The sequence below is a fragment of the Enterococcus sp. C63 genome (genome assembly GCF_040887215.1).
Lineage (GTDB): Bacteria > Bacillota > Bacilli > Lactobacillales > Enterococcaceae > Enterococcus_B > Enterococcus_B hirae.
The window spans coordinates 1-115,343 of sequence record NZ_JBFOFI010000005.1; the positions used below are offsets into that span (position 1 = coordinate 1).

Below are 115,343 nucleotides of genomic sequence, written 5' to 3' on the forward strand. Positions count from 1 at the left end.
TCCCCATAAGATTATCTTATGTGTGTGTTCGTTGTAAAAAACGAACAAGGTGATTCCGGCATAGCTCAGTTGGTAGTAGCGCATGACTGTTAATCATGATGTCGTAGGTTCGAGTCCTACTGCCGGAGTTCTCATTTATGAGAAAGAGTAATGAGCTTCTTTCACTCTGGAGAGTTGTCCGAGAGGCCGAAGGAGCATGATTGGAAATCATGTAGATGGTTCACGCTGTCTCAAGGGTTCGAATCCCTTACTCTCCGTAGCATTTTCCTGGCCCGTTGGTCAAGCGGTTAAGACACCGCCCTTTCACGGCGGTAACACGGGTTCGAGTCCCGTACGGGTCATTAATTGAAAAATGGAGGTTTAGCTCAGCTGGGAGAGCATCTGCCTTACAAGCAGAGGGTCAGCGGTTCGATCCCGTTAACCTCCATAATGAACTGGTTCCGTGGTGTAGGGGTTAACATGCCTGCCTGTCACGCAGGAGATCGCGGGTTCGATTCCCGTCGGAACCGTCATTCTTTTTCAATTAATACATTTTAAAATTTGGCGCGGTAGCTCAGTTGGTAGAGCAACGGATTGAAGCTCCGTGTGTCGGCAGTTCGATTCTGTCCCGCGCCACCATGGAGGAGTAGCGAAGTGGCTAAACGCGACGGACTGTAAATCCGTTCCTTAGGGTTCAGTGGTTCGAATCCACTCTCCTCCATTACATAGGGGCATAGTTTAAAGGTAGAACAGCGGTCTCCAAAACCGTTAGTGTGGGTTCAATTCCTGCTGCCCCTGCCATGGCGAATGTGGCGAAGTGGTTAACGCACCGGATTGTGGCTCCGGCATTCGTGGGTTCGATTCCCATCATTCGCCCTTCTTTATTGGGGTATAGCCAAGCGGTAAGGCAAGGGACTTTGACTCCCTCATGCGTTGGTTCGAATCCAGCTACCCCAGTTCTATAATTTCATTTATAGATTGAAAATAGTATAATGGCGGTATAGCCAAGTGGTAAGGCAGAGGTCTGCAAAACCTTCATCACCGGTTCAAATCCGGTTACCGCCTTAGTACTAATAAAATCAACTTGCCGGCGTGGCGGAATTGGCAGACGCGCTGGACTCAAAATCCAGTGCCCGTTGAGGGCGTGCCGGTTCGACCCCGGCCGCCGGTATTGACTAAGATGTACTCATCTTAGTTTTTTATTGAGAAATAAAATAACATTGTTTATAATGGCGAATGTGGCGAAGTGGTTAACGCACCGGATTGTGGCTCCGGCATTCGTGGGTTCGATTCCCATCATTCGCCCTTTCTTATTGGGGTATAGCCAAGCGGTAAGGCAAGGGACTTTGACTCCCTCATGCGTTGGTTCGAATCCAGCTACCCCAGTTTTTTTACGCCGGCGTGGCGGAATTGGCAGACGCGCTGGACTCAAAATCCAGTGCCCGTTAAGGGCGTGCCGGTTCGACCCCGGCCGCCGGTATCATAATGAACTCCTAATGTGTCTTACATTAGGGGTTTTCTTTGGCTCTTTGTCAATAAGAACTGATGCGTGGTGTAAAAACAAATCTGGGTCAGAATGAACCTCATTCTGTCTCAGATTTTTTTGTTATAGAGCCATTTTCTTTTTGAAGCGTTGTCCTACTCTCTATACAGAAAATCATTCCACATCATGAAAAGAACCGTACCTACTGCCGTACTAGAAGCTAAAATGAATAGAGGTAATGAAGATGAAGAAAACGTTTTTCTATCTGATGATTTTTATGAGTTGCTATCGCTACTACAAAGAGCAGAAAATGGTCATTATCATGGGTGAGGGTTCTACAGGGATTCAAACGTTAGATAGCCTATGATTTTTCTGGCTTCTAGGTATAGTGAAAGTCGTTTTTACCCACTCATCTGTGTTTGAAATAATTCATCTAATCAAACTGAGCCAAGAAAATACGATAATGGTAATCATCTAATTTTAAAAAAATAGGGATCTATCTATTGTTTTTTTGAATACCTCAATAGTTTAAAATTGCTCCCACTCTATACAATTATGAATTAAATGAATTGGACTTTAGTCTAATGTTTTTTACATTAATCAATACTATAATTAATATAGTATTGTGGATTTAAGAAAGTAAAAAGGAAAGAGAAAATATAGATGTTAGAGTTAATTATCTCCAAATTTTTTTTTGGTACATATTCTATTTTTATTTCTATCCTATTAAAGTCAAATTTGCTTGTTGGAGGGATTATGGATAATAAGAATCAAAAACTATTTATTGCTCAGTTTATTGCGATGATTTGTGTTGTTGTTATTCATTGTGGGACCATTACTAGTCACCCGATAGTGCATTTTTTTCTAAAAAGTATGGTTTGTCGTATTGCTGTTCCATTCTTTTTTGTAAATAATGCATATTTCTTTCGGATAAATAGTAAGAGGGAAGGATATTCGAAGATGTGGCTAAGAAGAATAGTACGTCTATATACTATAGTGTTTTTGTTGTACATTCCGTTTGGTGTTCAACTGTTACAAGATACAGTTGATATTCAGTGGAATTTATGGTCAATATTATTGGCATTGGTAGTTAGTTTCCTATATACCGGAAGCTTCTATCACTTATGGTATTTTCCTGCTTTGATAAGTTCATTAGCTATAGTTAAATATATGTTTCAAAGATTTAGATATAAATGGATTTTTCTGGTTTGCTTTTTATTTTTTTCTGTTGGTTCCCTTGAAACGTATTCCTTATTTATATCAAATCCAATGGTCATATCAGTTATGGAAAAATACTTTAATATTTTTTTTACTACAAGAAATGGGTTATTCTTTAGTCCACTCTTTATTTCCATAGGATTTGTTTTGGCTGATAATGTACATAATTTAGAAAAGCATCGAAAGTTATTCATATATGGACTAGTCGCTGCGTGTTTTTTAGGAGGAGTCGAAGGGATAATCACATTTTATAATCAAGGAATCGATAAGAATTTTATGTATTTCACAATCCCTTTTATTTTTAGTTTGTATGGACTGCTGGTTATTTCTAAAAGTAAAATCAAAAGTTTTGAAAATTTAAACTCCTATAGTAAGAATATATTCTTGTTTCATATGATACCTATTCAAATTTTTAATATGAGGCATGGCGAAATAACACCTATAAATGGATTATTCCGCTTGATGTTAGGGGTGTTTGTTCCAATAAGCATTGTTTTGTTTTACAATAAAATTGTGAAACAAATATCAATTTTTTACAAAATTAAAATGTGAGATGAATTGATGCAGCATATTTGTTTGATTATGCTTAATTAGGATTTAAGTCAGCAATCTTGTTTTGAAATAAATCATTTAGTCAAACTGAACTAAGAAGATACGAGATGGGTAATTATCTAATTAAAATAATCAGGGTTCTAGCTAAACCTCAGCTTTGGGGTATCATAGAACTCCTAATGGATCTTACATTTTTGGTCTCTTTGTCAAATGATGTTGGTGAAGAGAAACCTCAGAATCATTTGGACAGAAAGAAGAAAATTTCTTTCTGTTCTTTTTATTTGGTTAAAATAGTATTACCATGACAGATAATATTCTAGTATCTCTAAAAACGAATAAACGGTGTTCAAAGAGCTGACCTTCGGCGATAAGTCAAAAAATCTCAAAACATGAGGAGCTATTTCGAGATTTTCATCCTTAATGCTCCTGCGATTACTCGTCGCAGTTTTTAATTGGTGAGCGCTCAGGTCAAGACACTCTTTTCACAACCTCATGAAATAATGAGGGAGAAGTAAGAAGTAGTTAGTCTCTAAGGATAAACGATCGCCTGTGATAGCTGGGTTATTAATAGGTATTATGATAAAGTATGAGTAACATATAAAGGATGGTGAATCATATGAAAGTTTTTAAGTTTCTTGTTAAAATGTTCTTAGCTATAGTAATTCCTGCTTATGCCACTTATGGTTTGTTATCTGATAGGAATAAGTCAGACAGTAAGAAATCAAAACGCACTTAGATTGATTTGATGATTTTATTCGTTGTACCCTGATCTAGGGGAATCGAAAAGCTAAAAAGGAGCAAACATCAATTTTTCATACTGCAAATCAGTCTATCTTCATTTTTCTTTTAGCTTTTTTCCTAAAATCATCTGAGCTGATAGGTGAAAGCTTAATGGAGCAAAACTATCAGAGGATGGAATGATTGTCGAACTTTATTTTTGACCTTATTAATACATAATAATGTAAAGGCATTCATTGGAAGGTGAGTTAAAATGAAGAATATTATTGAGTATAAGATACCCTTTAGTTCTAAAAATATTGAAATACAAGTCAGAGAATTTTTGAATTATTATGAGAAAGATAAAACCGTCTTTCACTCGTATGAAGTAGCCAACAAGGCGAAAGAACTTGCAGAAAAGTTTAACGTACCAAAAGATAAAGCCTATCTTGCTGGTTTGTTACATGATATTAGCGTAATCATTCCTGATGATGAAAGGATAGAACTACAAAAGAGTTTAGGGGAGGAAGTTCTAAAAGAAGAAGAGAAACTACCTATGATTCTCCACCAAAAACAATCAGTATGTATAGCAAAAGAACTATTCAATATCAAGGATAGAGAAATATTATCAGCTATTGAATGTCATACAACGCTTAAAAAAAATGCTTCTAGTTTAGATAAAGTTGTTTTCATTGCAGATAAGATTAAATGGGATAGAGACCATAGTGCTCCTTATTTAAAACAATTGAACAAAGCTTTAGACATCTCTTTAGATCAAGGGTGTAAAACCTATATTGAGTGGGCTTTAACGGATATTTTCGTTTTACATCCTTGGTTAAAAGACGCAATGTGTGACTTAGGAATGTGAGTTTATGGGAAATTTCTATTTGGTTCAATAAAGAATTTGTGTTTTTTATGATTATATTTTCGTCAGTTAATTTTATAGAGAGATTACTATTTTTTATGTCGAATGAGTGCAATCACCGATGAGGACTAGACAAACGGTTATTCTCAAAGCAGTAAAAGACATACACAATTTGATTTAGTAATTTGGCGTGATCAAATAAGTTCTTTCAGATTGATGGGTTGAATAACTTCATCTTAGCGGTAGTGTGGTAGTTTTTTATAAAAAAATCAGGACCGATAGAATACTCTATCCGTCCTACAATGATTGAGTTTTCGTCTGGTATAGAGATTAAAAGGTGAGTGTCCTAGACTTAACATGTTTTACTAGATTTGCTTTAAACGAAAGCAGAAGAAGTTGTCTACTGAAATCACTATACAATTTATTCTGATAATGGAATCAGATTCATTTCTTCATGATAAGACATTTCCCAAAAAAGATACTCAAATTCCAAACTTGATATAAAAATTTGTTTTATTTTTTGTTGGTCTTTCGCACTTTTCATTTCGACTAATTCATCCAACAGGTCAAACATCCACTCAAATGATTTTTCAAAACTAGGATCTGCATATAAATCAATCCAGGAGCGATAGGGGTTCTTTTCTAAACTCGATTGATATCGTTTTTTTAAACGACTCGCATAATCGTAATAGGTCCAAGCGCAGGGAAGGATAGCTGCGATGATTTCAGCGACACCTCCACTATGGCCGATTGCTAGCATATTTGTTGTATAAGAGCGATTGTAAAAAGAAGGTTGTACGGTGTTAAATTCTTCTTTTTCAATAGCATAATCCAACATATATTGGCGATGTAAGTCAAGTTCTGTTGCTAGAATACTGTATTGTGCTTCAACAAAATGAAACAATTGATGTTCATTGTCTGATTTGGTGGCAGCTAATGCGAATACTTTAGCATATTCAAATAAATACAAGTAATCTTGTAGTAAATAAAATTGAAATGTCTTTTTAGCAAGAATACCTTTTCCTAATTCTTGAATAAATGGATGATTAAATCCTTTTTCCCAGCTGTCATAAGCTTCGATTTTTAAATTTTTTGAAAATGACATTGATTTACCTCCCAATCGTCTGATCAATCAATCCTAAAAGTTCCTGACTGGCTTTTTTGATATCTTTTTTTGACAAAATAGCAGATACGACAGCAAAACCTTGAATGGGAAGTGAGTGAAAAGCTGGGATTGTTTGCTGATTGATTCCACCGATCACAATGATTGGAAGCGAGATTTGCGCACAGATTTTTTCTAATTCTTCAGTTGTGACATGTATTGCATCTGGTTTGGTATCTGTAGGAAACATTGCACCGACTCCTAGATAATCCGCACCATTTTTTTCTGCTTCGATGGCTTCTTCAACCGTTTGTACTGAAACACCGATTAGTTTATCTGGTCCAAGATGCTTACGAGCTATAGTTAAGGGTAAGTCATTTTGACCTATATGGAGACCGTCTGCATCACATGCCAGAGCAATATCAAGGCGGTCATTGATGATCAAGGGAACGTTATATCTTTTGGTTAATCGCTTTATCTGTATGGCTTCTTCGTAAAACTTTCTAGAATCTAACTGTTTTTCTCGGAGTTGGACAGCAGTAACGCCTCCTTCAAGTGCTTGTGAGACAGCTTCCAACAGTGTATTTGTAGTGAATAAGAGTGGATCTGTTACTAGGTAGAGCCGATAATCAATCATCGTATGCAATAAAGTCACCTCGTTCTGATAAGGTTTGATCCGTTAGTTTACTTATTTCATCTATTAAATGAGTACGTAAACTACCTGTTCCGTTGGTTTTTGCCTTTTCAAAAGCTAATTCACCAGCAACACCCATTGCAATCACGCTACTTACGGCTGCTTCAAAAAAATCATCGGAATAACCACCACAAAAAGTAGCAATTAGAGAATCTAACATACAACCAGTACCAGTAACATGGCGCATTGCAGCACAACCATTTTTTACCTGCATCGTTCGAACTCCATCTGAAACGATATCGATTGCGCCGGTTATGACGATGATACAGTGAAAAGAAGAAGCTAGTGTTCGTGCAATATTGATGACTTCAGTTTCTTTTTTTTGATTCACAAGCGAAGTGTCTACTCCTTTAGCTGAAGTTTGAATACCTGCTAGACAAAGGATTTCTGAATAATTTCCACGAATGACTGTAAATTGGATACTGTTTAATAACTTTTTAGTCACATCCATACGAAATTGAGAAATACCCACACCGACTGGATCGAATATGACCGGAATTCCATGCTTGTTCGCTTCTTTGCCAGCAAGAATCATCGAATCGACGGTTTGTTCATTCAAGGTTCCTATATTGAGAACGAGTGCATCCACTTTAGCTGTTATTTCTGCTACTTCTTGAATCGCATCAGCCATTATCGGAGAACCACCAATAGCTAAAGTAATATTGGCACAATCATTGACTGTTACATAGTTCGTTAGATGGTGAACCAACGGATTGCATGCACGAATCTGTTGGATAATCGTTTCAAATGATGACATAAAATTACTCCTCTTCAACGGTATTTTGGTAAAGCGAGTAGAAATGATTCGTAGGACCATGTCCTTGACCGATCGCCAACGAATGTTGGATTGCAAGTGTAACGTATTTCTTTGCTTCACAGACAGCCTGCTCTAAAGATTTTCCTAGAGCTAATTCAGAAGCAATAGCAGAAGATAACGTACACCCTGTCCCATGAGTATTTTTGGTTTCGATTCGTTCTGCAGTAAAGTGATAGAATTTATTTCCATCAAAGAGCACATCAGTAGCTTCGCCAGATTTATGCCCACCTTTGATTAAAACAGCTGTTCCACTATTTTCGTAGATGGTTCGTCCGACTTGTTCCATATCTGCTATTGATGAGATCGTACATTGAGCAATTTTTTCTGCTTCTGGGATATTAGGTGTAATCAAGTTAGCTAAGGGAAGAACCGTCTGAATCAGTGTATCAATCGCAGTTGGCTCCATCAACGCATTGCCGTTTTTAGCGTATATCACTGGGTCTAAAACAATATTTTGTGGTTGCCATTTTTTTAAACTTTCAGTCACTGCAAGCATTGTTTCTTGGCTAGAAAGCATCCCAATTTTTACGGCATCGGGAAAAATGTCTTCAAAAACCGCATCCATTTGATCTTTGATGATTTGAGGGGAAATATCTTGGTAGGTCAATACACGAACCGTATTTTCAGCTACGACTGAGGTGATAACCGACATTCCATACACTCGATGAGCAGAAAAAGTCTTTAAATCGGCTTGTATACCCGCGCCACCACTACAATCTGATCCTGCAATACTAAGCACTTTTTTCATCTGTAATCCTCCTTAAAATAGAAAAAGACATTCCCCTAGAAAGAAGAATGTCTTGTTTGTTTTGATTTCGCATCAACAAAAAGGACATTTGCTCCCTACGCTGGTATCAACCAAACAGGTTCAAAGGGTCAGGTTTTACCTTCTCAACGCAACAGCGTCCCCCTGCAAACAAAATCATATTTTATTACTTTTTAATCATAGCGGAAATAGTTAGGAGATTCAAGAGCAGATAAAGGAAACAGGTGAGAATCGGAACTGCTCTTACGTAACTTCCGTTTTTGTTATTGCTAAATATCCATATGAATCAAGTGATCCGCAATGGTGTCGGTAGTAATGATGGAGTCAATCAGTTGATTTTTACAAGCATAATAGATTCCTTGCCATTTCGCATCATCATAAGCAATAGCGATGGTTTCAGGAATCGCTTTAAGCTCTTCAAGACTTAAACCAACCACATGCTTATTGATTGGATGATTTACTTCTTGCCCATCTTTATCATAAAAACGGGAGTTGATGTCCCCAACTGCACCAATCCCTCTTAATTGTGCCATTTCTTTTTTATTAGTATACCCGATTTCTTCCATCGTGTTGAAATGATCAGGGGAGGAGATACCGACAAGTGCTAATTCGACTTTTTTGGCTTCAGAGAGAATTTTATCAATGTAGATATTACCTTCAAATTCTTGACGAATTATCTCATTAGAAACCAGTGCTGGAGTGTAAAGATATTTTGAAGAACCACGTGTCTTTCGAGCAAATTCATGGCAAAGTTGATTGGAGTGGATATCAAAATGATCATATCCCATGCCGCCAATTAATGGAATGAATGTTGTATCAGGATAATTCTCAAATGGAAATTGAGTAACTAAGCTTTTGATTGACTTTCCCCATGAAATCCCGATTGTTTTCGCAGCTGCAATCTTATCTTTTAAAGAAATTGCTGCAATTTGTCCAACCATTTTCTCGATTTCTGGATAAGATAGATTCGTTTTGTCCACCACTTTAACAAAAGATAAGGCAAATTTTTTCTCTAGTTCGGTTTCTAATTCAATGGCATAGATATTTTCACTATTAATAAAAAATTCAATGAAACCTGCTTTTCGAGCATCAATTAACCATTTAGAAATGAGTGAACGAGAGACTCCCATTTTCTTAGCAATCTGTGCTTGTGTCAGACCTTCTTTATAATATAAAGTTGCTACTTTCACCATGTTTCTTTCTTCAGACTTACTCATTTTTTCCTCCAATTGATCGTTTCACTCCAGTTATTCACTTCACTTAAATAGATCAAGTCGATCGGGTAATCATAACTGTCATACATTTAATAAAAAACATTTCCATTTTTAGTGTACTTTATTTTTTCAAAAAATCAATTGACATTAATTTTGTCAAATGATATATTCTTGGTGTGGTATCATATGACAAATGAATTGTCTTTTGATAAAAGCGCGCAATTTGATCTTAAAAGGAGGAATGGGATTTGAATTTTCTGGTGAAGTTGTCAGATGGCTTTATGGGAATGTTTCAAGCTGGAGCAGATACTTTTGTTGGATTTTTAACGACGATCGTTCCGCTGTTGATTTCTTTGATTCTTTTTGTAAACGCTCTAATAAAAATTATCGGAGAAAAAAGAGTATTTGGATTCATGCAACGATGTACGAAATTCACGTTATTACGTTATACATTGATTCCGTTTTTAGCGTGTTTCTTTTTAACAAATCCAATGTGTTATACATTTGGACGATTTTTAAAAGAAGAACACAAGGCAGCTTACTATGATGCAACGGTGTCAATGCTTCATCCCATCGTGGGATTATTTCCTCATGCAAATTCAGCTGAACTATTTGTTTATCTTGGTGTAGCAGCTGGCTTTGGTAAAGTGGGAAATCAAAGTGAATTAGGTCTAAGGTATTTATTGGCTGCTTTTATGATTATCTTAGTACGAGGAATCATTACAGAAAAAATTGCTCGTTTCTTAACACAAAGAGAAGCAAAAAAAACAACAGAGGCATAGACGAAACTGAGAATGGAGGTAGAGATGGAAGCGAAAAAACTAATTATCCATAAAGGAAATGGAGGCTGGGGAGGACCATTAACCATTCCGTTAAATGATGAACGTAAGAAGTACGTTATCAGTGTAACCGGTGGTGGTATTCATCCCGTCGCTGAAAAGATTGCGGAATTAGCTGGGGTAACAGCGGTTGATGCATTTAAAAATCCAGTGGAAAAAGAAGAAACCTTGTGTGCAGTCATTGATTGTGGCGGAACAGCACGCTGTGGAACGTATCCAAGAATGAAGATCCCAACAATCAACGTAAAATTGCAAGCGCCTTCTGGGCCGTTGGCGAAATTTATGACAGAAGATATTTTTGTTTCAGGAACAACGATTACAAACATAGAAATTATTAGTGAGAGCGAAGCTGCACAAGTACATAATAAAGAAGATAAGAATGAAAAAACATCAAATATCAACACAAATAAACCGGAAACAACTACAGAAATAACAAAAGAAACCACTGAAAAGAAAAATCATAGCAATAAAAAAGGTGGGATTTTTGGCTTGATCGATACCATCGGACGTGGTGCGGGGAGCTTTATCAATATCATGTATCAAGCAGGGCGTGAAACGATCGATACCGTGCTAACAAATATTATTCCATTTATGGCTTTTGTTGCAACTTTGATTGGTATTATCAACTATACAGGAATTGGGGATATTATTGCGAAGTTTTTGTCACCTTTAGGCGGTAGCTTACTTGGCTTAGTTCTATTAGGTGCTATTACTAGTTTGCCGTTTTTATCTCCTTTATTAGCACCAGGGGCGGTGATTGCTTCGGTGATTGGTTTATTGATCGGAACAGAGATCGCTAATGGTACAATCCCGCCACATTACGCTCTACCAGCACTGTTTGCTATCAATTCACAAGTTGGCTGTGATTTTGCACCCGTAGGAATGACTTTGGGAGAAGCAAAACCAGAAACGATTTCTAATGGTGTGCCAGCTGTGTTGTTTTCGCGAATTTTAACTGGGCCGATCGCAGTTATCATTGCGTATGCCTTTTCAATTGGATTATAGAATAGGAGTGAAAAAATGCAACCTAAAAACATAACGTTTGGCTATTTAGCTGAGAAGAAGAATGCAAAGATCAAGGAAATACCGATGCCTGAATTGGCAGAAGATGAATTGTTAGTAAAACAAGAAGCTTGTAACATTTGTACAACTGACTATCAACAATGGTTAGGACTTAGAGAACATCAAGGCTATCCTATGGCTGGCGGACATGAATGTTCAGGAATTGTCGTAGCAAAAGGCAAAGCTGTCGGCGATACCTACCAGATCGGAGATCGTGTCAGTGTACTTTATGATTATTGTGGTTACTGTGATGAGTGTAAATTTGGTGAAATTACGAATTGTGAAAACAAACGACAATTTGGAAAGAATTATTCAAAGGAGTTTTATGGGATTTTTGGATTTGCGAATTATTTTGTTCGTAAAGCCAAGAGCTTCGTCAAGATGAGACCAACTTTATCTGCCTCAGAAGCTGCTTTTGTCGAACCCTTATCCTCCGTCGTTCAAAATATGAAAAAATTACGAATAGTGCCTGGGAAAGAAACGATCGTGATCATCGGTGGAGGAACAATGGGACTTCTTAATGGACTAACAGCACGAGCAATGGGCGCAAGGGTCATTATTTCTGAGGTCATGCCTAAAAAGTTAGCTCTGATCAAGGAATTAGGGTTTGAAGCGATTGATGCAAGTCAAAACGATCCAGTCCAAAAAGTCAAAGAACTCACAAATGGGAGAGGGGCTGACAGCGTTATTGTCGCAGTTGGATCAACTTTGGCGATGAATCAATCCCTTGAGATGGTGAAAGAAAAAGATGGGAAAATCTCGATTTATGCTGCGGGTTATCCTGCGCCTGAAATGGCTATCCAGCCAAATACGATTCATTATATGCGTCTCGAAGTGATCGGTACGTATGCTTCCACATTAGAAGATTTTTATGACGCAGCTACACTCCTAAATGAAGGGCGTGTCGATGTATCAAAATTGATCGAAACCAAAATTCCATTAATGGATATTCAAAAAGCATTCGAGATGGCTAGTACCCCAGGAAGCTACCGGGTATCAGTTGTATTAAATGAGGAGGGGAATAAAGAATGATCAAATGTTTAGCAATCGCAGATTTATTTATTGATCGAGAAATGATGGAAGAAGGCTTAAAAGATTTAGCGACAAAAGGAATTTCTGTAGACATCAAAGAATGGCGGCATTCTGATTTAGATAGTCTGCAAAAAGATAATATCAAGATTGAAAAACAAGGGTGTGATGCAGTCGAATTACCAGAGTATCTCTTAGAAAATATTGAAGAGTATCAGTGGATCATTACTCAATTTGCACCGATTGGTAAAAAAGTGATCGAACGGGCGGAAAATTTGGAATTAGTTGGCGTACTGCGATCAGGTACAGAAAATGTCGCTGTTAGCTATGCCGAAGAAAAAGGAATTGCTGTTTATAATACTCCTGGCAGAAGTAAGACTAGTGTGTCGGAATTTACTGTTGGTTTGATTTTGACAGAAATTCGAAATATCGCACGAGGAAATCAAAAATTAAGAGAGCATCAGTGGCAAAAGTACTATCCTAATGGGCTATTAGCACCTGAATTAAAAGAGTCAACGATTGGGTTAATTGGTTATGGCGAAATTGGCCAACGAGTTCTCATTTGTTGCGACCTTTTGGATGTAACATTCTTTTCTTTGATGATTATTTTGATGGTACGTCCCCTGATACTCAAGTTAGCTTAGAGGAACTGGTGGAAAAAGCAGATATCTTTTCGATGCATTATCGATTGACTCCTCAAACAAAACATATGATCAATGAGTCGCATTTCAAGAAAATGAAACCTTCTGCTGTTTTCATCAATAGTGCCCGTGCTGGATTAGTCAATGAACAAGATTTGATTCAAGCATTAAGAAACAAAGAGATTACGGGAGCGGCAGTGGATGTTTTTGAACAGGAACCATTACCCGCAGACCATCCTTATCTAACATTAGATAATCTCACGATCACCCCTCATATTGCGGGCTCGACAATTGGTAATTTTGCCAATTCGCCTAAAATATTAGTGAACCGAATCTTTAGAGAATATTTATAAAAAAACATAAAAAATTGAATGAGTGGAGGAAATACATAAGATGACTTTATATGGTGAATTACAATTAAGAGAAAAAACAGGAAATCCAATCAAAGTGGGTGTAATTGGTGCAGGACAAATGGGCAGGGGAATGATTGCACAAATAGCGTCAATTCCAGGGATGATCGTAACAGGGATCAGTGACTTGTCCTTTGATTATGCACAAAAAGCGAAAGAAGCGTATCTAGCTTCGGCAAAAGTTAAAAATGATGTCCTTATTTCAACAGATGCTAAAGAAATTATTCACTCTGATTGGAATGAAGTAATCGTAGATGCTACTGGTGTACCTGAAGCAGGAGCAAAAATTGCGCTTGAAGCGTTATTAGCAAAAAAACATCTTGTCTTATTAAATGTTGAAATCGATATCACTATTGGACCTTTGATGCATAAACTCTATGATTCAGCAGGGTTGATCTATACAGGATCAGATGGCGATGAACCTGCAGCAACCACCGAATTATTTGAATTTGCTTCGTCTATGGGGATGGAAGTCTTAGTTGCGGGAAAAGGCAAAAATAATCAATTGAATATTTCCGCAAATCCGGCAACTGCTGAAAAAGAAGCTCAGAAAAAACAAATGGCTCCTCACATGCTAGCTGCTTTCCAAGATGGAACAAAAACAATGGCTGAAATGAATCTTTTATCAAATGCGATTGGCTATATCCCTGACAAGGTAGGTATGCATGGTTTGAAAGGGGATCTAGATTCTGTCATTACTTCGTTAGATTTAAAAGAAAATGGTGGTGTCTTATCTCAATTTGGTGTAGTGGAATATGTGGATGGTTTAGCGCCAGGCGTCTTTGTTATCGTTAAGGGGCAAAATAGCGAAGTAGCTGAAGAAATGAATTACTTGATGAAGAAAGGGGAACGGGATCATCATATCTTATATCGCCCGTATCATTTAGCAAGTTTAGAAACACCAATTACGATTGCAAAAGCTGTCTTACAACAAGATCATGCCATTGTTCCATTAGGCGCCCCAATTTCAGAAACCGTTGCGGTAGCGAAAAAAGATATTCAACCTGGGGATCATTTAGATGGAATCGGTGGTTTTTGTGTCCGAGGAGTACTTGAGACCCACGAAGAAATGAAGCGAGAGGGACATATCCCGATCGGACTGATCTCTGGAGAAGTAGTAGCAAAACGTTTTATACTGGCGGGTTCTTTCTTAACTGAAGATGACGTTGAACTAGATGCCAGTACCACTGTTTGGCAGTTACGTCATTTACAAGATACGACGTTATCATAGAAGGAGGAGAAAACCATGCACACAACAAAGATTGTTGAGGTTGGTTCTTTAGTGGAAGAATTTGCGGCAGAGTACTTAATGATTCTTTTCGGACAACAGGTACCACCTGAATTAAAAGACATCTGTGTGGTCCATGACAATCATGAAACGGCTAAAAATGTCATCAAAACAGGGGATATACTGACCATCGGCAACCAAGAATATGAAATCAAAGAAGTTGGCAGTGAAGCCAATCATAACTTTGAAACCCTCGGTCATATCTCCATTTATTTCCGCACAGGAGAAAACGAAGTCTTGCCAGGAGCAATCGTTGTAGAGCCTCAAATCTTTCCAGAGTTTGCGATTGGGGATACCATCCGATTTGGAGAACCACAATAAGGAGTCGCTAGTTGTTGAAGAACGGCTGGGATTGTTCCTGATCGTAGTAAAGAACTAATGTGTTTGATAGTATATCAATAACTGCTAGATCAGAAGAAAAAAACTAACTCTGCCTCGTGAAAATTTAGGTAGAGTTAGTTTTTGTTTGATAACAGTTATCGTTTTTTCTTTTTTACAATATACAGTAAAAAGACAATAATGAGGACGAGAGCGAAAATAATACCTCCAGCTAGCCAAAGGAGCCAATTGTTTTGCGGATCATCCTTTGTAGTAGATATATTTTGTTCATTATAAGTTGCAGCTGTTTTTTGCGAAATAGTAAAATTTATCTTTTGCTGCCAATTGATTTCCTTGTTCTTGATATTCGTCATTAGCTGATAGGTTCCTGGTTCGAATTCTTTTCCTTCTAAAAAAATCAAATAGTCCGTGCCGCTGTTAGGGGCGAACGAAATGGGCTGGGTCCCAGTTAGTACTGGGGTTTGTTGTTGTTCTTTTTTGATCTCATAGTGTATACGAGCACTAGATAGATAAGCAGCATTAGTATTTTCCAAAGTTGCTTTGATGGCATTTCTCTGGTTGATTTGGGTAGGTGCTGCTTTTTTTAGTTCTAAGTTCGGTTGGATTTTGTTTAGTTGTGTTTTAAGTAAGACAGCAATCTCCCGAGAAAAGACATGTTGGATATTTCCTTGTATATCTTTTTTTGGTTCTTCTTGGAGATAGAGCCCACCCGCAATTACTCCATCAAAATCTTTTTCTGGCATTTTGATGGTTAAAGGAATCTTTTTTTTGTTCATGTCCCGCAAGAGTAAACTTTTGCTTATCAACAGAAACAATTTTCTCGATATCAATGGGCAAATTATTAGGACGATCTTGATTTCTACCAGAATATTCAACAACGCCTAGTTGATTGGTCTTTGCACGATTAAAGGACGGAATGATCGTGATCTCAGTTTCTTTTAGATTCGTGACTAAGACATTCAAAGTCGATTCCTGTCCAGGTTTTAGTTGTAGATCAAAATAATTGTCGTTTGTTGATGGTGTTGATTCATTGACTTGTATTTGTGCATCAAAACTTTGTAAGGATTCGCCGTAGATGTTAAGATTTCCCATCAGTAGAAAGAAGAAGGGTAGTATCCAAAACCACTTTTTCACGATCATTCCTCCTTTCTTAGTTGGTTGGACTGAATGAGAAAGTCCAATTTAATATAGTAGTATATTGTTCGGCTACTTTATTTGTATTCGCTGGAACAGATAAGCTGAATTGATTGATCGCTAGTGCAGTATCACCCGAGTTTTGACCTGCGGTTGCATCTAAAATCGTAGCATCTTGATTGAATACTTGGATCGCTAATTCATCGTTTTCATAGGCACTGGTAGGGGCTAACCCTAAATTATTTGTAAGTCCGCCAAAAGATAAATTGAGCTGTGCACCTGATAGCTCAACATCATCCGCTGTTTTGAACTGGTCAGTTTGAGATAACTTGACTGTCCATGTAGCTGCCGGATTTCCTCGGTTGTCTCGAACAGCTACGGTTCCAGTAGTAGGTGTAGAGCCGGTTTGTTCACCTGTAGCAGTAGCAATCCAGTTTTCAGCAGCTGCAGTTTGCAGGGGATGATCCCCAAAGTCTAAATTAGTTGGTATACCGCCAGCATAGTCAAATTCAAGTGCGCCTTCCACATAGGCCACTTCTCCTTGGGTTTGTGAATCAGCAAAAACGAGAGAACTTGAAAACAAGCTGATCCCCAAGATAAAAAAAGATAACGTTTTCTTTTTCATTTCTTCTTCCTCCTAAATAAATTACGGTGTATCCGATAAGAGCCATTCCACCATTGTTTGGTAGGTTCCCTTTGTTTTCAGACTTTCTTTGGGAACCGCTAATGAGAACTGATTGATTGCTAATTGGACTTGACCAGGATCAGTTACACCATTTAATTTGAGTAATGTTTGTTGCGTACCTATAGATAGAGGGACCATTTGATTAGCAGTACTTGTGATCCCAGTGATAGGAAAGGTAGTTGTTAAATCTGCTGTTGAGATTTGTAATTGGGACGTTAATTGATTGGTTCCGTTTTGCCAAGGACTAAGTTGTTGGACTTTTATTTGCCAATTTTTTACAACTGTCCGTGTATCAGTAATCGAAATCGATCCGGTAGTTACTTGATTGTTATTGGTGGCTACTAAGTGCTCATCCTGTTGGGTCTGGATCAAGTGCTGACCAAAGTTCAAGTGAGTCGGCAAGCTTGTGGTCTGCCAGGTGAGTGCTCCGGCTGAAAAATAAACAGGTGTTGTACCAGTAGTAGTTCCTAACTGAATCGTCGACTGATCTGTTTGAATAAAACCGCCCTTAAAATTAGCTGTTAGATCTTGGGTCAATTTGGGCGAAGATAAAAGAAATGGTAGCGAAACACTCGTATTACCTAAAATCGAAGCAGCAACCAAATTTTTACTATTATCAGAAGCTGGTGAATTTAAACTCGTAATAAATTGAGACAAAGCTGTGACAAAGGGGGACAATAATGTTCCTAAAACAGTCCCAATCAGCGGTAAAGCTTGGACGATCGTTAATAAATTTTGAATCCGATTTTTTAATGTCGTTGTCAGGATGGGTAATAGCCCTTGACTAATCGCTACGCCATACTGAGTGCTCGACCGTGGGACGATAGCTAGAGTAAGATTCTGGGCACCAAAAGTTTCCGAACGTAATTCTGACAATGCCTGATTAACCGCTGTTTTATTTTGTGTGGAAACTAAAGGTGAGTTGACGATCAACGAAATCACAGAGGTTATGGTCGGCAAAATCAATTGTAAAGGGGACTGACTAAGTGGCACAGTAACAGTAGTTTGAACAGTCGCATTCCCATTAGGTTGGATATACCCGACCATTTCAGTCGGTGCTTCTAAAATGGCATATTTATCGCCAGTTGTGATAACCCCAGCGCTGATGCCATTTTTTCCTTCAATGAGAAAAGTGACAGGGACATTTACTCGGTTTAAAAAAGGCGCATTTGGACTGGTTTGACTGTTATTAGTTGCGGTAGTCGTACCAAATAAATTTAACGAAACTGCTTGAACAACATTTGTTTGTGCAAGCACTGACAGAAGTGTCAATAACAGAAAGATTACTTGTTGAATCTGTTTTCTTTTTTTGTGAAGCATCGTGCCCCCTCCCTAATGAGTGAACCATATTAACTCGACAAAAAATTGGCGAACGCTAAAATGATTGCAACTCTGATTAATTAAACTATAGCAATTTTTCGGAAATCTAGCTAATCAAAAACTCATTTTTTTCTAATTTTTATAATAGAAATCCATATTCGACAGTTTTTTCAAATGAGGAATATTTCTATTTATCTTTCATATGATGCGTTTATAATGAGGGGGAGCCAAGAAGGATTTTCCAAAATGAAAATTAAAAGAGATGATTTGAGAAAAATGGATAGTTGGATCTAGCACTTACATTCATTTTTCTGTTTCGTGCGTAAAGATCGAAACAAAAAAATACGCCCCAAAAATTGTCGTTTTCACGTACAACTTTTGGAGCGTACCTCATTATAGAGTCTTTGAAAAAGAGACTTTGAAAAAATAATCCGATGCATCACAACTTTCGTCCAATATTAGTTAACCGAAAGCGAAGAAAGCCAACTTTTTGCGGCAATTAATTCAGCCTTTGTTAATTGATGACCAGTAAACGTTTCTTGGAATGTGAGGTGAGCTTTTTGCATTTCAAAATCTTTGATCAGATTCGTAATCGCTATAGAGGAGACGATTGGATCGGTCTTGCTGTAAGAAAGCCAGATCTGAGTATCAGTCATTATTTTTGCTGGATAATTGGCGTTTAAAGACATTGGATGAAAAAGGATTCCTTTTCGCAGCTCAGTATTTCTCGATAATAGCAAGTGAGCAGCGATATTCGCTCCATTGGAATAGCCTACGATCACCCAGTCATGTAACGAGATGTTTTCTTTTTGGCTAACTGCTGAGATTTTATGATACAGAAGCGCTGTTTCTTCTGCTAAACTCTGGTAATCGAATTGATTCAACCCATTCCGTCGAAAGAAGCGATTCATTCCGTCTTCTTTGATTGAACCACGAAATGAAAGAATCGTAGCATCCGGTTCAAGGAACTGGGCGGTTTCAAGTAAAGAATATTCATCGCCACCTGTACCATGAAGAAGGAGTAAATTTCTACTTGTTTGTTTTCCCGCTTGAAAAAAATATTCCATGATTTGACCTCTTTTTCTTGAAAGTTATGTTTCTTGAAAACGACTGTCTGGATAGAAAGAAGATCATTCTCGTTGTTGGTTGGCATCCTGAGTATCGAAGGGACGAATGTACGCTTCGATTTCTTCTCTTTTACTTTCGAGTTGTGGTGGGAGTGATAGTTTTTCGCCAGCTGTATCTGCTGATTCATCGCCAAAAAAACCAGGTCCATCTGTTGCTAATTCAAAGAGAACGTGGGTGGCAGCTAAGAAGTATTCTGATTGGAAGTAGAAGCGATCCACAAACCCTGAACTTGGTACGTTTATCTGATTGATCACATGGATCCAGTGACGTAAGGCTTCTTCATCAGCGACACGCAAGGCAAGGTGATGGATATTGCCGAATCCTTCGATTGCTTTTGGTAAATCTGCTCGCTGTTCAACAATGATGCTTGCTCCATTACCGCCTTGACCGACTTCAAAGAGCGAAAAAGCTCCTGTTTGATCAGTAAGTTTAAACTCTAAAGTCTGTTCTAATAGTAACTGTAATGGTTCCATTTGACTCACTCGGACAAAAACTGGACCCAAGCCTGTAATTGCATATTCTGATGGAATATTGCTGTTCTTCCAAGGAGTACCACCAGCAACACCTGTATTGTTTTCATCAGAAATCAATTGATAGAATTGATGGTCAAAGTCTTCAAACTCCAGATATTTTTTAGAAAAACGTTCCTTGATCGCAGAGTGAAGAACATTCTTTTCTTCAAAGCGTTTGAACCAATAAGTCAATGCTTCATCAGTTGGTACGCGAAAGGACACTCTAGAAATCGTATCCGTTCCTTTACTTCCTTGAGGTTGATTAGGAAAAGCGAAAAAAGTCATGTCAGTTCCAGGGGAGCCGTATTCATCTGTAAAATAAAGGTGATACGTTTCGATATCATCTTGGTTGATCGTTTTTTTACTAAGCGCATTCCTAAAATATCCGTAAAAAAACGATAAATTTTAGTGGGACTTGAAGTCATAGCGGTAACATGGTGGATGCCTTTGATTTGAGTATCCATGAGAGTTCCTCTTTTTAACTTACAAAAAGTAAGTGTTGTGTTAGTTACAGTATAGTGAGTGGGAACGTTTCTGGCAATTATTCTGTTTGACTCTGCTCTTTTGTAAACACCAAAAAATCCGTTTCACAATAGTTTCCTATTTTTGAAACGGATTTTTTTAGTTTGAACGGACATCAAGTAAGGAATAGTTGCGGACATCAAACCGATTTCTACTAGATGAATATTCGATGGGCTGACCATCTTTTAGATAAACGACTTGTTGCACATCCAAAACAGGATCTATTTCCGAACAATTCAAGTATTCCTGATCAAAGTGCGTACTTTTATCTGCTGAAATTGCTCGATAGGCGCCTGCAAAATGAAGATTTAGATCTTGGTGCAAGTAATCATAGATAGAAGAAAGCAGATGTTCTTTTTTTAGACCTGGAACTAAATGTACAGGCATAAATGTATGTTCCAAAATATAAGGTTCGTTGTCTAAAATTCGTAAACGGTGAATATTATAAACCGGTTGTTCGGCACCAATCATTAATTTTTCTTGAATAAATGGGTTCGGAAACTCGACATCAAATTGAATGATTTGACTCGTCAGTGAACGATGACGACGCTTCATTTGATGACTGAGTCCCTCATACTCATTGGCAGGGGAGGTATCTTTCTCGATAAAAGGATGATCTAAAATTTTGGTTCCAGCCCCTCTTTGCGAATAAACTAATCCTTCCATAGCCAGAATATTGATGGCTTTTTTGATGGTCATTCGACTTGCGCCAAATTCTTCGACTAAAGTGATCTGATTAGGCAAAAAGCTGTTTGGTGGATATTGTTTTGAACGGATTCTTTCCCTTAAAACATTTGCGATTTCTTCATATTTTGGCACGTTATTCACCTCGTATTGAGTATAACGAAAGTTATTTCGTTCGACAAGAAAGAAATAACGAAGTTTAGTTGTTGAATCACTCATTTCAATGAAACAAGCATGAACAAATCAATTCACATCATTCCATGTTTTGACTGTTCATGCTAGATTATAAAATTTGCTTAATCTCTATTAGAAAGAAGATGATTTGCTTCACAGGTGAGTAGATAAGGCTTTACACAACGTCTAAATCAGGTTGTTTATCTAATACTTTTAAGAATGGGTACCAAATAAAAGCGACGATCACAAAATCGACTACTTGTAAGAGACCGCCTAGCCATGAATTGGTAGCTAAAACACCACTAGCAATGATCGGCACAGTCCACGGAACTGAAACACCTGTAGGCGGAGGAACGATGCCAGCTGCCATCATCAAGTAGTTGAACGTTGTCACGACCAAAGGAGCAACGACCCAAGGAATCAAAATGGTTGCGTTCAATACGATTGGTAGACCAAAAATTGCAGGTTCATTGACATTGAAGATTCCAGGTGCTAGCGCTAAACGACCAACATCACGGTATTGTTTTTTCTTCAAGACAAAAGCCATCAATAATACTACTGCTAACGTCATTCCAGAGCCACCGATACCAACGGTAAAGGTTTCCATAAATGGTTTTGTGATGATATGTGGTAGTTCTTTCCCATGCTGATAAGCTTCTAAATTATCAAGCATCAATGTATTCCAGATAGGGTCCATAACAGAATTAACAATAATTTGACCGTGAAGACCAAAGAACCACAAAAATTGAACAAAGAATAAGGCAATCAACGTGGCAGGTAAACTACTACCTAAACCAGTTAGAGGTTTTTGGATAACTTCATAGACTAAGTCATGAAGGTTCGCATTAAATACGCCAGTCATGACAGCGTTGATGATCAAGAAAACAGTCAATGTGACTACAGCTGGAATCAAAGCAGCAAAAGATTTCGTTACTGCAGGTGGTACGCCATCAGGCATTTTAATTTGCCAACCACGTTTGGTGATTCGACAGTAGATTTCCGCAGCTAAAAAGGCAGCAATCATTCCAATGAACATTCCTTTAGCACCTAGACGATCAAGTGATAGGACACCCGAAACTTCTTCACCACCAGCTGTTGTCATCACAAAAGGTGTGAGAATCAAAAAGCTTGCGAATGAAACAGCACCACCAAAAATACCTTCTACATCATATGATTTTGATAAATAATAGCCGATACCAAATGTAACAAAAACGGACATGATACTCATCGTCGCATTTTGACCATTACCAAAAAGGGTGCTTAACGTGCCTTTGGTACCATCACTGAAGAACGGTAGATTATTCACAACGACCACAATTGATCCAAACATTGTTAGCGGAAATGACAACATAAATGCATCCCGTAACACAGTTAAGTAACGGTTTTGCCCTAAAAGATTGGCTAAGGGCATAATTTTTTGAGAAAGTTTATCCATAAAACCATTCATTTTTTTCACCTCAAATTTATTTTGCAATCGATTACAAACGTAGTATAACGTCTGTCTGTTTAAATGTCTAGTCATTTTTATCAAAAGTATTGATTTATTTTCGGTGATTGTTTATGATTACGGTAATTACTAAAAGAATTGAGGGATTATGAAATGAAACACTACGATTTTCCAAAGAATTTTTGGTGGGGAACCGCCGCAAGTGGACCACAAACAGAAGGCAGAATCGACGGAGATGGGAAAGGAGAAAACATTTGGGACTATTGGTATGATCTAGAGCCAGAAAAATTTTTCAATCAAGTTGGTCCTGAGAAAACCTCTCAAGTTTACACGAAATATCGAGAAGACGTTCAATTGATGAAAGAGACAGGTCATAATACTTTCCGAACATCCATTCAATGGAGTCGTCTATTCCCTAAAGGAAAAGGAGAAGTGAATCAACAGGCTGTATCATTTTACCGCTCATATTTTACAGAATTACTGGAGCAGGGAATTGAACCATTTGTCAATTTATATCATTTTGATATGCCTTTAGAATTACAACAAACAGGTGGCTGGTTGTCTCGTGATACGGTTGACGCCTATGTGGCCTATGCAAAAACCTGTTTTGAGTTATTTGGGGATTTAGTAAAGAAATGGTTTACCCATAATGAACCGATTGTTCCAGTAGAAGGCGGTTATCTCTATCAGTTTCATTATCCTAACCATATCAATCTAAAAGAGGCTATTCAAGTTGGTTTCCACGAAAATTTGGCAAGTGCCAAAGCAATTGAAGCCTATCATAAGATGGGACAAAAAGGAGAAATTGGAATCATTTTGAATTTAACTCCTAGCTACCCGCGAGACGAAACAAACCCTGAGGATGTCAAGGCTGCTAGAGTCGCTGATGCTTTTTTCAATCGTTCTTTTCTTGATCCTGCAGTAAAAGGAGAGTTTCCATCAGAGTTGGTTGCTATTGTGAAAGAATTAGCGATAATTCCAGAGATGGGGCCCGATGACTTAACGATTATCAAAGAAAATACGATTGATCTATTAGGAATCAATTATTATCAACCTCGGAGAATCAAGGCAAAAGAAACACCGATTGATCATCAGAATGGACCAATGCCAGAAGATTATTTTGATTATTATGACATGCCTAATAAAAAAATGAATATCTATCGTGGTTGGGAAATTTATGAAAAAGGGATCTATGATATCTTGACGAATACGAGAGAGAACTATGGCAATATCAAATGTTATATCTCTGAAAATGGTATGGGTGTAGAAGGGGAAGAACGTTTCGTTAACTCGGAAGGCGTGATTGAAGATGATTATCGGATCACTTTTGTTACAGACCATCTGAAATATGTGCATCAGGCAATCCAAGAAGGAACGAATTGTGTGGGTTACCACATGTGGACTTGCATGGATAACTGGTCTTGGACGAATGCTTATAAAAACCGTTATGGACTGATTGCTGTCGATCTAAACCAAGACGGTAAACGGACGATTAAAAAGTCGGGCCATTGGTTTAAAACCGTAGCCTTGAAAAATGGGTTTGAAGCCTAAAAAGTTTTGTAAATAGTTTTTAGAATAAAAACGAATGAAACTGGGACAAAAAGTTGTGAAGTACAAAGGTCATAATCGCAATAAACGATTTTATTATTTTACCAATCTTCAGAAATTTCGGCTTATCTGCTCATTTCTTGAAAATAAAAACTTTTTGTCTCAATTTCATTGGTTTATTACATAAAAAATGGTAGGAACAATACTAAAAAGCAGTGTGAACCGACACAGTTATCCATACTAGTAAGAACATGGATACGAGTGATTAAAATTTGTTGCAATTTACAAAAACTGTCGATAAAGAAAAGGAGATCGAATGGAAAAAAACGAAGGTTTATTTAATGTATATTTTAAAGCAGATCGAGTGGACTATGGAAAAAATAGCTATGAATCGATCAATTTAAAGAATAACCCGAATTTGATGTCAGATAGTATTTATTTATATAATCTTTTATTCATGAATAAGCCGGCATTTGCTCCAAGGGATTGGGAACAACACCAAGTTAACTTTAAAAGATATGTTATGCCGCGTTTAACTGTGAACGAACAAGCAATAGTCAGTGAATGGATAAATACTCTTCATAACAATGAATTGTTAAAGTACAGATCTTTAGAGGGAATGGCGAAAACTTACGTTACTTTTCATAAGCTGTTAAAAAAAAATAACTAATGAAGCGGACCAAGCTTTTGAAGATCAGTTTAAAGATGTTCAGTCATTAGATCAGCAATCACGAAAGAAAACAATCGATATCTACAGTTTTTATCATAAGATTTCTAATGAAAAAACAGTAGAATCAACTAAAAGATTAGAAGTGCAGGTCAATGATTTGTTGATCAAACCAGTGGTAAATAAAGGTGAAAATAGTCCTAATTGGTTTAATGATTTAGTGAGAGCAGTTATGGTTCTGGAACGAGGGATAGAGTCAGAGAAACTAAAAACAAAAATATTTACTGAAATAAAAAATTCCGGTAATCAACCCGTTTTTGAAGAAAAAGGGGATTCATTTATCAAAAACCATGCGATTCCACGCATGCAAAAAAATAATGGTTTGGATGATACATATTATGAACTATCTCAAACAATCAATGGTTTGAACAAGAAAATAAAGGTGCCTGTAGAAGAAGCACAATCTGTCGCTTCTGTTTTTTATGATAAGATATTTCCCAATTTACTCCGTTTGCCTGACATGTCTCATCTGGAAAAAATAGCGATTTATGAAATTTATATCGATGGAAGTAACTTATTACCGAAAACCAAAAATAAAATAAAAAAAACTTTGGAGAAAAATTTATTAAAAAAAGAAAAAAAGAAACTTGAAGAAGTCAAGCTTTTGAAAAAACAAAATATTCAGATGATAGAAGAGGTAGGACCGCATGATTTATTAGCCCTTGAAGAAATACAGCGAGGAAAGCAAAAAGCAACAGTAGATTTTTTTACAGCTATTTATAAAAAGTATGAAGCATTAAATAGAACAACAATGACTAGAGAAGCGAAGAAATATTTAAGCGAAGTAGGCTATTCGGAATTTGAATTTATAGTACATAATAGTGAACAAAAAAATCATATAATAAAACAAGAATCTACTTCTTTAAGTGTACTTAAATCTATGCTTAAACAGAAAGGTTTATCTCCTTATGCAGTGAAAGCTTATTGTTTACCCTATTTAGAAGAGCGACAACTGGAAAGCAATATCAAAAAACTTTGGAGAAAACCTTTTTTGAAAGATTTAACACGAGAAGAGATTAAAGTAGTGGAGAATCTAGTTTCAGAAAAAAGATTATGTCTACAATTAGGGAAGGAAGTAGGGCCAGAACTTGCAGTCAGATATGAAAGAAGCAATCAAGATAATCAAGTAGAACGACTGAAATTGTTCAATGAAATGGATCAAAAGGTTTTTTCAGTGACTTGTCGCCAATTCATCAAAGAGCAAGCTAAAAAATGTTTGAGTGCAACGAATTATACTCGATTTGAAGTAGCTCAAATGATACGAAATATAGAGAGAAAAAAAGGGTTACAGGAAAGAGAAAAAAACAATTTTTTTGATCCGATTATTAATAGTCAAGATTTATCTTCTAACGAAATTAGAGCCTATTGTCTAGCCTATTTAGAAGAGCAACAAATGGAGAGCAACATCAAAAAAAATTTGAGAAAACCTTTTTTGAAAGAGTTGAAACCAGAAGAAATTTTGAAAGTGAAGAATCTAGTTTCAGAAAAAAGATTATATTTACAATTAGGAAAAGAAGTAGGTCCAGAACTTGCAACTAAGCTTGACAATAGCAAGGAAAGCGACCAAGTAGTCCTATCTCAATTGTTCAAAGAGATCGATCAAAAAGCTTTTTCAGTAACTTGTCGCCAATTCATCAAAGAGCAAGCTAAAAAATGTTTGAGTGCAACGAATTATACTCGATTTGAAGTAGCTCAAATGATACGAAATATAGAGAGAAAAAAAGGGTTACAGGAAAGAGAAAAAGACAATTTTTTTGATCCGATTATTAATAGTCAAGATTTATCTTCTAACGAAATTAGAGCCTATTATCTAGCCTATTTAGAAGAGCAACAAATGGAGAACAACATCAAAAAAAATTTGAAAAAACCTTTTTTGAAAGAGTTGAAACCAGAAGAATTATTGAAAGTGAAGAATCTAGTTTCAGAAAAAAGATTATATTTACAATTAGGAAAAGAAGTAGGTCCAGAACTTGCAGCTAAGCTTGACAATAGCAAGGAAAGCAACCAAGTAGTCCTATCTCAATTGTTCAAAGTGATGGATCAAAAAGCTTTTTCAGTGACTTGTCGCCAATTCATCAAAGAGCAAGCTAAAAAACATTTAAGTGAAGCAAACTATGTGAGATTTGAAATAGGTCACGTGATACGAGAGGGAGAGAGTAAAAAAAATTTACAGGAATGGGAAAAAACAGATTTTCTTAATCCATTTCTAAGTCGCGAAAATTTATCTCCTAACGAAATTAGAGCTTATGAGTTAGCTTATCTAGAAATGAAATACAAACCACTTAGCCGAATGAATAGTTGGAAAAAGAGTTTACAACAATATTTTGAGAAAAACTTAACAAATGAAGAAAGAAATGAAGTGCAAGCCTTAGTTCCTCAAAAAAGAGTTCTTATCCAATTGTCAAAAGAGCTAGATTTAAAAAACGTATTCCAGCTTGAAGAAATACAGCAAGGAAAACAAGAAGGAAGGCTTGGTTTTTTCACAGATATTTATGAAAAATCCTTTTCAACGACTAACCAAGAATACATCAAAACACAAGCAAAAATATATTTAAGTCCTGCTAACCATGCTGAATTTGCAGTGAAAAGTCAGATGCAAGATGCATTGAGAGAAAAAGGATTAAAGCTAGCGAATATTAAGTTTAGGGAAGATAAAATTCGGGTGTTTCTTGACCAGAAAATACAATCACCACTTGAAATTAGAGCGTATTACTTAGCCTGTATAGAAGAACAAGTGATACCAATGGATATCAAAAAAAGTTTGATACACGCTTTGAAAAAAGATTTAACTGTAGACGAAAATCTGAAATTGTCAGAACTCATTTCAGAACAACAAAGACTTATCCACTTGTCTGAAGAAATAGGCCCAGAACGTACATTGGAATTCTTAAAAATAAAAAAAGAAAACAAAGCAGCAACAATTGATTTCTTTACAGATTTATATAACAACGTATCTTCCTATACCCAACAATGGATAAAAGAACAGGCATCTTTACATTTAAATCGAAAAGAACATTTAGAGTTTACTAAAAAAGTCAAACTAAAAGAAATAATCAAAGAAGGTGGGCCTGATTTAAAAGCATCTGCAGTCTATAACCAATATAAACGAGCATTCGAAAAAGCAATGAGTCTTCCAGTCATTGAAAAGCTGCAAGTGAAAAACGGGCTGCAACAAGTCAATGCTAATCTTTTAGATCCTCTTGAACTTAGGCGATTAAACAAGGAACAACTAATCGATTCTTTGGTCAAAGTCCAAGTGAGATTTCCACATTGGGAACAACGTTTAAAAGATCAAGCAATCGACCGCTGCATCTCGCATTTAAACGATTTAGAAAAAAAAGAGATCAAGACTTCTTTAAAAGTTAAAGAATTGAAAGGATTTTTAAATAAAGTTAAGTTTCATGATTCCGATGAATTTAGCTTAATTTGGGGTTATGCTAAATTTCACGTTAACAATGATCGTAGGATTATTAAACTCCAAAAAATTAAAGAACAACTAGATGAGATCGCACCAGCCAATTTACTTCAGCCAGTTGTTGTAAAAATATTAACGAATAATAGGTGTGATTATCGAGATCTAAAACTAAGAGAAGCTATTGTGTCCTATAATGAAACAGCGATTGAAATCAATCGTCAATTAAAAAGTGAATTTAAAGCAATGGGTGTAACATTTAAAGAGGTAAGTAGAAATCAAATACTAAGAAGAATATTCAAAAATCTTGATAAGGGACTAAAGTCAGAAAAAGAACAAATTGCGGAGGTTCTGTCAGATTCCAACTTACACTATAATAATTTACTAAATACATTGCTCGTTCAGTTTGAAAAGAAGGTTCATGAGTATATTCCATATTTAGATACGTTGATTCAAAAGGATTATGAGGATAAAGGTGACGTGTCATTAACGAATAAAAGGATTTTAGAACTTGTAGAAAACGAACCGGGCCTTAAAGATTTACTCGTTTGTTGCCAAAATATGCTGCCTTCTTATCCTTTAAAAAATTATGCTCAGACGATTCCAATGGTGTCTACCTATTTTGCCAATTTAGCGCATCAAATTGAGGAAACATATCAAAGTCCAGGAAAAAAATTAGCAAAGCAAATTTTCATGCTAGGGAAACTGGATCCATTATATTGTGCAAAAATGATTCAGTACTTGAGCGCACAATACACTAATAAGCAACCTAACCCTTTACCAATACATCCAAATATTTTAATACAAAATAAAATGGAGAAGATAGTAGAAAGATATCATGACCTATACCCACTTCCGTCCTTGCGTAAGGAATTGACTGGCAAAAAAGTAGTTAATAAAGCGGCTAATGAATTAGTTGGAAATGTTGAAAGGCCAATCTCAACACCAATCATAGAGCAATCAAGTCAGCCGTTTGATTGGAGTCCTTCTGTCATTTTAAATCAGGAAGTAAGACCGACTGAAACAGCTAAGGCAATTGTTGCGTTTCACAATAAATACCATGATCTAGAGATGACTAAGCAGTTTACAGCTTTTGCAACGAAACCAAGGCTTGAGAGAAAAAAAGACAAAACCAATACAACTAAAGAAGAAAGTCTCAAAGAAGTTGCCTACCAAGAATTTCTTAAGAAAAAAAAGAGCTATAAAAAATCAAAAAATTCCCCTGGAAGAGAGATTGCTCATGAAGAAATGGAACTAGCATTAAAAAAATATCAGTATGTCGTGCAAAAAAAACAAGATCAAAAAGAATGTGCGAACAGTATGGAGAATCAAGAATTAGTTCGAGCAGGTGTGTATTTGACTCAACAATTACAGTCAGATGAGCTGACGAATTATCTAGTGGATCGAATGATTGCTCCTGAAAATAGGAGACCTGCTAATGTTCAATTGCAATATTTTATTAAAGAATTAGTACATGATTTAAATACAGCAACAGAAAGAGAAGCGGCAATTCAAACGATCATGCAACCCTATTTAAGTGTGGAAGAAAGACAAAAGTTTTATGCTTTTATGAAGCAGGATACGTATCTTCAACAGTTTCTTAAGCAAGAAAACCTATCGAAAATTGAATTAAAAGCATGTGTTAGTGCTTGCCTACATAAAAGTGATTTGCCATTTAAAGAACAAGTGGATCAGAAACTAGATGTTTTTTTAACAGACAAGGAACAACGTCAGTTGAAAGAAATGGTTAGTCAAAAAGAGATAGTACGTGTCTTAGCAGAACAACGGGATTATAAAACAGCAGTGAAATTTGAAAAGGTATTAAAGAAAGAAGAAGTAGGTGAGATAAATTGGCTAGTATCCATTTATAATGATACGCCATTCCTATTAATAAAAGAATCAATTACATCACTGATTGATTCTTCTTTTAATGAAGCAGATCGTATGCAATTTTATAATAAAATTAACTCTAACCATAAGCTGAAAGACCTTAGCAAACAAGTGTCTCTTACTACAGCAGAAGGAGAAAATTCTCGGTCAAACAAGGAAGACATGTTTTCGTTAGTTTCTGCAATCAGTCCAGAAGTTGCAGAGAGGATAGAAGCAACTAACTTAAAACGATTGCCATTAATTGCTGAAATAAAAGAAAATCTAGAAGAGAAAGGGATCAAGTATTATCTTCCTGAAATAATCAAAGAAATTGGAAAGATTGATTGGAACAACCATCAGGGAAATTCTGAAAATGAATTAATAAAAGAAAAATTGAGACAAGTAAGCATAACTTGTTCAGATGAGCAAATAGAAAATTGGAGAGATATATTTTTTGATAACTTTATAGAAGGCATAAGGATAGGGGATTTAAATGAACAAAAAGAAATATATCCTTTAAGTGGAATGGGAGTAACATTTAACACAACTATTGAAAAAATAAACGAACTTTTAAAGAAAAAATATGAGGAACAAATGAATCAAGTGGAAAGCCCATCAATGAAGAAATCTTTAGATGAGGCAAAAGAAAACTTAATCGAAGAGATTGAACAATCTGTGCGTATGATTAACCCAAACGATAAAAAAAGGACTATAGAAGATCAATTTGTTGAAAATGTTACTCGTTGCAGAATTCAAAAGTATGGAGGAAAAGGTTTCCCAGTCAAAAATATTTTAGAGGAATCACCTACATTGAAAAAGGTATTGTTAAAAAAATTACCCACTATTAATCTTTCTTACCCTATTGAATTACGTAAGCTAATCAATGAATGGTATGAAAATACCCCATTCCCTCCATTTTTAAAAAATTATAATAAAACAGAACAAGAAAGAATCCAAGTTGAGAAATCCATTTACAAATTATTTTATAATGATGACAATTATTGTGCAGAAAATATGCGTGTGATGCTTGTCGATTATGCGGGTATATCGGTAAGTTTAGACCCAAGAGATAGAGAAATGTATGGTTATCCCCTAAGAAAGAAGGCAGAATCAGTATTAGTGGGCTATAAAGAAGTAATGAAAAAACAAGGTATATCAAAGATACTTCCGAAAGAATTACAAGAATTGCAGAAAAACATTCCTGGGCAAACAAAAAGTACTATGATCTCATTTGATTTTATCACGCAAAATGATCAATCAGTGAAGGGCAATCAAAGAACGCAAGTTAGCATGCAACAAATAATGGAAAAAGCAGGAAATTGCTCTACTAATTCACCATTGGTACCAGAAAGAACACACGGCACGTCAATAAACAGAGGTGAAAGCACAAATGAGAGGAGCATCCCTAACGATAGATCATTATCAGAAAAATTTAGTTATAATCGATGAATTCGGAAATCATGTTTCTTGAGTTCAGTATTCTTCCGAATTGCCATCTGACTTGAAGAAAAAGCCAGTCAATCTATTGATTAATAGAAAATCAGATAGATAAAAACATAATGAGGGCAAATTCTGAATAAAAGGAGCAAAACAAATGGGAAGAGACTCTTATAAGAAAGACTATATGCAGATTAAAGGAAGTAAAGTAACTTGTAAAGAAAATGAAGAGTGGATCACAATTAACCTAGACAGTAATCCCAACTTATTGGCGGATAGTATTTATTTATTGAATAAATTATTAGATGAACAAGATGTACTACCTCGAAAGGATACGGAGGAGAAAAAAGAAATTTTAAAAACAAGTATATCAGAACGATTGGTAGGAGATCAGAAAAAAATTTTTTTAGATTGGCAAGAAGCCACCCAGGCAATCTCTGAAGGCAATCTTACAACACGACAAAAACTTATGGAGGTGTTCCATAAGAAAAGATTATTTGCTTTAGAAGAAAAGGCGAAAGTTTGTGTGCTGTTTCAAGAGTTGATAAACGATATCAAAGATAAAAAGGAAAAAAAAGTTTAAAGAGCAATTTTATGCTAATTATTCATTAAATGATAACGAACTAAGTGAATCCATAGAAGTTTATCATTATTTACATCCATTCGAGAATGAAAAAATAGTTAAATCAATGAACAATATCGAACAACTATTTATTGATTTGGTGTCTCCTTCCAGTAGTACAGATAAAAGACGTAAAATGTATGATGTAGTCAGAGCCACTTTGATTTTAAAACGGAAATTATCCTCGATACAATTGAAAAATGATTTACTCAAAAAAATGGTGGAACCTCAGGTTTTTTCCCATGAACAACCGAGTTTGATACGTTTATGGAGATAATCGTTAACCCCTATCTTAAGAAAAATCCTGCCACAGATCCTGACTATAGTCGTTTTCCAATTGAAAACGAACAGGAACAAGTTGAATTATCCCTGACAAACGAGGTAGAACCTTACTACTTATTAGCATTGAAAGAAGTCCGAAAAGGATTTAGAAAAGCATCAACAGAGCTATTCACACATATCTACTTACAGACAACGATTGAAGAGAAAAGAGATATCATTGATGGGTATGCAAAACAGTATTTAACTAAATTTGATTATTTGGATTTTATGTTCAGGATAAGACAACAACATATTCAGAAAAAATGGAATAAAAACAATTCTTTACAAGAAAATTTCCATCTACTCCTAGATGGGAAAAGCAGAACGGCTTACGAGGAACGAGCGTATTATTTGGCTTATCTTGAAGAGACGACATTACCAAAGTCTCTAAAAGATACTTTGAAATACCTTTTATTGAACGAGCTAATTTCTGGTGAATACAGACAAGTGATAGAGCTTGCTCCTGAGAAAAGACAATTGTTGCTGTTGGCAAAAGAAATAGATATAGAGACTGTATATGAATTTGAAGCAATCCAACAAGGCAAAAAAAAGGTGACGTACGCTTATTTCTTAGAGTTATATGAAAAAACCAATTCGAAAAAGGTTCAAGAAATTATCACAGAACAAGCCAAAAAACACTTAACTGAAAGTAAGTATGTTGAATTTGAAATTTATACCTATTTTCAAGAAGAATTTAGAAGAAAGTCAGTTACACAACCGAATGTAGAAAAAGTATTCAGACGATTTATTGAGAGGGAAGACTTATCTGCTAATGACATTCGAGCTTTTTACTTGGCGTATATAGATGCACAAAAATTTCCGAATGATATCCAAGTAATTATTGAAGAACACTTAACTAAAGATTTAACGGATAAAGAAAAAAATGAAGTGATAACGCAATCTTTAGAAAAAAAACAATTGTTACTGTTGGGGAAATACTTAGGAAGCGACATTGTATTAGAACTTGAAGCAATCCAAAAAGGTAAAAAAAGGGAACAGATGACTATTTTTTAGCGATATATATAAAGAGTGACTCGATATTGGCTCGAGAAATGATTAAAGAGCAAGCTAAAAAATATTTGACTGAAAGTAATTATCTGGAATTTGACATAAAGATCCAACTCCAAGAGGAAAGTAGAAAAATGGACGTCACTTTGCCGACAGTGATTTTAAAGATGAAGCGCTACGGTATTTTGTTGACCATAAAGTATTATCCAAAAATGAACTGATCATTTATTGTCTAGCCTATCTTGAATTTAAAGAAATACCCAGTGGTTTAGAAACAATAAGAAATTTAAAAAAAGCTGTCGTAACTCCAAGTCAAATCGATGTCGAGAATTTGGTTTTAGAAAAAAAACAACTTTTATCAATAGCTAACAAAATAGATCCAAGTGTATATGAAAGATTAAGAACTAACGCAGGAATATCAATCGGCGTCTTTACGGAGATGTATGAAAATGTGAAGTCTAATGAGCATCATCAGTTTATCAAAAAGCAAGCACAATTGTTTTTAGATGCTGAAAAACATTTAGAATTTAAAAAACGCATTGCACTTTATGAATTAAGCAAGTCTGACGAACTAACCTCTGAAGTTGCTTTTTTTATTGGACTGCAACGTCATTATCAACAAAAAAATGGGGAGAACCATCGAACGAAAGTCAGTCTCCAAGACATAGAAGAATTGAGGAAGCAAAACCTGTCTTTTCTAGCTAAGACGATGGTTTTAGATCAGAAATCTACCGAAGAAATAGAAAGCAAAAAAAACGATGAACAAAAAACTGTCAAGGAAGAATTAAAAGATTTCATTACTTTAATTTCTCGTTTTGATAGTAATGATTCATATACATTTATAGATAGTAATTTGAAAGATATATTCAGGTACGTCAGACATTATGCTCATCGGAGGAACCAAGTTTATTCTATACCACAATCAGTTAGAACGTTTAATAAATTGAAACATCTGAAGGTACCATTTATTGAAGAAAATAGAAGTAACTGGCTGTTCGTGTTAGATCTGAATGACAAGAAACAATCGAAGTATATCAAAATAATTAAACAATTCATTTTATTACCCGAATGGCAATCTGTAGCTGAAATTGATCCTTTATTTATCGCTGTAAAGAAGAGAATAGAGAAAAAATTAGAACGATTTAGCCAAGAGGTGGAAGCAAGTCAACTGAAAACGGATGAAGAAATTTTAGCGCTCGCAGAAAAAAAACCTAAAGTCAAAGAACTACTTACATACTATCAAAACATTGCTCCAGCAGTTCCGTTGAAAGATTTTGCAAAGGCGACGCCAACCGTCGTTGCTCATTTTAAAAATTCAGCACATCAACTTGCAAGAGAATACTTTGGAAAAGATGCGGAATTATCTCAACAAATTTATGAATTGGGAAAGCGAGACCTACCGTTTTGTGTAGATGTAATTAGGTATCTGCTATTAACTGACAAAAATGAGAAAGCGAAAGGTATTCCGAAATCTTTTGATAAGGAAAGTCAAGAAAGAGCCGAGTATATAATAGAAAATTATCATCAAAAGTTCATAAAGCCACGGCAAACTAAGCAATCAAAAAAAGTTCTACAAAAGGAAAGGAAAGAAAAGCAGATTGCAAATGATACCCAACTGAAAGAATTAGTAAGACATGGCGTTTATAATTATCAAATGGGTGAGGGGAAAGAAATACATATAGGACAGGATAATATTGGTTCTGTTTCGGGCAACACTCGATTACAGCAATTTATAAAAGAACTAGCTGAAAAGTTAGATACAGATATGCAAAGAGAAGCAGCGATTCAAACAGTAATGAAACCAAATTTAAGCTTGGAAGAAAGGAAAGAGTTTTACGCTTACCTAAAAAACGACCCGTTTCTTCCATTATTCTTACAGAAGGATAACTTATCAAAACTTGAATTAAAAGCTTATGTAGATGTTTGTCTTAAAAAAACAGACTTATCTTTTAAAGAGAAAATCTCTGGCAATTTGAGGGCTTTTTTAACGATAACTGAAAAAAAAGAATTAAATAAATTGATTACTGAAAAAGAAGTTATCCGTGCAGTTGCAGAAGAAATCAATCTTCAAATAGCTTTAGAATTGGAGCGAGTAGTAAACCAAAACAAACAAGAGATTGATCCACTCGTAGCAGTTTATCGTCAAACGTCCTTTACACCAATTAAAGAGTTTGTCCTACAACATGTTGATTCATCATTGACTGATGAAAATCGCTCTGAATTTTATCAGAAAATTGATTCTGCAGCTCCTATAAATCAACTAGATCAGACTAATTTTGGGGCACACTTAACAAACAAAGAGGAATTAGGACAAGAAACTAAAATAGGCTTTCTTTCACTAATTAATGAAATGAAAGAAACATTAGAACAACAAAAAATCGCCTATTACTTTCCTGAAATAGTCGGAGAATTTAATTCTCATCAAGTAACGAGAGAAAGTTTGGAAAAATTAGGTATCCATTTTACAGACGAGCAAATGAAAAATTGGGAAGCTACATATAAAAAAGGCCCGATAGTAACCGATAATATTCAAATATCCATACTTCAAACAATCGCAAAAGTAATTGAAAAACATATGGAACGAAAAGGAACTCTAATAGAAAATATCCCCACCGAAAAAGAAGAAAAAAATAGCATAAAAGAAAGACTGAAAAAAGAAATCGAACAATCAGTAGCTAAGATTAATAAGAATGACCCTAGGATCAGTATAGAAGAGCAGTTTATAAATCATCTTTCGACTCAGCCAATCTTCAAGCATTTAGTAAGGAAAGAACCCAAAATAGGGGAAAAATTATTGAAAAAATGTCAGAACAGACTTCCTTTTATTTCGCTACCTTCTTCAAAAGAATTTCTTCAGATGATAAATAGAGAGTTCCTCAAAAAACATACCGGGATTAGACGTTTTGCATTAGAATATGCGAGAGAAAAAAGAGCACGATTGTTTGAAGAAAGAAAAATTTATAAGTTGTATCAAGAAAATCCATTCTGGTGTTGTGAAAATTTACGAGTGATCCTCGTCAATTATGCTGGGTTCAAGAAGATAAAGTTAAACCCAATATATAGACCTGAATTATACTCTTTTCAAGTGGATAGGAGTTTTAGTCAGCAGAGATTACTAAATAAAGCCAAAAAAATAACCGATTTTTATATAGATATCTCTTTAGATTTAAAAAAAGTATTGCCTAAGGAACTTCAAAAAAAAGAATCAACGAATAAGGAAAGCCAAACTGAAGTATCATTTGAGTCAATAGTAAGCGACCAAGAGAAGTTAAATAATGATATGGCTTTAACAGAGGCGAGAGAAAAGAAGAGGTTATTTCCTGCCACAAATCATTTTGAACCGAAAAGTAATTTAGGACAAATGGAGCCGTTAGACAAAAAACTGCGTTTGACTCAGATAAAAGAATCAGCGAATAAGGAAAGTCAAACTGAAATATCATTAGAATCAATAGTGAGCAAGCATGAGAAGTTAAATAATGATATGGATGTAACAGAGACGAACGAAAAGAAGAGACTATATCCTTTTCTTGGTCAATCCGAATCAGAAAGTAATGTAGAGCAAATGAAGTCGCTAGAAAAAAAGCTGCGTATGACTCAGATAGAAAAAGCAAGCCAAGAAGGTCACAGCTCTAATGAAAGAAAACCGCATGAACAAGTTCAAAGACAAGCGAATCGCTGAGTTTTGTCATTGCTAGTAAATTAGTTGTTCCCTAAAAAACTAAGTATATTAATGAAGAACGGAGAAATGCAAATGGAAAGAGACTTTTATGAGAAAGAATATATGGAGATTAGAGGAAATGAAGTATCTTGTAAAGAAAATGGAGAGTGGATCACAATTAACCTATACAACAATCCCAACTTATTGGCGGATAGTGTTTATTTATTGAATAAATTATGGGATGAAAAAGATGTACTATATGGACATGTTTTTCAGAATAAAAAGGAAATTTTAGAAAAAAGTATATTGAATCGATTGCCAGAAAATCAAAAAAATATATTTTTAGACTGGCAAGAGGTTACACAGTTAATCGCTAAGGCTGACTATAGAACAAGACAAAACTTTAGGGAGTTGTTCCTTAAAAAAAAATTATTTTCTTTAGAAGAAAAGGCGAAAGTTTGTGTGGCTTTTCAAGAGTTGATAAACGATATCAAAGATAAAAAGGAAAAAAAGTTTAAAGAGCAATTTTATGCTAATTATTCATTAAATGATAACGAACTAAGTGAATCCATAGAAGTTTATCATTATCTATATCCATTCGAGAATGAGAAAATAGCCAAATCAATGAATAATATCGAACAACTATTTATTGATTTGGTATCTCCTTCTAGTAGTACAAAAAGAAAATGGGGGAATCAAATGGATGATGTAGTCCGAGCTAGTTTGATTTTAAAACGGAAATTATCCTCGACACAATTGAAAAATGATTTATTCAAAAGAATGGTGGAGCCCCATGTTTTTTCTGATAACCATCCAAACTTTAATACGTTTATGGAGTCAACCGTTAACCCCTATCTTAAGAAAAATCCTGCCACAGATCCTGACTATAGTTATTTGCCAATTAAAAAAGAACAGGAACAAGTTGAATTATTTCTGACAAACGAGGTAGAACCATACTACTTATTAGCATTGAAAGAAATCCGAAAAGGATTTAGAAAAGCATCAACAGATCTATTCACGCATATCTACTTACATACAGCGATTGAAGAGAAACGATATATCATTGATGGCTATGCAAAACAGTATTTAACTAAATTTGATTATTTGGATTTTATGTTCAGGACAAGACAACAACATATTCAGGAAAAATGGAATAAAAACAATCCTTTACAAGAAAGTCTCCATCTACTCGTAGATGGAAAAAGCAGAAGGGCTTACGAGAAGCGAGCGTATTATTTGGCTTATCTTGAAGAGACGACATTACCAAAGACTCTAAAAGATACTTTGAAACACCTCTTATTGAACGAGCTAACTTCTGCTGAAAAAGCACAAACGTTAGAGCTTGTTCCTGAAAAAAGACAACCGTTACTGCTGACAAAAGAAATAAATATAGAGCCTGTATTCGATTTTGAAGCAACCCAACAAATCAAAAAAAAGGTAACGAATGATTGTTTTTTAGTGGCCTTAGCGGCGTATAAAAAGACTGATTCGAAAAAGCATCAAGAAAACATCAAAGAACTAGCCAAAAAATACATAACGGAAAGTAAGTATGTTGAATTTGAAATTCATACCCAATTTCAAGGTGAATTTAGAAAAAAATCAGTCACACAACCAAATGTAGATTTTCAAGAAAATGGACTAAGTCGTTTTCTTAAGAGGGAAGACTTATCTGCTAATGAAGTTCGGGCTTTTTACTTGGCGTATCTTGATGCACAAAAATTACCGAATAATATCCAAATGATTTTCGAAAAAGTTTTGACTAAAGATTTAACGGATAAAGAAAAAAAAGAAGTGATAACGCTATACTCAGAGAAAAGACAATTATTATTGCTGGCAAAATACTTAGAAAGCGACATCGTATTCGAACTTGAAAAAATCCAACAAGGAAAAAAAAGGGGAACAGATGATTATTTCATAGCGATATATAATATCAGTGATTCGATACTAGCTCGAGAAATGATTAAAGAACAAGCTCAAAAATATTTGACTGAAAGTAATTATCTGGCATTTGATATAAACATTCAACTCCAAGAGGAAAGTAGAAAAACAAACTTTACTATACCGACAGTTGACTTTAAAGATGAAGCACTACGGTATTTTATTGACCATGAAGTATCATCAAAAAGTGAAATGATCATTTATTATCTAGCCTACCTTGAAGCTAAAGAAATACCAAGTGATTTAGAAACAATAAAAAACTTGAAAAAAAATGTCGCAACCCCAAACCAAATCGATATCGATGAATTGATTTTAGAAAAAAAACAACTTCTAACAATAGCTAACGAAATAGGCCCAAGCGCATATGAAAGATTAAGATATGACATAGGAGTATCAATCGGCTTCTTTACGGAGATGTATGAAAAAGTGAATTCAGTTGATACTCAGCAGTTCATCAAAAATCAAGCACAATTGTCTTTAGATGCTGAAAAACATTTAGAATTTAAAAAACGTATTGCACTTTATGAACTAAGCAAATCTAGTAAATTAACCTTTGAAGTTGACTCTTTTATTCAAAGACAACGTCATTCTCAACAAAAAAATGGGGAGAACTATCGAACAAAAATCAGCCTTGAAGACATAGGAAGATTGAGAGAGCATAATCTGTCTTCTCTAGCTGAGAGGATGGTTTTTGCTCAGAAGTCTACCGAGAGAATAGAAAGCAAAAAAAATGATGGACAAAAAAATGTCAAGAAAGAATTAAAAGATTTTCTTACTTTAATTTCTCGTTTTGGTGGTGATGATGAATATAGATATATGGGAGATCATTTTGAAAATATATATAGTTCAGTCAAAAAAAAATCTCATAAGGGGAAACACATTTATTCTCTACCAAAAAAAATAAGGCTTTAAATAAATTAAAGGATAAGTGGGTACCGCATGATGAAGAAAAGGGAAGAAACTGGCAGTCAGTATTAGAACTTAATAAACAGAACCAATCGAATATTACCGGTTTTATTAGTCGAATCATTTTATTACCTACATGGCAATCTGTAGCCGAAATTGAGCCTTTATTTATCGCTGTAAAGAAGAGAATAGAGAAAAGATTAGAACGATTTAGCCAAGAAGTGAAAGCAAGTCAATCGAAAACGGATAAAGAAATTTTAGACCTTGCAGAAAAAGACCCTGAAATCAAAGAACTACTTACATACTATCAAAAAATTGCTCCGGCAGTTCCGTTGAAAGATTTTGCAAAGACAACGCCAACCGTAGTTGATCATTTTAAAAATTCAGCACATCAACTTGTAAGAGAAGATTTAGGGGAAGATACAGAGTTATCTGAACAAATTTATGAGCTAGGTAAGCAAGCCCCCCCATTTTGTGCAGATTTAATCCAATATTTGGCATCAACTGGTATCAATGAAAAAGCGAAAGATATTCTAATATCTCCTAATGAGGAAAGTCAAATAAGAGCCAAACAAATAATAGAAATTTATAATCAAAAGCTCGACATGGCGCAGCAAAAAAATTTTTTGGAAACTGAAAAGAAGCAGCAGATTGAGAATGATACCCAACTGAAAGAATTAGTAAGAAATGGCGTTTATAACTATCAAAAGGATGGGAGTAAAGGAATACAGATAGGTCAGGCTAATGCTGATTCTTTTCCGAGCAAAAATCAATTACAGCAATTTATCAAAGAACTAGCTGAAAAATTAGACACCAATATGCAAAGAGAAGCAGCGATTCAAACAGTAATGAAACCAAATTTAAGTTTGGAGGAAAGGGAAGAGTTTTATGCTTACCTAAAAAACGACCCGTTTCTTCTATTATTCTTAAAGAAGGATAACTTATCAAAACTTGAATTAAAAGCTTATGTAGATGTTTGTCTTAAAAAAACAGACTTATCTTTTAAAGGGAAAATTTCTGGCTGTTTAAGGGATTATTTAACAGTAACTGAAAAAGAAAAGCTAAACAAATTGATTACTGAAAAAGAAGTTATCCGTGCAGTTGCAGAAGAAATCGATCATCAAAAAGCATTGGAATTGGAGCAAGTAATAAACCAAAAAAAACAAGAGATTGATCCACTCGTAGCAGTTTATCGTCAAACGTCCTTTACACCAATTAAAGAGTTTGTCCTACAACATGTTGATTCATCATTGACTGATGAAAATCGCTCTGAATTTTATCAGAAAATTGATTCTGTAGCTCCTATAAATCAACTAGATCAGACTAAATGGAAGGCCCCCTCAACAAATAAAAATGTAAAACAAGAAAATGATAGATTCTTATTTTCATTGATGGATGAAATGAAAGAAACATTAGAGGAGCAAAAACTTGTCTATTACTTTCCAGAAATAGTTAAACAAATTTTGCCTCCTAAAATTAGGGATTTGGAGGAAATAGATAAAGAATATCAAATAACAAGAGAAAGATTAGAGGAAATAGGTATCCATTTTACAGACGAGCAAATGCAAAAGTGGATAGACACTTTTGATGAAGGTCCTATAGTAAACGATAATTATCATATATCCATACTTAAAACAATTGCAAAAGTCATTGAAGAAAATATGGAACGAAAAGGAACTCTAAGAGAGAATATTCCAACAGACAAAGCGGAAAATAATATAGTAAAAGAAGAATTAATAGCAGCAATCGCACAATCAGTAGTCAAGATTAATAAGGATGACTCTGATAAAAGCGTAGAAAAAAAGTTTAGGGATCATCTTTCGAATTATCCAATTATTCTAAATTTACTAAAGGAACAACCTGAAATAGGGAAAAAATTACTGAAAAAATGTCAGGACAGACTTCCTTTTGTTTCGCTAACTTCTTCAAAAGAATTTCGCGAAATTGTCGATAATGAGTTTGCTATAAGAAATACTAACATTAGGAAGTTTGCACGAAAACATGCCCCGCAAGTAAGAAACCAAACGACAGTAGAAAAACAAATCTATGATTTGTATCAAGAAAGTCCAGCTTGGTGCTGTGAAAATTTACGAGCGATCCTCGTCGATTATGCTGGGTTCAAGAATATAAATTTAAACCCAATATATAGACCTGAATTATACTCTTTTCAAGCGGATGGGGATTCTGATAAATGGAGATTACTGGGTAAAGCACAAAAAATAACGGATTTTTATACAGGTATCGCTTCAGATTTAAAAAAAATATTACCTAAAGAACTTCAACAAAAAGAATCAGTGGATAAGGAAAGCCAGACTGAAATATTAACAGAATCAACAGTGAGCGAGCATAAGAAGTTAAATAATAATATGATGGATTTAACAGAGACAGACGGAAAGAAGAGGTTATTTCCTACCACGGATCATTTTGAACCGAAAAGTAATTTAGGACAAATGAAGCCGCTAGAAAAAAAACTGCGTATGACTCAGATAAAAGAAAAAGCAAGCCAAGAAGGTCACAGCTCTAATGAAAGAAAACCGCATGAACAAGTTCAAAGACAAGCGAATCGCTGAGTTTTGTCATTGCTAGTAAATTAGTTGTTCCCTTAAAATAATCGTGCTACACTGATTGTAAAGGAGGCGGTTTCAATGGCAGACACCTATAAAAATATATTAGTAGCAATTGATGGATCAGAAAAAGCAGAAAAAGCCTTTTCTGAAGCAGTTACAATTGCAAAAAGAAATCAGGCAAAGCTACACATTTTGTACGTAAACGAAGTAACGGGTAACTATTTCGGTGATTTTGCATTTGTTACAACGAACTTACAAGAGGAATTAGATGAAGTTGCAGAAAACCAAATGAAAGAGCATCGCAACTTAGCAATTGAAAAGGGACTAACAGATATCGAGACGTATATTTTGTATGGATATCCGAAAACATTGATTGCAAATTTCAATGAATCAAAGGAAAAAATTGATTTGATTGTTATGGGGGCTACAGGATTGAATGCCGTGGAACGTGTCTTAGTTGGTTCAACTACTTCTTATGTAGTCACACATGCACCGTGCAATGTGTTGGTAGTAAAATAATGTCACTCGCTAGTTAGTGAGAGGATGCTAGAACTGAGCAGTACACTGAAGAAGCAAATAAAAAAGTAAGCCGAAGAAGCTGAGCATCATCTCTTTTATGTCAGTATTCTTCGGTTTTTTGTCATGCTTTTTTCTTTTTGCTTTCCCTTTTTTACTAATCAGCAAATGATTAGTGGATGGAAATGCCTATTTATATACGATTTGATTCCTTAAAGTAAGAAGTGGTATAGTTGTGTAGAATAGGGAATGAGTTGGAAAAATAAAAAAGGGAATGAAGCGTATGAACGACCAATATGTACAAGTCATGACGATCGCGGGATCAGACAGTGATGGAAGTGCAGGAATGCAAGCAGATATGCATACTTTCTTTACCTGTGGCGTCTATGGTGTATCAGTTATGACGGCTTGTGTGGCAGGAAATTCTTATGGGATCGGAGCAAGTGTGACCTTACCAAGTGCGTTCATTGATAAAGAATTTTCTTTGATCGCTGAAGACTACCAAATAAGAGCGGCTAAAACAGGTATGCTAGCTGATTCAGAATTGATTGAAACAGTAGTTAAAAATTATCAAAAGTATAACTTTGGTCCTTTAGTGGTCGACCCAGTAATCGTGACGAAGCATGGGAATTTATTATTGGAAGAAGCTGCTTTAAGTAGTCTGAAAGAAAAACTAGTACCATTAGCGACTGTCTTGACGCCGAATTTCTACGAAGCAGAGAAGTTAACTGGACGTACCTTAAAGACAGATGAAGATTATGTTCAGGCCGCTGTTGATCTACAGGCAATGGGTGCCAAAAATGTGATGATCAAAGGATTTCATACGAAAGAAAGTAATCAAGAAGAAGTAAGAGATTATGTGTTGCTGGAATCTGGACGATCATTTTGGTTAAGTGCAGTCTTTTATCCGACAGATCGAATCAACGGTACAGGAGACACATTGTCGGCTTGCATTGCTGCAGAATTAGCGAAAGGAAAAACAGTAGAAGAAGCAATCCGAACGGCAAAAGACTATGTTAATCTTGCAATTGGTGAAGAAATCATTGTCGGTCACAAGTATGGTCCCATCAATCACTGGGCAGCAGAAAAGCAACTCTCAGCAAAAAACTGTTCTTCAAAGAAGAATCAATAGCTATCTAAAAGAATCGTTTTTTTTTGCTTTTATAATTTTTCAAAAAAGTATAAGTGAATCATAATGTTTTTAATAGTAAAAATGAAAATGGGACTGAAAAAATCAATTCTGATTCTTCAGTCCCATAAATTATAGAGCCTTTTTTGTGGATCAAGCAAAAAACTCATTTTAAATTTGAATGTTTATGATTTATAAGATAGGTGAAAACAAACGAGAAATTTGTTGTTTGAATAACAACCAGCCAGACATTTCTTTGACTGTTTCCGTGGTCATCGGTGTACATTGTTTTTCATCTTGTAAAAATTGATCTGCTAACTGGGTTAAAAAGGCTGGATCATAAATGACAGCACTGGTTTCGAAGTTCAACCGATAACTTCGAACATCTTGATTGGCAGAGCCGACCATACAAATTTCATCATCCATGATCAATGTTTTCGCATGTAAAAAACCATTCTCATAAACCAAGATTTGAACGTTTTCTTTGATCAATTGACGTGCATAATATTGGGTTGCTCGGTAAATAAACGGATGATCAGGTTTATTAGGAATCATGATCTTGACCTCTACGCCAGAAGAAGCGGCAATTTTTAAGGCAGCGATCACACTTTCATCTGGAACCAGGTAAGGTGTTTGAATCCATACCCGTTTTTTAGCAGCTGTGATCAATTTAATAAAGGATAATTTAATTTGTTCACGTTCATTGTTAGGACCGCTTGATACTAGTTGAATCGAAGTATTTTCATGCTTGTCGTCTTTCCCAAGTTCTTTTTGAAAAAAGTAATCAAGATGATAGGCAACCTTCTTTTGTTCGGGTACTGAAACATTCCAATCCGTTAGAAAACGTAGCTGTAATAATGAAGCAGCAGCGCCATAGATTCGAATATGAGTATCACGCCAATAACCAAACTTTTTGGTTGGATTGACATATTGATTGGCGATGTTAAAGCCACCGGTATAGCCGATTTTACCATCGATCACGACGATTTTACGATGGTCGTGATAATTTAAGCGGAATCGAAGTAATGCTCTTTGTGACGTGACGAATGTGTGGACGTGACCACCATTTTGGATCAAACGGTTAAAGTCTTTCGGTTTAGTGCCGTGTGAGCCAAACGCATCATATAATAAGCGGACTTCAACCCCTTCAGCAGCTTTTTCTTCAAGTAATGTCAAGATTTGTTGTCCGATGTTGTCCGTGACGAATGCATAATATTCGATATGAATCGAATGCTTTGCCTGCCGAATATCACTTAATAGAGAAGTTAATTTTTGTTGACCATCTGTTAATAAAGTGACGGAATTACGTCGGGTTAATGGCATGCGATTCAAAGAAGAGAAGAAGTCAACAAATTGTTGATGCTCTTCATTATCCATGACGGGATCATAGTGATCGATCGTATCTCCTTTGAAATCTTGAAAATTTTCTAGTTCTTTCAAGTCGCTTTGTCTCAAATAAAATTTTTTCTTATCAGTCAATCCGCGACCGAAGAAGAGATATAGGATAAATCCAAGACCTGGAAGAGCAAATAGTACGAGCAACCACGCCCAGATTGCAGCTACGTCACGAGGTTTGATTAAAATAGTTACTAAAGCAATTAGTGCATTGATGAAATAAAGGATCGTGAGAATAGTAATAACCAAAATAGCTTCCTCCTTATTTAGAATAACAAACAGTATTATATCATGAGAATCCTTAGAATCCTAAATTTGAAGTTGCAGAGATTATAAAGTGGTTTGAAAAAATAAAGAACCACAAGGCAAAGTGGTTGCAATTTTCTATTCATTCATGTAGGATAAGAATATAGTTGAATATCTCCTTAGGGGAGTAACCGACAACGTTTGTTGTGATAATATCAACAGTAAGTTAACCATTTGGTTTTCTGGTATTGTATGAAATGGTGAGACCTAAGACAAATCCGCATTTGTCTTAGGTCTCTTTTTTTTCAGTCAGAAAACTTTTTGGTAACGAAAAACAAAATGGGGGATGGAATTTGGAAAACAAAGAACAGGCTCAGCAAGTTGTCTATAAAGAACCAATTGACTCGCTGATGCAAAAAACACAGAGCTCAATCGATGGTTTGAGTACATCACAAGCAAAAGAAAAGTTAGAAAGAGACGGATTGAATCAGTTAAAAGAAGCACCTAAGAAGCCAACGTGGAAATTGTTTTTAGAAACTTTTAAAGATGCAATGGTTATTGTCTTATTGATTGTCGCTTTGATTCAAATGGTCATGGGAGATTATATCGAATTTTTCGTTATTTTTGCCGTATTGATGTTGAACTCCGTGATTAGTGTGATCCAAACGAAGAAAGCAGAAGGTTCTTTAGAGGCATTGAAAAATCTTTCTGCACCTGATGCACGTGTGATTCGTGATGGAAAAGAAAAAACGATCCCTGCGAATGAACTGGTTGTAGGAGATATCGTTTTATTGGAAGCGGGAGATTATGTCCCTGCCGATGGTCGGTTGTTAGAAGCTGGATCATTGAAAGTGGATGAAGGGATGCTAACTGGTGAATCGACAGCATCGGAAAAAGAAGTAACTGATATTAGTCAGACAGTGCCGATTGGTGATCGTATCAACATGGTATTTAGTGGAACAATCATTACTTATGGTCGTGGGAAATTCTTAGTTACCGCTACTGGAAATAACACAGAAATCGGTGAGGTGGCAGGGTTACTTGAATCAACAACTGAACAAGTAACACCACTACAGCGTGGATTAGATAAATTTAGTAAGAAGTTAAGTTTAGCGATTTTAGCTTTATCGTTAGTTATTTTAGGTATCCAATTGTTCCGAATCTATCTTGGCGGCGGCACAGGTGATTTAACTGCTGATATCGTTAGTGCAGTAATGTTTGCAGTCGCTGTTGCGGTTGCTGCCATCCCAGAAGCATTACAATCAATCGTAACGATCGTTTTATCCTTGGGAACCAATAAAATGGCGAAACGACATGCTATTATCCGAAAATTACCAGCAGTGGAAACACTGGGTTCGACTAGTATTATTTGTACAGATAAAACTGGGACATTGACCCAAAATAAGATGACGGTAGTTGATTATTATCTAGCGAATGGTTCGACTGGAGATTTTACCGATGATCCAAAAAAATGGACAGACGATGAAAGACGTTTGATTGAAATCAGTGTATTAGCCAATGATGCTTCCATCAGTGAAGATGGTACGAAACTTGGAGATCCGACAGAGGTAGCGTTTATTGATTTTAGTGAAAAATTGAATCAACCGTATCAAGAAATCCGTAACAACTATCCAAGAAAAGCTGAATTACCATTTGATTCTGACCGAAAATTAATGTCGACTGCTCATAACATTGATCAGGGACACTATCTTTTTGTTAAAGGTGGACCAGATATCGTGTTTGCACGCAGTAAAAAGGTCTTGCTAAATGGTGAAGTTGTACCAATGACAGAGGAATTGATGAAACAATTCAAAGAACAAAATGAAGCTTTCTCAAACAAGGCATTGCGTGTTTTAGCCTTTGCTTATCGCCCAATTGAAAGTCCAGAGTTGTCATTTGAAGATGAAAATGACTTGATTCTAGTTGGATTACTTGCCATGATCGATCCTCCAAGAGCAGAAGTCACACAAGCAGTTAAAGAAGCTCGAAGCGCTGGAATTAAAACGATTATGATCACTGGAGACCACAAAACGACTGCTGTTGCGATTGCGAAAGAAATTGGGATCTTTGCAGAAGGAGATCAAGCACTTACAGGGACAGAGTTAGATGAATTGACCGAAGATCAATTAAACGAAGTCTTGGAAAAAGTGACTGTATACGCACGTGTATCTCCTGAAAACAAGATCCGAATCGTACGTGCATGGCAAACAAAAGGACACATTTCTGCGATGACAGGCGATGGAGTTAATGATGCTCCGGCCTTGAAACAAGCGGATATTGGTATTGCCATGGGTACGGGTACGGATGTATCGAAAGATGCGGCAGCGATGGTCTTGACCGATGATAACTTTGCTTCAATCGTTAGTGCCGTAGAAGTAGGACGTAATGTTTTTGATAATATCAAAAAGGCGATTGCCTATTTATTCTCTGGAAACTTAGGTGCGATCATTGCGATTGTCTTCGCTTTAGTTGCTGATTGGTCCAATCCATTTACAGCATTACAATTATTGTTTATCAACTTAGTCAACGACTCATTACCAGCGATTGCTTTAGGAACAGAAAAAGCCGAACCAGCTACAATGAAACGTCCACCAAGAGATCCAAATTCAGGAATCTTTACCGATAAAACATTGATCTCGGTTACTTATCGAGGCGTATTAATCGGTATCGCAGTCATTTTTGCGCAATGGTTAGGAATGCAACATTCACCAGAATTTGGCGTAGCAATGTCGTTTTCTACATTGATCTGGTGTCGAACATTACAAACATTCCCTGCGCGTTCTAACACACAAACAGCGATCCAAGCAGGTTTCTTCGCAAATCGAAGCTTATTGTTAGCTGTTGTAGTATGTAGTGCATTGTATTGCTTGACGATGATCCCAGGCTTGAAAGAAGTTTTTTCAATTCCAGCAGCATTTGGTTTGACAGAAGTCTTTACGTCAATCGGGATTGCCTTAGTAACGATCATTTTAATGGAAATCACAAAACTGATCCTTGTACACGTACAAAAAGAGAAATAAATAGGAATACCTGGGATAATTTTTTGATGTGCTATTCAAAAGTTAACAGCAGAGTATTTCACCAACTGGCTGGTATGGCTTCGGGATTCAACCGAATGTATACCAGCCAGTTTTTTGTTCAATGACATCTTTATTCTTTACTTGATGATAGCTGTCTAATATACATAGTGAAGAACTATATCGGCAATTTAAAAATTTGGCTCTGATGAGATAGAAAGAAAGGAAAACACATGTGAATCATGTATAATGAAAGGACAGAAATTTTAAAAATAATTATTTCGATAAGCCTAAGAGCAGGTAGGTTTTGGTTATGAATTAGTCAGTATATTATTTATTCCGAAAAGTGAAAAAGTGATATAAAAATAGAGAAATAGAGGAATGAAAATGAACGAAGAAGAATGGGACGCCTTTGCAAGCGATTACTACATGAATCAAAAAGAATCAGACAAAACAATTGTCCGAGATGTCATTGAGTATCTAAAAAAAGAAGCTGCATTACCAACTGAGAAAATAGTGGATGTAGCAGGTGGCGCTGGACGCTATCTAGCGATGTCAAAAGAAGCAACTACATATGAATTGATAGATTTTTCGGATGAAATGTTGAAGTTTGCTACTGAAGAAGCAGCTAGATTGGGGAGGGAAAACATTCATCTAATGAAACAGACTTTTTCTGAATTTCTGGAAAATGGAAAAACGTATGATTTTATTTTCTCTGCTTCTAATCCGGCATTAGACGATTCCGTAAAGTTAAGTAGAATGTTAACAAAGATGAAAAAATATTGTGTCATCCTAAGAGTTGTCTCTTCTAAAGAAGATCTGTTTACATCGTTGGAAAAAAAATTAGGAATTTTCGAAGAAGATGCTGTGACTTCACCAGTAATAATGGATCAATTGGAAACTTATTTAAAAGATGAAGAATGGTCCTATAAAAGAAAAGAATTTACGTATACGTTTAAAGAAGAAATTACGGAAGATTTTATGAGAGCTTATTATCAAGAATATCTAGAAGAAACAATTTTTAAAGAGTATATTCAAAAATATTTTGACCCAAAAGAAAAAATTGTTAGTACAACGATGTTTACCTATCGGCTACTACTAATCAAGAAGGAGTGACCCCAAATGGGCATGACTAGTTTTGTTTACTCTAAGAATATAGAGAAAAACGATTTATCTCTTAGGACGGATTGACGAGGAATGACTTTTTGAACACCGTTTATCCGTCTTTAGAGATATGATGAGAAGAGACTGAGGCAAGTTGTGATATGCTCCTCCTATACAGGACTTTTATTATTTCAGTGTCCTATATAGGGGGAGCATATCAGATTGGCTCAGTCTTTTTTTGTTGTGGCTAATGGAGTAATCGAAAATTAACGTAAAAGACAAAACACTTATATTTGCTTGTGTCTTAACAATTCACTCTAAGAAATCGGCCTAAAACTATTTTTTGACTGTTGGTTATCTTTCTAAAATAATAAACGGAGAAAAATGAGTTGTCAGATATATTGACCTTATGTTTTCTTAACTGTTTTAAATCATTTTTATTATTTTATAAAATAACAAATCATTGAAATTTTTGTTTTGGAAAATTATAGCTTGCATCTTAATTATTTCTTTAAAAAAATAGTTTAATTGAAGTGAAAGTATAATTTTTATTGTGGTTGTTGACTATTTTATTTATACTTAAATGTATACGATTGCTTTGTTTGATTAAATGGCAATTTGTATAAAATTACATAACAGGAGGTTTTTTGTTTGAAAAAGATTTTTTTGATAGGGTTATCAGTGTTATTTTTTTTGGTTGTTTGTTTTCTACGAATGTTCAGGCGCAAGAGGTAATTAAAAAAGAGATTTTTAGTATTCCTGAACCAACTTGGATCTTCAATGCAGGGATGAATAAAGGAAAAAATCATGATCGCCAGGATTTAGGATTTATCTTGCCAGAAAATGTTGAATTGAGGATTAGACAAACAAATAAACAATTCAAAAATAAATTAAGATTGAGATTGTTAGGTAATGCCTCAAGTATCGAAAAAAGTATCTTAGTTGATTCAGAATGGGTAAGTATAAGTGCAGATAATCCTTTAGTTCCGTTTATTGATACGCCATATGGAGAAGAAGCTGCTCAGATTGAATATGAAATCGTCACTTCTGAACGTATTAAACCATTACCAGTTTATAATTATCATGGAGATGATACTATGTTTCTTTCAATGTGGGACAAGTTCGATGCTGAATATGCTTTGATTAAAGGACCAGATTTTCAATTACTTGTTCCTAAAAATGATAAAGAAAAAGTAAGAAACTTGAAAGATTACCGTTCCTTAGATGAATTGATCGAACACTACATCGAATTGTTTGGTTATTATAATCAAATCGCTGGTTTTGATAACTCGTCTAAAGAAAATCAAAATGGAGTGAATCGCTTTTTCTTGAAAGCAGATAAAAACGGAGGTGTCGGTGCTTATTATTCTTCAGAATGGGCAGCAAATAGCTATAGCACAGTCGAGTGCTGGTTAACTGAAGACAGTTGGAAAGTGTTGCATGAAATTGCACATGGCTATCAAGCTGGCTTCGATAACATAGGGATGTATACAGGAGAAGTCTCGAATAACTTATTTGGTGTGCAGTATCAATATCTTAACTATGGAAAAGAAGCAGATGAAAAAGGTTGGCTATTTAATTATGGTAAAAAAGAAGAGGTAGAAAACGCACTATACGAAAAGCTAATCAATCAGAATGGAACTTATGCTGATGCTGATCTGCGCGAAAAATTAATTTTATTAACAATGTTAAAACAAAAAGCAAATGATGATTCGTTTACAAAGATGTATCAGGAATATCGTAAAATAGCTAATCAACCAGATTTTAATCGCAACGATTACCCATTACCTGATTTAATGAATCGTATCTATAGTGAAAATAGTCAACTAGATTTTTCAGGTGTTTTAGAGAAATGGGGATTGACGCTTGATCAAGTACAAGTCCAAAAAAATCGTGAGCATGGTTATCCGGCAGTCGCTTCTTTAGCTGATGTCGTACCAGAAAGTGAGTTGGCACGTGCGCGTGAATTAGTCGACCCATCTTATTTGATCAATTCTAATTTTGAGATGGTACAAAACAAGGAGATTGATGCGCTAAATCTAAAAGGTGATCTTACGATTGAATTAAGTTTGAAAGATTTAAACCTATTAAAAGGTACCAAAATAACTTTAAAAGATGGAGCGAAAGAAATAGCTACTCAAGAAATCACTGGAGGAGTAGTCACTTTTAAAAACATTCCTAATGGCATCTATTGTGCAGAATTCTCTGGAAATCAAATGATGTATTTCATCCCACAGAATAGTTATGTTTACGTGAAAGAAGCAACAAATCATGCGGTTATTACGTTGGACGAAGTAAAAGATAGCCAAGTCATTGATTTTCATGGAGTGAATGACAGGAAGTTTGGCTCATTTACATTTAGAACAAACAAGAACAGTGATACTCAAGAAGCAATTGTTTCAGTTACGCATTCGAGACCTCATTATCGTTATGAGAATGAAACTTATGTAAAAGTAATGGTCAAAAGTAGTACAGGAGAACTGAAATACGAAAAAACGATCGAAGGCATAGAGTCTGTTACTGGTGAAGAAAATGTATCATTGAAAATAGGTGATATCGTTGAAATTTATCATGCAGAACCTAAAAACCGCTTCATTTCTTCTGAAGGGATCGTTGATACTACGCAATCGACCAATCGTTGGGTAGTAACCCAATTTGGATTAGAAAACCTAGCTTTGAAAAATGATGCCAAAGAGGATCTCAAAAAAAGAATTACGTCATTAGCCACTCAACTTTGGGATAAAGAGTTAGTCAATCCGGTTCCAAGTGACCGATCACCTGAAAAAAAATTGTTATGGGTGATGATTGATCAAACATCATTAAGAGAAAAATCAGAATATCAAACTTTATATTATATACTATTCAAAAAATGGTTCTAAACATTAAGAAGCATCATATAGTTTATGTAATAGGATAGAAAATCAAATAGCGACTTACAGTTATTTATTGTCACAACAATGTTGACAAAAGTAATTGCAAGCCGCTATTTTTTGTTTTACTGCTTTTTGTAGCTATATGTCAAAAGTTGCTTTTTTGCAAACATTTTTGATTACCTATTAAATCAATCAGGCAGTTATCTCATATGGTTACTTGTAGTAACGAATATCATTTTCAACTTTATAGATTGAAAATGGTACATCGGAAGAATATTCGGCTGTTTCCCCATGTTCAGGTAATTTTTCCTTGAAGATTGTTTCATATTGATCGACTGTGACAGCTTCTCTACCTTCTAACATTTCTTGATGTAGTTCAGTCAATAGGAAATCTTGATAGCCGTCTTGTAAGTAACCTGTGAAAAATTCACTGACAGCACCCGAACCATAGCTGAATAAGCCAATTCGATCACCTGATTTTAACACTTGTGAGTTTTCTAAAAGAGAAATCAATCCTAGATAAAGAGAACCAGTATAAAGGTTACCAATTCGCCGACTATAACGAATACTTTCTTCATAGCGAGTCAATAAGCGATTTTGTGTTTCTTCATCTGTCTGATCCAAGACACTTTGTAAGGCTTTTTTCCCCATTTTTGTGTAAGGAATGTGAAAACTTAGCGCATCATAGTCTTCTAAAGTAAATCCTGTTACCTCTTTATGTCGATTCCAAACTTTTTGAAAAGATTCGATATAAGTGGAGTTGGATAAAGGACCATCAACCACTGGGTATTGCGCATAATCAGGACGCCAAAAATCATAAATATCTTCGGTTAAGAAAGTACTATCGTCTTCGATAGTGATGATTCGTGGATCTTTGGTAACCATCATAGCGACAGCACCCACACCTTGTGTCACTTCTCCACCACTAGCTAGACCATAACGGGCGATGTCACTAGCGATCACTAAAACTTTTCGATCTGGATGATTTTTTACATATTCTTTTGCCATGTGGAGAGCAGCAGTTCCACCATAACAAGCTTCTTTTACTTCAAACGAACGAGCAAAAGGTTGGACTTTCAATAAATGATGGATAATTACAGCACTCGCCTTTGAATGATCGATGCCAGATTCCGTTCCTACGATAACCATATCAATCAGCTCGCGATCTTCATTTGTGACGATCCTAGTAGCTGCATTTGCTCCTAAAGTCACGATATCTTCTGACACTCGGTTGATGGCCATTTGATCTTGGCCAATACCGATATGGTATTTAGCAGGATCATCTCCCCGACGTTCAGCTAACTCTGTCATATCTAAATATAAATTTGGAATAAAAAAGGAAAGACGATCAATCCCTACTTTCATTTCAACACCTCTTTACTCATGATAAAAAAACTTACTTTACTAAAGTATCATAAAAAGATTAAAAGAAATATAAAAAAGCGAATATTTAAGGATTTGTAAAATTTATTCCTAGATTTTTTTGAAGCTGTAGTGAGGTATTTGTTTTTAGCATAAACAATGGTATATTTTTCTAGGAGGTGACTGACTTGAAGGAAGTCGTTATTATAGATGCTGCGAGAACGCCAATTGGAAAGTATCGTGGCAGTTTAAGCAGTTTTTCTGCTGTAGAATTAGGAACAATCATTACAAAAGAACTGTTAGAAAAAACAGGTATCCATAAAGAAAACATCGATCAAGTAATATTTGGAAATGTATTACAGGCGGGGAATGGTCAGAATGTTGCCAGACAAATTTCTGTCAATAGTGGTATCCCTGTTCAGGTTCCTGCCATGACAGTCAACGAAGTATGTGGCTCAGGAATGAAGGCGGTTATTTTGGCTCGCCAATTGATTCAGTTAGGTGAAGCTGATCTAGTAGTCGCAGGAGGCACTGAAAGCATGTCACGTGCGCCACTGCTTCAGCAATATGAAGCAGAAAATGCAACTTATGAAGAGCCGATCTCAAGTATGGTCAATGATGGGCTGACAGATGCGTTCTCAAATGCACATATGGGCTTAACTGCTGAAAAAGTAGCGAACGAATTTTCCGTTACGAGAACAGAACAAGATCAATATGCGCTCAACTCACAAAAAAAAGCAGCTCAAGCTAGTGAAAACGGGGTATTTGAAGCAGAAATTATTCCCGTTACTTTACCTGATCAAAGAATCATGGATAAAGACGAAGCCATCCGAGGGAATAGTACACTGGAAAAATTAGGGACTTTGAAAACTGTTTTTTCCGAAAATGGGACTGTGACAGCAGGAAATGCTTCTCCGTTAAATGATGGAGCATCGGTATTGATTTTAGCTTCAAAAGAATATGCGATCAAACATGGGCTTCCTTATCTTGCAACCATCAAAGCTGTTTCTGAAATTGGGATTGATCCGAGCATCATGGGAATTGCACCTATCTCAGCAATCCAAACATTATTGAAAAAAGCAGAAATTTCTATTGATCAAATCGATCGTTTTGAGATCAACGAAGCATTTGCGGCTTCATCGATCGTGGTCAATCGCAACTTAAAACTAGCTGAAGAAAAAGTCAATGTAGATGGTGGTGCCATTGCACTCGGTCATCCGATTGGTGCAAGTGGTGCTCGTATTTTGACAACATTAAGTTATGGCTTGAAACGAATGAACCAACAATATGGTGTGGCTTCTTTATGTATTGGTGGAGGCTTAGGACTAGCCATGTTACTTGAAGCAAATCTAGAAACGGAACAATCAAGTGACCAAAAAAAAAAGTTTTATCAACTGACGCCTGAACAACGTCGGAGTCAGTTGGTTAGTGAAGGAATCATCAGTCAATCACAAGCTGATGAATTAAAAGTAGGAACACTCTCTGAAGAAGTAGCCAATCATTTGATTGAAAATCAAATCAGTCAAGTTGAGATTCCTCTAGGGATTGCACCTAATTTTCAAATCAATGGAATCAAAAGGCAAGTACCGATGGCGACAGAAGAACCGTCTGTAATTGCTGCAGCCAGTAACGGTGCAAAAATATGTGGAGACATTACAGCAATTACACCACAACGCCTGATGCGTGGTCAGATTGTACTATCAGGGGAACTGGATAATCGAGGTATAACTGATGCTGTCATCGCCAGACAAGATGAACTACTAGCATGTGCGAATGCAAGTTATCCCTCGATCGTGAGACGTGGTGGTGGAGTGCAGGAAATCGCAACAAGAAACTTTAAGGGCAATAATTTGGATTACTTATCGATCGATTTCTTGGTTAATGTAAAAGATGCGATGGGAGCTAATATCATCAACGCTATCTTAGAAGGTGTCGCCCAGAAAATACGTTCCTGGTTTCCTAAAGAAGAGATTTTGTTTAGTATTTTAAGCAATTTCGCAACAGAATCATTAGTAACAGCTAGTTGTGAGATTCCCTTCGAGCGATTGGGAAAAACGATTGAAGCAGGAAAGAGAATTGCTGAAAAAATTCAACAAGCTTCCGAGTATGCTAAATTAGATGTTTATCGGGCAGCAACACATAATAAAGGGATCATGAATGGCATCGAAGCTGTCATTCTTGCTACTGGAAACGATACGAGAGCTTGTGCAGCTGCCGTTCATGCGTATGCTGCGAAAGATGGTGCTTACCAAGGCCTGTCAGACTGGCAAATGATTGGAAATAAGTTAGTTGGACAATTAACGGTACCTTTGGCAGTGGCAACAGTTGGAGGGGCTTCTAGGATTCTTCCAAAAGCAAAGATTGCACTAGACATGTTGAAGATTGAATCAGCAAAAGAATTAGCTCAAATCATTGCTGCCGTCGGTTTAGCACAAAATTTAGCTGCTTTGCGGGCATTAGTGACAGACGGTATCCAAAAGGGGCATATGTCGCTTCAAGCTAGAGCCTTAGCGATCACAGTCGGGGCACAAGGAACTGAAATTGAACAAGTCGCTGAATTTCTAAGAAAAGCCGAAGGAATGAATCAGGACGTAGCTAGAAAATTTTTGATGCAATTACGTAAAAAATAAGTATTTATAAAAAAGAGAGACTGATTGGGATAACAGCAGAATGGATAAAAAGCTACTATATATTTATTATATTTATTCATATTATTCCTAGTCAAAAGCTCTCTTTTTTTGCTAATTGCCGGTAAAATTAAGGAAAAGGTTAAATATGACTAAATTTTTGCGAACTTTCTACGGGATGCTATTGTGAAATTGTTCGTTAAAGGATATACTTTTTTCAAATTTAATACTTGTTAGGCGAGGCTCCTAAACAAACATAGGCTATTGCGCAGAAACGTCGAAAGACGCCAATGTGTAAAACAGGAATTGTCGAATTAAGGCTCTTCATAAGATAGCTAAGAGAAATCTTTACGTTGTTTAGTGTCAAAACTCACACGATGAGATAGTTGTTGATGTACGCAACTTTAACAAATAAGCCGAAACTTCTAAAAATCTTTGCTGATTTTTGTGAATTTTCGGCTTATTTTTTGGAGTTGGATATTTACACCACTTACTTGAAAATAAATCACAGCACATTTTGATCACGCTACTTTTATTTTTCCTCATGTGAAAGTGACTCCTTTTGCCTAATAGAAAGGATGGCAAAATGGATACTAGTTGATAACGGATGTTTTGATAAGAAGATTAGAGAAATTCTGGTTACGAAAACTTTCGTTTAAGAGGTGTTGTGTGTGAAATCAAAATCTTTTGAGTTTAATTATGCGTTATTTTTGCCGATTTTTCTCTTTTATTTATTAAGTATCGGTGTGCAATATGGAGCAGCAGTCTACGACCAAGTGCCTTATAAAACTATTGTTTTAAAACAAGTAATCTTTTGCATTGCTTCATTAGGACTTTTGTTACTGACACAAAAAATCAAGACAGCGTTATTGTTACGATTGTCTCCTTATTTTTATGCTATTTCATTAGCAATTATGAGTTTGCTCTACAAATTTTATGATCCGGTGATGTACCAATTAACCGATACGAAACGTTGGCTGAGGATTGGTAGTTTTACTTTTCAACCTTCTGAATTGGTTAAATTGACTTTTGCATTAGTTCTCGTTTATTTCACCTTGCTTTATGAAAAGAAAGTCAGTGAACGTACCGTGAAAACGGATCTGATCTATGTCTTTCAAGTTCTGTTGATCAGTTTACCAACTTTCTTGTTGATGTATATGCAAAAAGATTTTGGGACAAGTTTGGTATTTATTATTTGTTTGGGGGCTCTGTTCATGATTGCAGGGGTCCATTGGAAGATCTTGGCCGTATGTGCTAGTTTTTTATTTATTATTGGGGTCATATTGATTTGTCTAGTTTTTACGAAATACGGTAATGAGATCCTTTATAGTCTGAACTTTAAGACGTATCAATTAGACCGGGTGAGAGCTTGGATCGATCCTTTTGCTTACAGTCAATCGATCGGATACCAACAATCACAAAGCTTATTGTCTGTTAGTGCAGGTGGATTTAGTGGACGACCAGCTGAAATACCACCAATCTATGTACCAGTACGTGAATCAGATATGGTATTTACTGTAATTGCCGAAACGTTTGGTTTTTTAGGTAGCGTGACCGTCGTTTTTCTATATTTCTATCTTTTCTACCAAGTTATTTACACTGCGATACAGACAAACAATAAAGGAAATCTATATCTAGCGGTAGTACTCGTATTTGGACTATTATTTCAAATCGTAGAAAATATCGGCGCTTCGATTGGTTTACTGCCTTTAACAGGAATTCCTTTGCCTTTTCTAAGTCAAGGAGGAACCTCCTTGTTGATCATGGGAGGCGGATTAGGTATGATTTTAGGTTTTAAAAAAGTAGAATAAGTCATTTGTTTAGTCAGATGAAGTTAGAAAGTAAGTGAAAGTTTTATGAGTGATTATCAACAAAAAGCACTGAAATTATCAATCGTTCCATTATGCCTTTTGATTGGATTGATTTTATGCGTAAAAATCAATCCTCCATGGTTCGAAACACTAGATTTAGCGGTTTATACAAAGATCGATTTACCTAATTTTCCACAACTAACAGCGATTGTTCGTTTGTTTGCTAAGTTAGCAACGATTGGTCCGACCTTATGTTTTGCCTTTCTTTTTGCTTTTTATATTTGGAAAAAGAATTACCATTTGTTAGCGATTTGGAATATCTGTAATATCTTTGCGGTTAGTTTTTTTGGGTATATTCTAAAAAAGCTCATTGCACGAATCAGACCTGCCGTTTCACAATTGGAAATACGTACGAGTTACTCGTTTCCTAGTGGACATTCTTTATTATCCTTTGCGCTTTTCCTAACAATTATCTTATCGTTAAGTATTATTTGGAGTCGTCAGGATACCAGAAGAGTTGCTTGGTATCTTATCAGCTATCCATTGCTGATTGCAGCAACTCGATTATATCTAAGAGTCCATTATCCAAGTGATATTTTAGCTGGATTTTCGTTAAGTGCAGTAGTAGTTTTATTGTCATATGTTGTTTGTTTCTCTTTTATCTCGGCAGATTCGCCATTAAAAGTAAGGCAACTGGAAAAGAAAAGGCCTCTTTTTTCTAAAAAGCAAAAAGTAGTCTTAGGACTTTTAGTCCTTTTACTCGCAGTGATCCTATCTGGTGTCGCTTATGAACTAAACGTCTTTTATCATGCACATGGGTAAGCTGGAAAAACATAACCAATAAACTAAGGGGAAGAGACCGCTTGGTTTTTTGGTTCTATCTTTTTTAAGATTGGTGAAGATTATTGACAACTTTTGGTGATTCAAAGTAATAGAAAAAATATTTTACTATAAAAAAATGAGCAGAGGGCAATTGCCTTTCTGCTCATTTAACATTTTATGATTTCTCATTACCGGAATCATTTGACAAAAAGCCGTTTTTTGATGCGGTGGATAGATTTGTGAAACTGGTTATCTTTCTGAAATAGCTGTTGCAGCAAACTGTTCGATCAATGGGATCAATGTCAGTTTCACTTTGTATTTGCGTTCTAACGCTTTTTCAATTGTAAATTGGTTTTCTGCTGTCATTGAAATTTCAGCTAATTTACGTGGTTCATCTGAGGTTTTCTCATAGATGACTGCTGCATCAGCTTCTTTTTCTACATAAAATTTTGGATATTCCGCTACTGCGCTTGAAAAATCAGCGAAATTCAAAGCGGCAGTTTCAGTTGAGCGTTGTTTTTCAGTTGTTTCCGCTTTTGATACTTCAGCTGTTTTAGGTGATTCCACAGGTTTTGAGTCAGCAACTTTTGTTTCAGCAACAGGTGTAGAAACCTCTTGAGCAGTTGGTTCATCATTTTTAAGACGTTGATCATTCCAATAAGAAACGATTTCAATCAATAAGTTGTCACGGAAGCGTTCAAAAATGTCTTTTTCTCCTGAACGGATTCGTTTTAAGACAGTTGTGAAATTATCATCAATCGGGACATTGATGCGAGTATCTTCATTTGTTTTTCCTGCAAGTCCAATCGTTAAGATGTGGCGGTCTTTCGGATCAAGCATGACTTGTAAAGGTAAGCCGTAACGACGTAGACTTTCATCCTCTAAAGAATGAAATAATTGACTTCTGATTCCATCTAAAGAAGGACGGAATTGATTGAGTAATTTTTGTTTTTGTTTTTTCTTCATATGTTCTCTCCTTCGCTCATACCCTTTCGATTATAAGAAAAAAAAGATGAAATGAAAAGGATTATACGAAAAAAACTTAGATATGTATGTATTTATACGCATTTTTTTAGGAAAATATTTGTTTTTAACAGAAATGTTTCCTCTTTTTAGGTGTATATCAAAAGATAAGCCGATAGGACACCGGCAAGAAAAACTCAGTGTGTATCGGCTTATCACGATCATTGAAGTCAGCTACGTTGTTTTGGAACAAGGAATCAAAGCAAAGACAGACAGTTCAGGTGAATAGATCACTTCATGTCCTTGCCAAGTCGTAACCATTAGCGAATGATCGAAACGGTTGGTTAGCTCTTGAATTTTTTGATCATGGGACCAGTTACGTGCTGGGAAGTGTTGGATCTTGTCTGGTCCGATCAAAAAGATAAAATCAGGATGAAAAGTACGAGTGATTTCTTCTGAGAGCCTTTCTAAACGTTCAATCGGAGTCATTGTTATCAAACATCCTTAAATTAAAATTGGGTAGTATCTGGATCTTTTGCTTTACCAACTACGCCATCTAATTGATCGATTTGTTGCATTTCTTCTTCTGACAGTTCAAAGTCAAAAAGTTCAGCATTTTCTTTGATCCGACTAGGAGTTACTGATTTTGGCAGAGGCAAGAAACCATGTTGTAAGGACCAGCGTAAAGCAACCTGAGCAATACTCTTTTGATGGGCTTTGGCAATTTCCTGCATCTCTGGTACATCGAAAATTTTCCCTGTGCCAAGTGGACTGTAAGCTTCCAGGATCATTTCGTGTTTTTTGGCATAGTCAACGACTGCTGGTTGTAATTCACCAGGAGCTAAGAAAATTTGGTTGACCATTGGCATGATCTTGGCTGTTTTTTGTAACGCATCCAGATGATGGGGCAAGAAGTTGCTGACGCCAATGGCTTTGATTTTTCCAGCTTCATACAGCTCTTCAAAAGCTCGCCAAGTTTGGGCGTTTGCTTCTTCCCAATTGTCACGGAAAGCCACAGGATTAGGCCAGTGGATCAAGAAAAGATCAATATAATCTGTTTGTAATTTTTGTAGTGATTCTTCAAACGAAGACATCACTAAGTCATAACTGTGATTGGCATTCCAAAGTTTTGTTGTTAGAAAAATCTCTTCTCTGGGAATCCCACTTTCTTTGATCGCTTGACCGACGCTTTCCTCGTTTTTGTAACCTTGTGCTGTATCAATGTGGCGATAACCTGCAGCTAGCGCTTCTTTGACTGAAGAAACTGCGACATCGCCATCCGGTGTTTGCCAAGTACCAAAACCAACAATCGGAATTTCATAACCATTTGATAAACGATACGTATTTGTTAATGAATCCATATTCTCAACTCCTTAATTTTTAGTTCACTTTTAAGTGTAGCGCATTTTCTCAAAAAAGGAATCCATTTTGTTTAGGATACAATTATTTTTTTCAAAAAAAGGAAAATAATGATTTTCGTTCTGGTATTTTGTATTGATTTTCCGTAAACTAAACCAGAAGGGAATGAGAACATGGATATTTATTTAAAAAAAGCAATTATGCATATTATTGATCGTGAAACGGGATCACCCGTATTTTCTCAACAAGAATTGGATCTGACTAAAGAGTTTATTCGAGATTTTTTACAAAAGAAAATCCAAAAAATTTCTTCTGCACAAACGAAAACAGGACAGCTGTCACCTGAAAGTATGATGGCGAAACAAGTCCAGGACTGTCAAGAAAACTTTGTAGCAGCAAGTGAAGGGATCGTTCAACGCTGGTTCGAGATCTATCAAGAAAGCGAAGAAGCACCAAGCGCTGATGTCTTTGTTGTTTTGTATGAAGTAGATACGGTGATGTATGTGGCTTTGTTAAAAGTCAATTACCGAGAATCCTATACACATTTTGTAGAGGCAGACGAAACAGGAATCGCCAATCAATTGATTTTGAATCGAGCGATATTGGGGGCAAAATCCCAAAAGGCAGATGAAGCGTTTGCGGTGGCGTTAACTGATTTAACCTATGAATTGATTGAAAAAAAATATGAGTTTTCTGGAAAAAAAGAACTCTATTTTTCGGGGAGAGTCATCGAAAGTGTTCCTGCGCCTTCATTAGAAGAGAATGTCAAAGTGATCCAAAAAGTAGCTAAAAGTTTAGGGAAAAAATTTGAAACTGAAGAATTTGATCTAGTGGCTGATTTAAAAGAGGCTGTTTATGATACGATCGAGGAAAAGGGCAGACTAGACCATGAAATGATTGCGGAAAAAGTCTTCAAAGAAAATATCACAGCGAAATTAGCTTTTCAAGAAGAAGTCCAAGAACAGGGATTTGTTGCTGAAGCTTTGCCAGTCAGAGAAGTCCAAGAAATTTCTGAGAAAAAATTTGGTAAACAAAAATTCAAGTTATCCAATGGAATCGAATTGATCGTCCCTGTAGACGTCTACCGAAATCCAGATTTGATTGAATTTGTTAATAACCCAGATGGAACAATCTCAGTCATGATCAAAAATGTAGACGAAGTATTAAATCGTTTATAATTATTAAAAGAATGCTTATTCAGAGAATACAATAAAATGTAGCAGACAAGAAAAGAGCCAAGAGAAACTATAGTGAACGTTAAAAGTTGGATTAAAAAGTTAACTTTTTTCGGTCAGTATAAAGTTTTCCTTGGTTTTTTTGCAGGTGTAAACTATATAAGTAGTGCATATCTTTAGATATTTCAGAATGATAGCGTTCTTTTTACCAGATAACACCATTTCTTTTGTGAACTGATCACTAAGAGCAAAAGCCAAAATAATCACATCATTCTTTATCAAATAAAGAGAAAATGGTATAAAGGATAGGAAGAGATAACGAAAATATGAAGGAGTGTTACAAAATGAAAGTTGAACATATTGCTATTTGGGTTAATGATTTAGAAAAAATGAGAGCGTTTTATGAGAACTATTTTGCTGCAGAAAGTTCAGAGAAATACACGAATCCTAAAACCCGGTTTCAATCTTACTTCCTGAATTTCACCTCAGGAAGTCGGATTGAATTGATTACAAAGCCTTTTTTATCAGATCGTGCAGTCGATACTTTTGGTTATGCTCATTTAGCAATTTCAGTGGGAACAAAAACAGAGGTGGATTCATTTGCTGAAACATTTGTAAAAGATGGCTTTCCACTGATCAGTGGACCAAGAACTACGGGCGACGGTTATTATGAAGCAGCTATCCAAGATCCTGAAGGAAATCTGATTGAGTTAACGACAGATTGAGACGGATTACATCATACAAAAATATAGCAAAGGATAGAAAGCACATGGAATTCAGCGAAGAGAAAAAAATTGACCTTGATGCATTGTTCGCGCTCTATACAGCTGTAGGATGGTCAGCCTATACGAAGGACATCCAACAATTAGCTCTGGGAATCCAACAATCTCTCAAAGTGATAACGGTATGGGACGAACAACAATTGATTGGATTGATCCGTAGTGTCGGGGATGGCGAAACAATTCTTTACATTCAAGATTTGCTTGTTCATCCAGCTTATCAAAACATGGGGATTGGGACACAATTAATCGAAAAAATGGTACAAGCTTATCCAAAAGTCAGACAAAAAGTTTTATTGACAGAAAATGAACAACAAACCCGCCGATTTTATGAAAAATGCCAATTTCAGTCGGTAGCGACACAAGAAATGATTTGTTTTATCGCGAATACTGATAGTTACGAGAGAGGCCATTGTAGTGAAAACAAGGAGATAGTCACAACAATTACGCATGGTTGGCTGATGAAAAATTAGTCATTAATCAGCATAAGTGTTCTTGGTTGACTTTGACCAAATTTGACGTATAATACAAATTGTTCGATACTTACAAAAAGTAAGGCGGACAGATTCTTTTTGGATTTTTCCAAAGAAGTCTATAATGGACAACAGATGAGAGCAAAACTTTAAAGCTCTAAATTAATTAGGAGGTTTGTTAATTATGGCAAAAGAACATTATGATAGAAGTAAACCACACGTAAATATTGGAACCATTGGACACGTCGACCATGGGAAAACTACTTTAACTGCTGCGATCACTACAGTACTAGGTAAAAAAGGCTTAGCAAATCCTCAAGACTATGCTAGTATCGACGCAGCGCCAGAAGAACGTGAACGTGGAATCACGATCAATACTGCTCATGTGGAATACGAAACAGACAAACGCCACTATGCACATATCGATGCACCAGGGCATGCGGATTACGTGAAAAACATGATCACTGGGGCAGCTCAAATGGACGGAGCAATCTTGGTTGTTTCTGCTACGGATGGCCCAATGCCTCAAACTCGTGAACACATTTTACTTTCTCGCCAAGTAGGCGTGAAATATTTGATTGTTTTCTTGAACAAAACAGATTTAGTCGATGATGAAGAATTAATTGATCTAGTAGAAATGGAAGTTCGTGAACTATTAAGCGAATATGGATTTCCAGGTGATGATACACCTGTAATCAAAGGATCAGCATTAAAAGCATTACAAGGTGATCCTGATGCAGAAGCAGCTATCATGGAATTGATGGACACAGTCGATGAATACATCCCAACACCAGAACGTGATACGGACAAACCATTATTGTTACCCGTCGAAGATGTATTTTCAATTACTGGACGTGGAACAGTAGCATCTGGTCGGATTGACCGTGGGGCTGTTCGAGTCGGTGACGAAATCGAAATCGTAGGGATCAAACCAGAAACGCAAAAAGCCGTAGTAACAGGAGTTGAAATGTTCCGCAAAACGCTTGATTACGGTGAAGCAGGGGATAACGTAGGTGTGTTATTACGTGGGATTCAAAGAGAAGACATCGAACGTGGCCAAGTGATTGCCAAACCTGGTTCAATTACACCTCATACTAAATTCAAAGCAGAAGTGTATGTTTTGACTAAAGAAGAAGGCGGACGTCATACACCATTCTTCAATAATTATCGACCACAATTTTATTTCCGCACAACTGACGTAACAGGAACAATTGTTTTGCCAGAAGGAACGGAAATGGTCATGCCTGGCGACAACGTAACGATCGATGTAGAATTGATTCATCCTGTTGCTATTGAAAACGGGACGACTTTCTCCATTCGTGAAGGTGGTCGTACAGTAGGTTCAGGTATCGTAACAGAAATCGAAGCCTAAGAACAAAGGATAGATAAATAAAAAAGACGCACGATTCAACAAGTCAGATGACTTTTAGAATCATGCGTCTTTTTTTCTTCCATCATTAGATATAAGTTGTCATATTCAGTGTTTTTGTAACCACTTCTTTAAACCTACTAATCGCTTTTTATGGTCAACTGGTGCATTATCAATGATCAATAATGCGATCATGACATAGGCAATCCAACTGTCACGTGAATAGGAAGTATAGCGGGAAGTCCAATGAGTCGCATATTTATCTTTATACTCACGCAAGCCGTGGAAAGAGTAAAAATGTGAACCAAATTCATAAACTAAGTAAGCAATTCGTTCTTGAATAAAACTTTTTCTTGAGGTTCCAACGTTGGATAATGGCGCCATCCCCAAGTTGAAAAATTCAATCTGTTCCTCTTTCATATACTCAAATAAATGAAGGAAAAGATAATCCATACTTCCAGCTGGTGCTTTCTCAGGATCATAACGCATCAAATCAATCGTGCCGATTTTGTTATCTGTGTAGGTTGGCATGATCGAAGCAAATGCTACTAAGTCTTGTTGTGGGTCTTTTAAAACAGCGATCGGTGCCCGCTGTAGATAATCTTCTGAGAAGAACCCCAGTGAAAAACCTTTTTCTTTTCGGCTTCCTAACCATTGATCAGAAATTTGTTTGAGTTCAGTCATCTGTGTCGCAGAAAAAGGTGGCTGAATAATCTCAAAAGTAAAACCTTCTCGGTCAATCCGATTCAAGATCGCACGTGACCCTTTCATTTTCTTTCCAGAAGTAGTGAAATTGGCTAATTCAACGTGTGCTTCTTCGCCCATTTTGATGAAGTCATAGCCGAATTCATGTAAAATCATCACGATTTCTTCACTCGTTTCGTAAAAGACGGGGAGGTAACACAAACGATCTGTTTCTTCAATAAACGCTTCGATAGCGGCAGGAAAATCTTCTTTTTTACCCGAAGGATCGCCCATCACGATACATTTATTATTGTAACAAGCAAACTGTAATAAAACCGTTCCAACTTGGTCTTTTTCATAAATAAACATGCGCTTGTCTTTTAAGAAAATCAATTGACTGTCAGAGTTTCCGCCAAAGGTATGGAGGATATTTAACGCTTTTTCCTCATCTAACGGTTCGCCGACTTGCTGTTTCTTTCCTTGTAGGAAGTGGACGAAAAGAATGATGATAAAGCTTACTGCAATAATAGCAAATAATCCAGATAACCAAATCTTTTCTGACGGGAACAAAAAGAACGAAATAAAATGATGCTTACGATGAGGAAATGTTGGCAGATTATAAACACCAATAATGATGTAAAGCAACGCTAAAGCACCAATAATCACACCATCAATCGTCAACCATTCCCATGAATAAATGATTTGTTCTCTAAATAATTCATTTTTCGAAGCAATTACGATCAACAACAGTAACAATAGGAAAATAGCTGCAGTAAAGCTAAAGTCAATAATCGTCACATAAGATGCTGCTAAAAAGATCAGTGCAATAGTTGGCCAATAGGCTCTTTTGACTCTTGCAGCAATCCCACGCCCCATGATGACAAAGAGAAATCCTAACAACATACTTGGGAATTGAATAATAAAATGCAACCTTAACGGATTGATACTATGCAGCCAACGAAACTCGGTAAAAGCTTGTGGGATCGTTGCTGAAAGAACCATCATGATACCAGAAAAATATAAAAGGACGACGACGGCTTTATGAGCAATCTCTGTTGCCAGTTGCTTAGGAATACCAGAATAACGTTGATCAAAGGTTGAGCCAATATTCTTAAAGAAAAAGACGATTCCGATCAAAAAAGGAATAATGTAATAAAAAATTCGGTACAGTAAGATCCAAACGACTACAGTTGCCTTTGGCACACCTATGGCAGAAAGACCGATAATCATCATGATATCAAAACTACCGATTTCACCAGGAATCATCGAGACGATTCCGATAACTGAAGCTGCGATAAAGAGCGGTATCGTTTGCCACAAATCGACTTTGATATCCATAAGTGCCCCAACTGCTAGAAAGGTGAACAAGACACCAGACCACTCTAAGATCGAGACAAGCAGCAATTGTCCTTGTGTTTTTAATGAGAGTCCTCCGAGGTAGCCCTCTTTTTTTAAGGTAGTGACTACAAAAACAAGTGGGAAGTATAACCCACCACCGATCAACCAAATCCAATACTGCTTAATAAAAGGCGCAACCGGTGCAAAAAAGACCATAAAAAAAGAAATCAAACTATAAATAGATAGTCCAGCCATTAGAAATAAAAAGATCTTCGACAAAGCTTGCATCAACTGCTTACTGTCTTTTTTATGACCGTATAATTCGGAGCGTAATCCGATGCTGACAAAGCCGCCAAAACCGGCAACATTGTTGATGGTATTGATCAACCAACTTGTTTCAAATAAATAACTCTTTTTTAATTTTTGTCCCAACAAGCGGTTAAGGATGATGTCATACCCAATCATCGGTGCAACAGATAGTAATCCAACAATGAGCATCAACCCCGTCTTCCAAAGTGGGATTGTTGCAAATGTTTCGGCTAATTGAGCGATCGATAGTGTTTTGCCAATATTGATCAATTCACTAACGATAATGACAACCACAGAAATTAAAAAGATTGTTTTAAAGAGACCTAAATGGTTTTTGAACCATTGTAAGGCTTGTTTTAACAAAAAAATCACCTACTATTCTTATTATTCAGACAAAAAATCTAATACTTCTTGATTGAAACGTTGAGGATCTTTTCTAGCTAACTGATGTCCTTGTTCGTTCACTAAAACAAAAGAAGCATTTGGGATCGTTTTTGCTAGGTAAAGGGAGTGTTGCAGTTTGATCACATCTTTTTTTCCAACAATAATCAATGTTTTACATTTAATTTTCTCTAAATCTGCTGTTGAAAGACCGATATCTTTTAACAACAATTTGATCACCAACAAATTTTTTCTAAGCGATGGGCAAACTAAAGAAAGCAACCACATACCAATATAATGACAGTAGCTAAGCAGTCTCGCTGAGAATAAAACCCCTTTAACTAAAGTATTTCCTGAATTTAATATTAATCGATGTACTTTCTCTGGATAATAACTTGAAAAGACCAAACCAAGATTAGCTCCATCACTAAAACCTAGTATATTTGCTTTTGTAATTCCTTCAAGTAGCATGATGGTATAAAGATCTTCTGCCATCAAACGAAAAGACAAGGTATTTGCTTGATTCGTTGAACGTCCGTGACCTCGACTATCAATGAGATAAACGGTATAAAACTGACTAAAGACAGGAACTTGCTCTGAGAAGAAACGACCACTGCCATCATTACCATGGAGTAAAAACAGAGGCATGCCATTTCCGCTTTTCTCATAATAGATCTCTGTTCCATCAGTCATTTTTGCATATTTCTTTTCTTTTTTCACATAATCACCTACTGGTTAAAGTATAACGACAATTCTCCTATAAGAGCAATTGTTTTCCTAAAAAAACAACGATCATTTTCGTAAGATAGTAAAAAATTCCGAAAATTTCAGTTTTTATTAAGGAAAGGAACAAATGATTAGTAAGAAATAGCCAAGAACGATAATAAATAGTAAGATAAAAAAAGATGTCAAAATAACTAGGTGAATGTTTATGAAAAAAAAGAAAAAGTCAATCTTTCGAAGAATCGTCTCTTTTTTAGTGATTGTCTTGGTCATAGGAGTATTGATCATCTTAGGAAAAACCTATCAATCGATTAAAAGAGTAGAAAAGTACGAACCAGAAATAACAACAGCAATCAAAAAGTACCATATGGAAGAGTACGAGTCTTTGGTCAAGGGGATCATTTTAACAGAATCAAAAGGCAAGGGGATTGATTTGATGCAAAGTTCGGAAAGCGCCTATGGTAAAGCCAATGTGATCGATAATCAAAAAGAAAGTATCGATCAAGGAGTCAGCTACTTAGCAGAAATGATCAATGAGGCAAAAAAACAAGGATGTGATCTTGATACAGCGATACAAGCCTATAACTTCGGTAAGGATTATATTGTCTACGTAAAAAACCGAGGTGGGGAAAATACTATGGAGATAGCAGAAGAATATTCCAAAAATGTCTTGAGTCCACTTTTAGGTAATGAGAAAAAAACCAAGTATCGCTATTGGCGAGTCCCCTCATTGCTTTACAATGGCGGTTATCTTTATCATAATGGAGGGAACATGTTTTACACAAAAGTTGTCAAGATGAATGAAGACCTCATTGAGTTATATGACAAAGTTTTTAACTAATTGAGTGTAATGCTGAGATTTTTTGCTAGATCTTTATCTTATCAGAAAGAAGGAGTGCTCAAAAAAGTGGAAAAAGAACAAATCATAACAGAAAAGGTAGCGAAAGATTCAGGGAAAGACTGGCTATTGCGCTTTGTAAAGGGAATGTTTATCGGTTCGGGTTTTATTTTACCGGGGGTAAGCGGAGGCGCTTTAGCAGCTGTTTTTGGGATGTACGAACGATTGATCTCTTTTTTAGCTCATCTAACCAGAAATTTTAAAGAAAACGTGCTTTTCTTTTTGCCTGTCGGATTAGGAGGCATCAGCGGAGTCTTTTTGCTTTCCTTTTTGGTGAGTTTCTTATTAGGGACATATGAAACGACGATTTTATGGTTTTTTGTTGGGTGTATTGTAGGTACTGTTCCAGCGTTGTGGAAAGAAGCTGGAAAGAAAGGGCGGCAATCAGGTGATATCATCCTGATGATCGTCACATTGATCGTGGCTTATTTCTTTTTACTTTACGGATCACAACTATTTGATGGTCAAGTTGAACAAAACACAGTAACTTGGATCATCGCTGGCGGTCTAATCGGCTTAGGGATGATTGTTCCTGGACTGAGTCCCTCGAATTTTTTAGTCTATATGGGGTTATACAAGGCGATGGCTGATGGTTTCAAAGAAGCTCGCTTAGACGTGATCTTACCGATCGGTTTAGGCGCGGTAGTCTGCGTGTTGACGTTATCAAAGTTATTTGATTTTATCTTTTCTAAGGCATATAGTAAATTGTTCCATTTTATTTTAGGAGTTGTTTTTGCTTCGACGGTAATGATTGTTCCTACAGATTACACAAATTTAAGTTTACTAGGAATCATCTTTTGTCCCATTTTATTTTTTGCTGGTATCGCATTAGGTTGGTGGATGAGTCGTTTAGAAGAACAATATAAATAAAGGTTGAATGGCACATGATTTTTGCTGGGATTTCTCAGCGGCATAGAATCATGTGTTCTTATTTTGTATAAATTTGTAAAAAATAAGTTGTTTTTAATAATAGAACAAGCTAGACTTAAATATATTGATTATTTTTTGAAAGTTGGCGAAAAATGGAAACGAAAGAAATGAATGGTCTTACTCAGGAAGAAGTGAGACAAAAAATTTCCTCTGGGCAGCAAAATGATTACCAAGAGGATGCATCAAAAAGTACTAAGCAGATTCTTAGTGACAATATACTAACGCTGTTCAATTTTTTAAATTTTGGTATTGGGATTTGCTTACTATTGGTCGGTGCCTATTCCAATATGGCTTACTTGGCAATTATTGTGGTGAATATCATTATTGGTATCTATCAAGAAATCCATGCTAGAAATCTAGTAAGAAAGCTATCGATTGTTTCGCAATCAGAGGTACGAGTTATCCGCGAAGGAAAAGAGCAGTCGATTTCAACGAAAGAATTAGTTTTAGGAGATGTCGTAAAGATTGGTGCAGGGGAACAGATTCCTTCTGATTTAAAAGTGATCTCAGGACGCGCAGAAGCCAATGAGGCACTATTGACAGGGGAGTCAGACCTGATTGTCAAAACCGAAGGAGATGAATTGCTTTCAGGTAGTTTCTTAACCAGTGGTTCTGTTTTAGCTCAAACGATTCGTGTTGGCGCAGACAACTATGCGGTTCGCCTAACGAGTGAAGCAAAAACCCATAAAGCGATTCATTCTGAACTTGTCGATTCTATTCGAAAAGTATCGAAATTTACTAGCTTCATTATCATTCCATTAGGTATTATTTTATTTTTAGAAGCGTTATTTATCCGTGATGCTTCTATTAAGATTTCTGTTATTGCTTCGGCAGCAGCATTACTAGGGATGTTGCCTAAAGGCTTAGTCCTTTTGATTAGTATTGCACTGACTACTGGTGTAACGAAATTAGCAAAGAAAAGAATCTTAGTCCAAGATATGTATTCGATTGAAACACTTGCTCATGTAGATACGCTTTGCTTGGATAAAACAGGGACGATCACTGAAGGAAAAATGAGTATCCAACGGGTCGAAGCCCTAAATCCTAAGTACGAAAAAGCGATTCCTGAAATCATGGGAACCTATCTAGCTGAAAGCAGTGACAATAATCTTACCATGCGGGCACTTAGAGATTACTTTCAAGTAGCTAATCGCTATACTGTGACTGAAAAGTTAGCTTTCTCTTCTGACCGAAAATGGGGAGCGATGGAGTTTCCTGAATTAGGTGTGATCTATGTAGGAGCTCCTGAACGTTTGGTTGAAAAATCACAACTGCCAGAAAGTTTGGTGGATGCTCAAGCAAATGGCTACCGTGTATTGATGCTGGGTGTCGCTCCTGAACAACATTTGACTGAAGGAGAGCCAAAAGGCGTTGAACCAATCGCGCTGTTTGAGATTGACGATCCAATACGTAAAAATGCAGAAGAAACATTAGCTTATTTACATGCTGAAGGTGTTAATCTAAAGGTTATTTCAGGTGATAATCCGTTCACAGTTTCAAATATTGCCCGCCGTGCAGGCTTACCAAATTATGATTCGTATGTTGATCTTTCTACGATGACAGAAGAAAAAGCTGTCCGGGAAGCCGCTCATGAGTACACGGTCTTTGGTCGTGTGAGTCCACAACAAAAGAAAACATTAGTGAATGAATTAAAACAAAGTGGTGGAACTGTGGCTATGACTGGGGATGGAGTCAATGACGTATTGGCACTGCGTGAAGCAGACTGCAGTATCGCCATGGCTGAAGGAGACGGTGCAACAAGACAAATTGCTAATCTCGTTTTACTTGATTCTGATTTTACGACTTTACCAGAAGTCTTATTCGAAGGGCGTCGTGTCGTGAACAATGTGACCAAAGTTTCAGGTATTTTCTTTATCAAGACGATCTATTCGTTTATTCTTTCTATTTTATGCGCAATTACTGCAATCGGGTTTCCATTCATCCCAATCCAGATCACATTGATTGACTTAGCTATTGAAGGTTATCCTTCTTTCTTCTTATCGTTTGAACAAGATAAACGAAAGATTACCTATCGTTATTTACCAACAGCATTGATCAATGCATTGCCAAATGCATTGCTAGTCGTATTGAATATTATTGTGGTTTATATTTTAGGAAAAGTTTTGCCATTTACCCAGTTGCAAACGACCACTTTAATGTATTATCTATTGATCGGAATCAGCTGTATGGCAGTAGTCAAAGCGTGTTATCCATTTAATCCGTTGCGAATTTTCTTAGCGGTAACAACTGTTGTAGGGATTTATGTAGCAGCGATGCTTTTCCATCATCTGTTAGAAGTTGATCTTGGGTTAGGAACGGCTTGGCCATATTTCATTGGTTTTATGATCGTTAATATCATTTTGAGACTGATTTATGGAAAGACCAATATCCGTGACTACTTATTGAATAAATTAGCAACAACGAAATAAACCGTTGCTTGTTCTTAGAATGACAAGTATTATACTTGAAAAAGTTTAGAATTGTGATAGAATGAAACATGTATAATTGTGTCCTTTAAAATCGCACTGATTTTCGTTAGTGCGATTTTTTACCGGTTATTCTCCTGAGGTATCTCTTTGACAGATGCCAATTAGCTATTTACAGGGGGTGAAAGCATGGCTCAACGGATTCCTCAAGAAGTCATTGAAACGATTCGTGGACAAACGAATATTGTTGAGGTGATTGGTCAATACGTCCAATTAAAAAAATCTGGAAAGAATTATTTAGGTTTGTGTCCTTTTCATGAAGAACGAACACCATCTTTCTCGGTGGCTGAAGATAAACAGATTTTTCATTGCTTTGGTTGCGGAAAAGGAGGAAACGTCTTTACTTTTCTTCAAGAACTAGAAGGACTTAGTTTCCCAGAAGCAGTCGTCAAAGTTGCTGATTTTGAACAAATTCAGTTAGAAGATCAATGGCGCAAACAAACACTTCCCTTCGAAAATAGCGATTCAATTACAGGAAAATTGATTTTAGCGCATGAAAAAGCCGCAGAAGTATATCATCATATGTTGCTACACACGAAAGTAGGCGAGCAAGCTTTAGATTACTTACTACAACGTGGTTTGACACTAGAATTGATTGAAGAATTTGCGATCGGATTTGCACCGAATGAACGTTCATTTTTGAAACAAGTATTTAAAACTGAAGCATACGATCAAGAAGTGTTGGAACGTTCTGGTTTGTTTATCTCTCATGAGGATGGAGGAATATCTGATCGGTTTTACCAACGTATCATGTTTCCTATCAGAAACCCTCAAGGGCGCACGATTGGTTTTTCTGGACGCTGGCTTGCACCAGAAAAAGGACAAGAAAAAGATCAACCCAAATATTTGAATAGTCCAGAAACAGAATTATTCAATAAAAGACAAGTGTTGTTCAACTTGGATAAAGCACGTAGTGATATCCGAAAAAGCGGAGAAGTTCTTTTATTTGAAGGTTTCATGGATGTCATTGCTTCTTGGCAAGCAGGTGTAAAAAATGGGATAGCTTCCATGGGAACGAGTTTAACGAATCAACAGATCCAGCAGATTGAACGAGTAACCAAAGAACTAGTTTTTTGTTACGATGGAGATAAGGCAGGATTCGAGGCAACGAATCGAGGGATCGAATTGTTACGACAAAATAGTCGATTGCAATTATCAATCGTTGTGATTCCGGAAAAACTTGATCCCGATGAATATTTACGTAAATATGGAAATGACTCCTTTAATGAACTGATCTTTCATGGTCGTGAAACGGTCTTTACTTTCAAGTCACGTTATTTGAAGCAAGACAAGAACCTGGAGAATGAAAAAGATAAAATCCAGTACTTAGAAGAGGTATCGAGAGAACTTAGTCAAGTTGTCTCGCCAATCGAACAAGATATGTATTTGTCGCAACTAGCGACCGAATTTCAACTTAGTCGTGAAACCCTGCAAAAGCAAATACGGGATTTTCGCAGGGAAAATCAAACGAATCGAACCAACCAACCAACGACATTGCCAGAACCAACTATTTCACGGACGGCAATAACGAAAAAGAGACCGCTGACTCAAGTAGAAAAAGCGGAACAAATGCTCTTATACAGAGTGTTCAAAGAGATATCTGTCCGTAATCTTTTGAAAGAACAGCAATTTCAGTTTATTCATGACATTTATGCAGAAGTATATTTTTTATTCGATGCATTTGTGTCACAACATGATGAATTCAACCTTGCGGAGTTTTTGGACTTTTTGCAAGATGAAAATTTAAGGCGTTTAGTGGTGGAAATCGAGTATTTGCGTGTAGCCGAAGAAAGCACACCAAGAGAAATCCAAGACTTATTGCGTGTAATCAGAAAGTCTAGTTTAGCTGATGAAATAACTTTAAAAAAACAAATGCAGCAAGAGGCTAGAAGAACTGGAAACAAGCAATTAGAATTGGAATTAACGATTGAGATCATTAATTTAACAAAACAGTTAAAACAAGCCGAATAGCTACTCAAGGGGGGCCTTCTTTTATGGCAAATGTAACAGAGAATAAAAAGTATGAAGCAGCAGTAGCAGCTTTTATCAAAGAAAACAAACCAAAAAGACAAGTCGTGTATGATGATCTTTCAAATAAACTTGCAACGCCATTCACATTGAATGCGGATGAGATGGATAAATTGATCCAAAAAGTCGAGGATGCTGGAATCAGCGTTGTTGATGAAAATGGAGATCCATCGATCCATAGCTTGAAGAGTGCAGAGAAAAAAGCGGAACAAGCAAAAACAGAAGAACTGTCAGCACCTACTGGTGTAAAAATCAACGATCCAGTACGTATGTATTTAAAAGAGATTGGTCGTGTTTCCCTATTAACTGCGGAAGAAGAAGTAGCTCTTGCTTTAAAAATCGAAGAAGGTGATCAAGAAGCAAAACAGCGTTTAGCTGAAGCAAACCTTCGTTTGGTCGTAAGTATTGCTAAGAGATATGTTGGACGTGGCATGCAATTTCTTGATTTGATCCAAGAAGGAAATATGGGCTTGATGAAAGCTGTTGAAAAATTTGACTATCGTAAAGGATTCAAATTTTCAACTTATGCTACATGGTGGATCAGACAAGCAATCACTCGTGCCATCGCTGACCAAGCACGTACGATCCGTATCCCAGTGCATATGGTAGAAACCATCAATAAATTGATCCGTATCCAACGTCAATTACTTCAAGATTTAGGAAGAGAACCGACACCAGAAGAAATTGGTGCAGAAATGGACCTTCCTACAGAAAAAGTACGTGAAATATTGAAAATTGCGCAAGAGCCAGTTTCTTTAGAAACACCAATTGGTGAAGAAGATGATTCTCATTTAGGAGACTTCATTGAAGACCAAGAAGCTACTAGTCCTGCAGAACATGCAGCTTATGAATTGCTAAAAGAACAATTAGAAGATGTTTTAGATACATTGACTGACCGTGAAGAGAATGTTCTCCGCTTACGTTTTGGTTTAGACGATGGTCGTACCAGAACACTCGAAGAAGTTGGGAAAGTATTCGGAGTAACACGTGAACGTATTCGACAAATCGAAGCGAAAGCGTTACGTAAATTACGCCATCCATCACGCTCAAAACAATTGAAAGATTTCTTAGAGTAAAAATAGGATTCAAATTTTGAATCTTATAGACAATGACTGTCTTTTAAAATAGCGAGTAGCCTTTAGTGAAAACAAAGTAGCACGGGATCAGAATAGATGATGCCGTGCTATTTTTTTTAGTCAATAGCTGAGTCAAAAGCTTGAATCTGATCATAATAAACAAATAATTGATGCGCTATTAACATTATGATGATGAAAACATAAATAATTGCGTAACTATGCGTAATTATAAGAAACTTTTTATAAATTATTTGTTTTATTTTTACGAGTTATACTATTTGACATCTGTTTGATCAAAATAGGCTCTTGGCGAAACTTTCAGAATATGGTAGATTAAATGGTAGCGTAAACCTAACAAAAGGAGCCGATCGCTCAGTGATAAAAAAATGCCCAACGTGTGGATCAAAGAAAATCAAAGGAAAGTTGATTTGTCCTGATTGTGGTTACCAAATAAAAGAGCAAGACCAACACACGAATGAAGAAAAGAACAACAGTCAATTACCAATAGATTCTTCAGAAGAACATTTTCCTGACACGGAATTAAATGATCCAATCGAATGGTCAGAATTAACAGAGTTACCATTAGAATCGGTCATGGCCTTGTTTAAAGAAGAATCATCTGAAGAAACGAATCTAGCAGAAACTAATGATGCTGAAGATGTAGTCACTAAAAAGGCAAACAAAAAGCCGTCAACAAGTGAAGAAGGAACTGATTCGAAAAAACAAGCTAACGGCGATGAAATGACGGATGAACTCGAAGCAGAACAACAAAAAAGAGTAGCTGAATTAAAAGAATTTGTTGATCATGAAAAAGAAAATTCGATTTTATCTGCTTATATCAAAGCTCATAGAGAAGATACAACAGAAGAACATGCAGAAGAATTGATGCGAATGATCCAAGAGGAACTCGCAGCTAAAAATGCCAAAGAGACTGATTCAAAACAAGAAAGTACAGTGCCAGTAACTAACGAACGTGAAACGAAAGAAAAGGAAACAGTTGATACGAAGGATAGCGTTGTTCAGCCAACTGACCATCAAGTGATTGATCAAAAAGAAACGTTCGAAACGGAAACAGAAAAAAATTATGAACGCTTAACGGCACCCCAAACTTCAGAAGAAAATCAACTGCTTTCTTCTAAGGAACAAACTGAAGAACCAGTGTCCGCTTCAAAAACGACTCACGTCCAATCATCGTCAGAAAAACTTTTGATAGGAAAAAAAGAAGTCGAAGAAAAAACGAGTGCGGAAGATATTGATAAAAACTCAACCCATGAGGTCGAAGCGTTAAACGAAAATTTGAAACCTGAAGTTTCAGAAAAAGATATTCCGAAAGCAGCTCCATCACAAGAGAATCAATCAAACGGAGAAGTTCTAAAAGAAGAAATATCGAAAAAAGAAACAGCAAAAGAAGAAGTACCGAAAGAAGAATCGGTAAAAGAAGAAGAACCAAAAGAAGAAATTCGTAAGAAAGATTCTTCAAAACCAGAAGCTATAGAAAAAACAGAATTATCAAATGAAATCGATCAAAGGACAGAAACGGAACAAAAAGAACCAGTTACATCAGCAAAGACTGATGAGGGGAAACGAAAAAGATCGAAAAAAGGACCGTATCTGGCTTTAGCAGCAATCGTCTTGCTCGGAGTCGGTGGTTGGGCTTATTATGACCATCAGCAAGATGTTCAGGCACAAATCGCTGCACAAGAAGAAAGACAAACACAAAAGGTGGCAGATCTACAAACAGCCTTGAACGCTTTTTATACAGATCCGTCTCACCAGTTTATCCGTACTTCAATGATCAATCAAGACTTAGCTAAACTAAAGACTGATCTGAATGACGTAAAAAAAGAGAAAGAATACCCTGAATTAGAAAAAACATTCCAGGATATCCAAACCAAAATCAAAGATATTCAACGTGTCAACCAGTTATTTACTTCGGTAGTGATTGACGATGATCATTTAGCAGCTGATCCTAAACTAAAAGAGGATCAAGCCATTCAACCAATGACTACAAATGAAACTGCTTTTGGACGTCTGATCAAGCAAGCGCAAACCGAAGCAGAGGATCAATACAAACAATTGCAGACGGCTAAAGATAAAGTGAACGTTGTCTATCATGATAATCAAGTCGTAGACAGTGCGAACAGAGAGCAGTATGACGAAGCAAAAAATGCTGTAGAGCAAATCAAAAATGAAGAGCTAGCTGTCGCATTAAAAGATCAACTAAAAAAAGTAGATGAAACCTTGACTGCGAAAGAGCAGAAAGAAGCACAAGCAAAAGAAGAAGCAAAAAAAGCTGAAGAAGCAAAAAAAGCAGCTGAAGCAGCCAAACAAGCTGCAGCTCTGGCTGCACAACAAGCAAAATCTAGTTCAACTACCAATAAGACTAATTCAGCCAATCAACCCATCATGTCAACTCGACAAAGTGATGTGGCTGATGCATCTAATCCAGCATGGAATTGGGCACCAGGAGTCCAACAAAGTGTTATTGCTACTTGTATTCAACGAGGCTACATTGTGGCAGGTGGATATAAACTAGAAAAAGCGAGAATCGAAAATGGTGAAGGTTACTATAATCTTTATGCTACTTCAACCCAATCTAATTTGATGCGTGGAATCGGTGAAAGTGCATTACCATTTTATATTGTGACGATCAATTGTAAAACAGGCTGGTTTGGCGGAAATGGCAGCCATTAATCTGCTAGATAGACAATGATCAAATACTACTCAGATATCGTAGATCGTATGGAACTAAGTGGATGACCATATAGGATCAGATACACGATGTCTGAGTTTTTTTGCGACGACTAAGACCAAACCAACTACTAATCATGGAAACATTATGTTATGATAGCTAAGAAAAGATGGCTGAATCTTTTATAAATAAGGAGAAATAAGATGAATGAATTATTGGCAACAATATTTACCGGAATGGTAATTGATGAAAATGAAAAAAATTACTTTGTCCAGAAAAATGGACAAACTTTTGGATTAAGTAAAACCGAAGGGACCTATCGTATCGGTGAAGCAGTCGAAGGGTTTGGTTATCAAAATCAAAAACATGAAAATCGTTTTACTACGTTGATTCCTAAAAGTCGAATTGGTCATTATGCTTTTGGTACAGTGACTGCTTCACGAAAAGATTTAGGAGTATTCGTCGATATTGGATTACCCGACAAAGATTTTGTAGTCTCATTAGATGAACTACCAACGATGACAGAACTTTGGCCTAAAAAAGGCGATCGTTTAATGGTTGCTTTAAGAGTCGATAGCAAAGACCGAATTTGGGGTAGTTTAGCCGATGAAAAGATTTTTAAATCATTGAGTAAACGTGGAACAGAAGAAATCAAAAATAAAGACATTACAGGCGTTGCTTACCGCTTGAAACTGACCGGAACGTACGTCTTAACAGATGATTATTATATCGGATTTATCCACCCATCTGAACGCTATAATGAGCCGCGCTTAGGTGAACAAGTCAAAGGACGAGTAATTGGCGTGAGACCTGATGGAGTATTGAATCTTTCATTAAAACCAAGAGCATATGAAGCAATCTCTGATGATGCACAAATGATTTTAACGATCATCGAACGATCAGCAGATGAGCAAATCTATTTTACTGACAAATCTGATCCGGAAGATATCATGAAAACTTTTGGTATAAGCAAGGGAGCTTTTAAACGAGCAATCGGCAATCTATTAAAACAAGGACTAGTCAAACAAGAAGCAGGCGTAACGAAACGAATTAGAAAATCTAATTGAGAATACCTTGCATGTTTTTCTTAACTAGCTTATAATTATTTTAATTTAGAAAGAGATTCCTTTTGTTTGATTATAATTATTATAAATTGTCGGGGTTGAATACATGGTTATGAATGCGATGTCAGTAATGAAAAAAACGAAACAACAATTGCACGAGTCGGGGTTCAAATTAACCCCACAAAGAGAAGCAACTTTACAAGTACTTTTAGAAAATGAGAAAGAACATTTATCGGCAGAAGAAGTCTTTTTTCTAGTGAAAAAAAAGAGTCCAGAAATTGGGTTAGCTACTGTCTATCGGACGTTAGAGATTTTGACCGATTTGAAAGTCATTGATAAAGTCAGCTTCAATGATGGTGTTGCTCGCTATGACTTGAGAAAAGAAGGAGCAAAACATTTCCATCATCATTTATTGTGTTTACGATGTGGCACGATTGAAGAGGTCGAAGAAGATTTATTGTGTGAAGTGGAAGAAATTGTGGAGCAACGGTATCACTTTTTGGTAAAAGATCATCGCTTAACATTTCATGGTATTTGTCAAAAATGTTACACTAAAGAAAAAGAAAGCAAAACCGTCTGATTGCTAGACGGCTTTTTCTTTGCCTAGCTGTAAAATAGACTATCGAAAATGAAGGGTATCTGATATGATAGAAGAGCACGAGGTGGATTATTATGAATGAAGAAATTAATGATTATCTCCACTATTTGACGATTGAATGTGGCTTGTCATTAAATACGAGAAAAAGTTATGAACGAGATTTGTTACAGTATCTTCACTATTTAGAAGATGAGCAAATCACTTCCTGGCAAGATGTCGATCGCTACGTCGTGATCAATTATCTGGAAAAGATGCATGATGAAAAGAAAGCTCCGGCAACCGTGACCAGAATGATTACTAGCTTGAGAAGATTTCATCAATTCTTACGTCAAGAACGATTGACTGATCATGACCCGATGCAACACATTGATACGCCTAAAAATGTTCAAAAGTTACCTAGTACCTTATCCTTGACTGAGGTTGAACGATTGATCGAAACACCTGATACAACCAAAAATCTAGGGATCAGAGATCGAGCAATTCTAGAAGTCATGTATGCAACAGGTATGCGTGTCAGTGAACTCGTTGGTTTAAAGCTAAGTGATCTTCACTTGTCGCTCGGCTTGGTCCAAACACTTGGTAAAGGGGACAAAGAACGGATCATACCTCTAGGTGATTATGCGATCCAATGGTTGGAGCGGTATCTAGACGAAGCACGCCCCCTCCTTGTAGCGAATCCTTCTGAAACGCATGTATTTGTCAATCATCATGGTACAGGGTTATCACGGCAAGGTATCTGGAAAAACCTTAAACAATTAGTGCGTGAAGCAGGAATCAATAAAGAGGTGACCCCTCATACTTTAAGGCATAGTTTTGCGACACATTTGCTGGAAAATGGTGCAGATCTTCGAACGGTACAGGAATTATTAGGACATGCTGATATCTCAACAACACAAATTTATACACATATCACAAAGAAAAGAATGACGGATGTTTATAAGCAGCATTTTCCAAGGGCTTAGTCATAGGAAGGTGAAAAAATGTTAACACATTACCGAAAAGAAAATCGTAAAATTGCTATGGGACTGTTAAGTTTTCATAAGAAACTAACGGATAAATCGAATTTACTCAAAGAAATCAATACCTATGAAACAGAAGAAGGATATGAACTTTTTTTCTTCACACCAGAAGGTTCAACGAATATTCAAGGGATTATTGGTGTTTATTGGGGTGAAAATCAGGAATTGATTATTCACGATGTTTCATTGAATCCATCTTATCGGGGAGATCAGATGGGCTTTCAAATGCTTGATGAACTTCAAGAAAAATACCCAGACTTTTCCATACGACCAACAGAGATTACCCGTCCATATCTCGCAAAATGGGTCGATCGAAACAAGAAGAAAGAGTGAATATGGTGACAGAAATCAATATCAAATTAGATATATTTGAAGGACCCTTAGATTTACTCCTTCATTTGATCCAGCAAATGGAGATCGATATTTATGATATCCCGATTGCAACGATCACTGAGCAATACATGAGTTATATCCATACGATGAAAACTCTTGAACTTGCTGTTGCTGGAGAATATCTAGTGATGGCTGCCACGTTGATGGCGATCAAAAGCAAAACTTTGTTACCTGTTCAAGAAGCAATCATTGAAGATGAGTATTGGGAAGAGGACCCGCGTGACGAATTAGTCAATCAATTATTGGAATATCGAAAGTATAAGTATGCTGCAGAGCAGTTAACCGAAAAAGCCCAAGAGAGAAGCTTATATTATACGAAAGAACCAGTTGCAGTAGACGATCTCATTGGACAAGAGAAACCATTGAAACGTGGACAAGTCAAAAAGATTGATTTGTTTCATGCGATGGAAAAAATCTTAGAGCGAAAGAAATTCTCAGAGAAAGTTGAAAAAACGATTACTCCTGATGATACAACAATTGAAGAACGTATCATCTTTATTGAAGAGCGTCTTAAGCAACATCATAAGGGATGCTCTTTTGAGTCTTTTTTTGAAACGCCTTCGAAAACAGAAGTAGTCACTACATTTATGGCTTTATTAGAAATGATGAAAAATGGTCAGATCGTTGCGCAACAAGAAGGAAATTATGAAACAATTATGCTTTATCTAGCAGTAGGAGATACCAAAGATGACAAAATTAAGTGAACTTGAAGCCATTTTATTTATTGTTGGCGAGGAAGGAATCGGGTTAGAAGAAATCAGCTATCTGTTAACTATTACGAAAGAAGAGACAGTGGCTTTATTAACGGAATTAAAAACAAGATATGAAAATGATCCAGCTAGTGCTTTGCATATTTTGGAAACAGAGGCACATGTCGTTTTAACAACCAAAAAAGAGTTAGCGCCATTGTTGAAACGCTATGCCCAAGGGACGTCTAATACTCTCTCACAAGCAGCTGTCGAAACGTTGGCGATCATTGCATATAAACAACCGATTACCAGAGTAGAAATCGAACAAATTCGTGGGGTTCAAGTCTCAGGTGCCATTCAACGGCTAGCTGCTCATCAGTTGATTGAAGAAAAAGGACGCGTGGAAGGACCTGGACGACCTATTTTGTATGGGACGACTCCTTATTTTTTAGATTATTTTGGTCTCAACTCATTAAAAGACTTACCAGATATACAAGCAATGGAGCATTCATTAAACGAAGAGTCTTCACTCGACTTATTCTTTGATGAAATGGATGAAGGAGAACAGATATAATGGAAAGACTACAAAAAGTAATTGCGCATGCAGGGATCACTTCCAGACGTAAAGCGGAAGAATATATTTTGGCTGGACGAGTAAAAGTCAACGGCAAAGTAGTAAAAGAACTCGGAGTAAAAGTTAGCAAACGTGATTTGATCGAAGTAGATGAAGTGCCGATTTATCAAGAAGAATACGGGTACTATTTACTATATAAACCAAAAGGCGTGATTTCCGCTGTTGCTGATGACAAGGGGCGAAAAGTCGTAACTGATTTGCTGCCAATGGTGAAAGAACGAATTTATCCAGTAGGACGATTAGATTATGATACTTCGGGTATACTGCTCTTGACTAATGACGGTGATTTTGCGCAACGTTTGACCCACCCGAAACATGAAGTAGACAAAGTATATGTGGCAAAAGTCAAAGGGATTGCTACTAAAACAATGTTATCTCCCTTGACGAAAGGGATAAAAATCGAAGGGAAACGAACTTCACCAGCACGTTACCAAATATTATCTGTGGATCCTAAGACAAATCATAGTATCGTTGAATTGACTATCCATGAAGGTAGAAATCATCAGGTAAAAAATATGCTTCAAGCAGTTGGCTTACCTGTTCAAAAATTAAAACGAGAAAAATACGGCGATTTGACGCTTCAAGGCTTACGCCCTGGCGACTATCGTGAGTTGAACAAAAAAGAAGTCAGCAGTTTATTGAATCAATCAAAATGATTACTTACTTATTATAAGAATAAATGATTGCATTTTTTCTCAAGCGATGTATAATGTAAAGGTAAACAAAATTATAAATGGTTCGTCTTCAGGGGCAGGGTGAAATTCCCGACCGGTGGTTATAGTCCACGACCTACTTTACCTAAGTAGCTGAATCGGTGAAATTCCGATACCGACAGTATAGTCTGGATAAAGAAGATAGAGCTTATTTGACGTAGTTTTTTGCCAAATAACTCTAACTCTCCCTGTTATTGGAGAGTTTTTTTATTTGCAAAAAGTTTGTCGAAAAGTTCGCTGAAGAGGAGTCCTAACAGGAGGATTTCAAATGAAGAACACCCGTGTACAAAAAATGGTCGCTGTGGCATTATTTGCTGCGATCGGATTGGTTTTGCAATATATCGCATTTCCGATTATGCCAGCCTTTAGTTTTTTAAAGATCGATTTTAGTGATATCCCAGTACTGATCAGTATGTTTTTATTTGGTCCAGTTGCTGGATTGGTTACAGCTTTCTTACGATCGATCTTACACTTGATCACTACCGGCTTTTCACCAGATAATTTGGTAGGAGATACAGCCAGCTTTTTAGCAACAGCTATCTTTACCTTACCTATTTTCTACTTCTTCCGTAAGAAGACTCAAGTAGGGAAAAATAAGTTTTTAGGTGTGATTTCTGGTACGATCGCAATGACGATCTTCATGAGTGTTGCAAACTATTTTGTGATTACCCCATTGTACCTTATGTTTTTAGGTTTAAATGCTAATCAAATGTTAGGGATGCCGTTAGCTAATTATGTCCTGATCGGAATCGTCCCATTTAATATCATTAAAGGATTTATCGTCAGTGCTGCCTTTTTGGTTTTACACGCAAAATTATTGCCATGGTTAAGTCGGAAACAACACCAGTTGGCACAAAGACATACAGTGACGAACAACAAATAAATAGTACAGCAGCTCATGCTCGTTTATCCATTTTTAGAGGGAAGCATGAATTGATGCCACTTTCTTAATTATTTTATCATTAAAAAAATCAGTCAAGGCTCCTTAACTTTTACAATATAAAAAGTTAAGGAGCCGTTTTTGTCAGTACTAGTATTTCTGAAAAAGTAGTCCAACGATTAGAAAAAAAGGGGATGAGAAAATAAACATTGTTTTTTCTAAAAAGAATTCAAGGAAATAAAAAAATATCGGAAATTTTAATGAAAAAAAATTCATTAACCCACTTTGTGTAAGCGTTTTATAAACGGTGTTTGAGTATTTCTTTTGTTTATGCATAAAAATGTATTTTATGATTCAAAATGTGAAATTAATCACTTTTTGAATCATAAATAGTTTTGTTATAATGGAAGTGGAAAACGCTACAATTGTATTGAAAAAGCTTTACCTTAAATTTCATAGAGAAAGGAGTGAAAGCAGGATTTTTGAATAAAATTTGCCAAATCAATAGGTTATTGTTTTGGTTATCGTATTCTTTTTGATAAAATAACTGATGGAATCACTCTTATAAGATTCTAATGTTACAAGAAAGGGAGAAGAACATGGAACAAACAAAGAAGAAACAATTTCAAATGCCTTCAGCGTATACGGTCTTATTTATTATTATTGCGATTATCGCTGTACTAACTTGGTTCATACCAGCTGGACATTATAGTGTCAATGATGCAGGCAACATCATTGCTGGATCATATGAACGAGTAGAGCAAAATCCTCAGGGGCTATGGGATATCTTTATGGCACCGATTAATGGGATGCTAGGTGTACCTGCTGGGGAATTAACGAAAGAAACACCGGCTGCTATTCCAATTTCATTCTTTATTTTAGTTGTGGGTGGTTTCTTAGGTATTATCAATAAAACTGGTGCTTTGGATGCAGGGATTGCTTCCGTTGTAAAACGCTTTAAAGGGAAAGAAAAAATGTTGATCCCTGTGTTGATGATCTTATTTGCATTAGGTGGTTCAACTTATGGTATGGCGGAAGAAACTATTCCGTTCTATGCTTTATTGATTCCTGTTATGATGGCTGTTGGGTTTGATACAGTTGTTGCAGTAGCTATCGTTTTAGTAGGGTCACAAGTTGGTTGTTTAGCTTCAACCGTTAATCCATTTGCTACTGGGGTCGCTTCTCAAGCAGTTGGTATCTCAATGGGTGAAGGAATCGGGTTACGTTTCTTGATGTTCGTGGTACTATTGGCTATCTCAATTGCTTATGTCTACCGTTACGCATCTAAAGTGGAAAAAGACCCAACGAAATCACTTGTATATAAACAACGTGAAGAAGACATCAAACATTTTGATATCGATTCAATTGGTCGTCAAGAATCAATTACTAAAAGACAAAAACATGTAAATATCCTATTTTTCATTACCTTTGGTATTATGATCATTAGTTTGATTCCTTGGACAACATTGAATAAAAACTTTACGATTTTTGAATCATTAACTAACTGGTTAACAGGGTTACCTGTAGTCGGAACTGTTTTAGGTAAAAACATGCTTCCTTTAGGAGAATGGTATTTCCCAGAAATTACCATGTTGTTCTTAGTGATGGCTATTGTAGTGGCAATCACTTACGGAATGAAAGAATCAGTCTTTATTTCTGAATTCTTAGCAGGAGCTTCAGATTTGATCGGTGTTGCGATCGTGGTAGCTGTTGCACGTGGTATCCAAGTTGTGATGAATAATGGTTTAATCACTGATACGATCTTACATTGGGGTGAACAAGGATTAAGTTCATTGTCATCTAGTGTCTTCTTGATCTTAACGTTTATCTTCTATATCCCTATGTCATTCTTGATCCCATCAACTTCTGGACTAGCAGCAGCTACTATGGGAATCATGGGACCAATGGGTGAATTTGCAGGCGTTGGTAAAGATTTAGTTATCACTGCTTATCAATCAGCATCTGGTTTGGTCAACTTGATCACACCAACATCAGCAATCGTTATGGGGGCTGTTGCGATCGCTCGTTTTGATATTTCCGTTTGGTGGAAATTCACAGGAAAATTGATTGCTATCCTATTTGTAGCCATTTGTGTTATCTTAGGTGTAGCGGCAATGTTATAACAAAGTAGACAAAACCGTTGACTTAGAGTGTACATGGTTTTTTACTTGATGTGAATGGACAAGATCCAAGCTCAACTATTTATTGTTTGAAAAAAGAGGTTGTGTCTGTTGTTTTGACATAACCTTTTTATTATATTAGGAGGCTAGTAACATGAAACAATTTGTAACAAAACAACATCATGAACAAGCATTGGAATCTTTAAATGAATTGATTCGAATCCCTTCAGTTCTGGACGAGTCAGATACTGGTGAAGGGCATCCTTTTGGGACAAAAGTGATCGAAGCATTGGATAAAGTGTTAGAAATCAGTGAAAATCTAGGATTCAAGACATTTAAAGATCCAGAAGGATATTATGGTTATGCGGAAGTCGGATCTGGCGATGAGCTATTTGGTATCTTGTGTCATATGGATGTCGTTCCAGCTGGCGATGAAAACAATTGGGATTCTAAACCATTTGAACCAACTGTCAAAGATGGTTGGTTGATTGGACGAGGATCACAAGATGACAAGGGACCTTCCATCGCTGCAATGTATGCTGTCAAAGCGTTGATGGATGCAGGCGTTGAATTTAATACACGTATCCGATTTATTTTTGGAACCGATGAAGAAAACTTGTGGCGTTGTTTAGATAAATACAACGAAAAAGAAGAAGGTATTACGCAAGGATTCGCACCAGATGCAGAGTTTCCATTGATTTATGCTGAAAAAGGATTACTACAAGCTTACCTAACTGGACCGGGAACATCTGAATTTTCAGTTAAAGCTGGTGGCGCACTGAATGTCGTTCCAGATGCAGCTCCTTATGCTGGTGAAAAATTAGCTGAAGTCAAAGAAGCATTGGAAAAGCATGGATTTGACTTTGAAGATCAAGGAGAATCAATTGTCGTTCTTGGAAAAAGTATCCATGCCAAAGATGCAGCAGAAGGTGTCAATGCAATCTCTCGTTTAGCGATTGCTCTTTCTGAAGTATTTGATTTTGCTCCAATCAACTTCTTAGGTCAATTAGTTCAAGAAAATGCTACTGGTGAAAACGTGGTAGGAAAAACGGTGGATGAACAATCTGGCGAATTGACAATGAACTTTGCTAGTCTGGAAATCACTCCTGAACAAACTAAAATCGGGGTCGACATGCGTATCCCAGTAACTTTCAAAAAAGATGAACTCGTAGAAAAACTAACAGAAACTGCTAAAAAGTATGACTTGACTTATGAAGAATTTGACTTTTTAGATTCCCTTTATGTTCCATTAGACAGTGAATTGATCAAAAATCTTTTAGGAACTTACCGTGATATTACTGGTGATATGACTGAACCATTTGTATCTGGCGGTGCAACTTTTGCGCGGACGATGAACCAATGTGTAGCATTTGGTGCAATGTTCCCAGATACCCCTGATTTTATGCATCAGGCAAATGAACGTTGGGAACTAAGCAGCATGTACAAAGCAATGGAAATCTATGCAGAAGCTGTTTACCGTTTGTGTGGAAAATAATCATTTGAAATGCTCAACTAAATACACTTTAGTTCAATAGAGAACGAAACTGCTCTCTTACTGTTAAAGGCTGATGAAGGTCAATGTACATTCATCAGCCTTTTTTTTTTGTTATAGTGGGTCTTGTTGAGGGGAAGAGTCAGGTCTAAGAAAGATTGCATTTAGTGCCACTGGCTAAACAAATTTATTCTTTTTCAAGAAAAAAGAGTTGCAATTTATTCGTATTTTATTTAGTGTGAATTTATAATCGATCAATAGGTACGATAAAAGGAGAATAGGTGAGAGATGTGAAGATATTTAAGCGAGTATTAATTGGTATAATTATTTTTTTGGGGCTAGCAGGAGGCGCTGGGTACTACTATTTACAACAAAATACCTATGAACCATCTAGTCAAGCAAGTCAAATAGCCCAAAATGGAAAGGATAAAAAAGATTATTTATTTTTTGAGACGAAAGAAAAAAGTCAAAAACCACTGGTTATTTTTTATCCAGGTGCTTTGGTTGAACCAGCTAGTTATAGTGTCTGGGCTGAACAATTAGCAAAAAGTGGGTACTCCGTAGCAATCGCTAAGATGCCTCTTGACTTAGCCATACTTAGTGGGAATAAGGCAGATAAGATCAAAGAAGACTTTTCAAATCGAAATTATGTGATTGGTGGACACTCATTGGGGGGCGTCATGGCGAGTCGTTATGCTAATCAGCATTCTTCTGACAAACACTTAAAAGGAATCTTTTTCTTAGCAAGCTATCCTGATGAAAAAGGTACATTGGCGAAAACGACATTACCTGTATTAAGCCTGACTGCTTCTAATGATAAAGTCTTGAATCAAAAAGCCTATGAATCAGCTAAAGAATATTTACCTGAGCAAACAGAATATGTTTCGATTAATGGAGGAAATCATGGCGGATTTGGCAGCTATGGGGAACAAAAGGGAGACGGTAAAGCTAAGATTACAAACGAAGACCAACAAACAGCGATTACCAATACGTTAATCAATTGGTTAGGAGAATAGAGTTCCAGACCTAAATCTTCCAGCTCACTTTAAAAATGAGTAAAAAGTGTGCATCAGCTCTTTGAAAAAAGCTTGGATTTTTTATAACATGAGAAACTGTTAAAAAAATTCAAGCTTATTGTTATCGTAGCTTCCCGCTTCTTTCATGACTTTATCTAAGACAGTTCAGAAGTCCATTTATCAGAAACTTTGCCGAAGAGCTACATAAGTCACAATCTTTATATAAATAGACTAGAGATAAATCAACTCAAACTTTCACTTGAACATAGAAAGAAATTTGTTCAAACACCATTTCCAGGTCAACTGCCTACTTTTCAAATCATCATTGTTAGAAACACTTACATTGATTTATATTCATTTGGTTAACTAGTTTTCATGATTTCTCTAATAAAATAGCTCTTACTGGACATTTTTGATAAGCTTTTCTGACGGCTTCCTCGTCAGTTTGAGAAACAAATTGCTGATGAGCTTCTGGTTCTTGCGCAAATAAAACGATTCCTTCTTCATCATAATCAAAGATATCTGGGGCTTCGATTTGACAAAGACCACAAGCGATACAGCGCTCAGGTACTAATCTACATAGTAATGACATTTTGACCATCCTATTCTTAAGGGGAGTAATATGACTTCATTTATTTTAGCTTTATTTTCAACAAGAAACAAGTTAAGGATCAGCTCCTTATACCAAGTTATCACAGGAAAACGAACGAGTTCGGTATTGATTTATAGTTTTTTAAACCATTTATTATTTATACATGGTAGTTTTCCTAAAATGAATCAAGAAGAATTTACACGTATCATTGACCAATTAGTTGACCAAAAGTTCCTTATTCAGCTAGAAGATGGCGTGATGATCACTCATTTAGGTGAAAAAGCTTTAGCAGAAAAAAAGATTGATCTAGAAGGGCTCCATTATGATCGTTATGGCAGAACCGCTGAGAATTGTTGGCGGTTGATCAAGTTTGCTGTTCAAGTTGTCTCTCATCTGGTAAATAATAAAAAGGAATACTTACCGATTGAAACTAGTCCGTATTATACTATCCAAGTAAAAAAATGGTTAGCTGACACACAACTAGATCGACAAACCCTAGCAAAAAAATTAAGCCAAGAACTGAGTGAAATCTTTTCAACGATGACGTCTGAATCGGCTAACTTTCTGGCCAATCAATTTTCAGGTATCCAGTCACCTGGTTTATTAACTTATCAATTAACAGAAATAACCAATGAAGTGCAACGTGAATTGTATGAAGCAAAGCAAGTACACCTGCTGCTAAAAACAATCGAAGAAAAAAAAGATTCGTTGCTTTTTCAATTGGTTTCACCACTACTTATGCAAAACTTCAATCAAAGTATGTTAACGACGAGAAAACTGATTTTATCTGGATGCTCAATTGATGAAGTAATGAAGATACGTCATTTAAAAAGAGGAACAGTAACCGATCATTTGATCGAATGGCAACTTTATTTAACTGATTTTCCTTATCAAAAAATGATCACTAAGCAGACATTTAAGCGACTAAGTCAACTATCGAACATCAAAGAATGGAATTATCGAGAATTAAATGAAGTCGCACCACTAGACTATGGAGAGTTTCGTTTTTATCAAATTGGTGTATTGAAAGGGGAACTGAAGAATGTCGCTGAAGGATGAACTACACAAACGTTTTGGATTTACTTCGTTTCGTTCAGGACAAGAAGAAATCATCCAGTCTTTATTGAATGACCAAGATGTCCTCGCAGTGTTACCGACAGGAAATGGAAAAAGTCTATGCTACCAACTGACCGGTTATCTGTGTGAAGGAATGGTTATCATTGTTTCACCTTTGCTTTCATTGATGGAGGATCAGGTGATGCAACTACAGAAACAAGGAGAAAAGCGAGTTGTTGCTTTCAATAGTTTACTATCTAGAACGGAACGATATTATGTGTTAAATCATTTGTCCAATTATAAATTTTTATTTTTAAGTCCAGAAATGTTGACGCAAAAAGATGTGATAGAACAATTACAAAAACAAAAAATTGGGTTATATGTGATCGATGAGGCGCATTGCGTTTCTCAGTGGGGGGTAGATTTCCGTCCGGAATACCAACAACTAGGAGAAATTGCTCAGAAATTAGGCTCTCCAGTAACGCTTGCCTTGACAGCAACCGCTACTACAGCCGTGCAACATGATATTGAAACTGTCTTGTTTCAAGAAGTGCCAGTTCGAATTATCCATTCGGTTAATCGACAAAATATTGCTTTATATGTCAAAAAGACTTCCCAAAAAGAAGCTGATCTAGAGGACTTGATGAAACAAGCAAAAGGCTCGATGATTATTTATTGTGCGACAAAGAAAGAGGTAGAGCGTTTGTATCAGCTATTTCGCTCACGTTTTACTATCGGCTATTATCATGGTGGATTAGAGGCATCACAAAGGCGACAGTTGCAACAACAATTTAGTCAAAATAAACTTCAATTTTTGATTGCGACGAATGCTTTTGGTATGGGCATCGATAAGCCAGATATCCGTTATGTTGTCCATTACGATTTACCAGATAGTTTAGAAAATTATGTTCAAGAAATCGGGCGTGCGGGAAGAGACCAACAGGGGAGTGAAGCGATTCTTTTATACAAAGAAAATGACGAACGCATTCATTATTTTTTTAATCAACTTTCTAGAGAACAACGACAAAGTTTTGAAATTTATCTGCAATATCATAGCAATGAACAAGAACAATTCGATGAGATTCAACAAAAATGGTTAGAAATAATTGCACAAACGAGCAATCCGCAAGAGTGGTTAAATCGGCTAAAACGTCAAGAAAAAGAAAAGGAATATCGACTACAACAAATGCTTCATTATGTCAATGCAAAGACTTGTCGAAGAGCGCTGATTCTTGAATACTTTGGGGAGAAACTGATAAAAAAACCAGAAAAATGTTGTGATATTGATGGAGCGGTCCTTACGAGTCAGGAAAATAGAGAAGTCAGCCCATCTGTAGAGCTAAAACAGTGGCAAGATATTTTACTAAATTTATTTTAAAAAAACATTGGATAGAAAATTTATAAGACAATCGCGTTCTGGCTATGGTATAATATTCACGATAGAAATTAGGAGGTTAATAAGGTGAGCAGAAAAGATAGACATCATTCATCAGAAAATAATGAAACACAAGAGCCATGGGAACAACCGATTTATGACACTGAAGACGAAGTTTCTTCAAGAAGTTCTCAACGACAACAAAAGAAAGGCAACACGCTGTTTTTGTCTCTCTTCTTAGTATTATTAGTATTGTGTATTGCAATTCCAGCGGGAGCTTACTTCTGGATTAGAAATGGGTCTTCCAATGCTTCAAGTGCATCATCAACTACAACAACGTCTTCTGTAGTGGAAAGTACGACCTCATCAGAAGTATCATCAACAAAAGAATCAAGTACGGAGCCTGAAAGCACTACTCAGACAGAATCAGTAGTAGCAAGTACACCACAAAGTACTACTGTACCAGAGGAAACAACGCCTTCGACAACGTCTACTTACCAACAAGAAACACAACCAACTAGCACGGTAGAAGAAGCGACAACACCATCCTCTTCGGCTGCTGCAGATGGATCAACAGTGACTGTTCAACCAGGTGACGGACCTAAACAAGTAGCTGAACGTGCCGGGATCACTATTGATCAATTATTTGCACTAAATGGAATAGATCCAAACGATTATATGATTTATCCTGGACAACAATTAAAAGTTAAATAATCTTAGCCGCGATCTGCGGCTTTTTTTTTGAAAAGGGAGTTATAGCATGACACAAATCAGTATTGCAATAGATGGACCTGCTTCGTCAGGTAAAAGTACTGTTGCAAAAATTTTGGCAAAAGAATACAACTATATTTATACCGATACAGGCGCCATGTATCGTGCCATTACGTATCTAGCGATAAAACATCAAGTACCTTTTGGAGATGAAGAGCAACTCGTAAAGCTGATCCAAGCCTATCCAATCTCTTTTATCCAAGAGACAGACGGTCAACACGTTTTGGTGGCAGACCAAGATGTCACTACAGAAATTCGTCAGCCAGATGTGACCAAGGCAGTTTCTGAAGTTTCTGCTCATCAAAAAGTACGTGAAGCACTGGTTTCGATCCAACGTAAAATTGGTGAACATGGTGGGGTTGTAATGGACGGCCGAGATATTGGTACTTCTGTTTTACCTCAGGCAGAAGTGAAAATATTTTTAGTAGCAAGTGTAACAGAACGGGCACAAAGACGCTATAAAGAAAATATTGAAAAAGGGATACCAACAGAGTTGGAAACTCTTACGAAGGAAATCCAAGAGAGAGATCATTATGATTCTACAAGAAAAGTATCCCCTTTAAGACAAGCGGATGATGCCATTCGAATCGACACTACTGGAAAATCGATTACGGAAGTTGTCCAATCCATCAAAAAAGTGGTCACAGAAAAAGGCTATCTTTTGTAAAAAGGGAAAAACTCAGGATTTTTAGGGTAAACCAAACGAAATCGCTTTATTTTTTTTTAATAATCAATTAAACTAAAATTAGTACCGTTGTTACGGCAGAATGTTGGTTAGGAGGACAAATGTTATGACAGAATTTGAACAAAATCAAACAGAAAACAGTCAATCAATGGAAGATGCAATGAATAGCGTCCAAGAAGTAAACGTTGGAGACGTTGTATCCGGCGAAGTTTTAGTAATCGAAGATAAACAAGTTGTGGTAGGAATCGAAGGTGCCGGAGTTGAAGGCGTCGTTCCTGCTAAAGAATTGTCTACTTCACCTGTTGAAGATATCAACGAGGTAGTAAAAGTAGGAGATACTCTAGAACTTGTAGTTATCAGTACTATCGGAAAAGATAAAGAAAACGGTAGCTATTTGCTTTCAAAACGCCGTTTGGATGCCAAAAAAGTTTGGGAAGATATCGAAAAAGATTTTCAAGCAGGTAATATCATCGAAGCACCTGTGACGAATGTCGTAAAAGGCGGCTTAGTCGTTGATGTAGGTGTTCGTGGTTTTGTACCAGCTTCAATGGTGGAAGATCATTTTGTTGCTGATTTTTCAGAATACAAAGGTCAAACATTGGCGTTCAAGATCGTTGAGATCGAACCTTCAGAAAACCGTTTAATTCTTTCACACAAAGCAGTTGTGGAAACGGAAAAAGAAGAAAAGAAAAAAGAAATTCTAGCCAATATTCACGAGGGAGACGTTATCGACGGACGAGTAGCTCGTATTACTGATTTTGGTGCTTTCGTTGATTTAGGTGGAATTGATGGATTGGTCCATGTTTCTGAGATCTCACATAGCCATGTGGCGAAGCCTAGTGATGCTTTAGCAGTTGGGGATGAAGTAAAAGTAAAAGTTCTTTCGATTAATCCTGAACAAGAACGTGTTTCTCTTTCAATTAAAGACACGTTGCCTGGGCCTTGGACTGATATTGAAGAAAAAGCCACTGTTGGTTCAGTTTTAGATGGAAAAGTGAAACGTTTGACAAGCTTTGGTGCATTTGTAGAAGTATTCCCAGGGGTAGAAGGTCTGGTTCATATTTCTCAAATCTCTCACAAGCACATCGCTACACCTCATGAAGTACTTCATGAAGGGGATGAAGTGCAAGTAAAAGTTTTAGAAGTACATCCTGAAGAACATCGTATTGCCCTTAGCATCAAGGCTTTAGAAGAAAAACCAGCATCGGAAGAAGAACCAAAAGATGTTGAAACCTATGAATTACCAGAAGAAAATACTGGTTTCACAATGGGGGATCTTTTAGGTGATGCTTTGAAAGAAGAAGTCGAAGAAACGACTACTGATGATTCAGAAAAATAAAATTTTTGAGTGTTCATTTTAAAAAGACTGAAATGAGACAAAAAGATCAATCAATGTTTACAACATTGATTGATCTTTTTCTGTTATTATCATTAGAACTAGTTAAACTCACAAATCGAGTGAAAGATAAAACCAACTGCTGTGAGAAGGGCTAAGGAATACCTAATAAAGTACATCGTTTAGACCATACCCAATGGCTGTGCAAGTGCCATATTGTATTCACAATTGGAGATATTAGATAGATGGTTTGCTTAAACTATTTATCAGAGCTGGAGATTTCTGTCAAACTACTGTCAAAACTCTATCATTGTTTAATTAGAAGCTATTTTTTGGGCTAGTCCTAAACAACCGATAATTCCAGCTTGATCTCCTAATTTTGGAAAAACAATATATTCTTCTGTTTTCGGATGAGCAACATAATTCTGATTAAGTTTTGAAAATTCACGATGAATTTTCTCTTGTAAGTGTACTTGTTTCATTACACCGCCACCTAGAATGATAATATCCGGTGAAAACATCATTGTAGTATTATGAATGCATTGGGCAATGTAAAAAGCTTCCATGTCCCAAAAAGGATGATCTTCCTTTAAATCTTGACCTTTAATTCCTATTCTCTTTTCGATAGCAGGTCCTGCTGCCATACCTTCTAAACAATTTTGATGATAAGGGCAGTTACCCTTAAAGTGATCGTCAGGGTGATTACGTACAATCATATGTCCCATTTCCGGATGACTGAATCCCTCGATAAATCTTCCATTTTGCAGTGCACCACCACCTATACCTGTGCCAACTGTATAATAAACAACTAATGAATGGCCTTGACCATGTCCAGCTATATATTCTCCATAAGCTGCAGCATTGACATCAGTTGTCCAATAAAAAGGAATTTTCTCAAAATTTCTTTTTAGATAACCAATAAAATCAAAATTTCTCCACGGTATTTTAGGTGTTGAGGTTATATATCCATATGTTTTCGATTCAGGATGGATATCAATAGGTCCGAAAGAACCAACAGCAATGCTGGACAATTCTGTTTCATATTTTTTGAAAAAAGAAACAACTTGTGGCATTGTTTCTCCTGGATTCAAAGTTTCAAAACTCACTCTCTCAATAACCTCTAATTGTGCATTACCAACTGCACAGACAAATTTTGTTCCTCCTGCTTCAATTGCACCGTATAGCATAAAACATTTCTCCTTATAGTTAAAGATGATTTCATGGGCAGTTATGCATTTAACCAATTTATTGTTCAGATTTTTAAAGAATTTAACTCGTTTATTTGTTATTTTCTTTTGAAAAATCGCTATTATTCCAGTTAATACATACATCAGATCGCGCATAGCCCTTTAAATTATCCGTTTATTGATGTTTTGGTTAGAAAGAATAATCAGTACTATTGACTATTCCATTAGTCAACTTCAAGTAAATCAGTAGTAGCGGTAACTGTTCCTTTAATAAGTGGTGTCACTTTTGAATAATCTGCGGTATTTGTCACAATAACCATTGTTGTATCATCAAGTCCTGCTTCTTTAATTAGCGTACGATCAAACGTTCCAAGGATATCTCCTTTTTTTACTTTTTGATTAGCAGTAACTTTTTGTATAAATCCTTTACCGCCCATCGATACGGTGTCAATACCAATATGAATCAGTATTTCAGCGCCATCATTCGATTTAAGACCGTAAGCATGTCCAGTCTCAAATGTAACTTGAATAGTACCATCTACTGGAGAATAAACAGTGTCCCCAGTTGGTTTAATCGCAATACCTTTTCCCATAGTCTCTGAAGAAAATACTGGATCATTTACTGAATCAAGTCCAATCACTTCACCTGCAAGGGGACTAACGATTGTTTCTGAAGAATGATTTGTTTTAGTAGGTTCTCCAGAAGTAACTGTGGATTGTTGGGTGTTTTCTGAATGATTCGTCACTGTTTGATCCGTAAGAGCTTCTGCTGCAAAGATGCCTGAAGCTTTTGTTTTTCCATAAAAGTAAGTAATTGCAAAAGCAATCGCAAAGCTAATTAATTCACATAGTAAATAAAATGGGATAGAGGTTGCATTAATTGAAAGAAATCCAAGAAAACCTGCTGAACCAAGTGATACAGCAACTACTTTCAGTAGACCTGCTACTGCAGCGGCAACGCCGGAACCAATTAAAGCACAGAAAAATGGGAAACGATATTTTAAATTGACACCAAACAGAGCTGGTTCAGTAATTCCAAGAAGAGCTGATACCCCTGCAGAGGAAGCAAGACTTTTTGTTTTAGCATTTTTAGTCAAGAACCAGATAGCAAATGTTGCAGCACCTTGGGCAACGTTCGCCATAGAAGCAACTACAAATATAAAGTCTCCATGTCCAATACCATTAGTCCATGCTGAAAGTAACTGCGTTTCAATTGCAGGAAATGATTGATGAAGACCGGTCATAACGATTAACGAGTAAGTTCCACCAAAAATACCCATTCCAATAAATCCGGTTGCATTATATAGCCAAACGATCGCATCTGTAATCCCGTTAGAAAGCAATAACATGACAGGGCCGATGACTGTGAAGGTTAGAAAGCCGGTAATGATTACAGATAATAAGGGAGTAAATGTAAAGTCAACGGATGATGGAAGTTTTTTGTGAAAAAACTTTTCCAGTATTGATAATAGCCAAACAGCTGCTAACACAGGAATGACTTGATAAGCATAGTTAGTTTGTGAGACATGATAACCAAAAATATTCCAATATTCCATAGAACCACCAAGTTGTGGTGTTGTCATAATCATTCCAATTGCAGCACCAAGGAACTGGTTGGCTCCAAAACGTTTAGCAGCGGAAATACCAACTAGAATAGGCAAAAACATAAATGGTGCAGCGGACATCAGTTGGATCATTGAGGAAATACCTTCAATCGCAGGATACATTTCTTCAATTGATTTTGGTCCAAAAAGTCCAGCAGCTGTTAAAAAGTTTTGTAATGCCATTAATAAACCACCTGCAACAAGGGCAGGTATAATTGGAACAAAAATATCTGATAATAATTTAATTAATGCCATAATGGGGTTGAATTTTTTATCTTTACTAGCAATTTGTTTTAAATCATCTGTTGAAATTTCTGAAAGTCCAGTTTTTTTGATAAGTTCGTCATAAACGAAATTAACATCACCTGCACCGATAATCACTTGATATTGCCCATCAATTTTAAATGTGCCTTTCACATCTGGATTTTCGTCTAAAGCTTTTTGATTCACTTTCGTGTCATCTTTTAGTACGAGACGAAGACGTGTAGCGCAGTGTGCAGCTGCAATAAGGTTATCTTTTCCGACCGCTTGTATTACGTCGGAAGCTACTTTACTGTAATTCATTCGAATCACTCCTTTTTTATTTTTACGTGAAAACGGTTCACTGAAATGCAAATTTATTTTAGCATATCTTAAAAATATGTCAAACGTTTGTCATATAATTTACTTTTTTAAATGAAATGATTGATTTTTCAACGGAAAACGTTTACCATACTAGTTGTAAAAAGATAAATTGAAGGAGTAAAATATGAACTTACCTCGAGAAATACGATATCGTGCTTATTCTGATTGGACTAAAGATGAGATGGATAAAATTAAGGATAATGTAAAACGATCACCTTGGCGTGCTAGCTATCATATCGAACCTAAAACAGGATTGTTAAACGATCCTAATGGTTTTTCTTTTTTTAACGGAAAATATACGCTTTTTTATCAAAATTGGTCATTTGGAGCTGCTCATGGGTTGAAAGAATGGGTACACACTGAATCAGATGACTTAGTTCATTTTCATGTAACAGGAGCAGAACTTCTTCCAGACACAAAACGAGATAGCCACGGCGCTTATTCCGGTTCTGCATATGAAATAGAGGGGAATCTATTCTTGCTCTATACAGGAAACGTTCGAAATGAAAATTGGGAACGTGATACACTTCAAATCGGAGCATGGATGGATAAAGACTACAACATTACGAAAGGTGAGAATGTTCTTATTCATCCACCTGCTGATGTAACTGATCATTTTCGTGATCCACAAATGTTTAATTATGAAGGACAATTGTATGCGATTGTTGGAGCACAAAATTTAGAAAAATCAGGCTTTATCAAACTTTACAAAGCGGATGACAATAACGTGGAAACATGGGAAGAAGTTGGCAACCTTGATTTTGGCGGCACTGGTTCAGAATACATGATTGAGTGTCCAAACCTGGTATTTGTAGACAAAAAACCTGTTCTTATTTATTGTCCTCAAGGGTTGGATAAATCTGAGCTTAATTATGGGAATATCTATCCGAATACTTTTAAGATCTGTCAATCGCTTGACATAGAAAAAGTGAAACTTGTGGGCGCTTCAGAAATTCAAAATCTTGATTATGGATTTGAAGCGTATGCGACTCAAGGATTCAATACTCCTGATGGTCGTACTCTGATTGTCAGTTGGATTGGACTACCTGATATCGAGTATCCAACTGATAAGTATGATTATCAGGGAGCAATGAGTCTTGTAAAAGAACTTTCAATAAAAGATGGTAAACTTTACCAATATCCAGTAGAAGCTATTACATCATTACGTGCTAGTTCTGAACAATTTACAGCAAAAGCAGAAACAAATAATACTTATGAGCTTGAACTAACGTTTCCTCCAAATCAGAAATCGGAGTTACTTCTTTTCTCTGATAGTAAAGGAAATGGACTTAGCTTGATTGTAGATACCAAAGAAGGAAAAATTATTTTAGATCGCAGTAAAGCAGGCATTCAATATGCCACTGACTTTGGTACGATTCGTGAATGCTCAATTGATACTAAAGAAACAATTGCTAACATTTTTGTAGATAATTCAATCATTGAGATTTTTATTAATAAAGGAGAAAAAGTATTTACTAGTCGCGTATTCCCTGAGAAACACCAAAATGGTATTCAACTTAAATCAGGTGAACCGACTGGAAAATACTTTGAATTAAAATATTAATATGGTAGCAAAATTATCTGATGTCGCTGAACTAGCTGGAGTTAGCCCAACTACCGTTTCACGTGTCATTAACAATAAGGGATATCTATCGGAAAAAACGAAACAAAAAGTTCATGAAGCTATGAAAACTCTTGGTTACAAACCTAATAATCTAGCACGTGGACTTCAAGGAAAGTCACCCCAACTTATTGGGCTTATTTTTCCTAATATCAGTAATATCTTTTACTCTGAACTGATTGAGTATTTGGAAATCGAATTATTCAAACATGGCTATAAAACAATTATTTGCAATAGTCAGAACGATCCTGCTAAAGAGCGGGAATACATTGAAATGCTTGAAGCGAATCAAGTTGATGGGATTATCTCATCTAGTCATAATCTTGGAATTGCTGATTATGAGCGTGTGGGAGCACCTATTGTCGCTTTTGATAGAAACTTAGCTCCCAATGTTTCCATTGTTTCTTCAGACAACTTTGAAGGTGGAAAACTGGCTGCTAAAACGTTACAAAAAAATGGTTGTCAAAATAGTATTATGATTACAGGAAATGACAATACGGATTCTCCAACAGGGTTACGTGCGCTTGGTTTTTCTTTTCAAAATCCAAATGGCAAAGTTTTCAAAATTCCTAATAATCTCTCTACGATTCGTCGAGAAATGGAAATCAAGTCGACGATCCTAAGACACAAACCAGATGGTATTTTTGTTTCTGATGATCTAACAGCCATTCTTACTATGAAAATCGCTCATCAGCTTAAACTTAATATCCCTGAAGATCTAAAAATTATTGGCTATGATGGAACATCTTTTGTTGAGAAATTTTTCCCACAATTGACCACAATCAGACAACCAATTGATGAAATCGCAAGTCTGATTGTTGATGTTCTTCTGAAAAAAATGAAGAATGAAAAGACAAGCAAGGATTACATTTTGCCAATCTCATTACTTCCTGGAGGGAGCATTTAACGTCAAATTCTTTTCTTGATGTTTATCACATTCGTTCAAAAAATTTGGAGCTGATCGCTTCTTTCACGACCTTATCCATATGGTTCAAGAAGTTGCTTTAACAAAAAATTGCTGAAGAATACCAAAAATAGGAGGAACTATTTTTGGATTCTTCGGCTTATTTCTCATAGCTAGATATGGCATAAACTTTCCGGTTGTAGATTAATGAAATATGCATGTCCAGTTTTACAGGCTATTGAAAAGAAAAAGGACGTTAATAATTTCTGGTAAACATGAAAATAATAATTTGAGTTTGAAAATCAACATTTTTGGGCATCAGGCTATATTGTAGGCACAGTGGGACTAATGAAGTGACCATAAGAAAACATAGGCTAGAATAAGGAATTAGGATATTGCGCTAGATAAACTGAGAGTTTGAGAATATGAAGATCGTTGAAAGAATGAGAGTGAAGAAAAGAGCTTTCACATATCATGAAACAATAAAAAGAGTAGAAAATGAAAACGAGAGAAACAAATTATGCTATAATCAAATGTCACTGATCGATTTTAAGTTCAGTAGTGTGTGAATATTTAGGCTAACGCTCATCTAGCGGTTCTGAATATGGTTTTTAGGGTTATTTGAACAATGTAGTTCTTTAACCAAAGAAACAAGAATAAAAGATGGTTTACTAGGGTTCAATATTCACTTTGATGTTTTATGAAAAAAAGTTGTCCAATGAATAAATACTTGCGTAATTTTAGCGAACAATGCTTGAAAGTTCGCAAAGCTTTCGTTACACTAAGTAAGATTGGAAACTTGTGAGGAGGAAAAAATATGGCAAATCCAACAATTGCAATCGTTGGCCGCCCGAACGTCGGTAAGTCTACGATTTTTAACCGCATCGCTGGCGAGCGTATCTCGATTGTCGAAGATACTCCAGGAGTAACTCGCGATCGTATTTATGCTAAAGGCGAATGGTTAGGTCGAGAATTCAGTGTGATCGATACAGGTGGGATTGATTTAGGTGACGAACCATTCATGGATCAAATCAAGCATCAAGCAGAAATCGCGATTGAAGAAGCAGATGTCATCATCTGTGTTGTCAGCGGACGTGAAGGAGTCACCGATGCAGATGAAGTAGTAGCAAAAATTTTATACCGCAGTAATAAACCTGTGATTTTAGCAGTTAACAAAGTGGATAATCCCGAAATGCGAAACGATATTTACGAATTTTATTCATTAGGATTGGGTGATCCATATCCAGTGTCAGGGAGTCACGGTTTAGGGATCGGCGACGTATTAGATGAAGCAATTAAACACTTTTCAAATGATGGGGAAGAAGAAGAGGATGATACGATCAAATTTAGTTTGATCGGCCGCCCAAATGTTGGGAAATCTTCATTGATTAATGCGATTCTAGGAGAAGAACGAGTGATCGTTTCGGATATAGAAGGAACGACTAGAGATGCTATCGATACTCACTTTGTATCTGATAACGGTCAGAAATTTTTAATGATCGATACTGCAGGAATGCGTAAGCGTGGAAAAGTATATGAAAATACCGAAAAATACAGTGTGATGCGTGCGATGCGTGCCATTGACCGTTCCGACATCGTTTTGATGGTTTTGAATGCTGAAGAAGGAATCCGTGAGCAAGACAAACGGGTAGCTGGATACGCACATGAAGCAGGACGTGGTGTGATCATCGTGGTAAACAAATGGGATCTTGTCAAAAAAGAAACCAATACGATGCGTGATTTTGAGCAAGAAATTCGTGAAGAATTTCGTTATTTAGATTATGCGCCAATCGTCTTCGTATCAGCAGTCACAAAACAACGTTTAGAACGTTTACCTGAAATGATCGAAGAAGTAAGTATGAATCAAAACTTGCGTGTGCCGTCTGCTGTCTTGAATGATATCATCATGGATGCAGTAGCGATCAACCCGACTCCAACAGATAAAGGGAAGCGTTTAAAGATTTTCTATGCTACGCAAGTGGCTGTAAAACCACCAACCTTCGTCGTTTTTGTTAATGAAGAAGAGTTGATGCATTTTTCTTATGAACGTTTCTTAGAAAATCAAATTCGTAAAGCATTTACTTTCGAAGGAACTTCGATCCGAATCATTCCAAGAAGACGAAAATAGGCATTTTACCACATCGGCAGATTTTTTTCAAAAAAAATAGGTGGTTTTGTTTATTACGTTTTTATGACTAAAAAAAGCATGTGAAAAATGGTAAAAACCTTGCTATTAAGCGGTTTATATGATATCGTGATAACAGAATATTGAACTAGATCAATATTTCTTTTAAACTTCTGGACCACTCAGAATGTTTTTAACTAAACTGATGTTTTACATCATATCTCTTGTGGAGGAGGTGAATCTATCCATGGCAAACAAAGCAGAATTAATCGAAAAAGTTGCTTCAGCTACTGACTTAACTAAAAAAGATGCAACTGCAGCAGTCGATGCTGTATTTTCAACTATTCAAGATGCTTTAGCTAACGGCGAAAAAGTTCAATTAATCGGTTTTGGTAACTTTGAAGTTCGCGAACGTGCTGCACGTAAAGGACGTAATCCACAAACTGGTGAAGAAATCGAAATCCCAGCTAGCAAAGTACCTGCATTCAAACCAGGTAAAGCATTAAAAGACGCTGTTAAATAATACGGCTCATAAAAAAGCGCTTGTGGCTTTAAGCTGCAAGTGCTTTTTTATATTTCCTATTGTTTTGAGTTTTAGAGTGAAGAAATTAGGAGACGAAGGGTACTTTGCGTCTCCGTTATTTATGAATCTGAGATATAAATCTTATTTTTTAGTTTAAAATGAGTAATGGTCTACAAGAAGCAACTTCTCAGCAATAAGCGATGCTTTTCTAAAATAGGAGAAGCTATTTCAAAAAATCTTTTCTCATTGTCATCGAAGCTCCCGATGCTTGCAAAACCTCTGATTTACGCTCTTTTCACAACCTTGCTTTAAACGATAATAAAAAAATCTGAGGCAGAATACGGTTCATTCTGTCCCAGATTTTTAATACAAAACTTCTCAGTCATTATTGACAAAGAGCTATTTTTTCAAGCTATCCTAATGAATAAGATAGTCGTTATTTTTACAACCTCTTATTTATTCAAAGTTGATTGCTTCGTTCATTGTCTCATTTGTCTATCTGGCTGTTTAGAAAAAATCTTTTGCTCATCGGTTATTTCGTGCGTTTGTTTTTACTGAAAAATTTGCTGCGTTTGCTCATATAGTAAGCAATGATGATAACCACTGTTAGTATTCGGATATAAATAGCTGATCTGAATAGTTTACCTGGTTTATATCCTACAATAATTTCATTTGTACCAATCTTTGGAGAAATTCTTAGAGCGCCTATTGAAGTCAGTGAATATTGTGCTTCACTTCTAGATTTTCCATTGATTATGAGGGAACTATTGTGGTAAATGATTACTGGTAAAGTTATTTTATTTGTATCTTTAGCAGTGAAAGTTAGATGTATATTCCCTTGTTTGTCAATTGATCTTTTAAGAGGGATAGAATTGTGTAAAACGTCCTCTTTATAAGCTTTGTAAGGATCTTCCAATTGTCCCCCACTAGCAGGTAAATAGTCAGCCATCGGTTTTCTGTTTATTTGTAAAGCAGCAGATAGATCAGCATTGCCTCCAAATAGGTGACGAATATTACTTGCATTACTTTCTAAGGTTTCAGCAGCACTGGTGTCTTTAGAAAGTGGGGCATCACTATTCCAGATAGCTGCTGTATCCGAAATTAAAGCATAGCCACCTGTTAAATTTAACAATGAAAAAGTCAGTAATAGTGGCACACTGATTTTTAAAACCGATTGTTTCTCTAAAGTTACAAAGGCTTTTTGAATGGTAAAACCGAACCCTAGTATTAATAAGATACATGCGAGGCAACCCAGTCTTTGTGGAAATTGCATTTTGCGAACAAATGTAAAATAATTGCCGATATCATTCCAAGGAATGTATTTAGAAGAGACAAGTAAAAAGAATGCTCCGACTAAGTTGATTGTTTTTTCCAACACACTGAGTTTATTAAAGTGGACGATAGTAAACACAAGTTGAAAAACAAATATCATAGAAAGGATTAGTCCAAAGTTTGTCCAGCCAATTGAACCAAACGAAAGTGAAGTACTATTCGATAATAGATCAGTTACTGCGTATGGTGGAATCAAGGTATCATTGGACAAATCCAGAAAAGCAGTAAACGTATTGAAAGAAAGACCGATAGCGATCACCACTGCTAGTAGAGCCTGTTTGATTATTACTAGTTTTTTGTTCGAGTGAAGAAAACCTACAAGGAAAAAGGGAATCAAAGTGGCTACGGCTAGTAAGGTTGAAAACATATGGACAGATAGCAATAATGAAATGGTTCCTCCTAGCACCACAGGTTGGATTGGGTTTTCCCGATTTCTTATCATTCTAACAGCTGGAATAAAAATAAGAGGTAAAAAGGCAGCACCCCAACCAGAAAAATTTTGGGCAAGAGTATAGTAAAAAATAGTAGGTGTACCCATGTATAAAATAGCCATCCCAGTAGCAATTTTTTGCTCTAAATGGCAGTACCGTCCAAGGAAATACATCGATGTACCGGCAGTGAAGTAACACAGAAAAGTAGATACAAGTTGGAATCTGAACCAAGTTTTAAAAATTAAAAGTAACAGTCCATGTAAATAGGCAAAGTCGGTTCCATAAAGGGCATTGATGACTCTTCCCGATTGGCTAAAACCGTAGATGGATTGGAAATAATTAAACGTGCCATTTTTTAATTGCATAGCCGTGTCATAGAAACGGTTCATATGAAATACCCAGTCATTTGAAACAATGAGTGCATGTTTATAAATTTGAGGTGAAACCATAAAAAAAGCACATAGGGAGATAATTAAAATTGCTGTAACTGATTTTTTATTTATTTTTGACAAAACTTATCCCTCATTTTTGATGAAATTTAGTTGAATAAAATTGCTTAATCCATTTCTCCGTTTTATAAAATGAAAAGCAAAGTCCTATATAATCTTTTACTTCGTATTACAGTATACCATGCCCGATTTATTACACAAGAATTCTTTAAATAGGTGCTCTTAAATGTAGGTGAATTACGAAGTTTTTCTATATTCTCTCAAGAATTTACCCTATTCTTTTCCGATTTTACTTACTAATGGTAAAATAAAGAAAAGGAGGGGTGCTTATGGAAATCGACTATCAAGGACAAGAAGAACAAACAAAAATCTATTATGGGGAAACGTTGGTCAGCCAGCTGAAAACAATAACGATTGATCAGCCTGTTATATTTTTGACGAACCAACGGTATTACGATTTGTTTGTTGAGAAAATCAACCAACAGTTTCCTAACCCGAGTGAGATTGATTGGTATATTTGTGCCAATACTCAATGTAATCACTTAACAGAACTAAGTAATCTTGTGACATTTGCAAAACGATATCCTGAAAACCAATCCTTACTTATCATTGGGTTTGGGAATGAGGGGATCATGGATTTAGCAGGTTTTTTCCAGAAGCATACCTCACTTGCATCAACATTATGGCTAATTCCGGTATCGATTCGTTCAATGGCCCGAGCATTAACTCCTCAACGAAATATTTTACAATTGCCAAATCAAGTCGTCTTGCGAACGACCAACCTTCCAGAACGAATCGTTTACGATCAAACAATCAGTGAAAAACAAGGAGAAGGGAAACAAATAGATTTTTTGACTTTGATAACATGTGGTTTAGTTTGTGATTATCATTTTTTACAAAATCTCTATAAAAACTATCCGCAACCAAGGCAGTTATCTCAGCGGGCTTTTACGGGGATGCTGGAAGAAATGATTAGTTTTTACCAAGTAGATGCGGAAAATCTCTCAAATTATGGTAAACTATTTGAACAAGCTTTTTACCTAACAGAAAATGGTCATTTGTTATCAGCTAGTATGAAAAAACTATTAGGAATGCTTTTTCATCTTACTTGGAATGTAGGACTAGCGGATATGTCCTTTCAATTGAAAAATTTTTTTATCTGGTTGAAACATCTGGGTTATCCTATCGATTGGCCAGAACAATTATCAAAAATTGATTATTTAGAAAATGTCTTACTTCTAGCGGAAAAAAGCAAAAAAATTCTTGTTTTGAAAAAAATTGGTATAATAGAGAAATATCAATCGCCAAAGGAACAAGAATTAATACAAACAATGAAATCTTATGACGAGATTATTAGTGAGATTAGAGGGATTTAAATGAATACAAATAGTGAAAAAATGTTACAAGCATTGTCAGAGGAAGATTTGGCGCAAGCTCAGTTATATCTGACACAAGCTTTGAAAGAAGATCCGGCCGATGTTTTGGCTGAATTAGGGGAAGAACTCTTAGCGATTGGTTTTTTAGAAGAAGCAAAGCAAATTTTTGAACAGTTAGTGAAACAGTACCCCGAAAATGATGAGTTGTTCATTCCATTGGCGGAAATTGCGATTGAAGATAATGAAATCGATCAAGCATTTGAATATCTGGAAAACATTTCAAAAGAAAGTGACTACTATCCTCAAGCTTTATTAGCAATTGCTGATTTATATCAAGTAATCGGTATTCCTGAAGTCAGTGAAGCGAAATTAAAGGAAGCAGCTGCGTTGTTGCCTGATGAACCATTGATCCAATTTGCTTTAGCCGAACTTTACTTTTCAGTCGATCGTTTTGCTGAAGCTGCAACGATCTATCAACTATTATTATCAAGTAATATTGATGAGATTTCTGGTATCTCTATGCAGGAACGTTTAGGACAATCTCTAAGCATGCAAGGAGAGTTCGAAGCAGCAATCGAACCATTGGAACAAGCATTGCAGGAAGAACGGACAGATGATCGCTTATTCCAGTTAGCTTTCACCAATCTGCAGCTAAAAGAAAATGAAAAAGCGATCAATTATTTACAAGAATTGAGAGAAGTAAATCCCCAATATCAATCTCTTTATCTTTATTTAGGTCAAGCATTGCAAGAAGAAGAATTGATTGAAGAAGCGCAGAAAGTTCTTGAAGATGGGATCAAAGAAAATCCTTATCAAGTAGAACTCTATCACTTAGCTTCTGAAAATGCGTATCGCCTACATGACAAAGAAAAAGCAGAAAAACTATTATTAAATGCGTTGGAATTAGGTGAAAAACAAGACGAAACGTTATTAACATTAAGTAATTTGTATTTAGATGAAGAACGTTACGAAGATGTAATCAAGAGTATCGAGCAAATGGAAGAAACTGCAAATCCATATGCGGAATGGAATTTAGCCCATGCCTATAATGAATTAGAGGACTTCACGCTAGCAGCTGTTCATTATGAACAAGCGTATCACGAATTGGAGTATGAACCTGATTTTCTAAAAGAATACGCCTTATTCTTACGAGAAGAAGGACAATTGACAAAAACAAAAGATCTACTTACTCATTATTTAGAATTGGAACCTGGAGATTTGGAGGCATTGTCAGTATTAGACGACCTAGCAGAGAGGTGAGTAAAATGCTAATAGATGTAAAGGAAAAAAAGAATTTCTTAACTTGGATGGTCAATCATGTTTCATTTAGTCGCAGAGAGGTTTTTTGGATTTTGAATTACTTGGCTAATCATGAAGCAATCTTAAGTAATGTTCATTTTGTTGAAGGAGCGAATCAAGCAAATCGGGGATTACAAATCAGTGACCTTTCTTTCGATGGAGAACCAATGAAATTATTTCTCGAGGGGAAAGAGTTTACCGATACTGATCAAATTTTTCATGAAATTCGATTAAATTGGAAAAGACCGCTATATGTAGAATGCCTTTTTGAAAATGCTTGGCAGACAAAAGAGTATTTAATGGTTTTAGAAGAGAACCCCTTTGCATCTTGGAACGACTCTATTAGTGAAGAAGATCTTGAACTAGTCGAGCAATATCTCAAAGAGAAAGAACAAGCAGCCCATCTCAAAATGCTTTACTTACAGATTGATCAAGCGCTTGAAAAAGGGGATAAAGATGCTTTCCTAGAATTGTCCGATGAAGTTAATCGTGAAATATTAAGCAAGAACCAAGTAAAAGGCGAACATGCAGGAAAGAATCCTAACTAAGGATACTTTTATCTAACCGTTTATTCGTTTTTAAAGATACTAAAAGAGACTGAGGCAAGTTGATATGCTCCCCCTATATAGGACACTGAAATATAAAAGTCTTGTATAGGGGGATTTTGTATGCCAAAAAGAAAGATGAAACTCACTCCAGAAAAACGAGTAGAACTAGGAGAGAGCTATATTCGCTTAAATAACTTAGACTGTGGTTTAAGATAAGTGAATCCTTCTCCTTCGACCTCATGGACATTGATGATCGATAGAAAGGCTTTTTCATCGATTTCATGGACGATTCGTTTCACTTCATTCAATTCACTCGAACTAACCACCATATAGATAATTTTTTTAGAATGACCAGAAAATCCACCTTCACCACTTAAAAAAGTGACGCCGCGTTCTAATCCAGTCATCAACAGTGGGGCAATTTCTTCATTTTTGTTTGAGACGACTAAAATCCCTTTAGCTGAGTAACCGCCATCTAAGATTGAATCAATGACACGGCTGAAAACATAAGAAACAATTAACGTATACATCATGCGTTTCAAGTCAATGTAAGTCAATGAAGCCAACAAAACGATAACATCTAATACCAGTAAAGATCGACCCATTGAGATCCCATAATTCTTTTCTAATATACGAGCAATGATATCACTTCCACCGGTAGTTCCACCCATCCGATAGACCAGACCACTTCCAGTTCCGGCAATTAAGCCAGCCAATAATGAGACGATCAGTAAGTCATGTTGAAGATTGATTTGTAAAGGAACACGTTGCCAAATCCATAAAAATGCAGACAACGAAACTGTTCCTAAGACGGTATAAGCGAGTGAACGTTTTCCTAAAATTTTTCCCCCAATCAAAATCAAAGGTATATTGATCAAAAGTGTAGAGTAGGCAGGATCAATCCCAAAAAGTGCGCGTAAGATCAAAGTGATCCCTGAAACGCCACCTTCTGCTAAATGATTCGCAATATTTAAATAAACGAGTCCAAACGCATAAATACTTGTACCAACCATAATCATTACGACTTCTTTAACTGTTTTCATTGAGATCATCAAACCACTCCTTCGATAAACCGACTAATATTTTCGCAATATTACATTTTTTTTACATCACATTACTCAATGTAGCACGTAATCTTTATTTTCTCAATCGCTCTTGCCTAGGATTTGGACGTAGTTTTTGGTAAGATAAATAGGAAAGGTGGAGAAGAAATGACAAAAGAACGTTCTTTAAGAAGTATGCAACAGGAAGTAGATGACTATATCCAACAGTTTAAAGTAGGCTATTTTTCTCCATTAGCTCAAATGGCACGCTTAACAGAAGAAGTCGGGGAGCTGGCTCGAGAAGTCAATCATACATACGGTGAAAAAGCGAAGAAAGAAACGGAGCCCAACAATTCTGTAGCAGAAGAATTAGGTGATGTTTTATTTGTCACTATGATCATGGCAAATTCCCTGGAAATCGATTTAACGGATGTATTTGAAAAAAATATGGAAAAATTTAATCGCAGAGATCACAATCGCTTTGAAAGAAAAGAAGCAAATAAGGATGATAAAAAAGCGTAAGCCATCAAGTTGGAAGAGGGAAAACAATGAAACTAAAACAATTACCAAGAGAATACCAAAAAGCGATTCCTGTCTTGAATAAATTGGAGCAAGCGGGTTTTGAAGCTTATTTTGTCGGGGGAAGCGTCAGAGATATCTTGTTGGATCAACCCATCCATGATGTAGATATCGCAACAAGTGCATTTCCAGAAGAAATCAAACAACTTTTTCCGAAAACCATTGATATCGGCATTGAACATGGCACCGTTTTGGTCTTGGCTGAAGAGGAACAATATGAAATCACGACCTTTCGGACAGAATCGACCTATCAAGATTATCGTCGTCCAGATCATGTCGAATTTGTCCGTTCACTTGAAGAGGATCTAAAAAGACGTGATTTTACGATTAATGCATTTGCATTAAAAGAAGATGGTCAAATCATTGATTTATTTGACGGGTTAGCTGATTTAGAAAACCAGATCCTTCGAGCAGTAGGCGATCCACAGGAACGGTTTCATGAAGATGCTTTGCGTATGATGCGTGGGATTCGATTTGTTAGTCAAATTGGGTTTACACTCGAGCAAGAAACGGCTGCGGCCATTCAGGCCAACCATTCATTATTAGGAAAAATTTCTGTCGAACGGATTAATGTGGAATTCATCAAAATGTTATTAGGGAAAGAGCGTTCCACAGGATTGAGAACATTCGTTGAGACGCAATGTTATATTTATTGTCCAGGTTTAAGAGACTATGGTGAAGCCTTGTTACGTTTTGCCGATTTACCAGATGAACCATTGCAAACTGAAAGTCAGGCGTGGGCATTGTTGATCGATCAGTTAGGACTTCAAGAAAGTGAGATCCGTCCTTTCTTAAAGGAATGGAAATGTTCCAACCAAATGATTCGAGAAGTTCAAATGATCGTTCATGGATTGATTCAACGTAAAAGACAGATGTTGGAACCAATGGTACTCTATTGTTTGGGAAAAGAGAACGCTTTGAAGACAGAAGAACTCATGATTTATTTTGGTGAAACACCTCAACTAGAACAAGTAGCAAAACGCTATGATCAATTACCGATTACATCCATGCGAGAGTTAGCAATTGATGGGAAGAAACTTCTTAGTGTGAGTGACAAGAAACCAGGGAAATGGGTCAGTGATGCACTTCAAGCTGCAGAAAGAGCAGTGGTAGAGGGAAATTTAGCAAATGAAGCAAGTGCCCTTTTTGATTATCTCCAGCAAAATAACTATTTATAGATTTCGATGAATGTCGAAGTCGCGCTTTAATAGAGATTCTGAAAGAAGCAATCAGCTCTGAGTAATAAGTGAGGAATTTAAAAACTTCTCCTATTTAGAAAATCCTCGCTTATTGCTGGGGAGTTGCTTCCGGATTTTTTTTGTCAATAGTGGAACGCTTCTAAAGTTTCACATCTTTGAAAAAACTTTAGATGTGACCTTCACGTGGGATGTGTGCTAAACTAAAAGGGAACCAGAATAAATGACGTCAAAAGGGGATTTTTTTATGAGTAAAGAAATGACAGCGCTAAAATTTTATTTCCGAAACGGCGAAACGTGGACGATCAATCGTCGCCATATTGGTGATTTGTGGATCAAACAAATAACAACGAGTTTTGGACGAATCAATGGTAGTGAATTTATGGAAATCCATCCTTGTGCTGGATTTAAGATCGAAATTTTTCACGAAGGTGATTCCGTAGCAACTCACGACATCAACTTAGGTGGATTAGAGATGGGCATGTTCAATCGCGCATTAAAATATGAAGATATTGAACGGATGGAGATTCTTTATCGCAATGGTACACCTGACCTAGTTTATTTCCCTTATCTTGATAAAGGAACAGAAGGATTGGATAATCAATACCAATCAACTAAAATCAGTGAAAAAACAGGTAATTTATACATCGTGATCAATCCGGATCAACGTGTTGAAGATATCTATGGCGAGTTTTTTGAATAAAACCAAAGTTTAATGGATAGCTGAAAAAGGAGCGGAAATGGTTTCCCAGCTCCTTTTTTGGTGTGTTTTCCGCACTTGATATTTTCTTCCATTTGGAATAGAATGAGTTTCTGAAATTCAAGCAAACTTATTCTTTGAATCCAGCTGAACTTGTCTAATAAAGGGGAATCCTTTTCCTTTTAACGTTCAGTGTTTCATGAAGATCAAGTTTGCATTTAGGAGATCTTAAAAATGAGGAAGAGCTTTGAAGAACAAAAGAAACTGTTGCATGATCGTTATGGTGCGTTTTCAATGGAAGATCGTCGGCAAATTCTTTGTAAGCTGCGGAAGAAAAATATCATCATGTACCGTCAGCTTGAGCGATTGAAACATGATTTGCTACGTTTAGAATCAAAGCGAGTACAGTGTGAATTAGAAGGAAACAATGTACAAGCAGAAGTGGTAGAAAACAAAATATTGAAGAAAAAAGAACAATTTCTAAAGGTACTCGCTCAAAATAAAAAATAAAGGGGACGGACCATGGAATTTGCTGAGTTAGTGATCGTATTTGCTGTAACGATCACCTTATCTAATATAGCTAGCCGCATTTTACCTATGATCCCAGCTCCACTGATCCAAATATTTCTTGGTATCATCTTAGGCTTAACAGAATGGGGCCAATCGATCAACTTTGAACCAGAACTCTTTCTAGTGATGATCATTGCGCCGTTGCTTTTTCGTGAAGGAGAAAAAGCCGATGTATCCTCGATCCTAAAAAACTTTGATACGATTTTATTTCTGGCTTTTGGAGGGGTAATCCTTACATTAGTCGGGGTTGGTTTCACGCTGTCGTTTTTATTACCCAGCGTGCCATTAGCTGCTTGTTTTGCTTTTGGAGCGGCTCTTGGACCAACCGATGCTGTCGCTGTCAGCTCGCTCTCTGGACGGGTGAATATCCCAAATAAAGCGATGCATATTTTAGAAGGCGAAGGATTATTGAATGATGCTTCAGGTGTTACCGCCTTTCAATTTGCATTAGCTGCATTGATCACGGGCTCTTTTTCTGCAGTCAACGCAGGATTTACACTTGTGTTTTCTAGTATAGGAGGAGCCGTCGTTGGCTTTTTACTTGTCTGGGTCAAACGAAAAGTGATTAATCTGATTGAGAAGGCTTCTGCCAGAGATGTGACAGGTTACTTGTTAATTGAATTGCTATTACCGTTTTTAGCGTATGTTTTAGCAGAAGTATTTGATGTTTCAGGGATTATTGCCGCAGTAGTAGCTGGGGTATTGCAAGCTTCAGGATTTAGAAAAATCTCGGTGTTTGATGCGGAGTTATCAAGTTTGTCCGATAGTACATGGACAACAATCACATTTACGCTGAATGCGTTAGTTTTTATTTTTTTAGGAATCGAATTAACCCAAGTATTTTCTCCAGTTTGGGGAGATGGGCTTTATTCAAATTGGTTGCTGTTAATCACGATTTTGTTGATTTCAATGATCTTATTTATGATTCGCTTTGTTTCAATCAGTCTTTTTTATTTATTTAAATATAAAGGAAAAGAATTCAAGGAACAATTGAATGAGATTTTGATTTTAACTTTTGGTGGTGTGAAAGGAACGGTTAGTTTAGCAACGATTTTCATCTTACCTTTTACGATTAACCAAATGATTTTTTATCAGCGCTCTTTATTATTATTTTTGACGGCAGGAGTTATTTTGGTAACGCTGATCGTAGGCATCGTGGTTTTACCCTTGTTGACAGAAACGGAAGAGGTAGTGAAAACAGATTTGAATGCTTTAATGATCCTAGAAGAAGTCATTGAAGTATTGAAATCTGAAATCAAAACGTTAGATAAAGATTCAAAAGAATATTTAGCAACTGAAGCAGTGATTGAAAACTATCAAGAGCGTATCCGTGATCTTTATTTAAAAGATCTTTCTGATGATGAAAAGCAAGAAGTACAAGAAATTCAAGCATTGATTTTATCCATCGAACGTGATGGATTAGATAAAAGTTATCGTTCTGGTAAGCTTTCCTCAAATGGCTATCGTTTTTATTCACGATTTCTTGCTAATTTTGAACACTCTATTACTAGTCAGGTACTGTCGTTTGTCGGCTTCTGGTTTATTTTTGTTCGACGGTTGATTCGGATCATCTTACATCCCAAAATGTTCTGGCAACGAC

At 36.3% G+C, this 115,343-nt stretch carries 88 protein-coding genes, 15 tRNA genes, 2 pseudogenes and 3 riboswitches (1 of these 108 running past the window's edge); of the genes and pseudogenes, 79 read left to right on the plus strand and 26 right to left on the minus strand.

The annotated features are described in order from the left end of the window. Window positions 1-54: 54 nt before the first annotated feature. The 18 genes from AB3H90_RS08430 to yqeK all read left to right on the plus strand — a co-directional run bounded on the left by AB3H90_RS08430 (window position 55) and on the right by yqeK (window position 4,817). Window positions 55-128, plus strand: a tRNA-Asn gene (locus tag AB3H90_RS08430). Between the two features lie 40 nt (window positions 129-168). Continuing rightward, window positions 169-257 (plus strand) — tRNA-Ser (locus tag AB3H90_RS08435). Window positions 258-269: 12 nt separating this feature from the next. Beyond that, window positions 270-341, plus strand: a tRNA-Glu gene (locus AB3H90_RS08440). 13 nt (window positions 342-354) lie between these two features. After that, window positions 355-427, plus strand: a tRNA-Val gene (locus tag AB3H90_RS08445). Window positions 428-436: 9 nt separating this feature from the next. Beyond that, window positions 437-509: transfer RNA gene (locus tag AB3H90_RS08450), tRNA-Asp, on the plus strand. A gap of 33 nt (window positions 510-542) precedes the next feature. Further along, a tRNA-Phe gene (locus AB3H90_RS08455) sits at window positions 543-618 on the plus strand. A gap of 1 nt (window position 619) precedes the next feature. Next, window positions 620-700: transfer RNA gene (locus tag AB3H90_RS08460), tRNA-Tyr, on the plus strand. Between the two features lie 6 nt (window positions 701-706). Continuing rightward, window positions 707-780: transfer RNA gene (locus AB3H90_RS08465), tRNA-Trp, on the plus strand. A 2-nt stretch (window positions 781-782) separates the two neighbouring features. After that, window positions 783-855: transfer RNA gene (locus tag AB3H90_RS08470), tRNA-His, on the plus strand. A gap of 9 nt (window positions 856-864) precedes the next feature. Beyond that, a tRNA-Gln gene (locus AB3H90_RS08475) sits at window positions 865-936 on the plus strand. Between the two features lie 37 nt (window positions 937-973). Continuing rightward, a tRNA-Cys gene (locus tag AB3H90_RS08480) sits at window positions 974-1,044 on the plus strand. Window positions 1,045-1,065: 21 nt separating this feature from the next. Beyond that, a tRNA-Leu gene (locus AB3H90_RS08485) sits at window positions 1,066-1,150 on the plus strand. A gap of 61 nt (window positions 1,151-1,211) precedes the next feature. Next, a tRNA-His gene (locus AB3H90_RS08490) sits at window positions 1,212-1,284 on the plus strand. A 9-nt stretch (window positions 1,285-1,293) separates the two neighbouring features. Further along, window positions 1,294-1,365 (plus strand) — tRNA-Gln (locus tag AB3H90_RS08495). A 9-nt stretch (window positions 1,366-1,374) separates the two neighbouring features. Continuing rightward, a tRNA-Leu gene (locus AB3H90_RS08500) sits at window positions 1,375-1,459 on the plus strand. Window positions 1,460-1,706: 247 nt separating this feature from the next. Then, window positions 1,707-1,829, plus strand: a complete 123-nt coding sequence (locus AB3H90_RS08505) for a hypothetical protein (protein ID WP_368016550.1) — start codon at window positions 1,707-1,709, stop codon at window positions 1,827-1,829. Window positions 1,830-2,218: 389 nt separating this feature from the next. Next, a complete protein-coding gene (locus tag AB3H90_RS08510; RefSeq protein ID WP_368016551.1) occupies window positions 2,219-3,232 on the plus strand; it encodes an acyltransferase family protein in 1,014 nt (337 codons plus the stop codon). A 991-nt stretch (window positions 3,233-4,223) separates the two neighbouring features. Beyond that, the gene (yqeK, locus tag AB3H90_RS08515; RefSeq protein ID WP_010719632.1) at window positions 4,224-4,817 is read left to right on the plus strand and encodes a bis(5'-nucleosyl)-tetraphosphatase (symmetrical) YqeK; all 594 of its coding nucleotides are present in this window, start codon (window positions 4,224-4,226) and stop codon (window positions 4,815-4,817) included. 418 nt (window positions 4,818-5,235) lie between these two features. Here the strand turns inward: yqeK and tenA are convergent, their stop codons facing one another. From tenA to AB3H90_RS08540, 5 genes are all read right to left on the minus strand, one after another. Next, on the minus strand, window positions 5,236-5,919 hold the full coding sequence (gene tenA, locus AB3H90_RS08520) for a thiaminase II (protein WP_063626851.1): 684 nt from the start codon (window positions 5,917-5,919) through the stop codon (window positions 5,236-5,238). 4 nt (window positions 5,920-5,923) lie between these two features. Continuing rightward, window positions 5,924-6,562: a thiamine phosphate synthase gene (thiE, locus tag AB3H90_RS08525; RefSeq protein ID WP_368016552.1), complete on the minus strand. Its 639-nt coding sequence runs from the start codon at window positions 6,560-6,562 to the stop codon at window positions 5,924-5,926. After that, the gene (thiM, locus tag AB3H90_RS08530) at window positions 6,546-7,367 is read right to left on the minus strand and encodes a hydroxyethylthiazole kinase (RefSeq protein ID WP_368016553.1); all 822 of its coding nucleotides are present in this window, start codon (window positions 7,365-7,367) and stop codon (window positions 6,546-6,548) included. The genes thiE and thiM overlap by 17 nt, the downstream gene beginning before the upstream one ends. A 4-nt stretch (window positions 7,368-7,371) precedes the next feature. Then, the gene (thiD, locus tag AB3H90_RS08535; protein WP_368016554.1) at window positions 7,372-8,175 is read right to left on the minus strand and encodes a bifunctional hydroxymethylpyrimidine kinase/phosphomethylpyrimidine kinase; all 804 of its coding nucleotides are present in this window, start codon (window positions 8,173-8,175) and stop codon (window positions 7,372-7,374) included. A gap of 75 nt (window positions 8,176-8,250) precedes the next feature. After that, window positions 8,251-8,349: riboswitch (TPP riboswitch) on the minus strand. 113 nt (window positions 8,350-8,462) lie between these two features. After that, entirely contained in the window at window positions 8,463-9,410 is a 948-nt protein-coding gene (locus tag AB3H90_RS08540; protein WP_368016555.1) for a sugar-binding transcriptional regulator, read from the minus strand. Between the two features lie 245 nt (window positions 9,411-9,655). On the opposite strand from AB3H90_RS08540, the gene AB3H90_RS08545 reads away from it, so the two are divergent. From AB3H90_RS08545 to AB3H90_RS08570, 6 genes and pseudogenes are all read left to right on the plus strand, one after another. Next, on the plus strand, window positions 9,656-10,189 hold the full coding sequence (locus tag AB3H90_RS08545) for a PTS glucitol/sorbitol transporter subunit IIC (RefSeq protein ID WP_010737301.1): 534 nt from the start codon (window positions 9,656-9,658) through the stop codon (window positions 10,187-10,189). Window positions 10,190-10,213: 24 nt separating this feature from the next. Next, window positions 10,214-11,251, plus strand: coding sequence for a PTS glucitol/sorbitol transporter subunit IIB (locus AB3H90_RS08550; RefSeq protein ID WP_010737302.1), 1,038 nt, complete (start codon window positions 10,214-10,216; stop codon window positions 11,249-11,251). A gap of 15 nt (window positions 11,252-11,266) precedes the next feature. Beyond that, on the plus strand, window positions 11,267-12,340 hold the full coding sequence (locus AB3H90_RS08555; protein WP_368016556.1) for a zinc-binding dehydrogenase: 1,074 nt from the start codon (window positions 11,267-11,269) through the stop codon (window positions 12,338-12,340). Between the two features lie 44 nt (window positions 12,341-12,384). Then, window positions 12,385-13,331: pseudogene (locus AB3H90_RS08560) on the plus strand (2-hydroxyacid dehydrogenase). Window positions 13,332-13,371: 40 nt separating this feature from the next. After that, complete coding sequence (locus AB3H90_RS08565; protein WP_368016557.1) at window positions 13,372-14,619, plus strand: NAD(P)H-dependent oxidoreductase; 1,248 nt, start codon at window positions 13,372-13,374, stop codon at window positions 14,617-14,619. 15 nt (window positions 14,620-14,634) lie between these two features. Further along, window positions 14,635-14,997 carry a PTS glucitol/sorbitol transporter subunit IIA gene (locus AB3H90_RS08570; RefSeq protein WP_010737306.1) on the plus strand — a complete coding sequence of 121 codons (363 nt, stop codon included), beginning with the start codon at window positions 14,635-14,637 and terminating at the stop codon, window positions 14,995-14,997. Between the two features lie 155 nt (window positions 14,998-15,152). On the opposite strand, the gene AB3H90_RS08575 is transcribed toward AB3H90_RS08570, so the two are convergent. From AB3H90_RS08575 to celB, 9 genes are all read right to left on the minus strand, one after another. Further along, window positions 15,153-15,791 (minus strand): DUF3324 domain-containing protein, encoded by a 639-nt coding sequence (locus AB3H90_RS08575; RefSeq protein ID WP_368016558.1) that lies wholly within the window; start codon window positions 15,789-15,791, stop codon window positions 15,153-15,155. After that, the gene (locus tag AB3H90_RS08580; RefSeq protein WP_368016559.1) at window positions 15,739-16,149 is read right to left on the minus strand and encodes a DUF916 domain-containing protein; all 411 of its coding nucleotides are present in this window, start codon (window positions 16,147-16,149) and stop codon (window positions 15,739-15,741) included. Before AB3H90_RS08580 ends, AB3H90_RS08575 begins: the two co-directional genes overlap by 53 nt. A gap of 16 nt (window positions 16,150-16,165) precedes the next feature. Beyond that, complete coding sequence (locus AB3H90_RS08585) at window positions 16,166-16,774, minus strand: WxL domain-containing protein (protein ID WP_368016560.1); 609 nt, start codon at window positions 16,772-16,774, stop codon at window positions 16,166-16,168. Window positions 16,775-16,795: 21 nt separating this feature from the next. Further along, the gene (locus tag AB3H90_RS08590) at window positions 16,796-18,154 is read right to left on the minus strand and encodes an adhesive domain-containing protein (protein WP_368016561.1); all 1,359 of its coding nucleotides are present in this window, start codon (window positions 18,152-18,154) and stop codon (window positions 16,796-16,798) included. A 458-nt stretch (window positions 18,155-18,612) separates the two neighbouring features. Beyond that, entirely contained in the window at window positions 18,613-19,221 is a 609-nt protein-coding gene (locus AB3H90_RS08595; protein WP_368016562.1) for an alpha/beta hydrolase, read from the minus strand. Window positions 19,222-19,284: 63 nt separating this feature from the next. Beyond that, window positions 19,285-20,079 carry a VOC family protein gene (locus tag AB3H90_RS08600; RefSeq protein ID WP_201701221.1) on the minus strand — a complete coding sequence of 265 codons (795 nt, stop codon included), beginning with the start codon at window positions 20,077-20,079 and terminating at the stop codon, window positions 19,285-19,287. After that, window positions 20,076-20,258: a VOC family protein gene (locus tag AB3H90_RS08605; protein ID WP_368016563.1), complete on the minus strand. Its 183-nt coding sequence runs from the start codon at window positions 20,256-20,258 to the stop codon at window positions 20,076-20,078. The genes AB3H90_RS08600 and AB3H90_RS08605 overlap by 4 nt, the downstream gene beginning before the upstream one ends. A 157-nt stretch (window positions 20,259-20,415) precedes the next feature. After that, window positions 20,416-21,135: a GntR family transcriptional regulator gene (locus AB3H90_RS08610; RefSeq protein WP_368016564.1), complete on the minus strand. Its 720-nt coding sequence runs from the start codon at window positions 21,133-21,135 to the stop codon at window positions 20,416-20,418. Between the two features lie 214 nt (window positions 21,136-21,349). Then, window positions 21,350-22,621, minus strand: a complete 1,272-nt coding sequence (gene celB, locus AB3H90_RS08615; protein ID WP_010719614.1) for a PTS cellobiose transporter subunit IIC — start codon at window positions 22,619-22,621, stop codon at window positions 21,350-21,352. 153 nt (window positions 22,622-22,774) lie between these two features. Here celB and AB3H90_RS08620 point away from each other — a divergent pair, with 153 nt between their 5' ends. The 11 genes from AB3H90_RS08620 (at window position 22,775) to thiD (AB3H90_RS08670) (ending at window position 44,282) form a co-directional block, all read left to right on the plus strand. Then, window positions 22,775-24,172 carry a glycoside hydrolase family 1 protein gene (locus AB3H90_RS08620; RefSeq protein ID WP_368016565.1) on the plus strand — a complete coding sequence of 466 codons (1,398 nt, stop codon included), beginning with the start codon at window positions 22,775-22,777 and terminating at the stop codon, window positions 24,170-24,172. 313 nt (window positions 24,173-24,485) lie between these two features. Beyond that, complete coding sequence (locus AB3H90_RS08625; RefSeq protein ID WP_368016566.1) at window positions 24,486-24,839, plus strand: hypothetical protein; 354 nt, start codon at window positions 24,486-24,488, stop codon at window positions 24,837-24,839. 172 nt (window positions 24,840-25,011) lie between these two features. Further along, the gene (locus AB3H90_RS08630) at window positions 25,012-31,626 is read left to right on the plus strand and encodes a hypothetical protein (protein WP_368016567.1); all 6,615 of its coding nucleotides are present in this window, start codon (window positions 25,012-25,014) and stop codon (window positions 31,624-31,626) included. Between the two features lie 145 nt (window positions 31,627-31,771). Next, window positions 31,772-32,197 carry a hypothetical protein gene (locus AB3H90_RS08635; RefSeq protein ID WP_368016568.1) on the plus strand — a complete coding sequence of 142 codons (426 nt, stop codon included), beginning with the start codon at window positions 31,772-31,774 and terminating at the stop codon, window positions 32,195-32,197. Between the two features lie 306 nt (window positions 32,198-32,503). Continuing rightward, window positions 32,504-33,571: a hypothetical protein gene (locus AB3H90_RS08640; protein ID WP_368016569.1), complete on the plus strand. Its 1,068-nt coding sequence runs from the start codon at window positions 32,504-32,506 to the stop codon at window positions 33,569-33,571. 26 nt (window positions 33,572-33,597) lie between these two features. Next, entirely contained in the window at window positions 33,598-33,786 is a 189-nt protein-coding gene (locus tag AB3H90_RS08645) for a hypothetical protein (RefSeq protein WP_368016570.1), read from the plus strand. A gap of 110 nt (window positions 33,787-33,896) precedes the next feature. Next, complete coding sequence (locus AB3H90_RS08650) at window positions 33,897-37,244, plus strand: hypothetical protein (protein WP_368016571.1); 3,348 nt, start codon at window positions 33,897-33,899, stop codon at window positions 37,242-37,244. A gap of 72 nt (window positions 37,245-37,316) precedes the next feature. Continuing rightward, window positions 37,317-40,073: a hypothetical protein gene (locus tag AB3H90_RS08655; protein ID WP_368016572.1), complete on the plus strand. Its 2,757-nt coding sequence runs from the start codon at window positions 37,317-37,319 to the stop codon at window positions 40,071-40,073. 215 nt (window positions 40,074-40,288) lie between these two features. Next, complete coding sequence (locus AB3H90_RS08660) at window positions 40,289-42,637, plus strand: hypothetical protein (RefSeq protein ID WP_368016573.1); 2,349 nt, start codon at window positions 40,289-40,291, stop codon at window positions 42,635-42,637. 75 nt (window positions 42,638-42,712) lie between these two features. After that, window positions 42,713-43,153: a universal stress protein gene (locus AB3H90_RS08665; RefSeq protein ID WP_010719609.1), complete on the plus strand. Its 441-nt coding sequence runs from the start codon at window positions 42,713-42,715 to the stop codon at window positions 43,151-43,153. Window positions 43,154-43,433: 280 nt separating this feature from the next. After that, window positions 43,434-44,282, plus strand: coding sequence for a bifunctional hydroxymethylpyrimidine kinase/phosphomethylpyrimidine kinase (gene thiD / locus AB3H90_RS08670; RefSeq protein WP_368016574.1), 849 nt, complete (start codon window positions 43,434-43,436; stop codon window positions 44,280-44,282). A gap of 189 nt (window positions 44,283-44,471) precedes the next feature. Here thiD (AB3H90_RS08670) and cls read toward each other — a convergent pair whose 3' ends face one another. Then, entirely contained in the window at window positions 44,472-45,923 is a 1,452-nt protein-coding gene (cls, locus tag AB3H90_RS08675) for a cardiolipin synthase (RefSeq protein ID WP_010737327.1), read from the minus strand. 350 nt (window positions 45,924-46,273) lie between these two features. On the opposite strand from cls, the gene AB3H90_RS08680 reads away from it, so the two are divergent. The 3 genes from AB3H90_RS08680 to AB3H90_RS08690 all read left to right on the plus strand — a co-directional run bounded on the left by AB3H90_RS08680 (window position 46,274) and on the right by AB3H90_RS08690 (window position 52,920). Then, complete coding sequence (locus AB3H90_RS08680; protein ID WP_368016575.1) at window positions 46,274-48,940, plus strand: cation-translocating P-type ATPase; 2,667 nt, start codon at window positions 46,274-46,276, stop codon at window positions 48,938-48,940. Window positions 48,941-49,324: 384 nt separating this feature from the next. Continuing rightward, the gene (locus tag AB3H90_RS08685) at window positions 49,325-50,053 is read left to right on the plus strand and encodes a class I SAM-dependent methyltransferase (RefSeq protein WP_368016576.1); all 729 of its coding nucleotides are present in this window, start codon (window positions 49,325-49,327) and stop codon (window positions 50,051-50,053) included. Window positions 50,054-50,688: 635 nt separating this feature from the next. After that, window positions 50,689-52,920 (plus strand): putative mucin/carbohydrate-binding domain-containing protein, encoded by a 2,232-nt coding sequence (locus tag AB3H90_RS08690; protein WP_368016577.1) that lies wholly within the window; start codon window positions 50,689-50,691, stop codon window positions 52,918-52,920. 207 nt (window positions 52,921-53,127) lie between these two features. Here AB3H90_RS08690 and AB3H90_RS08695 read toward each other — a convergent pair whose 3' ends face one another. After that, window positions 53,128-54,279 carry a hydroxymethylglutaryl-CoA synthase gene (locus AB3H90_RS08695; RefSeq protein WP_010719603.1) on the minus strand — a complete coding sequence of 384 codons (1,152 nt, stop codon included), beginning with the start codon at window positions 54,277-54,279 and terminating at the stop codon, window positions 53,128-53,130. Between the two features lie 185 nt (window positions 54,280-54,464). Here AB3H90_RS08695 and AB3H90_RS08700 point away from each other — a divergent pair, with 185 nt between their 5' ends. The 3 genes from AB3H90_RS08700 to AB3H90_RS08710 all read left to right on the plus strand — a co-directional run bounded on the left by AB3H90_RS08700 (window position 54,465) and on the right by AB3H90_RS08710 (window position 59,536). Continuing rightward, a complete protein-coding gene (locus AB3H90_RS08700) occupies window positions 54,465-56,906 on the plus strand; it encodes a hydroxymethylglutaryl-CoA reductase, degradative (RefSeq protein WP_368016578.1) in 2,442 nt (813 codons plus the stop codon). A 219-nt stretch (window positions 56,907-57,125) separates the two neighbouring features. Then, window positions 57,126-57,293, plus strand: a riboswitch (M-box (ykoK) riboswitch). 281 nt (window positions 57,294-57,574) lie between these two features. After that, window positions 57,575-58,714 carry an FtsW/RodA/SpoVE family cell cycle protein gene (locus AB3H90_RS08705; RefSeq protein ID WP_010719601.1) on the plus strand — a complete coding sequence of 380 codons (1,140 nt, stop codon included), beginning with the start codon at window positions 57,575-57,577 and terminating at the stop codon, window positions 58,712-58,714. 45 nt (window positions 58,715-58,759) lie between these two features. After that, entirely contained in the window at window positions 58,760-59,536 is a 777-nt protein-coding gene (locus AB3H90_RS08710; protein WP_094940771.1) for a phosphatase PAP2 family protein, read from the plus strand. Between the two features lie 249 nt (window positions 59,537-59,785). On the opposite strand, the gene AB3H90_RS08715 is transcribed toward AB3H90_RS08710, so the two are convergent. From AB3H90_RS08715 to AB3H90_RS08725, 3 genes are all read right to left on the minus strand, one after another. Then, complete coding sequence (locus AB3H90_RS08715) at window positions 59,786-60,502, minus strand: hypothetical protein (protein ID WP_034867500.1); 717 nt, start codon at window positions 60,500-60,502, stop codon at window positions 59,786-59,788. Window positions 60,503-60,733: 231 nt separating this feature from the next. After that, window positions 60,734-60,988 (minus strand): hypothetical protein, encoded by a 255-nt coding sequence (locus AB3H90_RS08720; protein WP_010719598.1) that lies wholly within the window; start codon window positions 60,986-60,988, stop codon window positions 60,734-60,736. A 20-nt stretch (window positions 60,989-61,008) separates the two neighbouring features. Next, complete coding sequence (locus tag AB3H90_RS08725; protein ID WP_034700247.1) at window positions 61,009-61,860, minus strand: aldo/keto reductase; 852 nt, start codon at window positions 61,858-61,860, stop codon at window positions 61,009-61,011. Window positions 61,861-62,031: 171 nt separating this feature from the next. Between AB3H90_RS08725 and AB3H90_RS08730 the strand changes: the two genes are divergently transcribed. The 4 genes and pseudogenes from AB3H90_RS08730 (at window position 62,032) to tuf (ending at window position 65,657) form a co-directional block, all read left to right on the plus strand. Then, window positions 62,032-63,036 carry a nucleoid-associated protein gene (locus tag AB3H90_RS08730; RefSeq protein WP_010719596.1) on the plus strand — a complete coding sequence of 335 codons (1,005 nt, stop codon included), beginning with the start codon at window positions 62,032-62,034 and terminating at the stop codon, window positions 63,034-63,036. Window positions 63,037-63,377: 341 nt separating this feature from the next. Next, a complete protein-coding gene (locus AB3H90_RS08735; RefSeq protein ID WP_368016579.1) occupies window positions 63,378-63,758 on the plus strand; it encodes a VOC family protein in 381 nt (126 codons plus the stop codon). 44 nt (window positions 63,759-63,802) lie between these two features. Then, window positions 63,803-64,192 (plus strand): annotated as a pseudogene (locus tag AB3H90_RS08740) (GNAT family N-acetyltransferase); the annotation flags it as partial. Window positions 64,193-64,469: 277 nt separating this feature from the next. Next, window positions 64,470-65,657: an elongation factor Tu gene (tuf, locus tag AB3H90_RS08745; protein WP_010719593.1), complete on the plus strand. Its 1,188-nt coding sequence runs from the start codon at window positions 64,470-64,472 to the stop codon at window positions 65,655-65,657. 105 nt (window positions 65,658-65,762) lie between these two features. Here the strand turns inward: tuf and mprF are convergent, their stop codons facing one another. Then, window positions 65,763-68,348, minus strand: coding sequence for a bifunctional lysylphosphatidylglycerol flippase/synthetase MprF (gene mprF / locus AB3H90_RS08750; protein WP_368016580.1), 2,586 nt, complete (start codon window positions 68,346-68,348; stop codon window positions 65,763-65,765). Between the two features lie 21 nt (window positions 68,349-68,369). Then, window positions 68,370-69,086, minus strand: a complete 717-nt coding sequence (locus AB3H90_RS08755; RefSeq protein ID WP_010719591.1) for an alpha/beta fold hydrolase — start codon at window positions 69,084-69,086, stop codon at window positions 68,370-68,372. Window positions 69,087-69,297: 211 nt separating this feature from the next. Here AB3H90_RS08755 and AB3H90_RS08760 point away from each other — a divergent pair, with 211 nt between their 5' ends. From AB3H90_RS08760 to AB3H90_RS08840, 17 genes are all read left to right on the plus strand, one after another. Then, window positions 69,298-69,930: a lysozyme family protein gene (locus tag AB3H90_RS08760; protein ID WP_053766455.1), complete on the plus strand. Its 633-nt coding sequence runs from the start codon at window positions 69,298-69,300 to the stop codon at window positions 69,928-69,930. A gap of 144 nt (window positions 69,931-70,074) precedes the next feature. Beyond that, complete coding sequence (locus AB3H90_RS08765; RefSeq protein ID WP_225792594.1) at window positions 70,075-70,857, plus strand: DUF368 domain-containing protein; 783 nt, start codon at window positions 70,075-70,077, stop codon at window positions 70,855-70,857. 167 nt (window positions 70,858-71,024) lie between these two features. Then, window positions 71,025-73,346: a cation-translocating P-type ATPase gene (locus AB3H90_RS08770; RefSeq protein ID WP_368016637.1), complete on the plus strand. Its 2,322-nt coding sequence runs from the start codon at window positions 71,025-71,027 to the stop codon at window positions 73,344-73,346. Window positions 73,347-73,532: 186 nt separating this feature from the next. Then, a complete protein-coding gene (gene dnaG, locus AB3H90_RS08775) occupies window positions 73,533-75,374 on the plus strand; it encodes a DNA primase (protein WP_094940780.1) in 1,842 nt (613 codons plus the stop codon). 23 nt (window positions 75,375-75,397) lie between these two features. After that, entirely contained in the window at window positions 75,398-76,507 is a 1,110-nt protein-coding gene (rpoD, locus tag AB3H90_RS08780; RefSeq protein WP_368016581.1) for an RNA polymerase sigma factor RpoD, read from the plus strand. A gap of 375 nt (window positions 76,508-76,882) precedes the next feature. Further along, complete coding sequence (locus AB3H90_RS08785; RefSeq protein WP_368016582.1) at window positions 76,883-79,201, plus strand: cell division site-positioning protein MapZ family protein; 2,319 nt, start codon at window positions 76,883-76,885, stop codon at window positions 79,199-79,201. A gap of 201 nt (window positions 79,202-79,402) precedes the next feature. Then, the gene (locus AB3H90_RS08790; protein ID WP_081128721.1) at window positions 79,403-80,266 is read left to right on the plus strand and encodes a S1 RNA-binding domain-containing protein; all 864 of its coding nucleotides are present in this window, start codon (window positions 79,403-79,405) and stop codon (window positions 80,264-80,266) included. Window positions 80,267-80,369: 103 nt separating this feature from the next. Next, window positions 80,370-80,843: a Fur family transcriptional regulator gene (locus AB3H90_RS08795; RefSeq protein ID WP_010719583.1), complete on the plus strand. Its 474-nt coding sequence runs from the start codon at window positions 80,370-80,372 to the stop codon at window positions 80,841-80,843. 92 nt (window positions 80,844-80,935) lie between these two features. Next, window positions 80,936-81,823 carry a site-specific tyrosine recombinase XerD gene (gene xerD / locus AB3H90_RS08800; RefSeq protein ID WP_368016583.1) on the plus strand — a complete coding sequence of 296 codons (888 nt, stop codon included), beginning with the start codon at window positions 80,936-80,938 and terminating at the stop codon, window positions 81,821-81,823. Between the two features lie 18 nt (window positions 81,824-81,841). Next, complete coding sequence (locus AB3H90_RS08805) at window positions 81,842-82,213, plus strand: hypothetical protein (protein ID WP_010719581.1); 372 nt, start codon at window positions 81,842-81,844, stop codon at window positions 82,211-82,213. Beyond that, a complete protein-coding gene (locus AB3H90_RS08810) occupies window positions 82,210-82,977 on the plus strand; it encodes a segregation/condensation protein A (RefSeq protein WP_277749450.1) in 768 nt (255 codons plus the stop codon). The genes AB3H90_RS08805 and AB3H90_RS08810 overlap by 4 nt, the downstream gene beginning before the upstream one ends. Beyond that, entirely contained in the window at window positions 82,961-83,536 is a 576-nt protein-coding gene (scpB, locus tag AB3H90_RS08815) for an SMC-Scp complex subunit ScpB (RefSeq protein ID WP_010719579.1), read from the plus strand. Before AB3H90_RS08810 ends, scpB begins: the two co-directional genes overlap by 17 nt. Then, window positions 83,536-84,252, plus strand: a complete 717-nt coding sequence (locus AB3H90_RS08820; protein ID WP_010719578.1) for a pseudouridine synthase — start codon at window positions 83,536-83,538, stop codon at window positions 84,250-84,252. Before scpB ends, AB3H90_RS08820 begins: the two co-directional genes overlap by 1 nt. 80 nt (window positions 84,253-84,332) lie before the next feature. After that, a riboswitch (FMN riboswitch) is annotated at window positions 84,333-84,456 on the plus strand. A 121-nt stretch (window positions 84,457-84,577) separates the two neighbouring features. Next, entirely contained in the window at window positions 84,578-85,192 is a 615-nt protein-coding gene (locus AB3H90_RS08825; RefSeq protein WP_010737347.1) for an ECF transporter S component, read from the plus strand. Between the two features lie 596 nt (window positions 85,193-85,788). Further along, complete coding sequence (locus AB3H90_RS08830) at window positions 85,789-87,312, plus strand: YfcC family protein (RefSeq protein WP_010719576.1); 1,524 nt, start codon at window positions 85,789-85,791, stop codon at window positions 87,310-87,312. 151 nt (window positions 87,313-87,463) lie between these two features. After that, entirely contained in the window at window positions 87,464-88,804 is a 1,341-nt protein-coding gene (locus AB3H90_RS08835) for a M20 family metallopeptidase (RefSeq protein ID WP_368016584.1), read from the plus strand. Window positions 88,805-89,091: 287 nt separating this feature from the next. Continuing rightward, window positions 89,092-89,817: an alpha/beta hydrolase gene (locus tag AB3H90_RS08840; RefSeq protein ID WP_025480478.1), complete on the plus strand. Its 726-nt coding sequence runs from the start codon at window positions 89,092-89,094 to the stop codon at window positions 89,815-89,817. Window positions 89,818-90,190: 373 nt separating this feature from the next. On the opposite strand, the gene AB3H90_RS08845 is transcribed toward AB3H90_RS08840, so the two are convergent. Next, window positions 90,191-90,409, minus strand: coding sequence for a ferredoxin (locus AB3H90_RS08845; protein WP_368016585.1), 219 nt, complete (start codon window positions 90,407-90,409; stop codon window positions 90,191-90,193). Window positions 90,410-90,439: 30 nt separating this feature from the next. Between AB3H90_RS08845 and AB3H90_RS08850 the strand changes: the two genes are divergently transcribed. From AB3H90_RS08850 to rpsA, 5 genes are all read left to right on the plus strand, one after another. Then, window positions 90,440-91,468 carry a helix-turn-helix domain-containing protein gene (locus tag AB3H90_RS08850; RefSeq protein WP_178306054.1) on the plus strand — a complete coding sequence of 343 codons (1,029 nt, stop codon included), beginning with the start codon at window positions 90,440-90,442 and terminating at the stop codon, window positions 91,466-91,468. Further along, window positions 91,452-92,843, plus strand: coding sequence for an ATP-dependent DNA helicase RecQ (locus tag AB3H90_RS08855; RefSeq protein ID WP_368016586.1), 1,392 nt, complete (start codon window positions 91,452-91,454; stop codon window positions 92,841-92,843). Before AB3H90_RS08850 ends, AB3H90_RS08855 begins: the two co-directional genes overlap by 17 nt. 84 nt (window positions 92,844-92,927) lie before the next feature. Further along, entirely contained in the window at window positions 92,928-93,554 is a 627-nt protein-coding gene (locus AB3H90_RS08860; RefSeq protein ID WP_368016587.1) for an SAG1386/EF1546 family surface-associated protein, read from the plus strand. Between the two features lie 46 nt (window positions 93,555-93,600). Then, a complete protein-coding gene (gene cmk / locus AB3H90_RS08865) occupies window positions 93,601-94,278 on the plus strand; it encodes a (d)CMP kinase (protein ID WP_010719569.1) in 678 nt (225 codons plus the stop codon). 124 nt (window positions 94,279-94,402) lie between these two features. Further along, window positions 94,403-95,635: a 30S ribosomal protein S1 gene (gene rpsA, locus AB3H90_RS08870; RefSeq protein WP_010719568.1), complete on the plus strand. Its 1,233-nt coding sequence runs from the start codon at window positions 94,403-94,405 to the stop codon at window positions 95,633-95,635. 311 nt (window positions 95,636-95,946) lie between these two features. Here the strand turns inward: rpsA and AB3H90_RS08875 are convergent, their stop codons facing one another. Beyond that, window positions 95,947-96,819, minus strand: a complete 873-nt coding sequence (locus AB3H90_RS08875; RefSeq protein ID WP_368016638.1) for an ROK family protein — start codon at window positions 96,817-96,819, stop codon at window positions 95,947-95,949. 224 nt (window positions 96,820-97,043) lie between these two features. Next, a complete protein-coding gene (locus AB3H90_RS08880; RefSeq protein ID WP_010719566.1) occupies window positions 97,044-98,987 on the minus strand; it encodes a sucrose-specific PTS transporter subunit IIBC in 1,944 nt (647 codons plus the stop codon). A 184-nt stretch (window positions 98,988-99,171) separates the two neighbouring features. Between AB3H90_RS08880 and AB3H90_RS08885 the strand changes: the two genes are divergently transcribed. The 4 genes from AB3H90_RS08885 (at window position 99,172) to AB3H90_RS08900 (ending at window position 104,220) form a co-directional block, all read left to right on the plus strand. Next, window positions 99,172-100,611: a sucrose-6-phosphate hydrolase gene (locus AB3H90_RS08885; RefSeq protein ID WP_368016588.1), complete on the plus strand. Its 1,440-nt coding sequence runs from the start codon at window positions 99,172-99,174 to the stop codon at window positions 100,609-100,611. A 1-nt stretch (window position 100,612) separates the two neighbouring features. Then, window positions 100,613-101,575 (plus strand): LacI family DNA-binding transcriptional regulator, encoded by a 963-nt coding sequence (locus AB3H90_RS08890; RefSeq protein ID WP_368016589.1) that lies wholly within the window; start codon window positions 100,613-100,615, stop codon window positions 101,573-101,575. A gap of 814 nt (window positions 101,576-102,389) precedes the next feature. Further along, a complete protein-coding gene (gene der / locus AB3H90_RS08895) occupies window positions 102,390-103,700 on the plus strand; it encodes a ribosome biogenesis GTPase Der (RefSeq protein ID WP_010719563.1) in 1,311 nt (436 codons plus the stop codon). A gap of 244 nt (window positions 103,701-103,944) precedes the next feature. Beyond that, on the plus strand, window positions 103,945-104,220 hold the full coding sequence (locus AB3H90_RS08900; protein ID WP_002290178.1) for an HU family DNA-binding protein: 276 nt from the start codon (window positions 103,945-103,947) through the stop codon (window positions 104,218-104,220). A gap of 532 nt (window positions 104,221-104,752) precedes the next feature. Here the strand turns inward: AB3H90_RS08900 and AB3H90_RS08905 are convergent. Then, on the minus strand, window positions 104,753-106,495 hold the full coding sequence (locus tag AB3H90_RS08905; RefSeq protein ID WP_368016590.1) for a hypothetical protein: 1,743 nt from the start codon (window positions 106,493-106,495) through the stop codon (window positions 104,753-104,755). Window positions 106,496-106,761: 266 nt separating this feature from the next. On the opposite strand from AB3H90_RS08905, the gene AB3H90_RS08910 reads away from it, so the two are divergent. From AB3H90_RS08910 to AB3H90_RS08920, 3 genes are read left to right on the plus strand one after another with little or no spacing between them, the layout of a single operon-like run. Then, the gene (locus AB3H90_RS08910; protein ID WP_368016591.1) at window positions 106,762-107,808 is read left to right on the plus strand and encodes a hypothetical protein; all 1,047 of its coding nucleotides are present in this window, start codon (window positions 106,762-106,764) and stop codon (window positions 107,806-107,808) included. After that, window positions 107,809-109,068 (plus strand): tetratricopeptide repeat protein, encoded by a 1,260-nt coding sequence (locus AB3H90_RS08915; RefSeq protein WP_368016592.1) that lies wholly within the window; start codon window positions 107,809-107,811, stop codon window positions 109,066-109,068. A 5-nt stretch (window positions 109,069-109,073) separates the two neighbouring features. Further along, window positions 109,074-109,655 (plus strand): ReoY family proteolytic degradation factor, encoded by a 582-nt coding sequence (locus AB3H90_RS08920; RefSeq protein WP_010719559.1) that lies wholly within the window; start codon window positions 109,074-109,076, stop codon window positions 109,653-109,655. A gap of 176 nt (window positions 109,656-109,831) precedes the next feature. Here AB3H90_RS08920 and AB3H90_RS08925 read toward each other — a convergent pair whose 3' ends face one another. Then, entirely contained in the window at window positions 109,832-110,707 is an 876-nt protein-coding gene (locus tag AB3H90_RS08925; RefSeq protein ID WP_010719557.1) for a YitT family protein, read from the minus strand. Between the two features lie 159 nt (window positions 110,708-110,866). On the opposite strand from AB3H90_RS08925, the gene AB3H90_RS08930 reads away from it, so the two are divergent. The 5 genes from AB3H90_RS08930 to AB3H90_RS08950 all read left to right on the plus strand — a co-directional run. Continuing rightward, a complete protein-coding gene (locus AB3H90_RS08930) occupies window positions 110,867-111,220 on the plus strand; it encodes a nucleotide pyrophosphohydrolase (RefSeq protein ID WP_010719556.1) in 354 nt (117 codons plus the stop codon). A 26-nt stretch (window positions 111,221-111,246) separates the two neighbouring features. Then, a complete protein-coding gene (locus AB3H90_RS08935; protein ID WP_368016593.1) occupies window positions 111,247-112,455 on the plus strand; it encodes a CCA tRNA nucleotidyltransferase in 1,209 nt (402 codons plus the stop codon). A gap of 265 nt (window positions 112,456-112,720) precedes the next feature. Then, entirely contained in the window at window positions 112,721-113,176 is a 456-nt protein-coding gene (locus AB3H90_RS08940; protein WP_010751262.1) for a hypothetical protein, read from the plus strand. A gap of 231 nt (window positions 113,177-113,407) precedes the next feature. After that, on the plus strand, window positions 113,408-113,683 hold the full coding sequence (locus tag AB3H90_RS08945) for a hypothetical protein (RefSeq protein ID WP_010719553.1): 276 nt from the start codon (window positions 113,408-113,410) through the stop codon (window positions 113,681-113,683). 12 nt (window positions 113,684-113,695) lie between these two features. Next, window positions 113,696-115,343, plus strand: partial view of a sodium:proton antiporter gene (locus AB3H90_RS08950; RefSeq protein WP_010719552.1) — the 5' portion only. 437 nt of this gene lie beyond the right edge of the window; only the first 1,648 of its 2,085 coding nucleotides appear in the window; its start codon is at window positions 113,696-113,698; its stop codon lies beyond the right edge, outside the window.

Bases quoted from the DNA above. Each gene is read 5' to 3' on its own strand.
- AB3H90_RS08730 (WP_010719596.1), top strand. From the start codon at position 62,032: ATGGATATTTATTTAAAAAAAGCAATTATGCATATTATTGATCGTGAA.
- AB3H90_RS08555 (WP_368016556.1), top strand. From the start codon at position 11,267: ATGCAACCTAAAAACATAACGTTTGGCTATTTAGCTGAGAAGAAGAAT.
- dnaG (WP_094940780.1), top strand. From the start codon at position 73,533: ATGGCTCAACGGATTCCTCAAGAAGTCATTGAAACGATTCGTGGACAA.
- AB3H90_RS08945 (WP_010719553.1), top strand. From the start codon at position 113,408: ATGAGGAAGAGCTTTGAAGAACAAAAGAAACTGTTGCATGATCGTTAT.
- rpsA (WP_010719568.1), top strand. From the start codon at position 94,403: ATGACAGAATTTGAACAAAATCAAACAGAAAACAGTCAATCAATGGAA.
- AB3H90_RS08710 (WP_094940771.1), top strand. From the start codon at position 58,760: ATGAGTGATTATCAACAAAAAGCACTGAAATTATCAATCGTTCCATTA.
- AB3H90_RS08885 (WP_368016588.1), top strand. From the start codon at position 99,172: ATGAACTTACCTCGAGAAATACGATATCGTGCTTATTCTGATTGGACT.
- AB3H90_RS08735 (WP_368016579.1), top strand. From the start codon at position 63,378: ATGAAAGTTGAACATATTGCTATTTGGGTTAATGATTTAGAAAAAATG.
- AB3H90_RS08505 (WP_368016550.1), top strand. From the start codon at position 1,707: ATGAAGAAAACGTTTTTCTATCTGATGATTTTTATGAGTTGCTATCGC.
- AB3H90_RS08900 (WP_002290178.1), top strand. From the start codon at position 103,945: ATGGCAAACAAAGCAGAATTAATCGAAAAAGTTGCTTCAGCTACTGAC.
- AB3H90_RS08880 (WP_010719566.1), bottom strand. From the start codon at position 98,987: ATGAATTACAGTAAAGTAGCTTCCGACGTAATACAAGCGGTCGGAAAA.
- AB3H90_RS08510 (WP_368016551.1), top strand. From the start codon at position 2,219: ATGGATAATAAGAATCAAAAACTATTTATTGCTCAGTTTATTGCGATG.
- AB3H90_RS08925 (WP_010719557.1), bottom strand. From the start codon at position 110,707: ATGATCTCAATGAAAACAGTTAAAGAAGTCGTAATGATTATGGTTGGT.
- AB3H90_RS08725 (WP_034700247.1), bottom strand. From the start codon at position 61,860: ATGGATTCATTAACAAATACGTATCGTTTATCAAATGGTTATGAAATT.
- AB3H90_RS08640 (WP_368016569.1), top strand. From the start codon at position 32,504: ATGGAGATAATCGTTAACCCCTATCTTAAGAAAAATCCTGCCACAGAT.
- AB3H90_RS08825 (WP_010737347.1), top strand. From the start codon at position 84,578: ATGAAGAACACCCGTGTACAAAAAATGGTCGCTGTGGCATTATTTGCT.
- AB3H90_RS08835 (WP_368016584.1), top strand. From the start codon at position 87,464: ATGAAACAATTTGTAACAAAACAACATCATGAACAAGCATTGGAATCT.
- AB3H90_RS08930 (WP_010719556.1), top strand. From the start codon at position 110,867: ATGACAAAAGAACGTTCTTTAAGAAGTATGCAACAGGAAGTAGATGAC.
- AB3H90_RS08565 (WP_368016557.1), top strand. From the start codon at position 13,372: ATGACTTTATATGGTGAATTACAATTAAGAGAAAAAACAGGAAATCCA.
- AB3H90_RS08715 (WP_034867500.1), bottom strand. From the start codon at position 60,502: ATGAAGAAAAAACAAAAACAAAAATTACTCAATCAATTCCGTCCTTCT.
- AB3H90_RS08695 (WP_010719603.1), bottom strand. From the start codon at position 54,279: ATGAAAGTAGGGATTGATCGTCTTTCCTTTTTTATTCCAAATTTATAT.
- AB3H90_RS08875 (WP_368016638.1), bottom strand. From the start codon at position 96,819: ATGCTATACGGTGCAATTGAAGCAGGAGGAACAAAATTTGTCTGTGCA.
- AB3H90_RS08855 (WP_368016586.1), top strand. From the start codon at position 91,452: ATGTCGCTGAAGGATGAACTACACAAACGTTTTGGATTTACTTCGTTT.
- AB3H90_RS08585 (WP_368016560.1), bottom strand. From the start codon at position 16,774: ATGAAAAAGAAAACGTTATCTTTTTTTATCTTGGGGATCAGCTTGTTT.
- celB (WP_010719614.1), bottom strand. From the start codon at position 22,621: ATGAATGGTTTTATGGATAAACTTTCTCAAAAAATTATGCCCTTAGCC.
- AB3H90_RS08850 (WP_178306054.1), top strand. From the start codon at position 90,440: ATGACTTCATTTATTTTAGCTTTATTTTCAACAAGAAACAAGTTAAGG.
- AB3H90_RS08590 (WP_368016561.1), bottom strand. From the start codon at position 18,154: ATGCTTCACAAAAAAAGAAAACAGATTCAACAAGTAATCTTTCTGTTA.
- thiM (WP_368016553.1), bottom strand. From the start codon at position 7,367: ATGTCATCATTTGAAACGATTATCCAACAGATTCGTGCATGCAATCCG.
- AB3H90_RS08625 (WP_368016566.1), top strand. From the start codon at position 24,486: ATGGAAAAAAACGAAGGTTTATTTAATGTATATTTTAAAGCAGATCGA.
- thiD (WP_368016554.1), bottom strand. From the start codon at position 8,175: ATGAAAAAAGTGCTTAGTATTGCAGGATCAGATTGTAGTGGTGGCGCG.
- AB3H90_RS08665 (WP_010719609.1), top strand. From the start codon at position 42,713: ATGGCAGACACCTATAAAAATATATTAGTAGCAATTGATGGATCAGAA.
- AB3H90_RS08720 (WP_010719598.1), bottom strand. From the start codon at position 60,988: ATGACTCCGATTGAACGTTTAGAAAGGCTCTCAGAAGAAATCACTCGT.
- tuf (WP_010719593.1), top strand. From the start codon at position 64,470: ATGGCAAAAGAACATTATGATAGAAGTAAACCACACGTAAATATTGGA.
- AB3H90_RS08805 (WP_010719581.1), top strand. From the start codon at position 81,842: ATGTTAACACATTACCGAAAAGAAAATCGTAAAATTGCTATGGGACTG.
- AB3H90_RS08575 (WP_368016558.1), bottom strand. From the start codon at position 15,791: ATGAACAAAAAAAAGATTCCTTTAACCATCAAAATGCCAGAAAAAGAT.
- AB3H90_RS08655 (WP_368016572.1), top strand. From the start codon at position 37,317: ATGGAAAGAGACTTTTATGAGAAAGAATATATGGAGATTAGAGGAAAT.
- AB3H90_RS08685 (WP_368016576.1), top strand. From the start codon at position 49,325: ATGAACGAAGAAGAATGGGACGCCTTTGCAAGCGATTACTACATGAAT.
- AB3H90_RS08910 (WP_368016591.1), top strand. From the start codon at position 106,762: ATGGAAATCGACTATCAAGGACAAGAAGAACAAACAAAAATCTATTAT.
- yqeK (WP_010719632.1), top strand. From the start codon at position 4,224: ATGAAGAATATTATTGAGTATAAGATACCCTTTAGTTCTAAAAATATT.
- AB3H90_RS08935 (WP_368016593.1), top strand. From the start codon at position 111,247: ATGAAACTAAAACAATTACCAAGAGAATACCAAAAAGCGATTCCTGTC.
- thiD (WP_368016574.1), top strand. From the start codon at position 43,434: ATGAACGACCAATATGTACAAGTCATGACGATCGCGGGATCAGACAGT.
- scpB (WP_010719579.1), top strand. From the start codon at position 82,961: ATGACAAAATTAAGTGAACTTGAAGCCATTTTATTTATTGTTGGCGAG.
- AB3H90_RS08770 (WP_368016637.1), top strand. From the start codon at position 71,025: ATGAATGGTCTTACTCAGGAAGAAGTGAGACAAAAAATTTCCTCTGGG.
- der (WP_010719563.1), top strand. From the start codon at position 102,390: ATGGCAAATCCAACAATTGCAATCGTTGGCCGCCCGAACGTCGGTAAG.
- AB3H90_RS08620 (WP_368016565.1), top strand. From the start codon at position 22,775: ATGAAACACTACGATTTTCCAAAGAATTTTTGGTGGGGAACCGCCGCA.
- AB3H90_RS08830 (WP_010719576.1), top strand. From the start codon at position 85,789: ATGGAACAAACAAAGAAGAAACAATTTCAAATGCCTTCAGCGTATACG.
- AB3H90_RS08760 (WP_053766455.1), top strand. From the start codon at position 69,298: ATGAAAAAAAAGAAAAAGTCAATCTTTCGAAGAATCGTCTCTTTTTTA.
- AB3H90_RS08790 (WP_081128721.1), top strand. From the start codon at position 79,403: ATGAATGAATTATTGGCAACAATATTTACCGGAATGGTAATTGATGAA.
- AB3H90_RS08605 (WP_368016563.1), bottom strand. From the start codon at position 20,258: ATGGATACTCAAATCAAAGGCATCCACCATGTTACCGCTATGACTTCA.
- cmk (WP_010719569.1), top strand. From the start codon at position 93,601: ATGACACAAATCAGTATTGCAATAGATGGACCTGCTTCGTCAGGTAAA.
- AB3H90_RS08550 (WP_010737302.1), top strand. From the start codon at position 10,214: ATGGAAGCGAAAAAACTAATTATCCATAAAGGAAATGGAGGCTGGGGA.
- AB3H90_RS08795 (WP_010719583.1), top strand. From the start codon at position 80,370: ATGGTTATGAATGCGATGTCAGTAATGAAAAAAACGAAACAACAATTG.
- AB3H90_RS08820 (WP_010719578.1), top strand. From the start codon at position 83,536: ATGGAAAGACTACAAAAAGTAATTGCGCATGCAGGGATCACTTCCAGA.
- AB3H90_RS08890 (WP_368016589.1), top strand. From the start codon at position 100,613: ATGGTAGCAAAATTATCTGATGTCGCTGAACTAGCTGGAGTTAGCCCA.
- tenA (WP_063626851.1), bottom strand. From the start codon at position 5,919: ATGTCATTTTCAAAAAATTTAAAAATCGAAGCTTATGACAGCTGGGAA.
- rpoD (WP_368016581.1), top strand. From the start codon at position 75,398: ATGGCAAATGTAACAGAGAATAAAAAGTATGAAGCAGCAGTAGCAGCT.
- AB3H90_RS08915 (WP_368016592.1), top strand. From the start codon at position 107,809: ATGAATACAAATAGTGAAAAAATGTTACAAGCATTGTCAGAGGAAGAT.
- AB3H90_RS08765 (WP_225792594.1), top strand. From the start codon at position 70,075: ATGTTTATCGGTTCGGGTTTTATTTTACCGGGGGTAAGCGGAGGCGCT.
- AB3H90_RS08845 (WP_368016585.1), bottom strand. From the start codon at position 90,409: ATGTCATTACTATGTAGATTAGTACCTGAGCGCTGTATCGCTTGTGGT.
- AB3H90_RS08600 (WP_201701221.1), bottom strand. From the start codon at position 20,079: ATGACTTTTTTCGCTTTTCCTAATCAACCTCAAGGAAGTAAAGGAACG.
- AB3H90_RS08920 (WP_010719559.1), top strand. From the start codon at position 109,074: ATGCTAATAGATGTAAAGGAAAAAAAGAATTTCTTAACTTGGATGGTC.
- AB3H90_RS08940 (WP_010751262.1), top strand. From the start codon at position 112,721: ATGAGTAAAGAAATGACAGCGCTAAAATTTTATTTCCGAAACGGCGAA.
- xerD (WP_368016583.1), top strand. From the start codon at position 80,936: ATGAATGAAGAAATTAATGATTATCTCCACTATTTGACGATTGAATGT.
- AB3H90_RS08635 (WP_368016568.1), top strand. From the start codon at position 31,772: ATGGGAAGAGACTCTTATAAGAAAGACTATATGCAGATTAAAGGAAGT.
- AB3H90_RS08540 (WP_368016555.1), bottom strand. From the start codon at position 9,410: ATGAGTAAGTCTGAAGAAAGAAACATGGTGAAAGTAGCAACTTTATAT.
- AB3H90_RS08595 (WP_368016562.1), bottom strand. From the start codon at position 19,221: ATGGAATATTTTTTTCAAGCGGGAAAACAAACAAGTAGAAATTTACTC.
- AB3H90_RS08570 (WP_010737306.1), top strand. From the start codon at position 14,635: ATGCACACAACAAAGATTGTTGAGGTTGGTTCTTTAGTGGAAGAATTT.